General features: G+C 71.6%; 101 protein-coding genes, 5 tRNA genes and 1 pseudogene (2 of these 107 only partly in view). 32 read left to right on the forward strand and 75 right to left on the reverse strand.

What is annotated here, in order from left to right; all coding sequences use genetic code 11:
• The 3 genes in view from ACQEU8_RS23710 to ACQEU8_RS23720 are tightly spaced (at most 41 nt apart) and all read right to left on the reverse strand, a layout consistent with a single transcriptional unit that may run on beyond the window.
• Nucleotides 1-713: the 5' portion of a GNAT family N-acetyltransferase gene (locus ACQEU8_RS23710; RefSeq protein ID WP_433104307.1), read on the reverse strand. 157 nt of this gene lie to the left of the window's left edge; the window shows 713 of its 870 coding nt (coding positions 1-713); its start codon is at nt 711-713; its stop codon lies off the left edge, out of view.
• A 41-nt stretch (nt 714-754) separates the two neighbouring features.
• Nucleotides 755-1,576, reverse strand: coding sequence for an aminotransferase class IV (locus tag ACQEU8_RS23715; RefSeq protein ID WP_433104309.1), 822 nt, complete (start codon nt 1,574-1,576; stop codon nt 755-757).
• 11 nt (nt 1,577-1,587) lie between these two features.
• Nucleotides 1,588-2,727 carry a chorismate-binding protein gene (locus ACQEU8_RS23720; RefSeq protein WP_433104311.1) on the reverse strand — a complete coding sequence of 380 codons (1,140 nt, stop codon included), beginning with the start codon at nt 2,725-2,727 and terminating at the stop codon, nt 1,588-1,590.
• A 144-nt stretch (nt 2,728-2,871) separates the two neighbouring features.
• On the opposite strand from ACQEU8_RS23720, the gene ACQEU8_RS23725 reads away from it, so the two are divergent.
• The 5 genes from ACQEU8_RS23725 to ACQEU8_RS23745 all read left to right on the forward strand — a co-directional run bounded on the left by ACQEU8_RS23725 (nt 2,872) and on the right by ACQEU8_RS23745 (nt 3,299).
• Nucleotides 2,872-2,944, forward strand: a tRNA-Gly gene (locus ACQEU8_RS23725).
• Between the two features lie 32 nt (nt 2,945-2,976).
• Nucleotides 2,977-3,050: transfer RNA gene (locus ACQEU8_RS23730), tRNA-Cys, on the forward strand.
• A gap of 1 nt (nt 3,051) precedes the next feature.
• Nucleotides 3,052-3,126 (forward strand) — tRNA-Val (locus ACQEU8_RS23735).
• A gap of 25 nt (nt 3,127-3,151) precedes the next feature.
• Nucleotides 3,152-3,223 (forward strand) — tRNA-Val (locus ACQEU8_RS23740).
• A gap of 1 nt (nt 3,224) precedes the next feature.
• Nucleotides 3,225-3,299: transfer RNA gene (locus ACQEU8_RS23745), tRNA-Val, on the forward strand.
• 46 nt (nt 3,300-3,345) lie between these two features.
• Here the strand turns inward: ACQEU8_RS23745 and ACQEU8_RS23750 are convergent.
• Both ACQEU8_RS23750 and ACQEU8_RS23755 read right to left on the reverse strand, forming a co-directional pair.
• Nucleotides 3,346-4,362 carry a phosphotransferase family protein gene (locus ACQEU8_RS23750; protein WP_433104313.1) on the reverse strand — a complete coding sequence of 339 codons (1,017 nt, stop codon included), beginning with the start codon at nt 4,360-4,362 and terminating at the stop codon, nt 3,346-3,348.
• Between the two features lie 212 nt (nt 4,363-4,574).
• On the reverse strand, nt 4,575-4,784 hold the full coding sequence (locus tag ACQEU8_RS23755; RefSeq protein ID WP_433104315.1) for a hypothetical protein: 210 nt from the start codon (nt 4,782-4,784) through the stop codon (nt 4,575-4,577).
• 636 nt (nt 4,785-5,420) lie between these two features.
• Here ACQEU8_RS23755 and ACQEU8_RS23760 point away from each other — a divergent pair.
• A complete protein-coding gene (locus ACQEU8_RS23760; RefSeq protein ID WP_433104317.1) occupies nt 5,421-6,836 on the forward strand; it encodes a protein kinase domain-containing protein in 1,416 nt (471 codons plus the stop codon).
• 33 nt (nt 6,837-6,869) lie between these two features.
• Here the strand turns inward: ACQEU8_RS23760 and ACQEU8_RS23765 are convergent, their stop codons facing one another.
• The 9 genes and pseudogenes from ACQEU8_RS23765 to ACQEU8_RS23805 all read right to left on the reverse strand — a co-directional run bounded on the left by ACQEU8_RS23765 (nt 6,870) and on the right by ACQEU8_RS23805 (nt 20,002).
• Nucleotides 6,870-7,715: a TrmH family RNA methyltransferase gene (locus ACQEU8_RS23765; RefSeq protein ID WP_433104319.1), complete on the reverse strand. Its 846-nt coding sequence runs from the start codon at nt 7,713-7,715 to the stop codon at nt 6,870-6,872.
• 81 nt (nt 7,716-7,796) lie between these two features.
• A complete protein-coding gene (gene cobA, locus ACQEU8_RS23770) occupies nt 7,797-9,059 on the reverse strand; it encodes a uroporphyrinogen-III C-methyltransferase (RefSeq protein WP_433104321.1) in 1,263 nt (420 codons plus the stop codon).
• Between the two features lie 218 nt (nt 9,060-9,277).
• A complete protein-coding gene (gene cobT / locus ACQEU8_RS23775) occupies nt 9,278-13,768 on the reverse strand; it encodes a nicotinate-nucleotide--dimethylbenzimidazole phosphoribosyltransferase (RefSeq protein ID WP_433104323.1) in 4,491 nt (1,496 codons plus the stop codon).
• A gap of 277 nt (nt 13,769-14,045) precedes the next feature.
• Nucleotides 14,046-15,290, reverse strand: coding sequence for a precorrin-6y C5,15-methyltransferase (decarboxylating) subunit CbiE (cbiE, locus tag ACQEU8_RS23780; protein WP_433104325.1), 1,245 nt, complete (start codon nt 15,288-15,290; stop codon nt 14,046-14,048).
• Between the two features lie 161 nt (nt 15,291-15,451).
• A complete protein-coding gene (locus ACQEU8_RS23785; RefSeq protein WP_433104327.1) occupies nt 15,452-16,138 on the reverse strand; it encodes a GNAT family N-acetyltransferase in 687 nt (228 codons plus the stop codon).
• 141 nt (nt 16,139-16,279) lie between these two features.
• On the reverse strand, nt 16,280-17,068 hold the full coding sequence (locus ACQEU8_RS23790) for a MetQ/NlpA family ABC transporter substrate-binding protein (protein WP_433108672.1): 789 nt from the start codon (nt 17,066-17,068) through the stop codon (nt 16,280-16,282).
• Nucleotides 17,069-17,164: 96 nt separating this feature from the next.
• Nucleotides 17,165-17,812 (reverse strand): annotated as a pseudogene (locus ACQEU8_RS23795) (methionine ABC transporter permease); the annotation flags it as partial.
• Nucleotides 17,809-18,879, reverse strand: coding sequence for a methionine ABC transporter ATP-binding protein (locus ACQEU8_RS23800; protein WP_433104329.1), 1,071 nt, complete (start codon nt 18,877-18,879; stop codon nt 17,809-17,811). The pseudogene ACQEU8_RS23795 and the gene ACQEU8_RS23800, both read right to left, overlap by 4 nt.
• Nucleotides 18,880-19,348: 469 nt before the next feature.
• Nucleotides 19,349-20,002: an HAD family hydrolase gene (locus ACQEU8_RS23805; RefSeq protein WP_433104331.1), complete on the reverse strand. Its 654-nt coding sequence runs from the start codon at nt 20,000-20,002 to the stop codon at nt 19,349-19,351.
• A 70-nt stretch (nt 20,003-20,072) separates the two neighbouring features.
• On the opposite strand from ACQEU8_RS23805, the gene ACQEU8_RS23810 reads away from it, so the two are divergent.
• Together ACQEU8_RS23810 and ACQEU8_RS23815 are read left to right on the forward strand one after the other, a co-directional pair.
• A complete protein-coding gene (locus tag ACQEU8_RS23810; RefSeq protein ID WP_433104333.1) occupies nt 20,073-20,444 on the forward strand; it encodes a hypothetical protein in 372 nt (123 codons plus the stop codon).
• Nucleotides 20,437-20,868 carry a hypothetical protein gene (locus ACQEU8_RS23815; protein ID WP_433104335.1) on the forward strand — a complete coding sequence of 144 codons (432 nt, stop codon included), beginning with the start codon at nt 20,437-20,439 and terminating at the stop codon, nt 20,866-20,868. The genes ACQEU8_RS23810 and ACQEU8_RS23815 overlap by 8 nt, the downstream gene beginning before the upstream one ends.
• A gap of 145 nt (nt 20,869-21,013) precedes the next feature.
• Here ACQEU8_RS23815 and ACQEU8_RS23820 read toward each other — a convergent pair whose 3' ends face one another.
• From ACQEU8_RS23820 to ACQEU8_RS23830, 3 genes are all read right to left on the reverse strand, one after another.
• On the reverse strand, nt 21,014-21,508 hold the full coding sequence (locus ACQEU8_RS23820; RefSeq protein ID WP_433104337.1) for a GNAT family N-acetyltransferase: 495 nt from the start codon (nt 21,506-21,508) through the stop codon (nt 21,014-21,016).
• Nucleotides 21,499-22,167, reverse strand: coding sequence for an RNA polymerase sigma factor (locus tag ACQEU8_RS23825; RefSeq protein ID WP_433104339.1), 669 nt, complete (start codon nt 22,165-22,167; stop codon nt 21,499-21,501). The genes ACQEU8_RS23820 and ACQEU8_RS23825 overlap by 10 nt, the downstream gene beginning before the upstream one ends.
• A gap of 95 nt (nt 22,168-22,262) precedes the next feature.
• Nucleotides 22,263-23,423: a glycerophosphodiester phosphodiesterase gene (locus ACQEU8_RS23830; RefSeq protein ID WP_433104341.1), complete on the reverse strand. Its 1,161-nt coding sequence runs from the start codon at nt 23,421-23,423 to the stop codon at nt 22,263-22,265.
• A 289-nt stretch (nt 23,424-23,712) separates the two neighbouring features.
• On the opposite strand from ACQEU8_RS23830, the gene ACQEU8_RS23835 reads away from it, so the two are divergent.
• Nucleotides 23,713-24,393, forward strand: coding sequence for a lysophospholipid acyltransferase family protein (locus tag ACQEU8_RS23835; RefSeq protein ID WP_433104343.1), 681 nt, complete (start codon nt 23,713-23,715; stop codon nt 24,391-24,393).
• 22 nt (nt 24,394-24,415) lie between these two features.
• Here ACQEU8_RS23835 and ACQEU8_RS23840 read toward each other — a convergent pair whose 3' ends face one another.
• The 5 genes from ACQEU8_RS23840 to ACQEU8_RS23860 all read right to left on the reverse strand — a co-directional run bounded on the left by ACQEU8_RS23840 (nt 24,416) and on the right by ACQEU8_RS23860 (nt 29,903).
• Nucleotides 24,416-25,951 carry an MFS transporter gene (locus ACQEU8_RS23840; protein ID WP_433104345.1) on the reverse strand — a complete coding sequence of 512 codons (1,536 nt, stop codon included), beginning with the start codon at nt 25,949-25,951 and terminating at the stop codon, nt 24,416-24,418.
• Nucleotides 25,948-26,499: a TetR/AcrR family transcriptional regulator gene (locus tag ACQEU8_RS23845; protein WP_433104347.1), complete on the reverse strand. Its 552-nt coding sequence runs from the start codon at nt 26,497-26,499 to the stop codon at nt 25,948-25,950. The genes ACQEU8_RS23840 and ACQEU8_RS23845 overlap by 4 nt, the downstream gene beginning before the upstream one ends.
• Before the next feature lie 129 nt (nt 26,500-26,628).
• Nucleotides 26,629-27,600, reverse strand: a complete 972-nt coding sequence (locus ACQEU8_RS23850; RefSeq protein ID WP_433104349.1) for an aldo/keto reductase — start codon at nt 27,598-27,600, stop codon at nt 26,629-26,631.
• A gap of 237 nt (nt 27,601-27,837) precedes the next feature.
• On the reverse strand, nt 27,838-29,268 hold the full coding sequence (argH, locus tag ACQEU8_RS23855; RefSeq protein ID WP_433104351.1) for an argininosuccinate lyase: 1,431 nt from the start codon (nt 29,266-29,268) through the stop codon (nt 27,838-27,840).
• A 251-nt stretch (nt 29,269-29,519) separates the two neighbouring features.
• On the reverse strand, nt 29,520-29,903 hold the full coding sequence (locus ACQEU8_RS23860; RefSeq protein ID WP_433104353.1) for a DUF488 domain-containing protein: 384 nt from the start codon (nt 29,901-29,903) through the stop codon (nt 29,520-29,522).
• Nucleotides 29,904-29,975: 72 nt separating this feature from the next.
• Here ACQEU8_RS23860 and ACQEU8_RS23865 point away from each other — a divergent pair, with 72 nt between their 5' ends.
• Together ACQEU8_RS23865 and ACQEU8_RS23870 are read left to right on the forward strand one after the other, a co-directional pair.
• Nucleotides 29,976-30,860: an SCO6745 family protein gene (locus ACQEU8_RS23865; RefSeq protein WP_433104355.1), complete on the forward strand. Its 885-nt coding sequence runs from the start codon at nt 29,976-29,978 to the stop codon at nt 30,858-30,860.
• 158 nt (nt 30,861-31,018) lie between these two features.
• Nucleotides 31,019-32,059, forward strand: coding sequence for a bile acid:sodium symporter family protein (locus tag ACQEU8_RS23870; RefSeq protein ID WP_433104357.1), 1,041 nt, complete (start codon nt 31,019-31,021; stop codon nt 32,057-32,059).
• On the opposite strand, the gene ACQEU8_RS23875 is transcribed toward ACQEU8_RS23870, so the two are convergent.
• From ACQEU8_RS23875 to ACQEU8_RS23905, 7 genes are all read right to left on the reverse strand, one after another.
• The gene (locus tag ACQEU8_RS23875) at nt 32,035-33,165 is read right to left on the reverse strand and encodes a PQQ-dependent sugar dehydrogenase (protein ID WP_433104359.1); all 1,131 of its coding nucleotides are present in this window, start codon (nt 33,163-33,165) and stop codon (nt 32,035-32,037) included. The two genes, ACQEU8_RS23870 and ACQEU8_RS23875, sit on opposite strands and share 25 nt — an antisense overlap.
• 158 nt (nt 33,166-33,323) lie before the next feature.
• A complete protein-coding gene (locus tag ACQEU8_RS23880; protein ID WP_433104361.1) occupies nt 33,324-33,851 on the reverse strand; it encodes an arginine repressor in 528 nt (175 codons plus the stop codon).
• Between the two features lie 33 nt (nt 33,852-33,884).
• Entirely contained in the window at nt 33,885-35,105 is a 1,221-nt protein-coding gene (locus tag ACQEU8_RS23885) for an acetylornithine transaminase (protein WP_433104363.1), read from the reverse strand.
• A complete protein-coding gene (gene argB, locus ACQEU8_RS23890) occupies nt 35,102-36,067 on the reverse strand; it encodes an acetylglutamate kinase (RefSeq protein ID WP_433104365.1) in 966 nt (321 codons plus the stop codon). Before argB ends, ACQEU8_RS23885 begins: the two co-directional genes overlap by 4 nt.
• The gene (gene argJ / locus ACQEU8_RS23895; protein WP_433104367.1) at nt 36,064-37,236 is read right to left on the reverse strand and encodes a bifunctional glutamate N-acetyltransferase/amino-acid acetyltransferase ArgJ; all 1,173 of its coding nucleotides are present in this window, start codon (nt 37,234-37,236) and stop codon (nt 36,064-36,066) included. Before argJ ends, argB begins: the two co-directional genes overlap by 4 nt.
• Nucleotides 37,233-38,270, reverse strand: a complete 1,038-nt coding sequence (gene argC, locus ACQEU8_RS23900) for an N-acetyl-gamma-glutamyl-phosphate reductase (RefSeq protein ID WP_433104369.1) — start codon at nt 38,268-38,270, stop codon at nt 37,233-37,235. The genes argJ and argC overlap by 4 nt, the downstream gene beginning before the upstream one ends.
• Before the next feature lie 97 nt (nt 38,271-38,367).
• Entirely contained in the window at nt 38,368-39,378 is a 1,011-nt protein-coding gene (locus ACQEU8_RS23905) for an Lrp/AsnC family transcriptional regulator (protein ID WP_433104371.1), read from the reverse strand.
• 95 nt (nt 39,379-39,473) lie between these two features.
• Between ACQEU8_RS23905 and ACQEU8_RS23910 the strand changes: the two genes are divergently transcribed.
• Nucleotides 39,474-40,901, forward strand: a complete 1,428-nt coding sequence (locus tag ACQEU8_RS23910; RefSeq protein WP_433104373.1) for an MFS transporter — start codon at nt 39,474-39,476, stop codon at nt 40,899-40,901.
• Nucleotides 40,902-40,972: 71 nt separating this feature from the next.
• Here the strand turns inward: ACQEU8_RS23910 and ACQEU8_RS23915 are convergent, their stop codons facing one another.
• The gene (locus tag ACQEU8_RS23915; RefSeq protein WP_433104375.1) at nt 40,973-41,410 is read right to left on the reverse strand and encodes an SRPBCC family protein; all 438 of its coding nucleotides are present in this window, start codon (nt 41,408-41,410) and stop codon (nt 40,973-40,975) included.
• 226 nt (nt 41,411-41,636) lie between these two features.
• Between ACQEU8_RS23915 and ACQEU8_RS23920 the strand changes: the two genes are divergently transcribed.
• The 4 genes from ACQEU8_RS23920 (at nt 41,637) to ACQEU8_RS23935 (ending at nt 45,207) form a co-directional block, all read left to right on the forward strand.
• Complete coding sequence (locus ACQEU8_RS23920; protein WP_433104377.1) at nt 41,637-42,023, forward strand: hypothetical protein; 387 nt, start codon at nt 41,637-41,639, stop codon at nt 42,021-42,023.
• Between the two features lie 132 nt (nt 42,024-42,155).
• Nucleotides 42,156-42,863 (forward strand): class I SAM-dependent DNA methyltransferase, encoded by a 708-nt coding sequence (locus ACQEU8_RS23925; RefSeq protein ID WP_433104379.1) that lies wholly within the window; start codon nt 42,156-42,158, stop codon nt 42,861-42,863.
• Nucleotides 42,864-43,014: 151 nt separating this feature from the next.
• Entirely contained in the window at nt 43,015-44,001 is a 987-nt protein-coding gene (locus ACQEU8_RS23930; protein WP_433104381.1) for an aldo/keto reductase, read from the forward strand.
• 75 nt (nt 44,002-44,076) lie between these two features.
• On the forward strand, nt 44,077-45,207 hold the full coding sequence (locus ACQEU8_RS23935) for a DUF6461 domain-containing protein (RefSeq protein ID WP_433104383.1): 1,131 nt from the start codon (nt 44,077-44,079) through the stop codon (nt 45,205-45,207).
• A 9-nt stretch (nt 45,208-45,216) separates the two neighbouring features.
• Here ACQEU8_RS23935 and ACQEU8_RS23940 read toward each other — a convergent pair whose 3' ends face one another.
• The gene (locus tag ACQEU8_RS23940) at nt 45,217-45,783 is read right to left on the reverse strand and encodes a histidine phosphatase family protein (protein WP_433104385.1); all 567 of its coding nucleotides are present in this window, start codon (nt 45,781-45,783) and stop codon (nt 45,217-45,219) included.
• Between the two features lie 95 nt (nt 45,784-45,878).
• Nucleotides 45,879-47,375 carry a PLP-dependent aminotransferase family protein gene (locus tag ACQEU8_RS23945; protein ID WP_433104387.1) on the reverse strand — a complete coding sequence of 499 codons (1,497 nt, stop codon included), beginning with the start codon at nt 47,373-47,375 and terminating at the stop codon, nt 45,879-45,881.
• Here ACQEU8_RS23945 and ACQEU8_RS23950 point away from each other — a divergent pair.
• The 3 genes from ACQEU8_RS23950 to ACQEU8_RS23960 all read left to right on the forward strand — a co-directional run bounded on the left by ACQEU8_RS23950 (nt 47,374) and on the right by ACQEU8_RS23960 (nt 49,784).
• Nucleotides 47,374-48,405 (forward strand): DMT family transporter, encoded by a 1,032-nt coding sequence (locus ACQEU8_RS23950; RefSeq protein ID WP_433104389.1) that lies wholly within the window; start codon nt 47,374-47,376, stop codon nt 48,403-48,405. The genes ACQEU8_RS23945 and ACQEU8_RS23950 overlap by 2 nt on opposite strands.
• Nucleotides 48,406-48,431: 26 nt before the next feature.
• Nucleotides 48,432-48,638 carry a DUF1918 domain-containing protein gene (locus ACQEU8_RS23955; RefSeq protein WP_433104391.1) on the forward strand — a complete coding sequence of 69 codons (207 nt, stop codon included), beginning with the start codon at nt 48,432-48,434 and terminating at the stop codon, nt 48,636-48,638.
• Nucleotides 48,639-48,911: 273 nt separating this feature from the next.
• On the forward strand, nt 48,912-49,784 hold the full coding sequence (locus ACQEU8_RS23960; RefSeq protein ID WP_433104393.1) for a 3-hydroxybutyryl-CoA dehydrogenase: 873 nt from the start codon (nt 48,912-48,914) through the stop codon (nt 49,782-49,784).
• 97 nt (nt 49,785-49,881) lie between these two features.
• On the opposite strand, the gene ACQEU8_RS23965 is transcribed toward ACQEU8_RS23960, so the two are convergent.
• From ACQEU8_RS23965 to infC, 8 genes are all read right to left on the reverse strand, one after another.
• Nucleotides 49,882-51,468 carry an MFS transporter gene (locus ACQEU8_RS23965; protein WP_433104395.1) on the reverse strand — a complete coding sequence of 529 codons (1,587 nt, stop codon included), beginning with the start codon at nt 51,466-51,468 and terminating at the stop codon, nt 49,882-49,884.
• A 120-nt stretch (nt 51,469-51,588) separates the two neighbouring features.
• Nucleotides 51,589-54,105, reverse strand: a complete 2,517-nt coding sequence (gene pheT / locus ACQEU8_RS23970) for a phenylalanine--tRNA ligase subunit beta (RefSeq protein ID WP_433104397.1) — start codon at nt 54,103-54,105, stop codon at nt 51,589-51,591.
• Nucleotides 54,105-55,226 (reverse strand): phenylalanine--tRNA ligase subunit alpha, encoded by a 1,122-nt coding sequence (gene pheS, locus ACQEU8_RS23975; protein WP_433104399.1) that lies wholly within the window; start codon nt 55,224-55,226, stop codon nt 54,105-54,107. The genes pheT and pheS overlap by 1 nt, the downstream gene beginning before the upstream one ends.
• Nucleotides 55,227-55,413: 187 nt before the next feature.
• Entirely contained in the window at nt 55,414-56,469 is a 1,056-nt protein-coding gene (locus ACQEU8_RS23980; RefSeq protein WP_433104401.1) for an ATP-binding protein, read from the reverse strand.
• Between the two features lie 81 nt (nt 56,470-56,550).
• Entirely contained in the window at nt 56,551-57,354 is an 804-nt protein-coding gene (locus tag ACQEU8_RS23985; RefSeq protein ID WP_433104403.1) for a TrmH family RNA methyltransferase, read from the reverse strand.
• A 129-nt stretch (nt 57,355-57,483) separates the two neighbouring features.
• The gene (rplT, locus tag ACQEU8_RS23990) at nt 57,484-57,867 is read right to left on the reverse strand and encodes a 50S ribosomal protein L20 (protein WP_209237807.1); all 384 of its coding nucleotides are present in this window, start codon (nt 57,865-57,867) and stop codon (nt 57,484-57,486) included.
• Between the two features lie 81 nt (nt 57,868-57,948).
• Complete coding sequence (rpmI, locus tag ACQEU8_RS23995) at nt 57,949-58,143, reverse strand: 50S ribosomal protein L35 (protein WP_433104406.1); 195 nt, start codon at nt 58,141-58,143, stop codon at nt 57,949-57,951.
• 101 nt (nt 58,144-58,244) lie between these two features.
• Entirely contained in the window at nt 58,245-58,865 is a 621-nt protein-coding gene (gene infC, locus ACQEU8_RS24000; protein WP_209211742.1) for a translation initiation factor IF-3, read from the reverse strand.
• A 375-nt stretch (nt 58,866-59,240) separates the two neighbouring features.
• Between infC and ACQEU8_RS24005 the strand changes: the two genes are divergently transcribed.
• On the forward strand, nt 59,241-59,615 hold the full coding sequence (locus ACQEU8_RS24005) for a DUF1844 domain-containing protein (RefSeq protein ID WP_433104408.1): 375 nt from the start codon (nt 59,241-59,243) through the stop codon (nt 59,613-59,615).
• 78 nt (nt 59,616-59,693) lie between these two features.
• On the opposite strand, the gene ACQEU8_RS24010 is transcribed toward ACQEU8_RS24005, so the two are convergent.
• From ACQEU8_RS24010 to ACQEU8_RS24025, 4 genes are all read right to left on the reverse strand, one after another.
• Nucleotides 59,694-60,461, reverse strand: a complete 768-nt coding sequence (locus tag ACQEU8_RS24010) for an MIP family channel protein (RefSeq protein WP_433104410.1) — start codon at nt 60,459-60,461, stop codon at nt 59,694-59,696.
• 147 nt (nt 60,462-60,608) lie between these two features.
• Complete coding sequence (locus ACQEU8_RS24015; protein ID WP_433104412.1) at nt 60,609-61,361, reverse strand: SseB family protein; 753 nt, start codon at nt 61,359-61,361, stop codon at nt 60,609-60,611.
• A gap of 101 nt (nt 61,362-61,462) precedes the next feature.
• Complete coding sequence (gene mycP, locus ACQEU8_RS24020) at nt 61,463-62,704, reverse strand: type VII secretion-associated serine protease mycosin (protein ID WP_433104414.1); 1,242 nt, start codon at nt 62,702-62,704, stop codon at nt 61,463-61,465.
• The gene (locus ACQEU8_RS24025; protein ID WP_433104416.1) at nt 62,701-64,434 is read right to left on the reverse strand and encodes a hypothetical protein; all 1,734 of its coding nucleotides are present in this window, start codon (nt 64,432-64,434) and stop codon (nt 62,701-62,703) included. The genes mycP and ACQEU8_RS24025 overlap by 4 nt, the downstream gene beginning before the upstream one ends.
• A gap of 287 nt (nt 64,435-64,721) precedes the next feature.
• Between ACQEU8_RS24025 and ACQEU8_RS24030 the strand changes: the two genes are divergently transcribed.
• A complete protein-coding gene (locus ACQEU8_RS24030; protein ID WP_433104418.1) occupies nt 64,722-65,936 on the forward strand; it encodes an amino acid deaminase/aldolase in 1,215 nt (404 codons plus the stop codon).
• 28 nt (nt 65,937-65,964) lie between these two features.
• Here the strand turns inward: ACQEU8_RS24030 and ACQEU8_RS24035 are convergent, their stop codons facing one another.
• The 5 genes from ACQEU8_RS24035 to ACQEU8_RS24055 all read right to left on the reverse strand — a co-directional run bounded on the left by ACQEU8_RS24035 (nt 65,965) and on the right by ACQEU8_RS24055 (nt 72,476).
• Nucleotides 65,965-66,879 carry a DUF2510 domain-containing protein gene (locus tag ACQEU8_RS24035; protein WP_433108675.1) on the reverse strand — a complete coding sequence of 305 codons (915 nt, stop codon included), beginning with the start codon at nt 66,877-66,879 and terminating at the stop codon, nt 65,965-65,967.
• A gap of 91 nt (nt 66,880-66,970) precedes the next feature.
• On the reverse strand, nt 66,971-68,278 hold the full coding sequence (locus tag ACQEU8_RS24040) for an HAD family hydrolase (protein ID WP_433104420.1): 1,308 nt from the start codon (nt 68,276-68,278) through the stop codon (nt 66,971-66,973).
• Nucleotides 68,279-68,848: 570 nt separating this feature from the next.
• Nucleotides 68,849-69,643, reverse strand: a complete 795-nt coding sequence (locus ACQEU8_RS24045) for a 3-oxoacyl-ACP reductase (RefSeq protein WP_433104422.1) — start codon at nt 69,641-69,643, stop codon at nt 68,849-68,851.
• A complete protein-coding gene (locus ACQEU8_RS24050; RefSeq protein WP_433104424.1) occupies nt 69,640-71,079 on the reverse strand; it encodes an aldehyde dehydrogenase family protein in 1,440 nt (479 codons plus the stop codon). Before ACQEU8_RS24050 ends, ACQEU8_RS24045 begins: the two co-directional genes overlap by 4 nt.
• A gap of 29 nt (nt 71,080-71,108) precedes the next feature.
• Nucleotides 71,109-72,476 carry a glutamine synthetase family protein gene (locus tag ACQEU8_RS24055; protein WP_433104426.1) on the reverse strand — a complete coding sequence of 456 codons (1,368 nt, stop codon included), beginning with the start codon at nt 72,474-72,476 and terminating at the stop codon, nt 71,109-71,111.
• A gap of 95 nt (nt 72,477-72,571) precedes the next feature.
• On the opposite strand from ACQEU8_RS24055, the gene ACQEU8_RS24060 reads away from it, so the two are divergent.
• The 3 genes from ACQEU8_RS24060 to ACQEU8_RS24070 all read left to right on the forward strand — a co-directional run bounded on the left by ACQEU8_RS24060 (nt 72,572) and on the right by ACQEU8_RS24070 (nt 75,885).
• Nucleotides 72,572-73,300: a FadR/GntR family transcriptional regulator gene (locus ACQEU8_RS24060; protein ID WP_433104428.1), complete on the forward strand. Its 729-nt coding sequence runs from the start codon at nt 72,572-72,574 to the stop codon at nt 73,298-73,300.
• Nucleotides 73,301-73,459: 159 nt separating this feature from the next.
• Nucleotides 73,460-74,959 carry an ethanolamine permease gene (eat, locus tag ACQEU8_RS24065; RefSeq protein WP_433104430.1) on the forward strand — a complete coding sequence of 500 codons (1,500 nt, stop codon included), beginning with the start codon at nt 73,460-73,462 and terminating at the stop codon, nt 74,957-74,959.
• Between the two features lie 206 nt (nt 74,960-75,165).
• Nucleotides 75,166-75,885, forward strand: a complete 720-nt coding sequence (locus tag ACQEU8_RS24070) for a gamma-glutamyl-gamma-aminobutyrate hydrolase family protein (RefSeq protein ID WP_433104432.1) — start codon at nt 75,166-75,168, stop codon at nt 75,883-75,885.
• On the opposite strand, the gene ACQEU8_RS24075 is transcribed toward ACQEU8_RS24070, so the two are convergent.
• Complete coding sequence (locus tag ACQEU8_RS24075; protein ID WP_433104434.1) at nt 75,875-76,795, reverse strand: LysR family transcriptional regulator; 921 nt, start codon at nt 76,793-76,795, stop codon at nt 75,875-75,877. The genes ACQEU8_RS24070 and ACQEU8_RS24075 overlap by 11 nt on opposite strands.
• A gap of 71 nt (nt 76,796-76,866) precedes the next feature.
• Here ACQEU8_RS24075 and ACQEU8_RS24080 point away from each other — a divergent pair, with 71 nt between their 5' ends.
• Nucleotides 76,867-78,000 (forward strand): TDT family transporter, encoded by a 1,134-nt coding sequence (locus ACQEU8_RS24080; protein ID WP_433104436.1) that lies wholly within the window; start codon nt 76,867-76,869, stop codon nt 77,998-78,000.
• On the opposite strand, the gene ACQEU8_RS24085 is transcribed toward ACQEU8_RS24080, so the two are convergent.
• The 4 genes from ACQEU8_RS24085 to ACQEU8_RS24100 form a co-directional block, all read right to left on the reverse strand.
• Nucleotides 77,927-78,655, reverse strand: coding sequence for a helical backbone metal receptor (locus ACQEU8_RS24085; RefSeq protein ID WP_433104438.1), 729 nt, complete (start codon nt 78,653-78,655; stop codon nt 77,927-77,929). The two genes, ACQEU8_RS24080 and ACQEU8_RS24085, sit on opposite strands and share 74 nt — an antisense overlap.
• Nucleotides 78,656-78,683: 28 nt before the next feature.
• The gene (locus ACQEU8_RS24090; RefSeq protein ID WP_433104440.1) at nt 78,684-80,270 is read right to left on the reverse strand and encodes a TROVE domain-containing protein; all 1,587 of its coding nucleotides are present in this window, start codon (nt 80,268-80,270) and stop codon (nt 78,684-78,686) included.
• A gap of 404 nt (nt 80,271-80,674) precedes the next feature.
• Entirely contained in the window at nt 80,675-83,290 is a 2,616-nt protein-coding gene (locus ACQEU8_RS24095; protein ID WP_433104442.1) for an ABC transporter permease/substrate binding protein, read from the reverse strand.
• Nucleotides 83,283-84,374 carry a quaternary amine ABC transporter ATP-binding protein gene (locus tag ACQEU8_RS24100; RefSeq protein WP_433104444.1) on the reverse strand — a complete coding sequence of 364 codons (1,092 nt, stop codon included), beginning with the start codon at nt 84,372-84,374 and terminating at the stop codon, nt 83,283-83,285. The genes ACQEU8_RS24095 and ACQEU8_RS24100 overlap by 8 nt, the downstream gene beginning before the upstream one ends.
• 337 nt (nt 84,375-84,711) lie before the next feature.
• Here ACQEU8_RS24100 and ACQEU8_RS24105 point away from each other — a divergent pair, with 337 nt between their 5' ends.
• Together ACQEU8_RS24105 and ACQEU8_RS24110 are read left to right on the forward strand one after the other, a co-directional pair.
• Complete coding sequence (locus tag ACQEU8_RS24105; RefSeq protein WP_433108677.1) at nt 84,712-85,617, forward strand: 5'-3' exonuclease; 906 nt, start codon at nt 84,712-84,714, stop codon at nt 85,615-85,617.
• 133 nt (nt 85,618-85,750) lie between these two features.
• Nucleotides 85,751-86,608 carry a siderophore-interacting protein gene (locus tag ACQEU8_RS24110; protein WP_433104446.1) on the forward strand — a complete coding sequence of 286 codons (858 nt, stop codon included), beginning with the start codon at nt 85,751-85,753 and terminating at the stop codon, nt 86,606-86,608.
• Nucleotides 86,609-86,684: 76 nt separating this feature from the next.
• On the opposite strand, the gene ACQEU8_RS24115 is transcribed toward ACQEU8_RS24110, so the two are convergent.
• Nucleotides 86,685-87,890, reverse strand: coding sequence for a phosphatidylinositol-specific phospholipase C1-like protein (locus tag ACQEU8_RS24115; protein ID WP_433104448.1), 1,206 nt, complete (start codon nt 87,888-87,890; stop codon nt 86,685-86,687).
• A gap of 234 nt (nt 87,891-88,124) precedes the next feature.
• On the opposite strand from ACQEU8_RS24115, the gene ACQEU8_RS24120 reads away from it, so the two are divergent.
• Together ACQEU8_RS24120 and ACQEU8_RS24125 are read left to right on the forward strand one after the other, a co-directional pair.
• A complete protein-coding gene (locus ACQEU8_RS24120) occupies nt 88,125-88,634 on the forward strand; it encodes a hypothetical protein (protein WP_433104450.1) in 510 nt (169 codons plus the stop codon).
• Between the two features lie 105 nt (nt 88,635-88,739).
• On the forward strand, nt 88,740-89,390 hold the full coding sequence (locus ACQEU8_RS24125; protein WP_433104452.1) for a hypothetical protein: 651 nt from the start codon (nt 88,740-88,742) through the stop codon (nt 89,388-89,390).
• Nucleotides 89,391-89,456: 66 nt separating this feature from the next.
• Here ACQEU8_RS24125 and ACQEU8_RS24130 read toward each other — a convergent pair whose 3' ends face one another.
• From ACQEU8_RS24130 to ACQEU8_RS24180, 11 genes are all read right to left on the reverse strand, one after another.
• Nucleotides 89,457-89,753: a hypothetical protein gene (locus ACQEU8_RS24130; protein ID WP_433104454.1), complete on the reverse strand. Its 297-nt coding sequence runs from the start codon at nt 89,751-89,753 to the stop codon at nt 89,457-89,459.
• Nucleotides 89,754-89,779: 26 nt separating this feature from the next.
• Nucleotides 89,780-92,596: a DEAD/DEAH box helicase gene (locus tag ACQEU8_RS24135; protein ID WP_433104456.1), complete on the reverse strand. Its 2,817-nt coding sequence runs from the start codon at nt 92,594-92,596 to the stop codon at nt 89,780-89,782.
• Nucleotides 92,597-92,726: 130 nt separating this feature from the next.
• Nucleotides 92,727-93,704: a twin-arginine translocase subunit TatC gene (gene tatC, locus ACQEU8_RS24140; RefSeq protein WP_433104458.1), complete on the reverse strand. Its 978-nt coding sequence runs from the start codon at nt 93,702-93,704 to the stop codon at nt 92,727-92,729.
• A gap of 107 nt (nt 93,705-93,811) precedes the next feature.
• Complete coding sequence (tatA, locus tag ACQEU8_RS24145; protein WP_433104460.1) at nt 93,812-94,096, reverse strand: Sec-independent protein translocase subunit TatA; 285 nt, start codon at nt 94,094-94,096, stop codon at nt 93,812-93,814.
• A 219-nt stretch (nt 94,097-94,315) separates the two neighbouring features.
• Nucleotides 94,316-94,546, reverse strand: coding sequence for a hypothetical protein (locus tag ACQEU8_RS24150; RefSeq protein WP_433104462.1), 231 nt, complete (start codon nt 94,544-94,546; stop codon nt 94,316-94,318).
• Between the two features lie 48 nt (nt 94,547-94,594).
• Nucleotides 94,595-95,566 (reverse strand): helix-turn-helix transcriptional regulator, encoded by a 972-nt coding sequence (locus tag ACQEU8_RS24155; protein WP_433104464.1) that lies wholly within the window; start codon nt 95,564-95,566, stop codon nt 94,595-94,597.
• Nucleotides 95,567-95,580: 14 nt separating this feature from the next.
• Nucleotides 95,581-96,624: a helix-turn-helix transcriptional regulator gene (locus ACQEU8_RS24160; RefSeq protein ID WP_433104466.1), complete on the reverse strand. Its 1,044-nt coding sequence runs from the start codon at nt 96,622-96,624 to the stop codon at nt 95,581-95,583.
• Nucleotides 96,625-96,745: 121 nt separating this feature from the next.
• On the reverse strand, nt 96,746-97,120 hold the full coding sequence (locus ACQEU8_RS24165) for an FKBP-type peptidyl-prolyl cis-trans isomerase (protein ID WP_433104468.1): 375 nt from the start codon (nt 97,118-97,120) through the stop codon (nt 96,746-96,748).
• Between the two features lie 58 nt (nt 97,121-97,178).
• Nucleotides 97,179-98,066, reverse strand: coding sequence for an FKBP-type peptidyl-prolyl cis-trans isomerase (locus ACQEU8_RS24170; RefSeq protein WP_433104470.1), 888 nt, complete (start codon nt 98,064-98,066; stop codon nt 97,179-97,181).
• 307 nt (nt 98,067-98,373) lie between these two features.
• A complete protein-coding gene (gene pafA / locus ACQEU8_RS24175) occupies nt 98,374-99,735 on the reverse strand; it encodes a Pup--protein ligase (protein WP_433104472.1) in 1,362 nt (453 codons plus the stop codon).
• A gap of 15 nt (nt 99,736-99,750) precedes the next feature.
• Nucleotides 99,751-101,139 carry an MFS transporter gene (locus ACQEU8_RS24180; protein ID WP_433104474.1) on the reverse strand — a complete coding sequence of 463 codons (1,389 nt, stop codon included), beginning with the start codon at nt 101,137-101,139 and terminating at the stop codon, nt 99,751-99,753.
• 83 nt (nt 101,140-101,222) lie between these two features.
• Here ACQEU8_RS24180 and ACQEU8_RS24185 point away from each other — a divergent pair, with 83 nt between their 5' ends.
• Complete coding sequence (locus tag ACQEU8_RS24185; protein WP_433104476.1) at nt 101,223-102,296, forward strand: LacI family DNA-binding transcriptional regulator; 1,074 nt, start codon at nt 101,223-101,225, stop codon at nt 102,294-102,296.
• 45 nt (nt 102,297-102,341) lie between these two features.
• Here the strand turns inward: ACQEU8_RS24185 and prcA are convergent, their stop codons facing one another.
• From prcA to ACQEU8_RS24230, 9 genes are all read right to left on the reverse strand, one after another.
• A complete protein-coding gene (gene prcA, locus ACQEU8_RS24190; RefSeq protein ID WP_433104478.1) occupies nt 102,342-103,091 on the reverse strand; it encodes a proteasome subunit alpha in 750 nt (249 codons plus the stop codon).
• A 34-nt stretch (nt 103,092-103,125) separates the two neighbouring features.
• Nucleotides 103,126-103,971, reverse strand: coding sequence for a proteasome subunit beta (gene prcB, locus ACQEU8_RS24195; protein WP_433104480.1), 846 nt, complete (start codon nt 103,969-103,971; stop codon nt 103,126-103,128).
• Complete coding sequence (locus tag ACQEU8_RS24200) at nt 103,923-104,519, reverse strand: endonuclease VII domain-containing protein (protein ID WP_433104482.1); 597 nt, start codon at nt 104,517-104,519, stop codon at nt 103,923-103,925. Before ACQEU8_RS24200 ends, prcB begins: the two co-directional genes overlap by 49 nt.
• 30 nt (nt 104,520-104,549) lie before the next feature.
• Nucleotides 104,550-104,768, reverse strand: a complete 219-nt coding sequence (locus tag ACQEU8_RS24205) for a ubiquitin-like protein Pup (RefSeq protein WP_433104484.1) — start codon at nt 104,766-104,768, stop codon at nt 104,550-104,552.
• A 145-nt stretch (nt 104,769-104,913) separates the two neighbouring features.
• Nucleotides 104,914-106,425 (reverse strand): depupylase/deamidase Dop, encoded by a 1,512-nt coding sequence (dop, locus tag ACQEU8_RS24210; RefSeq protein ID WP_433104486.1) that lies wholly within the window; start codon nt 106,423-106,425, stop codon nt 104,914-104,916.
• Nucleotides 106,426-106,656: 231 nt separating this feature from the next.
• A complete protein-coding gene (gene arc / locus ACQEU8_RS24215) occupies nt 106,657-108,423 on the reverse strand; it encodes a proteasome ATPase (protein WP_433104488.1) in 1,767 nt (588 codons plus the stop codon).
• A 263-nt stretch (nt 108,424-108,686) separates the two neighbouring features.
• On the reverse strand, nt 108,687-109,244 hold the full coding sequence (locus tag ACQEU8_RS24220; RefSeq protein WP_433104490.1) for a hypothetical protein: 558 nt from the start codon (nt 109,242-109,244) through the stop codon (nt 108,687-108,689).
• Nucleotides 109,245-109,440: 196 nt separating this feature from the next.
• The gene (locus ACQEU8_RS24225) at nt 109,441-110,346 is read right to left on the reverse strand and encodes a tRNA (adenine-N1)-methyltransferase (RefSeq protein WP_433104492.1); all 906 of its coding nucleotides are present in this window, start codon (nt 110,344-110,346) and stop codon (nt 109,441-109,443) included.
• Between the two features lie 31 nt (nt 110,347-110,377).
• Entirely contained in the window at nt 110,378-111,829 is a 1,452-nt protein-coding gene (locus ACQEU8_RS24230; protein WP_433104494.1) for a site-2 protease family protein, read from the reverse strand.
• On the opposite strand from ACQEU8_RS24230, the gene ACQEU8_RS24235 reads away from it, so the two are divergent.
• Entirely contained in the window at nt 111,808-112,716 is a 909-nt protein-coding gene (locus ACQEU8_RS24235) for a RecB family exonuclease (RefSeq protein WP_433104496.1), read from the forward strand. The genes ACQEU8_RS24230 and ACQEU8_RS24235 overlap by 22 nt on opposite strands.
• 38 nt (nt 112,717-112,754) lie before the next feature.
• Nucleotides 112,755-112,812, forward strand: partial view of a response regulator gene (locus ACQEU8_RS24240; RefSeq protein ID WP_114020508.1) — the 5' portion only. It continues 614 nt past the right edge of the window; 58 of the gene's 672 nt are visible here — the first part of the coding sequence; its start codon is at nt 112,755-112,757; its stop codon lies off the right edge, out of view.

A 112,812-nucleotide genomic window follows, 5' to 3' on the forward strand; every position in this document is an offset into this window, starting at 1 on the left:
CCGTGGCCCTCTCCGCGCCGCTCGGGCGCCACGTTGATGTCGTAGACCCAGGCGTCCACATCGGTGCGGGGCAGCCCGGCGAAGGCCAGCCAGATCGAGCCGACGTCGGTGCCCTCATGAACGAGGACCCGCAGCGCGACTCCCGGCGAGGCGGCGCCGTCCGGCAGTTGGGTGCGGCGGACGGCCGCGGACCTGGCGGCGGCCTGTTCAGGGCTGAAGCCGCGGGTGACCAGGCCGTCGATGAAGGTCGTGGCGCCCGCTTCCCACCAGGCGTCGAACTCGGCGTCCGACAGTGCCCGGACCGCGCTGCCGGGCGGTAGTTCGGGGCGCGCGTCCAGTTGCTTGCTCATGTGGCAGCTGCGTTCCGTGTAGCCGAGGACACCCAGCAGGCGCACGCTGGGAGGTGGCGTGTCCCCGCCGCCGTCGCCGTCCGCGTCGGGCGGCAGCGGAACGCTGGCCTCCATGTGTGTGCAGCCCCAGCCCCGCAGGACCTCCTCGGCGGCCAGCGCCGCGACGGTCCCCCGCCCCCGGCGCCGCTCGCCCTCCTCGACGTACAGCCGCTCCAGCCGGCCGAGCGCCGGCCCGTCGGCGGCCGGGCCGAGGAGGGAGACGGCGCCCACCGGGCGGGAGTTGACACAGATCTCGTACGCGCGCGAGCGTCTGCCCTCGGCGGTGCGGCGCTCGGGACCGGTGGGGCGCAGGGTGGTCGTCACGGTCCGGTTCTACCCGTCGGCCGCCGTTCCCACCACCGGTTTCACGGGTCGATGTCGGCTGCCGAGCGCTCTTCGAAGACCCGCATCGCCTTGGCGGTCACCGGTCCTGGCGCGCCGGGCAGGGTGCGTCCGTCCAGCCGCGACACGGCCTGGACGTCGCGGAGGCTGGAGGTCACGAAGATCTCCTCGGCCTGCTCCAGCACGTCCATCGGCAGCTCCGTCTCACTGGCGCCCACCCATTCGAGGACCAGCGCCCTGGTGATGCCCGCGAGACAGCCGGAGGAGAGCGGCGGCGTGTGCAGTTCGCCGTCGAGGACGACGAAGACGTTGGAGCCGGTGCCCTCGCACAGCTGTCCGTGGGTGTTGGGGAACAGGGCCTCGGTGGCGGCGTGTTGGCGGGCGCGGGCGAGAGCGACGACGTTCTCGGCGTACGAGGTGGTCTTCAGCCCGGTGATCGCGCCGCGCTCGTTGCGGGTCCACGGGACGGTGACGACCGAGGTGGTGTCCGGGCGGCGGGTCGCCTGGCCGAGGGCGACGACGAGGGTGGGCGTCGCCTCCCCGCGGTCCGAGCCGAGCGGGGAGAGGCCGCCGGTGTAGGTGATCCGCAGCCTGCCGTACGGCATCGGGTTCGCGGCGATGACGGCGCCGCAGGCCCGCCGTACCTCGTCCGGGTCGGGCTCGGGCAGGCCGAGGCCGCGTGCGGAGGAGGCGAGCCGGTGCAGGTGCCGGGTGAGGGCGAACGGCGTGCCGTCAGTGGTCTTGACGGTCTCGAAGACGCCGTCGCCGACCGTCAGCCCGTGGTCGAGCACGGAGACGTTCGCGCTGTGTGCGTCCCGCAGTCCGCCGTCGAGCCAGATCTTCACTGCTGTTCACCTCAGGGAGCCTCTAGGGGCCGCTGTGTCACCGGGCGTGCGCCGCTCGTGTCCGGTGCGCGCCTCGGCGTCTCGTGGTCGTCGTACTCCCCCGACGCTACCGCGAGCAGCCGGGAAGCCTTCAGTTCGGTCTCCCGCCATTCCTGCTCCGGGTCGGAGTCCCAGATGATGCCCGCGCCGGCGCCGAAGCGCAGCAGGGGGCGTGGGTGGTCGCGCTCGATCCAGAAGGTGCGGATGCCGACGGCCAGCTCGCCGACGCCCCGGTCGGCGTCGACCCAGCCGATGCCACCGGTGTACGGGCCGCGCGGCACCGTCTCCAGCTCGTCGATCAGGCGCAGGGCGCTGGATTTGGGCGCCCCGGTGATGGAGCCGGGCGGGAAGGTGCCTTCCAGCAGCCGCGCCCACGCCCCGGGCCCGGCGCCGGGGGCCTCCGCGTCGTCGGGGAGCTCGCCGCGGACGGTGGAGACCAGGTGGACCAGGCCCCGGTAGGGCTCCGCCGCGCACAGCTGGGGAACGGTGATGGAGCCGGGCACGCAGACCCGGCCGAGGTCGTTGCGGACCAGGTCCGTGATCATCACGTTCTCCGCCCGCTCCTTCTCGCCCAGGTCGGCCTCGGAGCGGCCGGTGCCTTTTATGGGACCGGACTCGACGGAGCGTCCCGTACGGCGCAGATACAGCTCGGGGGAGGCCGTGGCGATCTCCACGCCGTGTGCGGGGAGGCGCACGGTTCCCGCGTACGCCGCCGGGGTGCCGAGGGCGAGCCGGGCGGTGAGCTGGTCGATGTCGCTGGTCGCCGGGGAGGGGTCGGGCAGCGGCGCGGACAGCACCCGGCAGAGGTTGACCTGGTAGACGTCGCCCGTTCCGATGGCCGCGCGGATCCGCCGCACGCCCTCGGTGTAGGCGGCGCGGTCCAGGGAGCTGACCCAGCCGTCGGCCACGGGGCCCCGCCAGCGGCCCGGCACCGGCGCGGGGAGGGGGGCGGGGCGTACGTCGCCGAAGCGGGCGCAGCACAGCCCGCCCTCGTAGTCGGCGACGACGGCCCACCAGCCCGAGGAGTCGAGAGCCTCGGGGTCGCTGGTCACGTCGCGGAGGTCGGTGGCAAGGCAGCCGCCCAAGCGGGCGAGCGGGGTCGGATCGGACACGGTTTCGAGTCTATGAGGGCCGCTGGGCGGCCACGCTGCGGAAACGGAATTTGAGCTGGCCCGGGAATCCGCTAAAGTTCAACACGTCGCCGAGGCGCAAGCGCCCCGGGGACAGCCTCCCGGGCGCGGCCCGGGGCAGGTACTGCGGACGTGGCTCAGCTGGTAGAGCATCACCTTGCCAAGGTGAGGGTCGCGAGTTCGAATCTCGTCGTCCGCTCGACGTGGGGGACCTTCGGGCCCTCCGCACCTGGTGGAGTGGCCGAGAGGCGAGGCAACGGCCTGCAAAGCCGTCTACACGGGTTCAAATCCCGTCTCCACCTCCAAGGACGATTAGCTCAGCGGGAGAGCGCTTCCCTGACACGGAAGAGGTCACTGGTTCAATCCCAGTATCGTCCACCAGGGTCCGGTCATCGCCGGGCCTTCCGCGCGGTTAGCTCAGCGGGAGAGCGCTTCCCTGACACGGAAGAGGTCACTGGTTCAATCCCAGTACCGCGCACGGACGATTAGCTCAGCGGGAGAGCGCTTCCCTGACACGGAAGAGGTCACTGGTTCAATCCCAGTATCGTCCACCAGCACACAGAGGGCCCCGGCGGTTTCGCCGGGGCCCTCTTCCGTGCGCTACGGCCGCTGCGGCGTGGGGAGTTCGGTCCGTTCGAAGAGCGCCGCGATCCGGGCGCACGCGGCCAGGCACGCCTCCTCCGCCTCGTCCAGCGACCGGCCCTCGGTGCGGGCCTTGGCGACGCCGAGTGCCGCGCTCTGCACCGTCAACGCGCGGGCGGGCGCGTCGAGATAGGCCCACGGGTCGGGACCCGCCAGGCCGTCCAGGGCGCTGCCCGCGCGGGGTCCGGCAGCGCGGACTCGCCGGGTGTACGCGCCGAAGAAGCGCCCCCATGCGGCGGGCTGGAGGAGGCCGGCCGCGTACCAGCAGGCGGGGCGCGCCAGGTCCCAGGCCGGGTCGCCGAGGCCCAGGTCGTCGACGTCGATGAGCTGCCAGGGGCCGTCGGGTGGCGGGTGCCGGACGAGTTGCCCGAGGTGGAAGTCGCCGTGGCACAGGGTGTGCGCGTCGGGCGGCGGCTCCTCGTCCCTGCACCACGGCGGCAGCACGGCCCAGGCGCGCTCGACGACATCGGCCGCCGCGGCATGGGCGCCCCGCGGGGCGCCGCGCATCCGCTTCAGGGCGCGGCGGGCCTTGGCGGGCCCGCGCATCGGCGGCACGGGGCCGGGGAGTTGGGCCGGGGGCGGGAGCGGCGCCGTGTGCAGCCGGGCCAGGAGCTCGCCCGCCGCCTCCCAGGGGGCGGCTGCCGCGTCGCTCGGGTCGACCGGGGCTCCGTACGGCCAGATGCTGCCGACCCGTCCGTCCGGCAGCGGCACCGTCCCGCCGTCCGAGGCGGGTGGCAGCAGCACGCCCTGGTACGTCGCGGCTGCCGCCACTCTCACCCGTACGTCCAGCCGCGCCGCCTCGGTGTCGGGCGCGTGTGCCTTGGCGATCAGGTCACCGGCCCGTACGACGGTGGTGTCGGGGCGCTCGGCGATCAGTTCGCCGTTGCCCGCGGGGGCCCCGGCGAGTACGCCGAGCGCTCGGTGCAGCGCGGTGCTATCCGTGGTGCCACCGGCAGGTCTGTCGGGGAGGGCCATGGGTACTCCAGGGGTTCGACGACCACGACGTGCGGCGCGTGCCTGTGCCGCAATGCGGCGCCGGATGCGGGGGCGCGGGCGACCGTGGATACGCGAGGGCCCGGGTAGCTCCCCAGCTACCCGGGCCTCGTGCCGTCCGCCGCACCCCCGTCCCCACGGGGCTGTAAGCCGGAAGTCCCCGACCCGGTCCGCTCCACCGGGCCCGGGATCGCTCAGGATCCCAGCATTCCGGCCACGGACGACGCCTGTGTCAGCACCATCCGACCCCAGCCCGAGACAAGGCCGAGGAGGAGGGCGAGTGGCAGCACCATGGCGGCTGCCACCAGCGGATGGCGGCGACCGCCGGGACGGGTGCCGAGGTCGGCGAGTGCCGCGAGCTTTCCCTTCCCTGTGGGCGTCGGGCGCCCGGCGATGTGTGCCATGTCCGCTCCTGATCGTTGTTTGGGGCGGCGGACGTCTGACCTCGGGGGACGAGTGCTGCGTCCGCCGCTTGACCACAACATTAGGCATCGGCGCGCACAGTGGCGTCATGCGCGCGTACCGACTCGGGGGCCTCCCGCAGGATGACGCGGTGCGGGGCCGCATACTCCCCAGGGTGGAGGCGTCGTCAGCTTTTCCAGGGTCTTCCCCCAGGGGGTACGCCGCTCGGTCGGACGAGGGCCCCGAGGGGGTGAGTTCTCTCACTCCCCATGCTGTGTCCGCACCGCGGCCAGTGGCCGGTCAACCGCCCGGCCGGACGGGGCGGGGACGCCGTTCGCCGTACGCAGCCGACCTCCGTCTCCGTATCCGTCGGTCCGTCAAACCCCGTCCGCCGCCGTCGGTTTGACGGCGCAGGGCCGGGGGCGCACTGGAGCGTGGGACCGGCGCGTCCGGTGGACTTCCCGTCGTCCGGCGGGCTCTGACATTCCGTCCGGCGCCGCGTGCGCGGCCTATCGTCGCCTTGCCACGGCAGTCCGTAAGCTGTGGTCGTCAGACGGACCGGTCGGCGGTGGGCTGCTCCCCCACCGGGCGCCGGAGGTGGGGCATTCGCCCACCGGACACCGGAGGTAGGAACGGACATGGCGATGATGCGGCTCCGGCGCGAGGACCCGCGAGTCGTCGGCTCGTTCAGGCTCCACCGGCGCCTGGGGGCCGGCGGCATGGGCGTGGTCTACCTCGGTTCGGACCGGCGCGGCCAGCGGGTCGCGCTGAAGGTGATCCGGCCGGACCTGGCCGAGGACCAGGAGTTCCGCTCCCGCTTCGCCCGTGAGGTCTCGGCCGCGCGGCGGATCAGGGGCGGGTGCACGGCCCGGCTGGTGGCGGCCGACCTGGAGGCCGACCGGCCCTGGTTCGCCACCCAGTACGTGCCGGGCCCCTCGCTGCACGACAAGGTGAACGACGGCGGCCCGCTGCCCGCCGCGCAGGTCGCCTCGATCGGCGCCGCGCTCGCCGAGGGCCTGGTGGCGGTGCACGAGGCGGGCGTCGTGCACCGCGACCTGAAACCGTCGAACATCCTGCTGTCCCCCAAGGGCCCGCGCATCATCGACTTCGGTATCGCCTGGGCGACGGGCGCGAGCACACTCACACACGTCGGCACCGCCGTCGGCTCCCCCGGCTTCCTGGCGCCCGAGCAGGTACGGGGCGCAGCCGTCACCCCAGCGACGGATGTGTTCGCGCTGGGCGCCACGCTGGCCTACGCGGCCACGGCGGACTCCCCGTTCGGGCAGGGCAGTTCGGAAGTGATGCTCTACCGCGTGGTGCACGAGGAGCCACAGCTGGACGCGGTGCACGCCGCGCTGGCGCCGCTGATCCACGCCTGCCTGGTCAAGTCGCCGGAGGACCGCCCGAGCACGCTTCAGCTGTCGCTGCGGCTCAAGGAGATCGCGGCACGCGAGGCTCGCGGGCTGACCGACGGCGGAGACGCCGCGCTGGGCGACTTGCCGGGCGCGGGCGCACGGCCGGCAACCGGTGGGCCGGCCTCCGGCAGGTCCGTACCCGGCAGACGGCACGAAGCGCCCTCCGCCGAGCGGTACCCGCGGGACCACGTACAGCAGCGCACCCAGCGGGACGGAGCCGGCCGGGAACGCGAACGGGCGGCGAGCGCGCCCCGCGCCTCGACACCGCGCGCCCCCCGGTCGACCGCGCCGGGCTCCTCGCGCGCTTCGCGTCCCTCGCGGGACGCCGGACATGTGACCGGCAACGGCGGCCGCAGGAGCGGGGAGCGCCCGGCACGCCGTCCCACGAGCCCGCCGCCACCGCGGGGCGGCGGCGAACGGACGGGCAGCGGCAGGTCCGCCACCGGCAGAGAGGGCCGGCCTGCCCGGGGCACCCGCCCCGGCGGGCTCAGCCCCGCCGCGCGCAGGCGGCGGCTGCTGCGGCAACGCCTCATCGTCTTCGTGACGGTCACCCTGCTGGTCGCCCTGGGCATCGCCGCGGCACAGGGCTGCGAGGGCCCCACCCGGGGGCTCGGCAGCGTCTCGGAACAGGTGCCGTAGCCCCGAAGGCGCGTGGCCGGGCCCGGTGGTACGTCAGCGGGTCACCGCGTAGAAGGCGACGGCCGCTGCCGCGCCCACGTTGAGGGAGTCGACGCCGTGGGCCATCGGGATGCGGACCCATTCGTCGGCGGCGCGCAGGGCTCGGGTGGTCAGGCCCTCGCCCTCGGCGCCGAGCATCAGCGCCGTGCGTTCCGCGCCGCCCGCGGTGACGGTGTCGATGGGGACGGCCTTCTCGTCAGGGGTGAGGGCGAGCAGTGGGAAGCCCGCGTCACGTACCGTCTCCAGACCGCGCGGCCAGCTCTCCAGCCGGGCGTAGGGCACGGCGAAGACAGCGCCCATCGAGACCTTGACCGAGCGTCGGTAGAGCGGGTCGGCGCAGTCCGGCGACAGCAGTACGGCGTCCATGCCCAGCGCGGCGGCGCTGCGGAAGATGGCACCGATGTTGGTGTGGTCGTTCACCGACTCCATGATCACGATACGGCGGGCCGTGGCCAGCAGTTCCTCCGGTGCCGGGAGGGGCTTGCGCTGCATGGAGGCGAGGGCTCCGCGGTGCACGTGGTAGCCGGTGACGCGCTCGGCCAGTTCCGGGCTGACGGCGTAGACGGGGGCGGGCACCTCGTCGATGACGTCGCGCATCACATCGATCCACTTCGCGGACAGCAGCATCGAGCGCATCTCGTACCCGGCGTGCCGGGCGCGGCGGATCACCTTCTCGCCCTCGGCGATGAACAGCCCCTCGGCGGGCTCGCGCTTGCGGCGCAGCTCGACGTCGGTCAGGCCCGTGTAGTCGCTCAGCCGGGGGTCGTCGGGGTCGTCGACGGTGACGAGCCTGCCGGCAGGCGGATCGCCGGCAGTGCCGTTGGAGGATGCTGTAGCCACAGGCCGATACTGCCTTGTCCCGCTCGAAGTGCCAATGCGTCGTTACTGCCGCGTACGCGGTGTGCCGTATCCGGTGCCGGGCTACTGAGCGTCCTCCGCAGCGCGGCGGGTGCCCAGCGAGACCACGTCGCCGATCACGATGACGGCCGGAGGGCGTACCTCCTCGGCGGCGGCGCGCTCCGCGGCTGTCGCCAGCGTGGCGTCGACGCGGCGTTCGGTCGCCATGGTGCCTTCCTGGACGATGGCGACGGGGGTGTCGGCGGGGCGGCCATGCGCACGGAGCGCGGCGGCGATGGCGCCGAGGTTCTCCACTGCCATCAGCAGCACGAGGGTGCCGCGCAGCCTGGCGAGCGCGGGCCAGTCCACCAGCGAGCGCGGGTCGTCGGGGGCCACATGGCCGCTGACGACGGTGAACTCGTGGGCCACTCCCCGGTGCGTGACGGGGATGCCGACGGCTCCCGGCACGCTGATCGAGCTGGAGATGCCCGGTACGACGGTCACCTGGATGCCCTCGGCCGCGAGCTGCTCGGCCTCCTCCATGCCCCGGCCGAAGACGAACGGATCGCCGCCCTTGAGCCGTACGACGGACCGCCCGGCTTTGGCGTGCTCGACCAGTACGGCGTTGATGGCCTCCTGCGCCATCGCGCGCCCGTAGGGGATCTTGGCCGCGTCGATGACCTCGACGTGCGGCGGGAGTTCGTCCAGCAGGTCGCGGGGGCCGAGCCGGTCGGCGACCACGACATCGGCCTGGGCCAGCAGCCGGCGGCCCCGCACCGTGATCAGGTCCGGGTCGCCGGGTCCGCCGCCGACGAGGGCGACGCCTGCGGTGCGCGGCCCGCGCTGTTCCGCGACGAGGGTGCCGTCGCCGAGGCGGGCGACGATGGCGTCCCGGATGGCGGCCGAGCGGCGCGGGTCGCGGCCCGCGGCGCCGTGCACCCCGCTGGTGAGGACGGCGACGGTGATGCCGTCGCTGCGCCCGGTCGCCGGGGTCCACGCGGTGCCCTGGTCCGCGTCGTCCGTACGTACGCACCACACGCGGCGGGACTCGGCCTCGGCGACGATGGCGGCGTTGACGCCGGGGTCGTCGGTGGCAGCCAGCGCGTACCAGGCGTCCGCGAGATCGCCGTCCCGCCAGGTGCGGCGCTCCCAGGTGATCTCGCCGCTGGTCACCATCGCCTCGACGGAGGGGGTGACCTCGGGGGCGATGACCGTGACGTCCGCGCCCGCCGCCAGCAGCGCCGGGAGGCGGCGCTGCGCCACGGTGCCGCCACCGACCAGCACGACGCGGCGCCCGGCCAGGCGGAGTCCTACGGGGTAGGCGGGAGTGGCGGAGGTTTCCGACATCTGGGACGGCATCCTTCTCGGGAGGGCGAGCCGGCTCGGATACCGAGCCGACGACGATGCCGCTGCGGCGGTGGAGCGGCCGGGGGACGGTGAGGGACAGCCTATGCGGGACCGGCGACCGGTGCTGTCTCGCAGGTCACGGCGGGGGCGGACGGCGCAGCCGTGGACGTCCCCGGTCCCTGGGTACGGGACCGGGGACGCCGCGTCGAGGCGCCGCGTCAGCTCTTCTCGGTGACGCCCGCCGCGTCGAACGTCGCCACCTCGTGCATCGCACGGGCCGCGCTCTGCACCATCGGGAGCGCCAGCAGCGCGCCCGTGCCCTCGCCCAGCCGCAGATCGAGGTCGACCAGCGGCCGCAGCCCCAGCTTGGTGAGGGCCGCGACATGGCCGGGCTCCGCGCTGCGGTGACCGGCGATGCACGCGGCGAGCGCCTCGGGCGCCACGGCCCGGGCCACCAGCGCGGCGGCTCCGGCGCTGACCCCGTCGAGGATGACGGGCGTACGCAGCGAGGCACCGCCGAGGATCAGCCCGACCATCGCGGCGTGCTCCAGCCCGCCGAACGCGGAGAGCATGCCGAGCGGGTCGGCTGGATCGGGCTGGTGGAGCTCCAGCGCCCGGCGTACGACCTCGACCTTGCGGGCGTGTGTCTCGTCGTTGATGCCGGTACCACGGCCGGTGACCTCGGCGGGGTCGGCGCCCGTGCAGGCGGCGATCAGCGCCGCGGACGCGGTGGTGTTGGCGATGCCCATCTCGCCGGTGAGCAGCGCCTTGTTGCCGGCCGCGACGAGATCGCGGGCGGTCTCGATGCCCACCTCCAGGGCCCGCTCGACCTCTTCGCGGGTCAGCGCGGGCCCGGCGGTCATGTCGGCCGTACCGGCCCTGACCTTGCGGGGCAGCAGACCGGGCGTGGTGGGCAGTTCGGCCACCACTCCGACGTCCACGACGCACACCTCGGCGCCCACCTGGTTGGCGAACGCGTTGCAGACGGCGCCGCCGCCCAGGAAGTTGGCCACCATCTGCGCGGTGACCTCCTGGGGCCAGGGCGTGACGCCCTGCGCGTGCACCCCGTGGTCCCCCGCGAACACGGCGACGGCGGCGGGCTCGGGCACCGGCGGCGGGCACTTGCGGGACAGCCCGCACAGCTGCGCGGAGATGATCTCCAGCATGCCGAGTGCCCCGGACGGCTTGGTCATCCGCTTCTGCCGCTCCCACGCCTCGCCGAGCGCCTTCGCGTCCAGCGGGCGGATGGTGCCCAGGGTCTCGGCGAGCATGCCGGTCGGCTCGGCGCCGGGCAGCGCGCGGCGCCCGTACGCCTCCTCGTGGACGACCCACGACAGCGGGCGCCGCTTGGACCAGCCCGCCTGCATCAGCTCGGGTTCGTCCGGGAACTCGTCGACGTAGCCGACGCACAGATAGGCGACGACCTCCAGATGCTCGGGCAGCTCCAGCGTGCGGACCAGTTCCCGCTCGTCGAAGAAGCTGACCCAGCCCACCCCGAGTCCCTCGGCCCGCGCGGCGAGCCACAGGTTCTCCACGGCGAGCGCGGAGGAGTACGGCGCCATCTGCGGCTGCGTATGGCGGCCGAGGGTGTGCCGGCCGCCGCGCGTCGGGTCGGCGGTGACGACGATGTTGACCGGGGTGTCGAGGATCGCCTCGATCTTCATTTCCTTGAACTGCTTCGCCCGGCCCTTGGGCAGCGACTTGGCGTACGCCTGCCGCTGCCGCTCGGCCAGCTCGTGCATGGTCCGGCGGGTCTCCTCGGAGCGGATCACCACGAAGTCCCACGGCTGCGAGTGCCCGACGCTGGGTGCCGTGTGCGCCGCCTCGAGAACGCGCAGCAGCACCTCGTGCGGGATCGGGTCGGGCCGGAAACCGTTACGGATGTCCCGCCGCTCCCGCATCAGCCGGTGTACGGCCTCCCGCTCCGCCGCGGCGTATCCGGGGGCGGGGTCGCCTGCGGGGGCGGATTCCGCTTCCGGGGCGGATGCCGCTTCGGGGGCGGTTCCGTTGGCGGCGGGGTGCCCGTTGGGGGACTGTTCGTCGGTGGGCTCGGGGTCGGCCGCTTCGGTGTCGGCCTCGGCGGACTCGGTCTGCTCGGCGTCGGGCGCCTCGCCATCGGCGGGCTCGCCGTCAGGTGCTTCGCCCTCGGTGGGCTCGCCGGCTGTGGACCCGTCGGCGGTCGGCTCGCCCTCGGGGGTCTCGGCCGCGTCGGTGGCCTCGGCCGCGTCGGTGGCTGGGGCGTCGGTGGCCTCCGCTTCGGCCGTCCCGTTGCCGGTGGTCTCACCGTCGGCCGGGTCAACTGCGGCACCGTCGGCGGCTTCTGCGCCTTCGGGCGCCGCGGGCTCGGTGTTCGCGGGCTCGGCGTTCGGGGCGGCGTCGGCTGCTGCTCCTTCGGCCGGGGCAGCTGTCCCTTCGGCGTTCTCCGCGCCGGGTGCGCCCGCCTCGGCGGCGGGGGACTCCTGCTCTACGGGGGCGGCGGCGTCGGGGGCGTCCGGGCTCTCGGACGGAGCAGCGTCCTGCGGGGCCGCTTCGGAGGCTTCCGCAACGCCGGTCAGCTCCATGGTCACCGAGTCCTGCGGGGCGCTCGCAGCAGCGGCTGCCTCCGGTCCCGCGCCGTCCTGTTCGGCGGCGTCGGCGGTGGCGGCGGCGTCCGGTGCGGTGCCTTCGGCCGGTGCCCCTTCGGCAGGGGCGGCGGCCTCGGGCGCGGCGGCCTCGGCCGCCGGGGCCTCGGGCTCGGCGGTGCCGGGCTGTGCGTCCGTTGTGGTCTGGGTTGCAGCGGATTCGGGCACCGGCATGGCCTCGGGCTCCTCGCCGGGCTGGGCCTCGGACGGGGTGCCCGGGGAGTCGGAGGCTGTTGCCTGTTCGGGGATCACGGGCCCGTCCGGCTGGGTGCCGTTCTGCTGCTCCGCGTCCTGGTTTATCGGCGGCGCGCCGGCGCCCTGTTCGGGCTGGGGTCCCCCACCCTGCGCCGGGACCGTGGGCAGCCCACCCGGCTGCGCCTCCTGACGGGGGCCGGGCACACCCTCGTTGGCGGGGTTCTCCGCTGCGGGCACCTCCTGAGGGGCGGCCTCGGCGGTCGTCTCCGGCTCGCCGGGAGCCTGGCCGCCGTCGGCCGGGACGGCCTCGGGAGCAGCGCCGGGGGCCTCGGCGGAGGGCTGCGATTCGCCGTCGGCCGGGACGGCCTCGGGAGCAGCGCCGGGGGCCTCGGCGGAGGGCTGCGATTCGCCGTCTGCCTGGACGTCTTCGGACCGTACGGCTTCGGGCTGTCCGGCTTCGGACTGTCCGGCTTCCGGTTGTACGGCTTCGGGCGCGGAGCCGGGAGCTGCCGCCTCCGACCCGGCGTCCTGGGGCGTCGGCGCCGTGGGGACGGCGGGCTCGGCGGCGGGCTCGGGCTGCGCGGCCCAGGCGTCCTGTTGGGGCGGGAGTTGACCGAGTTGCGGGCCGGGCAGCGGCTCCTCGACAGCCGGTGCGGCTGCCTGCGGCGCGGGGTCGGGGTGGGAGGGAGCAGGGGCCTGCACACCGGCCGCCGCCTGCGCGGACTGCTCGGCACCCGGCTGGTGCGCCTCCGGCTGCGGCGTCGGCGTCTCGGCCTGCGCGGGCTGCTCGACGGGCGCCACCCCGGCCGTCTGCGGGTCCATGACAGCAGGAGCTGTCGACTGGGGCCCGGCGGGCTGCTGTTCGGCCGGTACGGCGCCGTGCGGGACCTCCGCGGGCTGTGCGGCTGCCGGGTGCTGTGCTGCGGCGGCGGAGTCCTGCGGTGCGGACGGCTGCTGGGGCTGTTCCGCCGGAAGCCGACCGTCCGCCGGGACGGCAGGCCGCGGCGCACCCTGTACTGGCGTGGCCTGCGGAGCCGCGGGGGCCGGCTGCGCGGTGGCCCGCTCCGAGAGCGGGCGTACGGTGCCGGACTGTTCGGGCACCGGCGGCCCGAGGTGCAGCGGACGGCGCGGCCCGTTGCCGGGGGCGCTCTGCGTGGTCGCGGGCGTGGACGCCGATGCGCCGTGCGGCTGTTGGGGCGTGCGTACGGCGCTCACATCGATGGCGCCGGAGTCACGGCCGTCGGTCTCGTGCGGACCCGGGGCGCTCGCGTCCACCGCGTCCGGCTGTGCGGCGGCAGCTGGTCCGGCGTCGGGCTGCGGCTGCTCCGGCCCGCCGTCCTGCGCGGCCGGCTGCGGGACGCCCTGCGCGTTGTGAACGTACGCGGCGTCCTGCGGCCCGTATCCCTGCTGCGCATGGCCGTTGACCCCGTATACCTCGCCCGGTGCGTGGGCGCCCTCGGGCGCGTACGTCCCCTCGGGCGTCAACCGGCCGTCCTGCGGCGGCTGCTGACCGGCGGCGGACTGGGGCGGCTGCCCGTGCGGGTCGTACTCGTACCCGTAGGAGGCTTCCGGCTGCGGCTGGGCTTGGGGCTGCGGCTGGGGCATCGGCTGCGCCGGGCCGGGCGCCGACTGCTCGTTCCAGGCGCCCTGCGCCGAAGGCATCAGCAGCAGGTCCTCTTCCTCGTGCGGTTCGTGGTGACTTGGTGCCTCGTGGAGGCCCTGCGGGGCGTGGGCGGAGGGTGCCTGGGCCGCGTCCTGGACGTCGCCGACGCCGCCGGCCGGGTCGGCGAAGGTGTAGGTGCCGGAGGCCGGAACGCCCGGCTGCCCCTCCGGCTGCTGCCCGCCTGCGTTCTCCGGCAGCCCCTCGCCCGGGATCTGACCGGTGTCAGTCATGCGTTCCCCTCGCCCATCGCTAGTGCTCCTTCCAACCCGGCGGACGGACCGCCGCGCCCCGTAGATGAAGAACGAGCACGCACTCTGTGCGGCACGTGCCTCCGCCTACACCATCCGGACAATGACGGACGAAGCGTCAACCCCGAACGGTGGCACAACAGTCCATCAGCCTACCCGTCACAACAGCCCCCACCGGCCACGGGTGGGAGAGAAAGCGCACTTCGTCGGGGTTCGTCACGCAGCACGTCACAGAGGTTCACTGTCACGTCACAGAGGTTCAGGTCCGGACAGCGGACAGCAGGAAGACGACGGAGCGTTCGGTCTCCGTCCACTCGGCCGTCTCCAGTTCCACCGACTGAAGCAGAGCGCACTCGACGGCGTAACCCCGCTCCCCGAGCGCCCTTCCGACCGCCTCTGCCTCATCTCTGGTGCCGGCGTGCGTGACGATACGCGTGGGGCGGCGGTCGGCGACGGCGGTGACGGTGGCCGCTCCCCCGCCGCCGACCCGCACCACGTCGGGCTCGGGCAGGTCCTCCAGGATGGGCGGTGCCACGCCGTGCACGGTCTCCAACTGGACGCCGAAGCGCCGGGCGGCGGCGTGGATACGGGCGCAGGCGTCGGCGTCGCGGTCGACGGCGATGACGGCTGCGCCCAACCGCGCGGACTCCACCGCGAGGGCTCCGCTGCCGGCGCCGATGTCCCAGACGAGGTCGCCGATGCGGGGCCCCAGCCAGGCGAGTTGGGCGGCGCGCAGCTGCACCGACTCACCGGCCCGGGGCGCGCCGGCCCGCCCGTACGCCGGTACCCCGGTGTACTCGACCGCCGGCAGCGCCCAGCCGCGGACGGCGGGCGGGTAGCCGACCTCGTGGCCCGCGAGCCATGCGTTGCCCTGGGTGGCGCCGCTGTCGGCGCCGGCTCCCGTACCGCCGACGACGATGACGACATTGGGGTCACGCCAGGTGTGGTCGGCGACCTTGTCGGAGGTGAGGACGGTGACCTGCTCGCGTTCGGTGCCCAGCGCCTCGCAGATGACGAAGGTGCGGTGGACCCCGGTCAGCAGCAGGGCGAGTTCCGCGGGCCCGGCACCTGGCGAGGTGAGCACGGCGACCTTGTTGTGGGCGCGGCAGACGTTGACGGCGCGGCGCAGGGTGCGGCTGTTGGCGACGACGAGTTGGGCGTCGTCCCAGGGCATCCCGGCGCGGGCGAAGGCGGCGGCGACCGAGGAGACGGCGGGCACGACCTCGACCTCCAGGCCGTGCTCGGGGGCGCGCAGGGTCCGTACGACACCGAAGAAGCCGGGGTCCCCGTCGGCGAGGACGACGGCGGAGCCGCGGTGGCGTGCGATACGGCGGGCCGCGAGAGAGGTGCTGCCGAGCCGGATGCGCTCGGCGCGCGGCGGAACCTCGGGCAGGGCGAGATGGTGTGCGGCTCCGGCGACGAGGGTGGCCGCTGCGAGGGCGGAGCGGGCGGCGTCGGTCAGCGGCGAACCGTCCCACCCGATCACGGTGACGCGGTCGGCCATGTGGGGTGTCTCCTGTGCTCATCGCAGGTCGGGCCCACTGAGCGTACCCCCTGTGGGGGTGGGGGCGGCCTCCGCGTCCTGCTGTGCGCGGCCGTCGGTGCACCCTGCGCCCCGTATGCGCCGCGGCCGATGCTCTGGGGGGCAGCCGGGGCCGCGCGCGGTCAGTGGCGCTGGGGCCAGCCGGGGTAGGGCGCGTAGCCGCCGGCCTCGGCCGACTGGTCGAAGGCGCCTTCGAAGGCACCGTCGAGATCTTCGGGCAGCAGGCTCCAGACGATGAGGTCGGTACGGATCTCCGCCCAGCCTCCCTGGGCCTCCTGTCGGGAGGAGCCCCAGTTCTCGGTGCGGGTGCGCGCTATCCAGGCGTTGCGCAGCACTCCCTCGCTGATGCAGCCGAGCTTCTGTGCGACCTGCTGGGCCGCGGTGTTGTCGGCCGCGGTGCGGATCTCCAGGCGTTCGAACTTCTGCTCCTGGAAGAGCCATTGGGCCACGGCGCCCAGTGACTCGGAGGCGTACCCCTCGCCACGGGCCCAGGAGGCGGTTGCGTAGGAGGCGTGGGTGGAGAGCACCCGCCAGTCGGTGTCGCGCAGTTCGACCAGGCCGACAAGGCGCTGGGTGAGCAGTTCGGTGACGGCGAAGACGATGCCGTCGCCCGAGGTGCGCCGGGCGGGGGCGTGGCGGGTGATGAAGTTCCTGGCCTCGGCCTCGGTGTAGGGCACGGGCGCCGCCAGCCAGGCGGTGATCTGGTCGTCCGCCATCATCTCGGTGAGCGCGGGGACGTCCGCTTCCTCGAACGGGCGCAGCACGAGCCGGTCCGTGCTGATCGAGATGTCCGGGAAGGTCGAGGTCATGCGCCGCTCCTACACGTCGGGGTGCACAGCATGCAGCATCGGCACCGTGATGTGCAGCGCCGGGCCCCCCTTGGCGGGTGGGGCCCGGCGCTGATCAGAGACTTGTCGACAGGGGGACTTTCCCCGGTCGGGCCGTGGCGTTCACGATCCCACAGGCCCGAAGACCGGTTCGATGGCCCCCTGGTACTTGTCCTGGATGAACTTCTTGACCTGCTTGGAGTTGAGCAGCTCGGCCAGCTTCTCGATCCGCGGGTCGTGCTGCTTGCCGTCCTTGACCGCGAGGAAGTTGGCGTACGGGTTGCCCTTCGCCTGCTCCGCGACCAGGGCGTCCTTGGCCGGGTTCAGCTCGGCGTCGACGGCGTAGTTGCCGTTGATGACGGCGGCGTCCACGTCGTCGAGCGCGCGCGGGACCGCCGCGGCCTCCAACTCCTTGAACTTCAGACCCTTGGTGTCGGCGATGTCGCCGAGGGTGGCCTCCTGCCCTGCGCCGGGCTTCAGCTTGATGAGACCGTGCTCGGCCAGCAGGTGGAGGGAGCGGCCCTCGTTGGTGCTGTCGTTGGGGACGGCGACGGTGTCGCCGGACCCGATGCCCTTGAGGCTCTTCTCCTTCTTGGAGTAGAGGCCCAGCGGCTCCAGCTCGACGTTGACGACCGGCCTGATGTGGGTGTTCTGCTTCTTGTTGAAGTCGTCGAGATAGGGCTTGTGCTGGAAGAAGTTGGCGTCGACCTCGCCGCTCTCGGTGGCGGTGTTGGGCACCACGTAGTCGTTGAACTTACGGATGTCGAGCTTGAGCCCCTCCTTCTCGGCGAGGTGCTTCTGGACGTACTCCAGGATCTCGGCGTGCGGGGTGGGCGAGGCCGCGACCTTGAGGGTCTGCTTGTCCTCGCCGCCCTGGCCGATGCCGTAGCCGATCAGTGCCAGCGGGACCACGACGGCGGCGGCCACCGCGACGGTGCGGCCGCGGCCGAGCCGGGCGAGCCGCTTGCCGACCCCGCCGTCGCCGCTGCCCGCGCCGCCACGGGCGGCGGCCAGCAGCCGTACGACGGCGTCGCCGATGATCTGTACGGCGGTGACGATGACGATCAGCGCGACCACCGTGGCGATCATGACGTTGGTCTCGAAGCGCTGGTAGCCGTACTGCACCGCCACCGAGCCGAGGCCGCCGCCACCGACGGTGCCGGCCATCGCCGAGTAGCCGATCAGCACGATCACGGTCGTGGTCAGCCCCGCCACCAGGGACGGGAGGGCCTGCGGGAGCAGCGCCTTGAAGACGACGGTGGGGGTGCCGCCGCCCATCGCCTGCACGGCCTCGACCAGCCCCCGGTCGACCTCGCGGACGGCGGTCTCCACCAGCCGCGCGAAGAACGGGATCGCGCCGATGGCGAGCGGCACGATGGCCGCGGTGGAGCCGACGGACTGGCCGACGACGAAGCGGGTGAAGGGGATCAGCGCGATCAGCAGGATGATGAACGGCAGCGATCTGCCGATGTTCACGATCGCGCCGACGACCTTGTTGACGGGCGCGTTGTGCAGCATCCCGCCCTTGTCCGTGAGGGCGAGCAGCACGCCGAGGGGCAGCCCGCCGATCAGCGCGATGAGCGCGGACCAGCCGACCATGTAGAGGGTGTCCCAGAACCCCTGGAACAGCAGCGGCTGTATCTGAGACCAAGTCACTTGGCACCCTCCTTGACGAGGCCGTCAGCGCTGTCGGCGGCGTCGGTCTTCTCGTTGTCCTCGGCCACGGCCGCGACATCCACGGTCAGGCCCTGCTCGCGCAGGAACCCGATCGGCACGACGTTGTCCTCGAAGCTGCCGGGCAGCTCGATCCGCATCCGGCCGACCTGCTTGCCCGCGACGGTGTCCATGGCAGCGCCCAGGATGGAGATGTCGACTTCGTAGGTCCGCGACAGCTTGGAGATCACCGGCTCGGTGGTCGTCGCCCCGTGGAAGGTGATGTCGACGACCGTACGGCCGGGCGCCGAGGGCACCCCGCCGACCGGGAAGAGCTCGCGGGCCAGCTCGGAGCCGGGCGTGGCCAGCAGCTCGGGGACGGTGCCGGACTCGGTGATACGGCCGTCCTTCATCAGCGCCGCGGAGTCGCAGACGGCCTTGACGACGTCCATCTCGTGCGTGATCAGCAGCACGGTCAGGCCCAGTTGCTCCTTGAGGTCGCGCAGCAGCTGCAGGACGGAGCGGGTGGTCTCCGGGTCCAGCGCCGAGGTCGCCTCGTCGGAGAGCAGCACCTTGGGGTCGCCGGCCAGCGCCCGCGCGATACCGACCCGCTGCTTCTGGCCGCCGGAGAGCTGCGCTGGGTACGCCTTGGCCTTGTCGGCGAGGCCCACCAGGTCGAGCAGCTCGCGCGCCTTGCGGGTGCGCTCCTGCCCGCTGTACCCGAGGATCTCCAGCGGCAGCTCGACGTTGCCGAGGACCGAACGCGAGGACAGCAGGTTGAAGTGCTGGAAGACCATGCCGATCCGGCCGCGTGCCGCGCGCAGTTCCTTGCTCGCGCGCTTGCCGTTGCCGGCGAGGGCGGTGAGCTCCTGGCCGTCGACCGTGACGGTGCCGGAGGTGGGGCGTTCGAGGAGGTTGACGCAGCGGATGAGCGAGGACTTCCCGGCGCCGCTCTGGCCGACGACGCCGAAGACCTCGCCTTCGCTGACGTGGAGGTCGACGCCGTCCAGAGCGGTGACCTCGCGGTCCCGCGTGCGGTAGACCTTTGTGAGGTCCGTTGTCGTGATCACAGAAACATCCGTGGTGTCGGTGGGATGAGCGCTTACGGTGCCGTCGAGGGGGCGCGGCGCATCCGCGGCGGTGCGGGCAGAGCGCGCCCACGGCTGCGCTGTTCGCGGCGTGCGTGGGTGGGTTCTCCCGGCCTTGCCCCGAACGCCCGGAGGGCGCAGCGGTGTCGGCGGGGGTTGCTCTGTCTGCGGTGCTCGGTGCGCGGGCTCGTGACTCGCTTCGGGGCGCGAGTCGCCTCGGTCAGCTCAGGCGGGGGCCCTCAGCGGGCACACATTCGCCGCGCGGTCTGCGACGGCCAGGCGCGCACAGGCATACAACGAGCACCGGGCGTCAAGGTCGCCTCGGTCGCAAGCGTGCGGCAGCTCGTCGTGTTCATGGGGCTCAGTAAACCAGACGGGACAGCCGGTACGGAGGCCGCTGTCCGCATTGTGGACGCGGAAATGGACAGCCGCCCGGTGGGCTCCGGCCCGCTCAGTCCTCCGCGACGACCGTCACACCCGAGGCTGTGACCTGCGCCGTCACCGAACCGAGGTGCTCCACGACCACATCGGCGCGCAGCTGTTCCCGGGTGTGTGTTGTGGCCAAGCCCACGGTCCGCATGCCCGCCCTGCGGCCCGCCTCAAGCCCGGCGGGGGCGTCCTCGAAGACAACGCACCGCGCCGGGTCAGCGCCCAGTTTCTCGGCCGCCAGCAGATAGGGCTCCGGGTCGGGCTTGCCGCGGGTGATGTCGTCGGCGGCGATGACCAGCGGCGCCTCGATGCCAACGGCACGCAGCCGGGCCTCGGCCAGCTCCCGGGTCGCCGAGGTGACCACGGCCCAGCTCCCCTCCGGCAGCGAGGCCAGCAGCTCGGCGGTGCCGGGCAGCGCGACGACCCCGCCACCGGGTACGTCCTCGACCTCCAGCCGCTCGATCCGGGCGAGCGCCTCGGGGACCTGCTCGGCGGGCAGCAGATCACCGACGATGTCCACAGCCGGCCGACCGTGCAGCTCGACCGCTGCGAAGTCCTCCGCGCTGATCCCGTACTCCCGCGCCCACCTCGTCCAGCAGCGGAGCACGGACTCCATGGACGAGAGCAGGGTGCCGTCGTTGTCGAACAGCAAGGTCACGGGGGCTTCGAACTTCATGCCGGGCAGCGTACGCGGGCGTCCGGGGGCGCGCGTCGGCGGGCCCGGACGCCCTTTTAGACTCCTTCACATGCTCACCCCGCTCACCGTCACGCTCGCCGTGGCCGCGCTCCTGCTGGCCGCGTGGTGCGGCTGGGCGGCCTACCGCGACCAGCCCACCAAGGACTGGCACTTCGCCGGCATGGCCGTGGTGACCGTGCTCGCACTGGCACAGCTGGTGGTCGGCATCGTGCAGGTGGCCCGCGGTCATACGGCGGCGGACGGTTCGCTGATCTTCTTCTCCTACCTGGTCGGCATCGTCGCCTGCGTGCCCGTGGTGGGTCTGGTCTCACTCACGGAGCGCACCAAGTGGGGCTCGCTGACGGTGGTGGCGGGCGCCGTCGTGCTGGCGGTCCTCCAGGTGCGGCTCCACGACATCTGGGGAGGCGGCACGGGTGGCTGAACAGACGCCCTCGCAGACCGTTCCCGCGCCCAGGCGCGCGGGCATCAACACCGGCCCGGGCAAGCTGCTGGTCACGCTGTACGGGATCTTCACGGTGGGCGCCGCCTCGCGCTCCATCGTCCAGCTGTCCACCCGCTACCACGAGGCGCCGCTGGCCTACATCCTCTCGGCGGTCGCCGCCGTGGTGTACGCGTTCATCACGCTCTCCCTCGTCCGCGGCGGTGAGGGCGCCCGCAAAGCCGCCCTCACCTGCTGCGCGTTGGAGCTGGCCGGTGTCCTCACCGTGGGCACCTGGACCCTGGTGGAACCCTCCGCCTTCCCGGACGCCACCGTCTGGTCGGACTACGGAATGGGCTACCTCTTCATCCCGGTCGCCCTCCCGCTGACGGGGCTTTGGTGGCTGCGACGTCGCCAGGGCGATTAGATGTCCCCACGCGCAAGTTGCGCTGGGGGCGTGGGGGCGTAGCCCCCACAGCAATGCCCGCCGCGACGGCGACCAGCCACCGCGGCGAGGGTCCGGCGGCTCCGCGACAACACCAGCCCCGACGTCCGGCGGCGCCCGCGAAGCGCTACGCGCTGGCGGCGTACTCCGTGGCGTCCTTGGCCAGTGCGACCAGGGTCACCCGGCGGTCGCGCTCGGTTCCCACGGGGGTGTACCCCATCCGCCGGTACAGCCGCAGATTGCCCTCGCTGCGGCTGCCGGTCACCAGGTGATAGCGCTTGGGCGCGAACTTGTCGGCGAGCTTGGACTCGACGGCGGCGAGCAGCCGCCCGCCCAGCCCGTGTCCCTGGAGACGAGGATGCACACACAGCCGGCCGATCCGCGCCGTGCCCTCGGCATCGACCTTGCCGCGCGCGGTGCCGACGACCTCCTCGCCCAGCCGGGCCACCACCATGCAGCCCTCGGCCAGTTCGGTCCGGAGCTCGTCCAGCGTCTGGACGAGCGGCTCGATGCGGTAATCGCCGTACAGCTCCGCCTCGCTCTGGAAGCAGAGGTACTGCAGCTTCAGTATCTGTTCGGCGTCTCGCTCGTCCGCCGCAGAGATGGTCACGCTCATGCCCATGTGCGCATGCCTCCCCAAGTTGTGTGCGCACGGGCACGGGAGAGTGAGGGTGCCGTGTCCGTGCAGTCTGCCCTGGTGACGCCGGTTGCCTCTCGCACCCTTCCCCTGAGTCCGGGTGGTGGAACCTTTGCCGCGAGCATTCTGCGCAGGCATTCCAGACAGCGGGAACGTAGCGGGCCCACCGCACCCTGTGAGATTCCCAACTCTTGGGCGATTTGCGGGTATGTGGGCTCTTCCCGGGACAGCAGCGCCCGCAGTACTGGCGGGCAGCGCCCCGGCAGCCGGGCAACGGCCGCGCCGAGCTCGCGACGCCGCTCGGCGGCCAGCAGCGGCGCCTCGGTTTCGCTGGCCGGATCGCCGGTGCCGTCGACAGCGGTGACCCGCCGCTGCCGGGGTACGCGGAGCGCGGGCTCGGCACCACGCGGCACCTCGCGTCCCCGGGCGCCGGCCACCGCACGGGCCTCGGCGCGTACCGCCTCGGCCAGCCATGCGGCGGGCTCGGCAGGCGGCCCGGCCGCGCGCAGGCGCTCCAGCCAGCGCACCCAGACGCCCTGTCGCAGATCCTCGGCGTCCGCGCCGGAGCAGGCCGCGGCCTCGGCGGCGCACTCGGCTTCCAGCAACTCCGGCAGGCCCGGCGCCATCAGGGAGGGTTCGGTCATACGCCGCTGCACGCGCGCCGCCCGCCCCCGGTTGCGGGGCGGGCGGCGCGTCACTCCTACGGGTGGGAGCGGTCAGTTCTCGCCGCGGAAGGCGGTCAGTCGTCGCCGCGGAAGTCGGCCGCGGCCAGCAGGGCGGTGTCGCATTGGTCGGAGAAGAGGCCGTCGATGCCCGTCGCGAAGTAGCGCTTGAAGGCGCCGAACGCGTCGCCGTACGCGTTCGGGTCATCCCCCTTGCGGAAGTCGGCGGGGAGGAAGCCGTTCTCGTTGCGCATGGTGTACGGGTGCAGCACCAGCTTCTGCGCGTGCGCGTCCCGCACCAGGGTCGTCTCCTCACCGAGGGAGCCGTCCTGCTTGCGGGGGATGATCAGATCGAGGGTGGGCCCGATGCCCTGCGCGAAGCCGGCGATCCACTTCAGCCCCTCGGGCTTGACCAGATCGGCGACGGTACGCGGGTCCCCGGCCTCCACGAAGTCCCAGGGGCGCGAGGTGGGGCCCGACAGCAGGACGACGCGGGGGCAGTCCACCAGCTTGCCCAGCTGCTGGATGCTGCTCGGCTCGAAGGACTGCACGAAGTTGGGCGCGTGCGCCTTGTGCCGTCCGTACCGGCGCAGCAGCTTGGCCAGCGGCTTCTCCAGACCGAGGCCCAGCTTGCGGAAGTAGGTGGGGTGCTTCGTCTCGATGTGCAGCCACACCGGGCGGCCACGCCGCCTGCTCTGCTTCTCGGCCCACTCCAGGACCTCTTCGAAGCTGGGCACCTCCCAGCGGCCGTCGTAGAGGGTGTTGTGCTGGCGCTGCTTGGGGATGCGCTCCTTGGCGCGCAGCGTCTTGAGCTCCGCGAGGGTGAAGTCCTCGGTGAACCAGCCGGTGAGCTTCGTGCCGTCGACCGTCTTGGTGGTCTTGCGGGAGGCGAACTCGGGGTGGCCGGCCACATCGGTGGTGGCGGTGATGTCGTTCTCGTGCCGGCACACCAGGTGGCCGTCCTTGGTGGGGACGAGGTCCTGCTCGATGACGTCGGCGCCCATGTCGAGGGCGAGCTGGTAGGAGCCGAGGGTGTGCTCGGGGCGGTAGCCGCTGGCGCCGCGGTGCGCGACGACGAGGGGGGTGGGCAGACGGCGGGATCCGGTTCCGTCGCTCCCCGCCGCCGGGCGGTCCGCTGCCTGCGCGCCACCGCCGAGCGCCACCGCGCCCGTCGCCGCGCCCAGCACCGCCGCCGCCCCGAGCACGGTTCTGCGGCCCGGCTGCTGCTCCTGTCCCATGCGCTCTCCTCTGTCCCGGTGGCACCGATGTCCGGCCCCTGCCACACAGTCGGGCTGATCGTAGGACCGGCCGGGCGGCACCGGGGAGACGTACGTGCGAACACAGCGGAAACACAGGCGAGTCGGTGACCGCGCATCGGAGCAATACGGAAGTAACCCGCGTCAATTCCCCGTAACGGTGCAAGCAACCCGGTGTGCCGGGTACCCGAAGCGGCGAGTATCGTCCTCATCTGCGCGTCCGTGCGCATCGACCAAGCGCACGGCCATATCGACTTGGGCGGAGGGTCCGTTGTCCCGTTTCCGGCTGATCAAGGCAGTGCTCGGCCCGCTTCTTCGCGTGCTGTTCCGGCCGAAGGTCGAAGGGGCCGACCGCATCCCCGGCTCGGGTCCCGTGATCCTGGCCGGCAACCACCTCACCTTCATCGACTCGATGGTGCTGCCCCTGGTCACCACCCGCCAGGTCTTCTTCATCGGCAAGGACGAGTACGTCACCGGCAAGAGCCTCAAGGGCCGGCTGATGGCCTGGTTCTTCACCGGGGTCGGGATGATCCCCGTCGACCGGGACGGCGGACGCGGGGGCGTCGCCGCGCTGATGACCGGCCGCCGGGTGCTGGAGGAGGGCAACCTCTTCGCCATCTACCCCGAGGGCACCCGCTCCCCCGACGGCCGGCTGTACCGCGGCCGTACGGGCATCGCGCGGCTGGCACTGATGACGGGCGCGCCCGTCGTGCCGTTCGCGATGATCGGTACGGACGAGGTGCAGCCGGGCGGCAAGGGCCTGCCGAGGATCGGCGGCGGCCGCCGGATCACGGTGCGCTTCGGCGAGCCCCTCGACTTCTCCCGCTACGAGGGCATGGACCGCGACCGCTATGTGCTCCGCGCGGTCACCGACGAGGTCATGAGCGACGTGATGCGCCTGTCGGGCCAGGAGTACGTGGACGTCTACGCGACGAAGGCGAAGGCCGCCTGACGCCGGGCGCGCTGGGGCGCCCTCACAGGCGCTGCCCCCGCAGGAGGCGCCAGGCCAGTACCGCGGCGGCCAGTAGAACGACGGCGCCGGCGGTGGCGCCGTACCGGAGGCCCTCGGTGAAGCTGTCGCGGGCCGCGGCCAGCAGGGCCTCACCCTGGGCGGGCGGCAGTGCGTGCGCCGTCCGCACCGCCTCGCCCAGCGACTGCCGGGCGTGCTCCGCGGCGCCCTCCGGGACACCGGCGGGGGTGACGAAGGAGCGGTAGACGCCCGTCACGACCGAGCCCAGCAGGGCGATGCCGAGCGCGGCACCCAGTTCGTAGGCGGTCTCCGAGACCGCGGAGGCCGCACCGGCCTGCTCCTTCGGCACCGTCGAGAGGATGACATCGGCGGTCACCGTGAACGCCAGCCCGGCGCCCACGCCGACGACCAGCAGCACACCGCCCAGCAGCAGATAGCCCGTCGTGGCCTGGAGCCACAGGCAGGCGCCCAACGCCAGTCCCACGGCCGTGAGTCCGCCGGAGACGGCACCGCGCACGGACGTACGGCGGGCGGCCCACCCCGCGAACAGACCGGCGACGATCGAGCCGATGGCGGCGGGCAGTTCGGCCAGCCCGGCCTGGAGCGGGGTGCGGGCCTGCACCATCTGGAGGAACTGGGAGAGGAAGAAGACCAGTCCCGACAGTCCGAAGATGGTCAGCAGGTCGGCGAGGACGGCGCCGCTGAAGCCGCGATGGGCGAACAGCCGCATGTCCAGCAGCGGCGCCGGCAGCCGCAGCTGGCGCCGTACGAACGCGTACAGCGCCGCCAGTCCGACGACGGCCGCCAGCACGGCGTCCCAGCGGAAGCCGTAGGCCGCGGCCTCCTTCACGGCGTAGACGAGGGCGACGATGCCCACCATCGACAGTCCGACGCTCGGCAGGTCCCACGGTCCCGGCGCCGGGTTCTTGGACTCGGGCAGCAGCTTGCTGCCGACCAGCACCAGTACGGCCATCACCGGGAGGTTGATCAGGAAGACCGAGCCCCACCAGTAGTGCTCCAGCAGGAATCCGCCGACGACGGGACCGACCGCGGTGCCCGCGGCGGTCATCGCGCCCCAGATGCCCACGGCCAGGCTGCGCTCCCGCGGGTCCGGGAAGATGTTGCGGATCAGCGCCAAGGTGGCGGGCATCAGGGTGGCGCCCGCCACGCCCATCAGCGCCCGCCACACGATCATCGCCTCGGCGCTGTGCGCGTAGGCGGTCAGCACCGACAGCGCCCCGAACGCCACCGAGCCGGTGAGCAGCAGCTTCTTACGGCCGATCCGGTCGCCGAGGCTGCCCATGGAGACCAGCAGTCCGGCGATGACGAACGAGTACACGTCGCCGATCCACAGCAGCTGGGTGCTGGAGGGGCGCAGATCCTCGCTGAGGAAGGGCGCGGCCAGACCGAGGACGGTGACATCGATACCGACCAGCAGCACGGCCAGTACCAGCACCGCGAGGGCGACCCAGCGCAGCCGGGAGGGGTCGGCCCCGAAGCGCTCTCCCTGGGGGCCGGGGCCGGCGGTCTTGCTGCTCATTTCTCACTGCTCCGTCGTACGCCGCCGAGCAGCAGCTCGGCGGTCATCCGTACCGAGTCGCGGGCCGCGACCCTGCCGTCCTGGACCGCCCAGGCCGACGCGGTGATCAGCGCGTAGAGCGCCTCGGTGAGCCAGGCCGGTGACAGGTCGATACGGAAGCTGCCCTCGTGCTGGCCGCGCTGGAACAGCGCACTGATGCGCTCGTCGATCCTGGTCCAGCCCTCGTGCTGTTCGCCGGGCTCGAAGAGCTGGTTCTCGGTGACGAGGAAGCCGAGGAAGCCGGCGAGCGGCTCCGCCTCGGCGATGACGCGCCGCACCGCGTCGGCGGCGTCGCCCTCGTCCATCCGGGCCGCGTCCAGCGCCGCGTTGAGGCGACGGTGGCCGAGCTGTTCGAGCGCGCGGATGAGCGCCTCGCGGCCGGCGAAGTGCCGGTGCAGCGTCGCGCGGCTGATGCGCGCGGCCTTGGCGATGTCGTCCATCGAGGACGTCGGCCGCCGCGTCAGCACATCGGCGGCGGTGCTCAGCAGCTCTTCCCGGTCCAGACTCATGAGACAACCATAGTCCATATGAGACAGCGGTGTCGCATACGAGACAGTGAAAGAGCCCCGCCGCACGGGCGGCGGGGCGCCGGCGAAATCCGCGAGTCTGTCAGTGCGCCGACTTTGTGACCTGCGGCTTCACTGCCACGGCAGCTCCGAGCGGCGTCGCCAGTACACCTCAGGCTCCTCCACCAGCTCGGTCAGCAGGGCCAGTTGGGCCTCGTCCAGCTCGACCGCCGTGGCCAGCAGATTGGCGTGCAGCGCGCCGACGGTGACCGCGCCGGAGAGGACGACTCCCGCCCATGGCTGCCGCAGCACCGCGGCGAGCGCGACGGCATCCGGCGTGGTCCCCGCCGCCTCCGCCACCAGGTGCAGATCGCGGGGCTCCTGACCACCGGCCAGCCGGCCGTTGGCCATCGCTTCCTTGACGATCACCGTCAGCCCGGCCTCGTGCGCCTCGGCCAGTGCCCCGGCCGCCGAGGTCTCCAGCAGGTTGTAGGTGCTCTGGACGGTACGGAAGAGCGGTTCGCCGTCCACGGTGACCGCCAGTGCCGCGCGGATGGCGTCGGCCTGCGCGGGGCCGCTGGTGCTGAAGCCGACCGTGACCCCCTCGGCCGCCAGCCCGGCCAGCCGCTCGTGCAGCGCGGTGTCGGTCAGCACGGGGCTGTCCGGGGTGACGGAGTGGATCTGGTACAGGTCCAGCCGGTCGCCGAGCAGTTCACGGCTCTCGGCCAGCTGCCGCTCGAACGCCGCGAGGGAGTGGTCCTTGACCTCGTGCACCTCGGCGTCGGTGCGCCACTCCCCCACGTAGGTGTAGCCCCACTTGCTGCCGACGACCACGTCGTCGACCTCGGGGTGCTCGCGCAGCCAGGCCGCCAGGAACTCCTCGGCCCGCCCGTAGGAACGCGCCACGTCGAAATAGCGCACACCCTGCGCGTAGGCCGCGTCGAGGAGTTCGTGCGTACGGGAGCGCAGCGCCTCCGGAGTGCGGTTCGCGGGCAGCTCCGCCTCCCTGCCGAGGGTGATGTACGCGGGGCGGCCGACGGCGGCGAGCCCGAGGCCGAGGTGGGCCGTCGGCGTGGTGGCAGAAGCGAGACGGGTGAAGGGCATCGGCATCTCCCGGCCATGGGTGCGTACGGTGTTGCGGCTGGTGCCGCACCACCGTACTCGGCGGGTGCCGCTGGGCCCCGCACCTTGGTGTGGGGGTCTGCGATGTCGACGCCCCCAGCAGACCTTCGGGCCCTCTCCCCTGGTCTGGTGAGGGGGTGCCCCTGTCCGACGTCCGCAGGCTGCGGGTGCCTGGTGGTTGCTCGCGCAGTTCCCCGCGCCCCTTCGGGGCGCGCTCCGTCAGCGTTTGGCGTCAGCCCATTCGCGCTGGTGGTGCAGGTCCGTGTGGAAGGCGGCGAGCTGGGTGGCGACTGCGGAGGGGGCCGTGCCGCCCTTGCCGTCGCGGGCGGCCAGGGCGCCCGGGACGTTCAGTACCTGGCGTACCTCGGGGGTGAGATGCGGGGAGATCGCGGCGAACTGCTCGTCGGTGAGCTGGTCCAGCTCGATGCCCGTACGCTCGCACTCCTTCACGCACGCGCCCGCCACCTCGTGCGCCACCCGGAACGGGACACCCCGCTTGACCAGCCACTCGGCCACATCGGTGGCCAGCGAGAACCCGGCGGGCGCCAACTCGGCCATCCGGTCGCCGTGCACGGTCAGCGTCGCCATCATGCCGGTGAACGCGGGCAGCAGCAGCTCCAGTTGGTCGATGGAGTCGAAGACCGGCTCCTTGTCCTCCTGGAGGTCACGGTTGTAGGCGAGCGGCAGCGCCTTGAGCGTTGCCATCAGCCCGGTCAGATTGCCGATCAGCCGGCCGGACTTGCCGCGCGCCAGCTCCGCGATGTCCGGGTTCTTCTTCTGCGGCATGATCGAGGAGCCGGTCGAGAAGGCGTCGTGCAGCGTCACGAAGGAGAACTCCTTCGTGTTCCAGATGATGACCTCCTCGGCGATCTTCGAGATGTCGACGCCGATCATCGCGGTGACGAAGGCGAACTCCGCGACGAAGTCGCGGGAGGCCGTCCCGTCGATCGAGTTGGCCGCGCTGCCGCCCTCGAAGCCGAGGTCGGCGGCGACGGCCTCCGGGTCGAGGCCGAGCGACGAACCGGCCAGCGCGCCGGACCCGTACGGCGACACCGCCGTACGCGCGTCCCACTGCCGCAGCCGCTCCGCGTCCCGCGCGAGGGCCTGGGCGTGTGCGAGGACGTGGTGCGCGAACAGCACGGGCTGTGCGTGCTGGAGGTGGGTGCGGCCCGGCATCGCCACATCCGGGTGCGCCTCGGCGAGACCGACGAGGGCTCCCTGGAGGTCTGCCAGCAGTCCGCCGATGATCCGGGCGTGGTCCCGCAGATACATCCGGAAGAGGGTGGCGACCTGGTCGTTGCGGGACCTGCCCGCGCGGAGCTTGCCGCCCAGGTCCTTGCCGACGCGCTCCAGGAGACCGCGCTCCAGCGCGGTGTGCACGTCCTCGTCGGCGACCGTGCCCTGGAAGTCGCCCGAGGCGACGTCCCGTTCGAGCAGGTCCAGGCCGTCGAGCATCTGACGCAGCTCGTCGTCGGTGAGCAGGCCCGCCTTGTGCAGGACGCGGGCGTGGGCCCGCGAACCGGCGATGTCGTACGGCGCCAGGCGCCAGTCGAAGTGGACCGATGCGGATAGCTTCTCCAGCGCCTCGCTCGGTCCGTCGGCGAACCGGCCGCCCCAGAGGCGGATGTCGTCGGTCTCGTTGCTGCTCACGTGCGTCGCCTGCTCCTGGCTGGATGGTGCGGTTCGGTCGGCGGCTGCGGCCGGTGACTGGGCGGAATAATTATGCATTTCTCTGTATGTTTCGTCAACGAGTACCTCTGGGCTGCGCTGCCGCCGCTGGCGCTGGCGCCGTCGCCACGGAGACCCGCCGTGAAGCTTCGCGGATCGGCCGGGTGCGGGTGCTTCCTGGTTGCTGGGGGCACCTCCCGGCCGGAGGCTGGGGGAGCAGTTCCCCGCGCCCCTTACGGGGCGCGGCTCTTCAGTTCCTCGGCCAGCACCCTCGTGTGGCCGAGTGACGGGTCCTTGACGGCGGTCAGCAGGGTGAGCGTCCCGGCGCCGGAGGCGGTCTCCAGCAGGTCGGCGATCGCTTGTTCGCCCTCCTCCGTGGCCAGCTCGGCGCGGTAGCGCTCGGCGAAGTCGTCGAAGCGGTCCGGATCGTGGCCGTACCACTTGCGCAGCTCCGTGCTGGGTGCGACGTCCTTGTGCCAGGCGTCCAGCGCGGCCGCCTCCTTGGCCAGGCCGCGCGGCCAGACGCGGTCCACCAGGACGCGCGTGCCGTCCGAGCCGGGGTCGGGTTCCTCGTAGACGCGGCGCACCTGGATCTTCGGTTTCTTCTGGGCAGCCATGACATCAGCGTGCGGCCGGCACCCGGCTCCTTGCATGTTGACGCCGTTCACATTGGGGGATAGCTTACCGCCATGGCTGACTTCCCGAGTCTCGCGCGACAGACGTGGCACCAGCTCGAACCCGGCTACGCGTCCGTTTACTTCGCCCCCGAGGTCGCGGCGCAGGCCGCCGCGCTCGGCTACGACACCACCGCGCGCTGGCCCGCGTACTTCGCCCTGCGCGCGGCCCCGCTCGGAGCAGCGACGGCGCAGCTGGTGACGGCGACGTTCTACAGCTTCAGTCCGCGCGCGGTCGCCGAACATGTGCCGGGCATCTGGCGTACTGCCTCGCCGGAGGCGGTGCTGGAGGCACGTATGCGGGGTGTGGACGCGACACTGCGCGCCATCCTCGGTGACCGGATCGGAGACCCCGGGCTGGCCGAGGCGGCCGAGCTGGCGCGTACCGCCGCCGAGGCCGCCGACCTCGCCGGGCGCCCGCTGGCCGCCGCCAACGCCGCGCTGGACTGGCCGCAGGAGCCGCACCTGGTGCTGTGGCAGGCGGCGAACGTGCTGCGGGAACACCGCGGTGACGGCCATCTGGTGGCGTTGCAGGCCGCCGGGCTGGACGGCTGCGAGGCACTGGTGTCCTTCGCCGGGATCGGCGCGGCTCCGGTGGCGAACTTCGCCTCGCGCGGCTGGAGCGAGCAGGAGTGGGCGGCGGCCCGTACCCGGCTCGTGGAGCGCGGCCTTCTGGACGCCGAGGGCACGGCCACCGAGCGCGGGCGCGAGCTGCGGGACGAGGTGGAGCGGACGACGGACGAGCTGGCTGCGGCGCCGTACCGGGTGCTCGGCGAGGACGGCTGCGCCCGGCTGGCGGAGCTGAACCGTCCGGCGTTCATGGCGGTGATCGAGTCCGGTCTGCTGCCGGCTCAGTCCACACTGGGCATCCTCACCGTCCAGGCGCCCGGGCCCCGTTAGCGGGCCCGGAGCTCAAGGGCTGGAGGGGAGCGAGGCCGCCGCCGACCGCACGGGTCGGCGGCGGCCTGGTGTGTGCGGTAGCAGGCTCGGCCGGTGAGGCCTGGTCACATCGCGAGACAGCCTTGCCAACCTCCCCTACCAGGGCGTTTTCTCTGCGGGTGCGAACCGAACAGCAGAACACCTCGCCGGGCAACACAGCCGAGCAGCGCGGAGCCCGCCGCGCGGTGACCCTCTTCCCCTTGCTGGTCCTGCTCGCCGGCGGCCTCGGCCTGGTGACTCCGGGCAGCTTCACGGGCGGGGCCGAGGCGGTGCCCTACCTGCTCGGCGTCGTGATGTTCTGCATGGGACTGACCATGACGCTGCCCGACTTCCGCGGGGTCGTACGCCGCCCCTGGGCCGTCGCGGTCGGACTCGCGGCGCAGTACATCGTGATGCCCGGACTCGGCTGGCTGATCGCCCACGCCCTGAGCCTCTCCCCGCAGCTCGCAGCCGGGCTGATCCTGGTCGGCTGCGCCCCCGGCGGCACGGCGTCGAACGTCGTCACCTACCTGGCGCGCGGTGACGTGGCCCTTTCGGTCTCCGTGACCTCGGTCTCCACGCTCATCGCGCCGCTGCTGACCCCGTCGCTCACCCTGTTCCTCGCGGGCGAGTTCCTGCCGGTGGACAGCGGATCGATGGTCGGCGACATCCTCAAGACGGTGCTGCTGCCGGTGCTCGCAGGATTGCTGGTGCGGCTGCTCGCGGGTCGCTATGTGACGCGGGCACTGCCCGTACTGCCCTGGCTGTCGGCGCTCACCATCGCGGGAATCGTCACCATCGTGGTGGCGGGCAGCGCGGACGCGATCAAGTCGGCTGCGGCACTGGTCTTCCTGGCCGTCGTCCTGCACAACGGCCTGGGCCTGGCGCTCGGTTACGCCGTGGGGCGGCTGTCCCGGCTCGGCGAACCGGCAGGCCGCGCCATGGCCTTCGAGGTCGGTATGCAGAACTCGGGCCTGGCTGCCTCGCTGGCCACCGCGCACTTCAGCCCGCTCGCCGCGCTGCCCGCCGCCGTCTTCTCGGTGTGGCACAACGTCTCGGGGGCGATGGTCGCCGCCTGGTTCTCCTACCGCGACCGCGGTCTCACCGCCGCCCCTGAGGACGCCGGTGAGACCGCGGACCCTAAGGACTCCGGGGACTATGCCGCCGGGTCGAGCCGGTAGACGTCGCCGCCCAGCGCCAGAGCGTACAGCTCCTTGTCGCCGCCCTCGGCGAACGAGACGATCTCGCCTCCGTTGACGCCGAGGTTGGTCTCGCCGGTGACCTTGCCGTCCTTCATCTCCAGCGCCCGGACGTCGCCTTCGCAGTAGTCGCTGAAGAGGTATCTGCCTTGCAGTTGCGGGACGGCCTTCCCGCGGTAGACGTGGCCGCCGGTGACCGAGCAGCGCGAGGAGCTGCGGTCGTACTCGAAGACCGGCGGCACATGGTTCGCCGGTTCCTCACCGGCGACGGGCAGGGTGCCTTCCATCCGGGCCCAGCCGTAGTTCTCGCCGCCCTTGCTGCCGGCGGGCGCCCAGTCGATCTCCTCGCGGCGGTTCTGGCCGACGTCGCCGATCAGCATGTCGCCGGTCGCGGAGTCGAAGGAGAACCGCCACGGGTTGCGCAGCCCGTACGCCCAGATCTCCGGGCGCGCACCCGGCTTGCCGACGAACGGGTTGTCCTCGGGGACCGCGTACGGGTCGCCCTTGCCCGGGTCGATCCGCAGGATCTTGCCGAGCAGCGTGTCGAGGTTCTGGCCGTTGTCCTGCGGGTCGTTGGCGCTGCCGCCGTCACCGAAGGCTACGTAGAGCATGCCGTCGGGGCCGAAGGCGATGTCGCCGCCGTTGTGGTTCGCGTACGGCTGCTTCTGGGTGAGGATCGTACGGCGGCTGTCCTGCTGGACCTTGCCGTTCTCGACGGCGAACTCGTCGATCCTGCTGTGGCCCTGAAGGTCGGTGAACGAGATGTACAGATGCTCCCGGCCGGGGTCGAAGGCGATGCCGAGCAGGCCCCGCTCACCGTCGACGGTGGTCTCGTCCGTGATGTCGACAACCGGGTCGCCGAGTCCCTTCTCGTCCAGGACCCGTACGGTGCCAGGGCGTTCGGCGATCCACATCGTGCCGTCGGGCCCAGCCGTTCCGTCGGTGGGGTTCTTGGCCTCGGCGACCTTCGTCAGGGCGACGTCGGCCTTCCGTGGTGCGGACTTCTCCTCGGCGGACGCCGTGGATAACGCGAGTGAGGCGGCGAGCACGAGCGTGCCGACAACCGCCGAGCGCTTGCGAACTTTCACCGTGATCCTCCTGGAGGCAGCGGTCAAGTCGTCACCCGGCTGCGAGGGGGGCGCTTGTGCCAGCGTGCAACCTGGGTGGGGGGTGGTGCGCTACTGGCTGTCCGTGAGAGTAATCGCCGAAAGGCGCACGCGGAATGCCGCCCCGACAAAGGCGAAGCTCAGCGTTCCTTCTGGGCCAGCGCCAGCAGATGGTCCGCGAGGGCCTGCCCACCATCCGGCGCACGGCTGATCAGCAGCAGCGTGTCGTCCCCCGCGATGGTGCCGATGATCTCGTGCACCCCCGCCTGGTCGATGGCCGAGGCCAGAAACTGTGCCGCCCCCGGAGGGGTTCGCAGTACGACGAGGTTGGCGGACGCCTCGGCGGAGATGAGGAGTTCACCGGCGAGCCGCGCCATCCGGGCCTCGGTCGCGGACTCGCCCAGCGGCGCCCGCGGGGTGGGGTCGCCCCCCTCACCGGGGACCGCGTAGATCAGCTCGCCCCCGGTGTTGCGGATCTTGACGGCGCCCAGCTCGTCGAGGTCCCGGGAGAGGGTGGCCTGGGTGACCGTGAGCCCGTCGTCGGCCAGGAGCTTGGCGAGCTGGCTCTGCGAGCGGACCGGCTGCCTGCTCAGAATGTCGACGATACGGCGGTGACGGGCCGTCCGCGTCTGCGGGACGGCCTGTCCCCCGTGCTGCTCCTCGGTCATCGTGCGCGTACCCCTCTGGTCATCTGCTTCAGATCATCGCTGTCTGTCGGCCGCGGCACCGGCCGCGTCGGCCGCCGCCGCGTCGAGGACGGCGGGCAGCGCCGCGATGAGCGCGTCCACCTCCGCCTCGCCGACGATCAGCGGTGGAGCGAGCCGGACGACGTCCGGGGCGACCGCGTTCACCAGGAAACCCGCGTCCTGTGCCGCCTGCTGCGCGCGCGGCGCGACCGGCTCGGTGAGCACGATACCCAGCAGCAGCCCCGCACCACGGACTTGTGCGACCAGCGGGTGGCCGAGGCCCTGGATGCCCTCGCGCAACCGGGCGCCGACGCGCTTGACGTGGTCGAGCAGTCCGTCGGCCGCGATGGTCTCCAGCACCGCGAGTCCCGCGGCGCAGGCGACCGGGTTGCCGCCGAAGGTGGAGCCGTGCTGGCCGGGCTCCAGCAGCTCGGCTGCCGCACCGAACGCGAGCGTGGCGCCCAGCGGCAGCCCGCCGCCGAGCCCCTTGGCGAGCGTGATGACATCGGGTTCGACCCCCTGGGCCTGGCACTCGAACCAGTGCCCCGTACGGCCGATGCCCGTCTGGATCTCGTCCAGCACCAGCAGCGTGCCGGTGGCGGCGGTGATCTCGCGAGCCGCGGCCAGATAGCCCTCGGGCGGTACGACGACGCCGTTCTCGCCCTGGATGGGTTCGACGATCAGCAGCGCCGTCTCCTCGGTGACGGCCGCCCGCAGCGCCTCGACATCGCCGTACGGGACGTGGGTGACCTCGCCGGGCAGCGGACGGAACGGGTCCTGCTTGCCGGGCTGGCCGGTCAGGGCGAGGGCGCCCATAGTGCGGCCGTGGAAACCGCCCTCGGTGGCGACCATATGGGGACGGCCGGTGCGCCGCCCGATCTTGAAGGCAGCCTCGACGGCCTCGGCCCCGGAGTTGGCGAAGTACGCCTTCCCGGGGCGGCCCCCCACCTCCAGCAGCTTCTCGGCGAGCGCGACGGGCGGCTCGGCGATGAAGAGGTTGGAGACATGGCCGAGGGTGGCGATCTGGTCGGAGACGGCACGCACCACGGCCGGGTGCGCGGTGCCGAGCGCGTTGACGGCGATACCGCCGACGAAGTCGGTGTACAGCTTGCCCTCGGCGTCCCACAGCCGGCTGCCCTCGCCGTGGGTGAGGGGGATGCGCGGGGTGCCGTAGTTGTTCATCAGCGCGCCCTGCCACCGTCCGGTGAGGGCGGAGTTGTCGTGCGCGATGGTCATGCCGGGCCCTCCGCGTTCCGTGGTGTGGTGGTCTCGCGTGCGTCGCGTGGGTCGGGGACGGCGTCGGGCACGACCATCGTGCCGATGCCCTCGTCCGTGAAGATCTCCAGCAGGATGGAGTGCGGCACCCGCCCGTCCAGCACGCGCGCCGTGTGCACCCCGTTGCGTACGGCGTACAGGCAGCCCTCCATCTTGGGGACCATCCCGCTCGCCAGCTCCGGCAGCAACTTCTCCAGTTCCGCCGCGGTCAGTTCGCTGATCACGTCGTCGCTGTGCGGCCAGTCCGCGTACAGGCCCTCCACGTCGGTGAGGACCATCAGCGTCTCGGCGCCCAGCGCGGCGGCGAGTGCGGCGGCCGCGGTGTCGGCGTTGACGTTGTAGACGTGGTCGTCGTCGGCGCTGCGGGCGATGGAGGAGACGACCGGGATCCGGCCGTCGTCCAGCAGCGCCTCGATCGCCCCGGGCTCGACGGAGCTGATACGGCCCACCCGGCCCAGGTCGACCTCTTCCCCGTCCACCTCGGCCAAGTGCTTGGTCGCCGCCATGATGTGGGCGTCCTCGCCGGTCATGCCGACGGCGAGCGGGCCGTGCTGGTTGAGCAGGTTGACCAGCTCGCGCTGCACCTGGCCCGCCAGCACCATCCGTACGACGTCCATCGTCTCGGGCGTGGTCACCCGCAGCCCGGCACGGAACTGGGACTCCAGGCCCAGCCGGTCCAGCTGCTTGCTGATCTGCGGGCCGCCGCCGTGTACGACGACGGGGCGCAGCCCGGCGTGCCGCAGGAAGACGACGTCCTGGGCGAAGGCGGCCTTCAGCTCCTCGTCCACCATCGCGTTCCCGCCGAACTTGATGACGACCGTCTTGCCGTGGTGCCGGGTCAGCCAGGGCAGCGCCTCGATGAGGATCTGCGCCTTGGGCAGCGCGGTGTGTTTGCGGGTGCTGCTCGGCTTTCGGATACTCATGACGAGTACGCGCTGTTCTCGTGGACGTAGTCGGCCGTCAGATCGTTCGTCCAGATGACGGCGGACGCGGAGCCCGCGTGCAGATCGGCGGTGATCCGCACCTCGCGGAAGCGCATGTCGACCTTGTCGCGGTCCTCGCCGACGGAGCCGCCGCGGCAGACCTGTACGCCGTTGATGGACACGTCCAGTTGGTCGGGGTCGAACGTCGCGTCGGTGGTGCCGATGGCGGCGAGCACCCGGCCCCAGTTGGGGTCCTCGCCGTGCACGGCGCACTTGAGGAGGTTGTTGCGGGCGATGGTGCGGCCCACCGTGACGGCCTCGTCCTCGTCGGCGGCGCCCACCACCTCGATCCGGATGTCCTTGGAGGCGCCCTCCGCGTCCCGGATCAGCTGCTGCCCCAGGTCGTCGCAGAGCGCGCGGACCGCCTCGGCGAACTCGGCCTGCTCCGGGCGCACCCCGCTCGCTCCGGAGGCGAGCAGCAGCACCGTGTCGTTGGTGGACATGGCGCCGTCGGAGTCGATGCGGTCGAAGGTGGTGCGGGTGGCGGCGCGCAGTGCGGTGTCCAGCTCGGCCGCCGTCAGATCGGCGTCGGTGGTCAGGACGACGAGCATGGTGGCCAGCCCCGGCGCGAGCATGCCCGCGCCCTTGGCCATACCGCCCACGGTCCAGCCCGCGGGGCTGGTGACGACAGCCGTCTTGTGCACGGTGTCGGTCGTCTTGATGGCGATGGCGGCCTTCTCGCCGCCGTGCTCGGACAGCGCCGAGGCGGCTGACTCCACGCCCGGCAGCAGCTTGTCCATCGGCAGCCGCAGCCCGATCAGCCCGGTGGAGGCGACCGCGACCTCCGCCGCGCTGTGCTCGGTGCCGGTGGCGGCCGTCAGCGCCTCGGCCGCCTTCTCCGCCGTCGCGTGGGTGTCCTGGAAGCCGGGAGCGCCCGTACAGGCGTTGGCACCACCCGAGTTGAGCACCACCGCGGAGACCCGGCCGCCCTTGAGGACCTGCTCGGACCAGAGCACCGGCGCCGCCTTGACGCGGTTGGCGGTGAAGACGCCCGCCGCCTCCAGACGCGGACCGTTGTTGACGACGAGTGCGAGGTCGGGGGCTCCGCTCTCCTTGAGTCCGGCTGCGATGCCCGCCGCCGTGAATCCGCCGGCCGCTGTGACGCTCATGGTGCGACTCCGATCGTGGAAAGTCCCAGTCCCTCGTCCAGGCCGAGGGCGATGTTCATGCTCTGCACGGCACCGCCCGCGGTGCCCTTGGTCAGGTTGTCGACAGCGCTCACGACGATGATCCGGTCCGCCTCAGGGTCGTACGCGACTTGGAGGTGCACGGAGTTGGAGCCCTGCACGGATGCCGTGGCGGGCCACTGCCCCTCGGGGAGGAGGGTGACGAACGGCTCGTCCTGGTAGGCCTTCTCATACGCGGCGCGCAGCTGCTCGGCGCTCGTACCCGGGGTGGCCTTGGCAGTGCACGTGGCGAGGATGCCGCGGGACATGGGGGCGAGGGTCGGCGTGAAGGAGACGCTGACGCGCTGCCCCGCCGCGGCCGAGAGGTTCTGGATCATCTCGGGGGTGTGCCGGTGGGTACCGCCCACCCCGTACGGGCTCATCGAGCCCATGACCTCGCTGCCCAGCAGATGCGGCTTGAGCGCCTTGCCCGCGCCGGAGGTGCCGCTCGCTGCGACGATCACGGCGTCGGGCTCGGCGAGGCCGCCCGCGTAGGCGGGCACCAGCGCGAGGGAGACGGCCGTGGGGAAGCAGCCGGGCACCGCGATCCGCTTCGTCCCGCGCAGCGCCTCGCGGGCGCCGGGCAGCTCGGGGAGCCCGTAGGGCCAGGTACCGGCGTGCGGGGTGCCGTAGAACCGCTCCCAGTCGGCCGCGTCGGCCAGCCGGAAGTCGGCACCGCAGTCGACCACGAGGGGCCCGTCATGGGGGGAGCCGAGCTGCTCGGCTACGGCTGCGGACTGCCCGTGCGGGAGGGCGAGGAACACCACGTCGTGGCCGCGCAGGACGTCCACCGTGGTCTCCTCCAGCACGCGGTCCGCATACGGAACCAGATGCGGCTGGAGCGTCCCGAACCGCTGCCCGGCGTTGCTGTTCCCGGTCAGCGCCCCCACCTCGACCTGTGGATGCCGGGCGAGCAGGCGCAGCACCTCACCCCCCGCGTACCCGCTCGCTCCCGCCACTGCCGTGCGCACTGCCATGAGACCTCCTCCTCGGAAGCATGACTATACGCAGTGCAGCAGTTTTATGCAATGAATCATGTGACCGATCAACTGCTCGACCGCCGTGACCGAGCGCTCATGGCCGGCGGGTGCGGGTCCTGGGGCGGCGGGGCGCGCCGGTCCGGGCCGGGAGCGGTCCTGCGGTCTTGACCATGCGCAGTACGGGGGCGGTCTCCAGGCTGCGGATCGCTTCCAGGACGCCGAGCTTCTCGATGAGGTAGCGGTGCAGCGCTGCCGGGTCGGGGCACAGGGCCTGGGCGACCAGGTTGCTGGGGCCGGTGACGGCGGCCACGTAGGCGAGTTCCGGGTGCTCGGCCAAGGTCCGCGCGACGTGGTCGAGGTGGGCGGGCGCGACGGCCATCCACAGCATTGCCTGTGTGGTGACGCCCAGCAGGGTGTTGTCGAGCTCGACGTCGAAGAAGAGCTCGCCGCCGGCCCGCAGCTCGGCCAGCCGGCGCGCGACGGTGGCGGACGACCAGCCGGTGGCGGCGGCGAGGTCGGTGAGGCTGGCCCGGCCGTCCTGCTGGAGGGCGGCGAGCAGGTCGCCGTCGGCGGAGGTGAGGGTCTGCTGTACGGGACGGGCGGGGGCGGGGGCCGACTGGAGGCGGCGGCGCTGTGCCGCGTCGAGGCCCTGTTCGCGGCCGGGCCAGGCGGTGGGGCCGCCGAGATAGGTGTGCAGTACGCAGTGCGCGGAGACGGCGGTGATGCCGGCCGTACGCGGGATGTCGTGCAGCAGCAGCGCGTGCCCGGCCTGACCGTCGGCGGTGGACGTGTGCACGACCGCGACGATCTCCGTGCCGCCCGAGGCCAGCATGACCCAGGAGGTGTCGGCGCGGCGGGCGAGCGCGGCAGCGAGGTCCTGGGCGGAGTGCGGGACGGCGGTCAGTCGCAGCAGCCACTGTGTGCGCCCGGCCCGATGGGGGTCCGCCAGACCCACCACCCGCAGCGACGCCTCGGCGCACAGCCGCCGGTAGCGGCGGGAGACCGTCTGCGTCGAGACGCCGAGGACATCGGCGATCGCGGTGAACGGCGCCCGGCCATCGATGTGCAAGGCGTGGATGAGACCACGATCGATGTCGTCCAGCATGTGAGAATCATGCAGTCAAGGCGGCTATGTGGAAAATCCGCTCACTCCGGCGGCGAAAGTGGAACCGGGATCACGCCCCGGCGCACCGTCGACCCATGCGTGACGAACCCACCACCACACCGCGTGACGAATCCACCAGCAAACCCTCTCCGTACCGGTGGGCAGCGCTTGTGGTGCTGCTGCTCGCCGAGGCGATGAACCTCCTCGACGCCACCATCATGACCGTCGCAGCGCCGGTGATCCGCGCCGACCTCGGCGGCTCCGACGCGGCCATCCAGTGGTACAGCGCCGCCTACACGCTGCCCTTCGCCGTCTTCCTGATCACCGGCGGGCGGCTGGGCGACATCGCCGGCCGACGGCGGGTCTTCCGCGCCGGTATGGCCGCCTTCACCCTCGCCTCGCTGGGGTGCGCCCTGGCCCCGTCCACCGCGGCGTTGATCGCGGTACGGGCCGTGCAAGGGGCCGCAGCGGCGGCCGTCATCCCGCAGACCATCGGTATGATCCGCGCGCTGTTCGACGGCCGCGAACTGGCCCGAGCCATGGGCTGGGTCGGACCCGTCATGGGGCTGGCCGCTGTCACCGGTCCCGCGCTCGGTGGCGTGCTGACCCACGCCGATCTCTTCGGCTCGACGTGGCGCGCGGTCTTCCTCGTCAACGTCCCCCTCGGCGCCGCGGTCCTGCTGGCCGGCCGGCTGCTGCGCGAGGACCGTGCCGCCCGGCGGCCACGGCTGGACCTCACCGGTACGGCGCTGGCGGTGCTGGGCACCGGTCTGGTCGTCTACCCCCTCATCCAGGCCAGCGCGTTGGGATGGCCGGGCTGGTGCCGTGCGCTGCCGGCCGTCGGCGGCGGGCTGCTGGCCGGCTTCGCCGTGCACCAGCGGTGGCGCGGCCGACGCGGTCGCAGCCCGCTGGTGGAGCCCAGCCTGTTCCGCGAACGCGGTTTCCCAGCTGCCCTGTTGGCGTCGGTGCTGTTCTTCGCCACGGTCAACGGGCTGATGCTGGTGGTTGTGGTGCAGCTGCAAGTGGGGCTGCACAGCGATGTGCTGGCGGCGGGCTTCACCCTGCTGCCGTGGTCGGTGGCCATGGCGCTGTCGTCCTGGGCCGCCGGCGCCTGGCTCGTACCGCGGTACGGGGCTCGTGTCATGTCCGCCGGCCTGCTGGCCCTGCTCGCCGGGACCGTGGCCGCGGCGTTGGTGTACGCCACCGGCCGGCCCGGCTGCTACCCGTGGCCGCTGCTCCCGGCGCTGGCGGTGGCCGGACTCGGTCAGGGCCTGTACGCGGTGCCGTTCTTCACCACCGCACTGCGACGTGTGCGTTCGCACGAGACCGGATCGGCGGCGGGGCTGCTCAATGCCGTCCAGCAACTCGGTGGCACTCTCGGTGTCGCCCTGCTCGGTAGCGTCTTCTTCCAGGGGGGTTCGTCGCTGGTGGGTGCTCGCGATGCCTTTGGGGTTGCGGCGGGGCTGATTGTTGCCACGGGGGGTGCTAGCGCGTTCATAGGTCCGCGGAGGGGGTGCCACTGACCGATGTTTGCGGGCTGCGGGTTGCGGCGTGGCTGGTCGCGCAGTTCCCCGCGCCCCTTCGGGGCGCGCAATCACAACGCCTTCGCCGCGGTGTTGAGGATGTTGCCGAATGTGCGGGTCAGCACAGGGCGTACGACGATTCGCGTGAGGGGGGCACCGAGCAGCGGGAAACGGAGCTCCGCGCGGGTGGTCCAGCGCACCAGGGTGCCGCCGTCGACCTCGGTGAACGTCATCCGGCCGAGCTCGTGCCTGGACGGCGGCAGGCTGCGCTCGACGACGTACTCGGTGGCGTACGGCGGCTCGTACCGGGTGATGCGCTCCCGAAACCAGCCCATCAGCCAGAGGTGGCTGCGCACCGCGCCGACCCCGTAGGGCGCGGCTTCGCCGGGCCGGGTCAGGGCGCAGCGCACCACCAGGGGTGAACGGGTGTAGTTGGTGGTCGTGGTGAGCCAGGCGAACACCTCGCCGATCGGCGCCTCGATGACGCGCTCAACTGTCATGGTTTCCAAGGCTGTTCTTCCCTTCTGTCGAGTCTTCTGTTGATTCCTCCGCCGAGTGGGCCACCGTGTCGGCACGGTGGACCTGCCGTGCCCCGGCACCTCGCCACTCGAGACCGCGCGGCCCCGGCAGTCCGTGACAGCCCACAGTTGTGAAGTGGTTCACAGCACGGTCCGACCCCGTACGCGGGCGCTGATCCGCCGCCCAAGCGTTCGGTCGCAGGGGTAGGTTTCGGTCATGACGTCAGCGCCGCGCCGGTTCCCCCCGTATCCGGTCCGCGGCGTGCATGTGCTGCATCAGAAGCAGAACTGCGCGCCGCAGTTCGCGGAGATCACCGTGGATTTCGAACCCGCGGACGCCGAGGGCTGCGCCTTCGAGGTGGCCGAGGGGCTGACGGTGGAGTACGAACCGGCCGCGGATCTGCCCCACTTCTTCGCGGCGGCTGCCGCGGGGATCGAGGAGCGGTTGAGCCTGCCCGAGCACGGCGTCGTTCCCGCGACCCGCGTGGTGCTGCGGCAGGCCCGCGCCCATCCGTTCGGCTCCCACGAGCGGGCGTTCAAGGTCGCGGGCTATCTCGCCGCCAGGGAGGCCCTGACGCGGGCGCGGGCGGGGGCGCCGCGCTGACCCGGCCTGCGACGGGCCAGCCGCCGACCACAGGGCCAGCGGCCGGCAACAGGGCCAGCGGCCCGCACGGGGAAAAACCGCACGGGGAAAACCTGTCGCCCAGCCCTCGCACCAGCCGTGATACTCACCCGCATGCTTGATTTCTCCGACTTCGACACGCGCGGTTACCGCACCGTCGACGTGGCCACCGGGTACGGCCAGTGGGTCAGCACATACGAGGACACTGTCGAGGACGTGATGGACCTCGCGCTGCTGGACGAGCTGACCGTCCCCGACTGGCGCGGGGTGCGGCGCGTGGCCGACCTGGGGTGCGGCACCGGGCGGACCGGCGCCTGGCTGCGGCAGCAGGGCGTCACCGGCACGCTCGACGGGGTGGACCTCACGCCGGAGATGCTGCGGCTGGCCCGCGCCAAGGGCGTCCACGACCGGCTGCTGGAGGGCGACGTACGCGCCACCGAGCTGGAGTCGGGCGCCTACGACCTGGTGATCTCCTCGCTCATCGACGAGCATCTGCCCGACCTGCGGCCGTTCTACGAGGAGGCGTGGCGGCTGGCGGCGCCGGGTGCGCACTGCGTCGTCATCGCCTTCCATCCGCACTTCATCATGGCCTCCGGCATGCCCACCCACTTCACCGACGCCTCCGGTGAGCACGTCGCCATCAGCACCCACGTCCATCTGCTCAGCGAGCATGTGACCGCGGGGCTGGGCGCCGGATGGCGGCTCGCGGAAATGCGCGAGGGGGTCGTCGACGAGCGCTGGCTGGAGCGCAAGCCGAAGTGGGAGAAGTACCGCCACCACCCGATCTCGGCCGCCCTGGTGTGGCACCGGGAGGCCGACTGAGCCCACGAGGGGGAGCCGGACGGCCCGCGTACGGGGCCGAAGCGGGCGGGTTTGCGCTGGAGCGCACTCCAACACCTAGCGTCGAAGACAGATCGCACCGACCGGCGTCCGGTCCTCGAAGACCCGGCGCCCCGGCACTGGAGGTACCACCATGACCGCCCTTCCCACCCGCCACCTGGGAGACCTCGCCGTCTCCGCGCAGGGCCTCGGCTGCATGGGGATGAGCCACGCCTACGGCTCCTCCGACGACGAGACCTCCGTCGCCACCATTCACCGGGCCCTCGATCTGGGCGTGAATCTGCTGGACACCTCCGACTTCTACGGTGTGGGCCACAACGAGGAGTTGATCGGCCGGGCCATCGCCGACCGCCGCGACGAGGTGGTGCTGGCCACGAAGTTCGGCTTCGCCAACAAGCTCGGCGAGCCCACCGTCATCCGGGGCGACGCGGCGTACGTACGCCAGGCGTGCGAGGCGTCGCTGCGGCGGCTGGGCACCGACCACATCGACCTCTACTACCAGCACCGCGTCGACCCCGAGGTACCGATCGAGGAGACCGTGGGGGCGATGGCCGAGCTGGTGGCCGAGGGCAAGGTGCGCTACCTGGGGCTGTCCGAGGCGGGTGCGGAGACCATCCGGCGCGCCCACGCGGTGCACCCGATCAGCGCGCTGCAGAGCGAGTGGTCGCTGTGGACGCGCGAGCTGGAGGACGAGATAGCGCCGCTCTGCCGCGAACTGGGCATCGGCGTGGTGCCCTTCTCGCCCCTGGGCCGCGGCTTCCTGACGGGCCGTTACACCTCCGTCGACGCCATGGAGGAGGGCGACTTCCGGCGCAGCATGCCGCGCTTCGCCGGGGACAACTTCGACCGGAACCTGGCGATCGTCGAGCGGTTGAACGAGCTCGCCGAACAGCGCGGGGTCACGGCGGGGCAGCTCGCCCTGGCGTGGGTGCAGCACCGCGGCGACAACGTGGTGCCGATCCCCGGCACCCGGCGGCAGAAGTACCTGGAGGAGAACGTGGCGGCGCTTTCGATCTCCCTCACCGCCGAGGAGCTGGCCGACATCGAGGCGGCGGCACCCCGCGACCGGATCGCCGGTGCCCGCTACGACGACGGTGCCCTGGCCTTCGTCGACCGCTGAGCGACAACTGCCGTCGACCGCTGATTCGCAACCGCCGGGCAGCCGCTGTCGGTTCCGCCGCCCATACTCGTCTCCATGGCTGAGAGTACGGAAACGAGCGAGGACGCCCAGCAGGAGTTCGATGGGCTGCTGAGCGATCTTGCGCTGGACGAGGCGGCGTGTATCACCGCCGTACGCGGTGCTGATGTCACCGAGGTGATCCGGCTGTTCGGCGGCGACCCGGACCAGGCTGTGCGGCGGACACTGGGAGAGGACCTCCTCGAGGAACTGTTCGACGGCAGTGACCGCGAGACGTCCCCGATCGCGGTCGCCCAGGCGGGGCCCGCCGTGGTGGTCGTCGAGTACAACGGCTTCCAGGGCTCCCGCGAGGAGGTGCTGCGCCCCCTCTCCCGACTCGGCGGCCGGGCTGCGAGCGCCTACTGGAACGACGACGCGCTCTCGCAGCTAGCCCTCGCCGAGGACGGACTGGTGCTGTCCGCCTTCGAGATGCTGTTCCCGGACGCCCGCCATGGCGCGGCTCCCGAAGCGTGGGACCGGTATCTGGCGGGGCTCACGTTCGGCACAGAGGGCAACTGGCATGCCGCTGGGGCGACCGCCGTCGCGCGGGCCACGGGCGCCCGGCTGGACGCTGCGTGGGCGGCGACCCCGCAGCTGTACGTGGAGATCGAGGAGGTACCGTCCGCCGTCCTGCCGCAGGCGCTGGAGGACTCACCGCTGCTGGCCGAGGAACCCTTCCGCTCCTTCCTCGCCGATCTCGGGCCGGGCGTCGCATCCGAAATGGAGCGCTACGGAGTGGAGTTGGCCGCACGGCACCACGGTGTGGCCGACGACGCGCTGTGCACGCTTGCGCTGGCCGTCCTGGACGGCTGCGGCCCGCCCGAGGCCCGCAGTGCGCTGCGGGCGGATCTCGCGACCCGCGCCGCAGAAGGCACTCCAGAGCCGGGCGGCGCCGAGAGCCACGGGGAGGGCGGCGGTGCGAGCTGCCGCGGCCCGGCGGCGCGCCGGGCCGCGGTGTGGCAGACGCTCGGTGACCTGCTCGCCCGCGAGGAGGGCGCGCCTGGCGACGGGCCGCCGCCCATGTTCCACCTCACGCGGGCCATGGCCGACGGCAGCCGGAGCCCCGAATCCGAGCGCTTCTGGCTCCTCCACGCCCTCCACGATGCCGCCCGCCGCGATGCCTCCCGCCGCGGGCCGGGGCACGTCTGAGGGCCCCGGTCACGGCAGCGCCAGCCGCCAGTCACCCGCCCGTCCGGTGAGGGTGACGGTGGCGAGGGGGTGGGCCTCGATGTTCCAGTAGGCGTGCGGCGGGGCTTTGAGGGCGTAGCAGAGGGCCGCTCGTAATACAGAGGGTTCGGTGACGGCCACCGCCCACTCGCCCGCGTCCACCGGCCGGCTGTCCAGCCAGCCGCCGATCCGGCGGATGAACGCCAGCAAGGACTCGCCCCCGTGCGGGGCCGAGCACGGGTCGGTGAGCCACTGCTGGACGGCCCCCGGTTCGCGCGCCGTCACCGCGGCGAGGGTGGCGCCGCGCCAGCGGCCCATGTCCCAGTCGAGCAGGGCGGGTTGGGCGAGCGGGGTGAGGCCGAGCACGGCGCCGGTCTCCCGGCAGCGGGCCGACGGCGAGCAGTAGCGCAGCTCGGCAGCGGCGAGGTGGGAGAAGGCGGGGGCCTGCCGCACGACCTCCTCCCATCCGGTGGCGTCCAGCGATCTGTCCTCGTCGAAGCGCACGTCCGCAACGGAGGAGCTGCGGCCCGCAGCGAGCAACGTCATACGCACGTGCATGCGGTGAGAGTAGAGCCGTACGGCCGAGTGTTCGAGAGTCCCGACAGACCGCAGTTTTCCGGGAGTTGGGCACTGCGACCCTCCCCGGCGCCGCGTCAGCCGCCGCGCGGCCCCGGAAGCACCTCCGCGCAGGCCGTACGGAGGCGGCGTACGCCCTCCACGATGTCGGCCTCGGCCGCCGCTGGGGCGAAGGTGAGCCGCAGGTGCGGGGCCGGGGACTCGGCGGCGAAGAAGGGGCGGCCGGGGGCGACGGCGACACCGGCACGCAGCGCCGCGGCGGTCAGCGCGCCCTCGTCGGTCCCGTCGGGAAGCCGCACCCACAGTTGGTAGCCGCCGCGCGGAACATGGTCGAGGCGCAGCGCGGGCAGCTCGGTGGCGAGCGCGGTGAGCATCAGCTCGCGCCGGGTGCGCAACTCGGCGGCGACGGTGCGCAGATGGCGGGACCACGCGGGGGCGCCCACCAGTTCCAGCGCCGCCTCCTGGAGCGGCCGCGGCACGAAGAAGCTGTCGACGATCTGAATGGCGCGCAGCCGCTCCAGCACGGGCCCCCGCGCGGCCAGCGCGCCCACCCGCAGACTCGGCGACGTGATCTTGGTGAGCGAGCGGACATGTACGACAACCCCGTCGGGGTCCTCGGCACACAGCGTGGGCGGCAGCGTCCCGGCGTCCTCGTGTGCGAGGTGCCGGGCGAAGTCGTCCTCGATGACGAAGGCGCCGGCTTCGCGCGCCACCCGCAGCACCTCGCGCCGCCGCTCGGGGGCGAGCACGGCACCGGTCGGGTTCTGGAACAGTGGCTGGCAGACGAAGACCCGCGCGCCGCTGGCCCGGAACGCGTCCGCCAGTAGATCGGGCCGTACGCCCCGGGGCTCGACGGGCACCGGTACCGGACGCAGGCCGGAGGCGCGGGCCGCGGCGAGCATGCCGGGATAGGTGGGGGATTCCACGAGTACGGCGGCGCCCGGGGCCGCGAGGGCGCGCAGCGCGGTGGTGAGTGCCGATTGCCCGCCGGCGGTGACCAGCACATCCCCTGCGGCGACCGCTGCCCCGGGCCCGGCGGCCCAGTTGCCCCCGGACGGTCCGCCGATCTCCCGCGCGAACCAGCCGCGCAACTCCTCCACCCCTTCGAGGGGCGGCCTGCGCCACGCTCCGGGCCGCCGGCCCGCCCGGGCGAGCGCGGCGGCGAGGGCCTTCTCCGGCTGGAGTCCGGGCGGCAGATAGCCGCCGTTGAGTTCCAGCACGCCGGGCGGCGGCGCGTCGAGCGTCGCCGTCACCCCGCTCGCGTCGACGCTGCGCGGCGCCTGGTCGGCGGAGGGGTTGGCGCTCAGCGCCACTTCCTGCCACGAGGTGTCGCCCCGCGTCCGGAGCGCGTCGTGCGTGCGCGGCGGTTCGGCGCGGAACGCGCCGACTCCTGGCCGGGTGACCACCAGGCCCTCGGCCACCAGCGTCGCCAGCGCCCGCGACACGGTCACCGGGCCGGCCCGGAACCGCTCGACCAGCGCCCGGCTGGACGGGAGCTTCTCACCTGGAGAGTAGCGGTCCACTTCCTTCCGCAGGGAAGCGGCCAGTTCAGCAACACTGCTACGCTCTGCCATGAGAGAGCACGATAGCGCTACTTGCACCAGTCGGATAGCGGTCCCCTCCCCCGAGCGGCCCGGCAGCACCGCACCCGGGGAACCGGCCGACGCCCCGGCGCCCCTCTTCCCCGCCGACCCGCCGCAATCCGCGGCGCGACCGGCGACCTCCGCCTCCGCGCCGGGGGACCGAGCCGCCCGGACCGGCGTCGTGTTCGCCGTTCTCGGGGTCGTCCTCTTCTCACTCACCTTTCCCGCGACCAGCTGGACACTGGGGGGCTTCGGGCCCTGGTCGGCGACGACGCTACGGGTGCTCCTGGCGGGGCTGGTCGCCGGCGGAGTGCTCCTGGCACGCCGGGTGCCGCTTCCGGCGCGCCGGCACTGGACGGGACTCGCGCTCGCCGCGTCCGGTGTCGTGATCGGGTTCCCGCTGCTGACCACGCTCGCGCTGGAGACCTCCACGACCTCGCACGCCGCGGTCGTCGTGGGGCTGCTCCCTTTGACGACGGCCCTCTACTCGTCGGTTCGCACCGGTTCCCGGCCCGCCCCGCTGTTCTGGGTGGCGGCGCTGGCGGGCGCCGCAGTGGTGGTCGCGTTCGCGCTGTACCAGAGCGGCGGCGCCCCCAGCGTCGGCGATCTGTTCCTCTGCGGGGCACTGCTGATCTGTGCCGCCGGGTACGCCGAGGGCGGCAGGCTGGCACGGGAGCTGCCCGCGCTGGAGGTGATCGGATGGGCGCTGGTGGGCTGTCTGCCACTCGCCGCCGTCGGCGCCGCCCTCGCCCTGGCGCACGAACCCGTCACACTGACCGCGCACTCCGTGACCGGTGTGGCGTGGGGTGCGCTCAGCTCCCAGTTCATCGGGCTGCTCTTCTGGTACCGCGCGATGGGACTGGCCGGAGTGGCTCGTACGAGCCAGGTGCAACTTGCGCAGCCGCTGCTTACGCTGGTGTGGGCGGTGCTCCTACTCGGTGAGCGTCTTTCTCCCGCCGCGCCGGCGGCGGCGCTCGCCGTGCTGGTGTGCATCGTGGTCGTACAGCGCAGCCGCGCCTGACCACCGGGAACAGGAGGGCATGTGTCATGCGAGCGAACACAGGCGACCAACTGCTGGTGCACGGAAGGACCGTGGGGCAGCACGACCGTACGGCGGAGATCGTCGAGGTGATGGGCACCAAGGGCGAGCCCCCATACCGGGTGCGTTTTGAGGACGGCCACGAGGCCGTGGTCTCCCCGGGCCCCGACTCCGTGGTGCGGGGCCGCCAGGAGAAGCACGAAGAGAAGAGCTGAACCACGCGGCAGCAGCTGATCGCGGGCGCCCGCACCCGACGGTGCGGGCGCCGTTCTCCGTCTGCCTCCCGTACGCCGTACGAAGCCCTGACCGGGGCCGGCGGAACCCGTCGGCAGGGCTGACCGCACACTCCACACATAGGTGACCTTTCGCCCCCGCCCGTCCTCCCCGGTTCCCGCACAGGTAACGTCGGGCGGCGAAGCGGCGCGTCCCGGCGCCCTCATCCCGGGGCGGATCCGCTACGGACCGTGAAATTCAGCGAAAGGCACGAGGTGACGGAGTCTGTAGCCGGCGTGGAACGCGTCGGAGTGGTGGGCTGTGGCCAGATGGGTGCGGGTATCGCGGAGGTGTGTGCGCGGTCCGGCCTCGAGGTGATGGTCGCGGAGACCACCGGCGAGGCCCTGGAGCTCGGCCGCACCCGGCTGGTCAACTCGCTCGGCAAGGCCGCGGACCGCGGCAAGATCAGCCGGCGGGAGTGCGACGAGGCGCTGGAGCGACTGTCCTTCACCACCGACCTGGGCGACTTCGCCGACCGCGACCTGGTCATCGAGGCCGTGATCGAGAACGAGCAGGTCAAGACGGAGATCTTCCAGGTGCTGGACCAGGTGGTGACCCGCACCGACGCCATCCTGGCCTCGAACACCTCCTCGATCCCGCTGGTGAAGCTCGCCGTCGCGACCTCGCGCCCCGACCAGGTCATCGGCATCCACTTCTTCAACCCGGCGCCGGTGCAGCAGCTCGTCGAGCTCATCCCGGCGCTGACCACCGGCGAGGAGACCGTCAAGCGTGCCGAGGCCGTGGTGGGCCAGGTGCTGGGCAAGCACACCATTCGCGCGCAGGACCGCTCCGGCTTCGTCGTCAACGCTCTGCTGATTCCGTATCTGCTCTCCGCCATCCGGATGTTCGAGTCGGGCATCGCCAGCCGCGAGGACATCGACAACGGCATGGAGCTCGGCTGCGCCCACCCCATGGGCCCCCTCAAGCTCACCGACCTCATCGGGCTCGACACCGTCGCCTCGGTCGCCGACTCGATGTACGCGGAGTTCAAGGAGCCGCTGTACGCCGCTCCCCCGCTCCTCCAGCGCATGGTCGACGCGGGCCGGCTGGGCCGGAAGGCGGGCGCCGGCTTCTACGCCTACTCCTGACCGGACGGCCACGCGGAGACTCCTGAGCGCACAGCGACGCGGAGACTGCTGACCGGACAACCACGCGGAGACTTCCGCACCTCGCACACCCCCGCCGTCATACCGCGGGGGTGTCCGCATGTGGCTCGTCACCTGGCTGGTCCGGCTTGTCGCCCGGCCTGTCGCCCGGCTTCTTGAGCTTCTTGACCGTCCGGCGGCGCGCCGCGTCCACCGAGGTCCGCACCACCGACAGCGGTTTGGCGACCGACTCCAGCGATTTGCGCTCGGCGTCCACCCCGAGGAACGTCTCCGCCAGCCCGCCGACGACCATGATGACGGCGCCCATCAGAAAGCCGACGTAGAGCCTGCCGCGCTCGGTGCCGTCGCCGATGAGCCAGCCGTAGAAGTACGGTCCGGTGGCTCCGGCGGCCTGGCCGATGGCGAAGAACAGCGCGATCGCCTTGCCCCGTACCTCCAGCGGGAAGATCTCGCCCGCGGTCAGATAGCCGGAGGAGGCACCGGCCGAGGCGAAGAAGAAGATGACGCACCAGGCGAAGGTCTGAGTGGTCGCCGTCAGCACATCGGCGACGAACAGCGTCGCGGTGACCGCCAGCGCGCAGCCGGAGAACAGATACGTCCCCGCGATCAGCCAGCGGCGGCCCACGATGTCGAACAGCGGCCCCAGGACGATCGGACCGAGCAGATTCCCCGCGGCGAACGCCAGCAGATACATCGGCGCGTCCTTGTCGGAGACGCCGTAGAACTTCGTCAGCACCAGGGTGTAGGTGAAGAAGATGGCGTTGTACAGGAACGACTGCGTGATCATCAGCGTCGAGGCGAGCACGGCCCGCTTGGGGTACTCCTTGAAGAGCACCCGCAGCAGCGTGACGTAGGTGCTGTGTGCCGACTCGCTGATCTCGATGGCGTCCTTCTCGTCGACCGGCGGCAGCTGCTTGCCGTGGCTGCGTACGGCTGACTCGATCCGGGCGATGGCCGCCTCCGCCTCGGCCTCCTTCCCGTTCATGATCAGCCAGCGGGGGCTCTCCGGCAGATGGCGGCGGACGAACAGCACCGAGAAGCCGAGCACCGGGCCGAGGAGAAAGCCGATCCGCCAGGCGACCGCGTCGTCGAAGGTGCTGAGGATCATCAGCTCGGCGACGGTGCCGACCATGGCACCCGCCCAGTAGGTGCCGTTGACCAGCAGGTCGACCCGGCCCCGGAAGCGGGCGGGCATCATCTCCTGGATCGCCGAGTTGATCGCCGCGTACTCACCCCCGATGCCGGTTCCGGCGATGAATCGGGTCAGATAGAGATATACGTCCCAGCCGAACCCCTGTCCGTAGGTGAGCGCGGTCAGCCCGCTGCCGAACAGATAGACGCCGAAGGTGAGCAGGAAGAGCTTGCGGCGCCCGAAGCGGTCGGCCATCCGCCCGAAGAAGAGCGCACCCGTCACCTGGCCGACCAGGTAGACGGTCGCGATCAGTCCTGCCTCGCTGGAGGACAGCCCCAACGTCTCCGAGCGGGTGAGGACCGAGGTGACCGAGCTGGCGACCGTGATCTCCAGGCCGTCCAGGATCCACGCACAGCCCAGCGCCGCGATCATCTTCGTGTGGAAGCCGGACCAGGGCATCCGGTCGATACGTGCAGGGATCAGGCTGCGGAGCGGTGCGTCCGCCGGACGGGATGATGAGTTCGCTGCTGCCACGCCGTCACCCGTAACCGCCGCCGCCCGTCTGTCAGAAGATCGTCAGGGCTTCTCACCCGAAAAGATGAGGGGACATCCGCCAGTGACGGATGTCCCCTCGAACGCCGGGGCGAGGCTCGCTCAGGCGCCCCGCAGCACCGCGCCCGTCCGCTCGACCGCCTCGGCGACCGCCGCGTCGCGTGCCGCGGACGCCTCCTCGGCCTTCAGCGTGCGGTCCGGAGCGCGGAAACGCAGCGCGTAGGCCAGCGACTTACGGCCGGCGCCCAGCTGTTCGCCGGTGAAGACGTCGAACAGCCGCAGCGACTCCAGCAGCTCGCCTGCGCCCGCGCGCAGCGCGCTCTCCACCTCGGCGGCCGGCACCGAAGCGTCCACCACCAGAGCCACGTCCTGGGTGGCCACCGGGAACGTGGACACATGCGGGCCGCGCACCGGTCCGGCGGCGGCGCGCTCGACCAGATCGAGATCGAGCTCCATCGCGCAGGTGCGGTCCGGCAGCCCCAGCGCCTTCACGGCCCGCGGGTGCAGCTCACCGGCGTGCCCGACCAGCACGCTCTCGCCGTCCAGCTGAACGTGCAGCGCCGCGCACCGCCCCGGGTGCCAGGGCGCGAAACTCGCACTCCGGACGGTCAGTTCGGTGCCGGCCTCGGCGGCCACGGTGCGGGCCGCCTCGACGGCGTCGGCCCAGTCGGCGGGGCGGCCCTTGCCCCACCAGCCGGCCGGCTCCCTGGCGCCGGCCAGCACCACTCCCAGATGCCGGGGCTGCTCGGGCAGCGCCGCGTCCAGCGAGGCCAGCTCCTCGTCGCCGGGCCGCCGGCTGACGGGCAGCCGCTCGGCCGCGGTCTCGGTCCCGGTGGGCAGGAAGACCAGGCCGGTCTCGAACAGCGCCAGGTCGTGGCTGCCGCGCCCGTCGTTGCGGCGCAGCGTGGCCAGCAGCCCGGGCAGCAGCGTGGTGCGCAGCCCCGGCTCCTCGTCCGAGAGCGGGTTGACCAACTGGACGGTACGGCGGCGCGGGTCGCCCGCGTCCAGGCCCATCGCGTCGAACACGGCATCGCCCACGAACGGGTACGACAGCGCCTCGACGTAGCCGGCACCTGCCAGCGCGCGGCCGACGCGCCTGTGCAGCCGCTGCCGCTCGGTCAGCCCACGCCCCGGCAGCGGCCGCGGCAGGGTGGAGGGCAGGTTCTCGTAGCCCTCCAGCCGGATGACCTCCTCGGCCAGGTCGTTCGGGTCGGTCAGATCCGGCCGCCAGGACGGCACGGTGACGGTCAGCTGCTCGTCCTGCCCGGTGCCTCCGTAGACGTCGCAGCCGACCTGCTGGAGGCGGCGGACGACCGTCTCACGGCCGTAGGAGACACCCGCGACCTTGTCCGGGTGGTCGGCGGCGATCCGGACCGTACGCGGGCCCGACGGCGTGGCGATCTGGGTGACGCCCGGCTCGGCCGTGCCGCCCGCGAGCAGCACCAGCAGGTCGACGGTGCGCTGCGCTGCCGCTGCCGCCGCCTCCGGGTCGACACCCCGTTCGAAGCGGCGGGACGCCTCGGAGGAGAGCTTGTGCCGGCGAGCGGTACGGGCGACGGAGACCGAGTCGAAGTGCGCGGCCTCGATCACCACGTCCGTGGTCTGCTGCGCTTCGCCGTCGGCGTCGGCGATCTCGGTGTTGGCGCCGCCCATCACACCCGCCAGGCCGATCGGCCCGCGGTCGTCGGTGATGACCAGGTCACCGGGGTCCAGGACGCGCTTGGTGCCGTCCAGGGTGATCAGCTTCTCGCCGCTCTCGGCGCGGCGCACCCCGATGGTGCCCTCGATACGGGCCCTGTCGTAGGCGTGCAGCGGCTGGCCCAGCTCCAGCATCACGTAGTTGGTGATGTCGACGGGCAGCGAGACCGGGCGCATACCGGCCTTCTGCAGCCGGCGCTCGAGCCAGATCGGGGACTGCGCCTCGGGCCGCAGCCCGGTGACGGTACGCGCGGTGAACCGGTCGCAGCCCAGCGGGTCGGCGACCTTCACCGGGTAGCCGTGCGCGTTGGGTGCGGGCACGTCCAGCAGCGCCGGGTCGCGCAGCGGCACCCCATAGGCGGTGGCCGCCTCCCGGGCGAGGCCCCGCATCGAGAGGCAGTAGCCGCGGTCGGGCGTCACCGCGATGTCGAGGACCTCGTCGACCAGCTCCAGCAGCTCGATCGCGTCGGTGCCCACCTCGCACTCGGGCGGCAGCACCATGATCCCGCCGTGGTCGTCGCCCATCGCCAGCTCGCGCTCGGAGCAGATCATGCCCTCCGAGACGCGGCCGTAGGTCTTACGGGCGCTGATCTCGAACCCGCCGGGCAGCACGGCGCCCGGCAGCACGACGACGACCTTGTCGCCGACGGCGAAGTTGGTGGCACCGCAGATGAGGTTCTGCGGGTCGTCGGCGCCCCGGCCGACGTCCACCTGGCAGTAGCGGATCGGCTTCTTGAATTCCGTCAGCTCCTCGATGGCGAGGACCCGCCCCACGACCAGCGGGCCCTTGAGCCCGGCACCGGTCTGCTCGACCGTCTCGACCTCGAGGCCGGCGGCGATCAGCCTGGCCGCGACGTCCCGGCCGGTCTCGGAGGCCGGCAGGTCGACGTACTCCCGGAGCCACGACAGCGGCGCCCGCATCAGATCTCCATCCCGAACGGCAGGGTGAAGCGCACATCACCCTCGACCATGTCTCGCATGTCCTCGACGTTGTGGCGGAACATCAGCATCCGCTCGATGCCGAACCCGAAGGCGAATCCGCTGTACTTCTCCGGGTCGACGCCGCAGGCGGTCAGCACCCGCGGGTTGACCATGCCGCAGCCGCCCAGCTCGATCCAGCCCTCGCTGCTGCACGTACGGCAGGGGTTGTCCGGGTCGCCGACCGACGCGCCCCGGCACACGAAGCAGACCATGTCCATCTCGGCGGACGGCTCGGTGAAGGGGAAGTAGGACGGGCGCAGCCGGGTGCCCAGGCCCTCGCCGAAGAGCGCCGAGACCATGTGGTCGAGGGTGCCCTTGAGGTCGGCCATGGTCAGCCCCTCGTCGACGGCCAGCAGCTCGACCTGGCCGAAGACGGGGGTGTGGGTGGCGTCCAGCTCGTCCGTGCGGTAGACGCGGCCAGGACAGATGACGTAGACCGGCAGCTCGCGATTGAGCAGCGAGCGGATCTGCACCGGCGAGGTGTGCGTACGCAGCACGACCCCGGAGTCCTCGCCGCCGTCCCGGCCCCGTACGAAGAAGGTGTCCTGCATGGTGCGGGCCGGGTGGTCCGGGCCCAGGTTGAGCGCGTCGAAGTTGAACCACTCGGCCTCGACCTCGGGGCCCTCGGCGACCTCGTAGCCCATTGCCACGAAGACGTCCTCGATGCGCTCGGAGAGCGTGGTCAGCGGGTGCCGGGCGCCTGCCGGGCGGCGGTCGTAGGGCAGCGTGACGTCCACGGCCTCTTCGACCAGCACGCGCTCGTCGCGCTCCCGCTCCAGCTCCTCCTGACGGGCCTTGAGGGCCTTGTTGACGGCCCCCCTGGCCTGTCCGACGCGCTTGCCCGCCTCCGCCTTGGCGTGCGGGGGCAGCGCGCCGATCTCCCGGTTGGCCAGCGCCAGCGGGGAGCGGTCACCCGCGTGTGCTGCCTTGACCTCGCGCAGCGCCTCCAGATCCCCGGCGGCGGCGACGGCGGCGAGCGCCTCGTCCCGGGCCCGGTCGATCGATTCCGGTTTCAGTGCCTCGACCTCGACAGGGTCGTACGACTTGTTGGGTGCCGACATCTCTTCCCGTACTTCCGTTTGTCCCCCAGCTGTCGCTGGGAGGTGCCCCCAGGCTGCGCCCCGTCCATGACTGCCGGCTGCGTGCCGAAGCCCGAGTCTAAAGGGGGCTGCCCGATGGCGGATACGCGGAGGCCAGGGGCCCGGCCTCCGGTGCTGTCTGCGGGGATCGGCCCGTGTGCGCCGCCGGTCAGCTCAGAAAGGCCGGGGCGCCCACGGGCAGGATAAATCGGAACCGGGCACCGCCCGCCGGCGCCCGGTCGACGGTGATGACGCCGCCGTGCGCCTCCACGATGCCCTTGACGATGTAGAGCCCCAGGCCCGTACCGCCGCGCCTGCTGCCACGCCAGAAGCGGGTGAACACGCGGCTCATGGACTCCTCCGGGATACCTGGCCCCTCGTCGCTGACCGTGACGGCCGTCCCCGCGCCGCCGGGCTCCCGGGGGGACGAGGTGGGCCGGACCTCGATGGTGACAGTTCCCTCGCCGTGCCGCACCGCGTTTTCCAGCAGGTTGGCGAGCACCTGATCGATCTTGTCCGGGTCGGCCCACAGGTCGGGCAGCCCGTCCGCGATCTCGGTCTTGAACCGGGAGCCGGGCTGACCCGCCGCGATATGCGCCTCCACATGCCGCTGCACCGCCACCGCCATGTCCAGCCGCTGACGGCGCACCTCGAGCCGTCCGGAGTCGATACGGGAGATGTCCAGCAGCTCGGCGATGAGCCGGGTGACGCGGTTGGCGTCGGCGTTGACGGTCTCCAGCATCAGCCGCTTCTGGTCGTCGGTGAACCGCTCCCACTTTGCCAGCAGGGTGGCCGTGAACCCCTTGACGGAGGTGAGCGGCGAGCGCAGTTCGTGCGCGACGGTGGCGATCAGTTCGGCGTGGCTGCGCTCGGTGCGACGCCTGGCCTCGGTGCCGCGCAGAGTGACGACGACCCGCTCGACGGGTCCCCGCGGATGTGCCCGTACGTAGCGCGCCGCGACCAGCACCTCGTGGCCGCCGGGCAGCAGCAGGTTCCGCTCGGGCTGTCCGTTGCGGATGGCCGGCCCGTGGTACGGATCGGTCAGCTGCCACCAGCGGCGTCCGTCCAGGTCCTCCAGCGGGAGCGCGGTGTGCAGCGGGCTGCCCAGCGCCTCCTCCCTGGCCCGTCCGGTGATCCGGACCGCCGCGGCGTTGAAGCAGACGACCTGCCCCGCACCGTCGGCGATCACGAGCCCGTCGGGCAGGTCGTCGGGCCGCACGTCCATCCCGTTCCGCCCTCCTCCGACGTCTCGGTCCCCGCACCCGGGGCCGACACCCTACTAGCTGAGGGTGACCGGACGGCACCCTCAGCGTGTGCGCTGGGCGCGGGCCGAAGCGTAGAGGCAGACCGCGGCGGCGGTCGCGAGGTTGAGGCTCTCGGCACGGCCGTGGATGGGCACCCGCACGACGGCGTCCGCGAGGGCCCGGGTCTCCTCGGGCAGCCCCCACGCCTCGTTGCCGAACACCCACGCGGTGGGCCCGGCCATCGCGCCCGCGTCCAGCTCCTCGTCCAGGTCCCGCTCCCCCGCCCCGTCGGCGGCCAGCACCCGCACTCCGGCCCCGGCCAGCCCATGGGCAGCCTCCTCGACGGGCACGTCCACGACGACCGGCAGATGGAAGAGCGAACCGGCCGAGGCGCGCACCGCCTTGGGGTTGTAGACGTCGACGGAGGCGTCGGTCAGCACCACCGCGTCGGCCCCGGCGGCGTCGGCGCACCGCAGCACGGTGCCCGCGTTGCCGGGGTCGCGTACGTGCGCCAGCACGGCGACCAGCCGGGGCCGCGCCGCCAGGATCTCCGCGAACGGCCGGTCCAGGAACCGGCACAGCCCCACGATGCCCTGCGGCGTGACGGTGTCGGACATCTCCGCCACCACCTCATCTGAAGCGGTCAGCACCGGGACCCGCGCCGCCCGGACCGTATCGAGCAGCTCCGCGTGCCGTACGGCGGCCTCCGGCGTCACATACACCTCGACGAGATGCTCCACCGCCTCCCGCACCGCCTGCGGCCCCTCCGCGAGAAACCGCCGCTCCTTACCACGGAAACTCCGCTTACCGAGCTTGCGCGCGGCGATGACACGGGGAGAGCGCAGGGAGGTCAACTCGGGCTGCATGGGCGGAAGTTTCTCGCTTTCGGGTAAACAAATTCTCGCCGCCGCGGCGAGAACCACGACGGCGAGAGTCCGGCGAAAGGGCCGACGGCGTCAGCCACAACGCTCGACCAACGGCGAAGCCGCAGGCGCTCAGGCAGCCTTCGGCGCGTTCACATCGCTCGGCAGCGCCTTCTGCGCAACCTCGACGAGCGAGGCGAAAGCCGCAGCATCATTGACCGCCAGGTCAGCCAGCATCTTGCGGTCGACCTCGATGGAGGCGGCCTTCAGACCCTGGATGAAGCGGTTGTAGGTGATCCCGTTGGCGCGGGCCGCGGCGTTGATCCGCTGGATCCACAGCTGCCGGAAGTCGCCCTTGCGCTTCTTGCGGTCGTTGTAGTTGTAGACGTAGGAGTGGGTGACCTGCTCCTTCGCCTTGCGGTACAGGCGGGAACGCTGGCCGCGGTAGCCGCTGGCCTGCTCCAGGATCGCCCGGCGCTTCTTCTGAGCGTTGACTGCCCGCTTGACGCGTGCCACGTGATTACTCCTTGTTGGCGGGGCCGGGAGGGGGCTTCACTGCTCCGGCCCGAGTCGATGGGGTCCCGGTCGTACGGGGACTTACTTGCCGAGAAGCTTCTTGATCTTCTTGGCGTCGGCCGGGGCCGCTTCGGTCTTACCGGCAAGGCGGCGCGTCAGCGTGGACGGCTTGTGCTCGAGAAGGTGGCGGCGACCGGCGCGCTGGCGCATCACCTTGCCAGTGCCGGTGACCTTGAAGCGCTTACGGGCACCACTGTGCGTCTTGTTCTTCGGCATGTCGCCGTTTCACTCCTCGTCAGTGACGCTCCCGCTGTCATCAGGGCAGGCGGAAGCGCCAGTTGTTCGTATGGGTTCCAGGGCGGGTGCCCCGGGAGGGCTCACGCCTCGGCAGGCTCCTCGGCGGACTCCTCAGCGGGAGCGGACCCCTGCTGGCGCTCCGCCTTGCGGGCGGCCTGCGCCTCGCGGGCCTCGGCCATCGCCTCGGTCTTCTTCTTGTGCGGACCGAGAACCATGATCATGTTGCGGCCGTCCTGCTTCGGGTTGGACTCCACGAAGCCCAGGTCCGACACGTCGTCCGCGAGCCGCTGCAGCAGTCGGAAGCCCAGCTCGGGGCGGGACTGCTCACGACCGCGGAACATGATCGTGATCTTGACCTTGTCACCCTGCTTGAGGAACCGGACGACGTGACCCTTCTTGGTGTCGTAGTCGTGCGGATCGATCTTCGGCCGGAGCTTCATCTCCTTGATGACCGTGTGCGCCTGGTTCTTGCGCGCTTCACGGGCCTTCATGGCCGACTCGTACTTGAACTTGCCGTAGTCCATGAGCTTGCACACCGGCGGACGGGCGTTGGCCGCGACCTCGACCAGGTCGAGGTCGTACTCCTGGGCGAGCTCCAGGGCCTTGGCAAGCGGCACGATGCCGACCTGCTCGCCGCTGGGACCGACGAGTCGCACCTCGGGGACGCGAATGCGGTCGTTGATGCGGGGCTCGGCGCTGATGGGGCCTCCTCGGGTACACCGCGCGAGCGTCTGGCGGACGGCCGCGCATGAGTTACGTGATCAGTGGGTGACCACCGCCCGCGGGCGCGAAAAACGCCCCGAACGGGTCACAGGCGGGGCTCCTCACAGACCGGGAGCACCGCCGCGGACTCCCGCGGGGCGCAGCCTGACCGTTGACCCGCGGCCCGAAGGGCCACCAGGTGGGAGATCGGAGCCTCCACTTGCGGGCTGGAGCCCGTCCCCGTGGGGACAGTCTTCAGCCGGTCGATATCCCAGCATAGCAGCAGGGCGCCAGGTGCGCCGCGCGGTGTTCCACTGCTGCGGCAGCTCGGCCCGTACGACAGTACGGAAGCGGCGGGGCTTAGGGTGATCCGCATGAGCGACGCCGCAGCCGCCGGGCAGCCCTCCGGTCAGAACCCCGACTTCGACAGCCTGACCCGCGACATCGCGGATGTGCCGGCGGTCGAGGTCATCACCACCGTGGCGGTGCATCTGATGAGCTCCGCCGCCGTCAACCTCGGGCTGGCCGAGGACGGCGAGCAGCACAAGGACCTGGACGAGGCGCGGAAGCTGATCCAGGCGCTGGCCGGCCTGGTCACCGCGAGCGCCACCGAGATCGGCTCCTACCACGCGGCGCCGCTGCGGGACGGTCTCAAGTCGCTCCAGCTCGCGTTCCGCGAGGCGTCCACCGTCCCCGACGAGCCCGGTCAGGGGCCCGGCGAGAAGTTCACCGGGCCGGTGCACGGCTGAGCCTCCGCCAAGTTCTCGGCTCCCCTCCCGGGCTTCGGCGGGGAGGTGCTCCCGGAGTACGGGCCGCATGCGGGCGCCTCAGCTGACCCGCATCTCGCGCCGCGGCCGCCGGTTGGGCTGCGGGTGCGTGATGATGTGCACGTACGCCGCGACGGCCGCGCCCACCAGTGGGGCCACGATGAACAGCCACAGCTGGGTGAGGGCCGCGCCGCCGGCGAAGACGGCGGGGCCGAGGCTCCGGGCCGGGTTCACCGAGGTGCCGGTCAGCGGGATGCCGACCAGGTGCACGACGGCCAGCGCGATACCGATGGGCAGCCCGTCGAAGCCGACGACCGCCACCTTGTGGGTCACCGCGAGCACCACGTAGACCAGCAGGAACGTCAGAATCACCTCGGCGACGAAGGCACCGCCGGTGTTGATGTGCACAGCGGAGCGGGCGCCGAAGCCGTTGCTGCCGAAGCTGCCGCTCGTCTCCAGGCCCGGGACCTGGGTGGCGACGAGGAACAGCAGCGCGGCGCCCGCGATACCGCCGACGAACTGCGCGACCCAGTACTTGATCGCCAGCTCCAGATCGAGCCGCCCGGCGAGGAACATCCCGAGTGTCACCGCCGGGTTCACATGGGAGCCGGAGATCGGGCCGATGGCGTAGGCGAGGGCGAGCAGTACGAAGCCGAACGTGAGCGCGATGCCCAGTGAGCCGACGTACTCGGCCGCCAGCACGGCGGCGCCGACACCGAAGAACACCAGCAACAGGGTGCCCAGGAACTCCGCGGCGATCGGCTGTGGCTTGTCCTCCAGGTCTCTGAGCTGTTCCGGGCTCGCCTGGAGCGGCGACTTGACCTGCATGTCGACCTCCCGTGGGGGTCGTAGGAGGCAGCCGGGCATCGGACCTTCCCGGCACTCTCCCCGAGTGTCCGACGCCGCCGGGCGACTCGCACTTCGAGCGGGGCCCGCCCAGGCCGGGCTCGGGTCACGTCACGGTCCGGCCGCTGGTCAGGCCCGGTAGAAGGCCGTCTCCGGCAGTGGGGTGCCCGGGGGGAGGAGCGCCAGGTCGAGGCCGCGGACCAGCCGTGCGCGCAGCGTCTCGTCGGCGGCCAGCGCCCCGGCCACCCGCTGGGCGACGGCCGGTACGTCGGCGTCGGGTGCGAGCGCGAGGGCGAGGGTGCCGTCCCCCGCGCCGTTGCCGCTGCCGGGCGTGAGGTGGGCGCCGGCGACCGCGGGTTCGGCGGCGAGTACGGCCCGCAGTGCCTCGGCGACGGCGGGGTCGGCGAGCGCGGAGGTGTGGACGCGGCCCTCGGCGAGCGCGTGGAGCGCCGGCCCGGTCAGCTCGTAGGGGACCGGTCCGGCCACGTCGAGGAGCAGCGTGTCGGCCTGCTCGTGGGCCACTGCCTGGAGTGCCTGGTGCAGCGGTACGGCGACGGGCCGGGCGTCGGGGCGCCAGCGGGCCAGCGCCTCGGTGGAGGTGAAGGCGGGCAGCGCACGGCGGCCGCCGGGGGCGTTGAGGGTGGGAACGGCCATCTCGCTGGTCTTGTCGCGGCGCAGTCCGTCCTCGCCGGTCTCGGCCTCGGTGAGGACGGCGACGACGGGGACGAGCAGCCGGGCCGCGCGCAGCGCCTCCAGGACGCGGGCCTCGGCCCCCGGCGCCCGGCGGTCGGCCTGCCAGGCGGCGAGCGCCTCGGTGAGGTCGGCGTCGGCGGTGCCGTCGTCGCTGGAGAAGGCCGACTGGGGGATGTTCTTGAGCGCCACGCACCGAGCGTATCGGGTGACCGGCGCCGCTCCGCCGCCCGGGAGGGCCGGCACCGATCACCTCGGCGCGGGGGGCGCGGCCCGTGCGGCGGTGCGTGCCGTCATGGCCCGGGCGGCGGTCCTGGACCCCTGCCAGGGCCGGGGCCCGGCAGGCCGACGCGGGTCCGCAGCCGGGGCGGGATGCGCGGGGTGAACCCGCGGTGCAGGGCGAGCGCCGCGCCGATCAGCAGCGCCCCCAGCAGGGCCGCCAGCATCGCGAACCAGCCCGGCCCGCCCTCGGCGTCGGACTGCGCGGAGCCGAAGTACTCCTTGTCGTACTCGCCGACCGGCAGTTGCTGTTTGCGGGGCTCGATGTGGGAGCCCATCTCGATGGCCGCCGCAGGGTCCACGACGCCGGTGCCGACCGCGTCGCTGCGCCCGCCCTGCGGGGTGTGGCCGGCGGTGTCGGAGATCAGTTCCTTGATCTGCGCGGGGCTCAGATCGGGGTGCGCTGCACGGACGAGAGCCACCGCACCCGAGGTGAAGGCAGCGGCGGCGCTGGTGCCCCAGCCCTGGTAGTAGGAGCGGTCGGGGTCGGCGATGAGGATGTCCTTGCCGGGCGCCGCCACGGTCGCGTACCAGCGGCGGGTGGAGAACGCGGCCCGCGCTCCGTTGCGGTCGACGGCGGCCACCGCGATCACGCCCGGGTAGGCGGCGGGATAGGAGACGTGGTCGCCGTCCTCGCCGCCGTTGCCCGCCGAGGCGACGACGACGGCGCCCTTGCGCAGCGCGTACCGTACGGCGGCGTCCTCGCGGGCGTCGGGGTGCGCGGCGTTGCTGTCGTCGCCGAGCGAGAGGTTGATGACGTCGGCGCCGTTGTCGGCGGCCCAGCGGATGCCGTCGGCGAGCGCGGTGTTCCGCTCGCCGCGGGCCTTGGCGCGCTTCGGGTCGGAGTCCTCCAGCAGGACGCGGACCGGGAGGATCCGGGCCTGGGGCGCGATGCCGAGGACCCCCTCCTTGCCGTCCTTGCCGTGGCCGTGCCCGGCGATGATCCCGGCCATGGCGGTACCGTGCCTGGCCCAGGCGCGGTCGCCCTTCTTGGCGCCCATGCCGACCATGTCCTTGCCGGGCCTGACGTTCTTGTGCAGGTCGGGGTGGCTGCCGTCGACTCCGGTGTCCAGGACGGCGACGGTGACGCCACGGCCCTTGGTGGTCTTCCACGCTTCCTTGGCGTGCAGGGCCTTCAGCGCCCACTCCTTGCGCTGGAGGCCCGCGCCATCCGCGTGTGCCGTACCGGCGGTGACGGGTCCGAGGGCGAGCAGCGCGCACAGGAGCGTGACCAGGGTGCGCAGTACACGGTTCATCGGGCCTCGCCCTCCGCCTCGGCGTCCTTGCTGTCGTCGCGGTCCTCGCTGTCCTGCTGGTCGTCGCCGTCGTCCGGGCCGGTGCTCTCCTTGCCGCGGCCGGTCCTGCCCTGGTCGTTCTTGTCCTGGTTTTTCTTGTCCCGGCCTTTCGCCTCGCCGCTGGAGCCGGACTCCCGCTCCGTCGTGGCCTCGCGCAGCCGGCGCTCGATGCGGTCGGCGATGCCCTGGGCGTCGTGACCGAGTCCGGCCTGTGCGGCGGCCGAGGTCTCGCCCTTGCGGGTGGCGTCGTTGGCCGACTGGGGGTCGGTGACGACGCGTCCATCGGCGAACCCGGAGACGGAGTAGACGACGACGGGCGCGTCCCGCAGCACGCGGACCGTCCAGCTGGCGCGCTGTGCGTCGCCGAAGTTGGCGGCGACCGTGCCGCGCGCGGCGTACGGACGGGGCATCAGATCGGTGCGCTGGGGGAGGTTCTGGGCCGCGAACCGCTCCCGCAGGTCGCGCATGGCGGCGGGGTCGGCCTTGGTGAACATCAGCCCGACCGTGGTGACGCTGCTGGACGTCTCGTCGGCGTAGGTGGCCCGCACCAGCCGGGCACAGCCCACCGGGGCCAGCGCTTTGGTCAGCAGTGGGTCGAAGGCGTGCTTGCAGCCGCTGTCCGGCGCCACCGCGACCCGCGTCCAGCGCCGGTCGGCGCCACCGGGCCCGGCGCCCTTGCTCTGAAGACCGCGGGGGAACAGCTCGTCGACGGGGATCTCGTGCCAGGCCGCGCGGGCACCGTCGAACCCGGCGGCCACCGTGGGCCGTTCACCGGCGTCCCCGGACAGCAGCACCCCAGCCCCCACGCCGCCGAGCAGGCCGACGCCGAGGACGAGGCAGACGGCGACGACGACCGTACGGACGGTCAGCGGGGCGTGGCCGCGGGAGTCGGCAACCGGAGCCAGGCCGAAGCGGGCGGGGACACCCGGTGGAGGCGGCGGCTCGGCCTCGGAGGGCGGAGCCGCGGACGGCCGAGGCGACGGCGGCTCAGCCGCGGACGGCCGAAGCGACGGCTCAGTGGCGGGCGGCGGGGGTGTGGCCGGGCCGGTACGGGGCGAGGTGGCGGTTCTGGGGGCCGTGAGGGGTTCGCCGTCGGGGGGCGCGGGCTGCGGCGGCAGGGTCGGCACCGGGGGGCGGAGGGTGTGCGCGGAGTCGCGGGGGGCGGGGACGGAGGCACGCTCGGAGCGCTCCGCCACGTCCTCTTCCCTCTCCCTGGAATGTGGCATCTGTGGGCTGGACTCGTCTTCCGGGGTCGGCTCCGCTTCCGGCTCGCGCCCCGTCTCCTCACCCCTGCCGGCCGTGCCGTCGGCGGCGCCGGTTTCGGCGCCCGGCGCGGCAGCGGCGTCGCCCTGCTCGGCGGCGGTGCTGCCGACAGGCTCGACGGGGAACAGGGAGGTGGCGGGACGTGGGGGGACGCTCGGACGCGGAGGGACAGCGGGGCGGGGCGGTGCTGCCGGTGGTGCGGGTGCGGACGGTGTGAGCGGTGGGGACAGTGGGGACGCCGTGCCGGATGTGGCTGCCTCGTCGGCCCCGGACCCGGACTCGGACCCGTGCCCGGACCCGGCAGCGGCCGTCTCCGGAGCGTCGGCGGGTGCCGTGCCCGGAGGGCTGGGAGGACGCGGCGGTACACCGGGGCGGGGTGGGGTGGCAGGGCGCTCGGGAACAGCGGCACGGTCGGCGTCAGTGCCCATGTGCGCCCCCCTTCGCGCGATACCGCCCCGCACGAACGCCAGGCTGAGCAGGCATGTTCGTCGTGGCCACAGTGAACTGTTCGCCGCGTGCCGTCCCGTCACGGCGTGCGGCGTCACTCTACGGTGCGGACCGGGAGGGACGGCAACCCGGCCGAGGCTGCGATGGCCGGTCGGCGAGGCGGCACGCGCCGGCCCTTCGAGGTGGGCGAACGGGCCCGGACGGGCCCCTCGGTGAGAGCGGTGCTCCGGGGCTGTGCGGCGGCGGGCGCCCATGGCAAGCTGCGAGGGTGTTCGATACGACTGCCGATCTCGCCGCCGACCGCGCCCGGTACGACAGGGCGACCGCCCAGCTGGACGCGCCGCTCGCGCTGGTCGACCTGGCAGCGTTCGACGCCAACGCGGACGACCTCGTACGGCGTGCCGGAGGCAAACCGGTGCGGGTCGCCACCAAATCGGTGCGCTGCCGAGCGCTGTTGGAGCGGGTACTGGCCAAGGACGGCTTCAGCGGGGTGATGAGCTACACCCTCGCCGAGTCACTGTGGCTGGCCAGGTCGGGCCTCACCGACGTACTGCTGGCGTACCCGTCGGCCGACCGGGCCGGATACGCCGAGCTGGCGTCCGACCCCAAGCTGGCCGCGGCGGTGACCGTGATGGTGGACGACCCGGCGCAGCTCGCCCTGATCGACGCGGCGCGGGACGGCGGTGGCGAGCGGATCCGGGTCTGCCTCGAACTGGACACCTCGCTGCGGCTGTTGGGCGGCCGGATCCGCGTCGGCGCCCGCCGTTCCCCGCTGCACTCCCCCGCCGAATTGGCCGATCTCGCCCGTACCGTGCAGCGGCGTCCCGGCTTCCAGCTGGTGAGTGTGATGGCGTACGAGGGCCATGTGGCGGGCGTCGGAGACGCCGTCCCCGGCGCGGCCCTGCGCTCACGCGCCGTACGGCTGATGCAGGCGGCGGCCAGACGCGAGCTGGCGGCGCGACGCGCCGCCGCCGTACGGGCCGTCCGTGCGGTGGCCCCCGACCTGGAGTTCGTCAATGGTGGCGGTACGGGCAGCGTCCAGCACACCGCGGCCGAGGAGGCGGTGACGGAGATCGCGGCCGGTTCAGGGCTCTATGTGCCGCGGCTGTTCGACAATTTCACCTCGTTCACCGGCCGTCCCGCCGCGCTGTTCGCCATGCCTGTGGTGCGCCGCCCCGGGGTGGGCGTGGTCACGGTGCTGGGCGGCGGCTACCCCGCCTCCGGCGCCGCCGGCCCCGACCGGCTGCCCCAGCCGTATCTGCCCGCCGGGCTGCGCTACGACCCGCAGGAGGGGCCCGGCGAGGTGCAGACCCCGCTGCTGGGCGGGCCCGCCGACGACCTGCTGATCGGGGACAAGGTGTGGTTCCGGCACGCCAAGGCGGGCGAACTCTGCGAGCGGTTCGACACGCTGCACCTGGTGGAGGGCGACCGGGTGACGGAGTCGGTGCCCACCTACCGCGGCGAGGGCATGACGTTCCTGTGACCCCGGCCCGCTCCGGTGGTGCCGCTGATCAGACGGACTCCTGGTTTCCGTCGTCCCCTTCGTTCCCTTCGCCCCCTTCGCCGAGGCCGGTCTTGACGACGCTCTTGCGCAGCTCGTCCAGGTCGGAGGGCGGGGGCGACTTCGGCGCGATGTCGGCGCTGCTCCAGAGGGTGAGGATCTCGTCCTCGAGGTGGGGCGAGCGGAAGACGGCAGCCTCGACGTAGGCGTCCGGCTCCAGCTTGTTCTCCACCCGCCAGCGAATGCGGTACCCGGGCTGACCGGCGACCGTGACCGCACCGGACTTGACGACCTTGTGCGAGGTGATGCCGCCGTACGCCTTCTTGGAGTACGACTCCTTGGCGTTCTTGGCCACCTGGAGCTCGGTGGCCTCCTTCAGCGCTTTCTTGCCTTCCCAGCCGCTGGAGACGGGCAGCAGCTGGGCGCCGCCGCGCACGCAGTTGGTGTTCTGCCCGGGGCACACATACGCGGTCTTGTGGCTGAGGAAGCCGGAGTCGGGGTTGGCCTGCTCCCATCCCTCGGGGACCTTCAGCCCGACGCCGAGCTCCGGTTCGGGTACCACGTCACCGGGAGATGTGTCCGGCGACGGGGTCTTCTCGTCCTCGGGCGGAGCGCTTTCGTCCGGCGTCGCGGAGGAGGAGGGGGCCGCCTTCGGCTTCTTGTCGTCCGAGTTCTTGTCGTCCGAGCCGCCGCCCAGCAGCAGTACCCCGCCCACCGCGAGGGCTGCGGCCAGTACGACCGAGCCCACGATGCCGGCGATGAGCTGGCCGCGCCCCGTCCCCGCGCCGCCCCGGCCCGGCTGCGGGACGGCGCCCGCGCCCGGCCGGGTGTGGCCGGTCCAGCTGTTGCCGTCCCACCAGCGCTCCTGCGGCGGGAGTTGGGGCATCTGCCCTGGATCGGGGTACCAGCCGGGCGGCGTCGTCATGCTCACGGACGCACCCTATGGCACATGCGTACGATCCCGAGGGGCGCCCCTGCTACCGAGGAGCGCCCGTGCTACCGAGGGGCCGCCCCTGCTACGCCTCCCCGCCGTAGGCGGTGTCCTGCTGGTCCGGGATGATCGAACCGTCGCTCCTGCGTACCGGCCCGAGCGAGCCGTCAGGGTTGGTGAAGCCCTCGGTGGCGCAGGGGTACGGCTCCTTCTTGCGCGGCAGCGGCTCGATGAACATGGGGTTCACCGCCCAGCGCCCGTCGGCGTCGTCGTAGCCCCGGCACATGAGCTCCGGCTTGTTGCGGTTGAGCGCGAGACGGGTGCCCGTCGCGTCCCCGACGAAGGTGACGTCGGTGTCGGCGTCGCCGCCGCCGATCGCGATGCGGTGCCGCCAGTCCTGCTGCTGCCAGGCCCGGGCGCCCTTGATGCCGAAGATCTCCTGGTTGATGGCACAGCGCTTGCCCTCGTTGTAGGGGATCGCCTCGCCCTGGCTGCGGGGGATGTCACCGCAGCCCTCGTTCCAGGTGGTGATCCTGCCGTGTTCGGTGACGCTGCGGATCGCGATCGTGTGCTTGCGGTCGATACCGACGCCGCTCGCCCACTCCTCCGCTACCGGCTCGGAGCCCGCGGAGACGATGTAGACGTCGAACCCGGCCTCGCGGAGCGTACGGAGGAGGTCCTTCTGCTGCTCGTAGTAGCGGCTGTAGGCGGGCAGGGTGTGGGTGCCGACCTTCTTTTCGCTGCCGACGGGTGCCGCCAGCGCCTCGTCGCGCGCGGTCCGCGCGTAGCTGCGGAGCTCCGGGACCGTGTGCCCCGCGAACAGCTGGGGGACCCAGGCGTACTCGGGAACGGTACGCCGGTGGTTCCACTTCCCCGCGAACGCCTTCTCGCCGCTCATCGTCTCGGCTTCGCCGCGCACCTGGAGGATCTCGTCGGCGCACGCGGTGTCCTTGGACGTCGGGAGAGGGTGCCCGACCGGCACATCGGTACCGCACGCCTTCGTGAGGGCCCGGTCCGCGGCGGGAGTGAGCCACTTGCTGGTGTCCGCCCAGTCCTTGGGGCGCAGGATCTTGTCGTGTTCGAGGGCCCAGGCGATGGTGGCGTCCGTCGAGTCGTTCTTGACGATGGTGTTGTCCCAGTCGAACGCGGCCACCGGGCGGTCCCCGCGCTTGCCGCCCCGCCAATGCGCGGAGCACTTTCCGCGGTCGTCGATGGTGCGTTGGAGTTTGGCGCGGTTGTCGCCATGCCATTTCAGCTTCGCTGAAAGTCGCGGGCAATCCCGTGCGGCCACTTTCGCCTGGTGGGCGCTGTGAGCTTGGGCGGGGGCGGATGTGAGGGATGCGGCGAGGGCCGCGGCCATGGTGACAGCGGTCACGACGGATCTGCTGCGCATTTTGGCGCCCTTCCTAATGATCGACAGTGACTTTGTGTACGCTACATTCAATTACGCGGGGCACGTCGCTTGTGGGGGCACGCCATGTGAGGGCCGTCGCTTGTGGGGGCACGCCCCCTTTGTTTTTCGGCTGCCGCCGACAGGTCGTGTCGGGGGGCTCCGCCCCCCAACGGCCCCCCGCTAGGTGGGCTTCGCCCCCCTAGGACCCCCCTTCCGCAACACCGCCACCTACTGACGTAAGAGCCGTCCGCTTCAGGGCTACTGCCCTTTGTCTGCGGGTGGCGCCCATATCTGGGGTGGGTGACAGCGCCCATGCTCCAACCCCAGATATGGGCGCCACCCGCACCGAATAGTCCTGGACCGGGGGCGGGGGACAAATTGTCCAGACGGAGGCATGGGGTCGGGGGGGCTCCTAGGGGGGCGGAGCCCCCGTAGCGGGGGGCAGTTGGGGGGCGGAGCCGCCCCAACGCCCGTCCGGCGAGGACCGGGGGTTTGGGGGCAGCGCCCCCAACACGAGAGGGCCCCCGGGGTGGGGCCCTCAACCCACCACCCCCCACCCACCCGCAGCCCTCACAAAGGAGTGACGTACGCCCCCGCAATGCCGCCGTCCACCAAGAACTCCGCGGCGTTGACAAAGGACGCATCGTCGCTGGCCAAAAACGCAACCGCCGCCGCAATCTCCTCGGCCTCCGCGAACCGCCCCACGGGCACATGCACCAACCGCCGCTGCGCCCTCTCGGGATCCTTGGCGAAGAGCTCCTTCAGGAGAGGGGTGTTCACCGGCCCGGGGCACAGCGCGTTGACCCGGATCCCCTCGCGTGCGAACTGGACGCCGAGTTCGCGGGACATGGCCAGCACCCCGCCCTTGGAGGCGGTGTAACTGATCTGCGAGGTGGCGGCACCCATCACGGCCACAAACGAAGCCGTGTTGATGATGGAGCCCCGCCCCTGCGCCCGCATATAGGGCAGTACGGCCTTGCAGCACAGATACACCGACGTCAGATTGACGTGCTGGACGCGCTGCCAAGCGTCCAGCCCGGTCTCCAGGATGGAGTCGTCGTCGGGCGGCGAGATACCCGCGTTGTTGAAGGCGATGTCCACGGAGCCGTACGTCTCGTTCGCGGTGCGGAACAGCGCCTCGACCTGTTCCGGGTCGGTGACGTCGGCCTGAACGTACAGGCCCCCGGTCTCCGCGGCGGCGGCCTCCCCGCGCTCGTCATCGACATCGGCGCAGACGACGTTCGCTCCCTCGGAGGCGAGGCGGCGGGCGGTCGCGAGACCGATGCCGCTGCCCGCGCCGGTGACTACGGCCGTACGCCCGACCAGGCGACGGCACACAACGGTCTCGGAATCGGTGGCGCTCACTGGCTCTCCTCGGTGCTGGCTTCCGTACCGGCTGGGGTGCCGGCTTCCGTGCTGATGAAGACGTTCTTGGTCTCGGTGAAGGCGGCGAGCGCGCCGGGCCCGAGTTCGCGGCCGAGGCCGGACTGCTTGTAGCCGCCGAAGGGGGTGGAGTAGCGGACGCTGCTGTGCGAGTTGACGGAGAGGTTCCCCGCGGCGACGCCGCCGGAGACCCGCAGGGCGCGGGCGACATCGCGGGTCCAGATGGAACCGGAGAGCCCGTAGTCGGTGTCGTTGGCGAGCCGTACCGCCTCGTCCTCGTCGTCGAAGGGGATGACGACGGCGACGGGGCCGAAGACCTCCTCCACCGCGGCCCGCTCTCCCGCGGCGCCTTCCAGCACCGTGGCGGGGTACCAGAAGCCGGGTCCTTCGGGGACGCTGCCGCGGATGAGCGCGGGCGTGTCCTCGGGTACGTATCCGCGTACGCGCTCGCGGTGGTGGGCCGAGATGAGGGGCCCCATGGAGGTGGCGCTGTCGGCGGGGTCGCCGGCCCGGAAGGCGTGCACCGCTGGCTCCAGGAGTTCCAGGAACCGGTCGTACACGGTGCGCTGGACGAGGATACGGCTGCGGGCGCAGCAGTCCTGGCCGGTGTTGTCGAGGAAGGAGCCGGGTGCGGCGGCCGCGGCGCGCTCCAGATCGGCGTCGGCGAAGACGATGTTGGGGCTCTTGCCGCCGAGTTCCAGCGTCACGCGTTTCACGGACGCCGCGCACTGGGCCATGATGCGCTTGCCGACGGCGGTGGAGCCGGTGAAGACGACCTTGGCGACCCGCGGGTGTTCGACCAGTGCGGTGCCGGTGACGGGCCCCTCGCCCGGGAGCACCTGGAAGAGTCCCTCGGGCAGCCCGGCCTCCAGCGCCAGTTCGGCCAGCCGCAGGGCTGTCAGCGGGGTGGTCTCGGCGGGCTTGAGGAGCACCGCGTTGCCGGCCGCCAGTGCGGGCGCGGTGCCCCAGGCGGCGATGGGCATGGGGAAGTTCCACGGCGCGATGACGGCGACCACGCCCAGTGGTTCGGCGAAGGTGACGTTGAGCCCGTCGGCCACCGGGATCTGCTGCCCCGTCAGCCGCTCGACGCCGCCCGCTGAGTAGTCGAGCAGGTCACGGACGTTGCTCGCCTCCCAGCAGGCGTTGCCCAGCGGATGTCCGGCCTCCCGCATCTCCAGGACGCCGAGTTCCTCGATGTGCCCGTCGACGACGGACGCGAACCGGCGCAGCAGCCGGGCCCGGTCGGCGGGCGGCAGCGCGGCCCATGCCGCCTGCGCCGCTACGGCCCGGTCGACCGCGCGGTCGACCTCCTCGGGAGTGGTGACGGGGACGGTGGTGATCAGCTCCTCCGTCGCCGGGTTGACGATCTGGAGCTTTTCGGCCGGTGGGGCGGTGGGTTCCTCTTGCTCTTGCTGCACTGCGTGAAGTCCTTACGCGCTCGGGAGACCTACATGCGTTCGAAGGAGCGGTAGCGCTCCCAGTCGGTCACGGCGGTGTCGAAGGCCCGCTGTTCCACCCGGGCCATGTTGAGGTAGTGGTCCACCACTTCGCTGCCGAACGCGTCCCGGGCCGGCGTACTTTCCTGCCACAGCGCGGCGGCCTCGCGCAGGGTGGTGGGCACATGTGCGGCGCCCCCGGTGTAGGCGTTGCCGGTGCAGGGCGCGGGGAGTTCCAGCTTGTTGTCGATGCCGTGCAGCCCGGCCGCGATCATTCCGGCGACGGCCAGATAGGGGTTGACGTCGCCGCCCGGTACCCGGTTCTCCAGCCGGTGCCCGTGACCGTGGCCGATGACGCGCAGCGCGCAGGTGCGGTTGTCGGGTCCCCAGGCGACGGCGGTGGGGGCGAAGGAGCCGGGCTGGAACCGCTTGTAGGAGTTGATGTTCGGCGCGTACAGCAGGGTGAACTCCCGCAGTGCGGCGAGCTGTCCGGCGAGGAAGTGCCGCATCAGGGGTGACATGCCGTGCTCGCCCTGCTCGTCGGCGAGGACGGGGCGGCCCTCCTCGTCGCGCAGCGAGAGGTGGATGTGGCAGGAGTTGCCCTCGCGCTCGTCGTACTTGGCCATGAAGGTGAGCGCCTGGCCTTCCTGCGCGGCGATCTCCTTGGCTCCGGTCTTGTAGATGACGTGCTGGTCGCAGGTGGTGAGCGCGTCGGCGTACCGGAAGGCGATCTCGTGCTGGCCGAGGTTGCACTCGCCCTTGGCCGACTCGACGACCATGCCGGCCGCGGCCATCTCGTTGCGGATCCGGCGCAGCAGGGGCTCGACGCGGCCGGTGCCGAGGATGGAGTAGTCGACGTTGTACTGGTTGGCGGGGGTCAGCCCCCGGTAGGCGCTGTCCCAGGCCTGTTCGTAGGTGTCCTGGAAGACCATGAACTCCAGCTCGGTGCCCACGTACGCGTGCCAGCCGCGCTCGGCGAGCCGGTCGAGCTGGCGTTGCAGCATCTGCCGCGGCGAGGCGACGACGGGTGAGCCGTCGTGCCAGGCCAGATCGGCGGTGAGCAGCGCCGTGCCGGGGTTCCAGGGGACGCGGCGCAGGGTGGCGGTGTCGCCGTGCATGGCGAAGTCGCCGTAGCCCCGCTCCCAGGAGGACATCTCGTAGCCGTCGACGGTGTTGAGTTCCACGTCGACGGCGAGCAGGTAGTTGCACCCTTCGGTGCCGCCGTCGAGTACGTCGTTGAGGAAGTAGGGCGCGGCGAACCGCTTTCCCTGGAGCCGTCCTTGCATATCGGTGAACGCAAGGACGACGGTGTCGATCTCGCCCGCGTCGACGAGTCTCCTCAGCTCGGACACGGCGAGCGATGGTGTGCGGTCTGCCACGAGTGGGCCTCCTGTCGGTCCGCGGAAGCCATAAGGTAGCCCTGCAGACCTTTGAAACGGAAGAGGGTCAGGGTCATCGAAACGGGAGGGGTTCCATGCCGGAGGACGACAGGCTGGCCACGGTGCTGCGTACCGTACATGCGGGCAACGGGTTCGAAGAGGCGCTGGAACAGATCCTTCAGATCGTCCGGCTCGGCCTGGTCGCCGAGGGCGAGCGGCTGCCTGCCGAGCGGGAGCTGGCCGAACGGCTGGGCATCAGCCGCGTCACCCTGCGCGAAGTGCTGAGAGTGCTGGCCGAGCAGGGCGTGGTGGAGAGCAGGCGCGGCCGGTACGGCGGCACTTTCGTGCTCCCCCAGCCGGTCACCGGCGAGGCCGACCCCGGCACGGCGCAGCTGCGGCTGCCGGCCCGGGCGCCTGACCTGGCGGACACCCTCACTTTCCGCGAGGTGCTGGAAGCGGGCGCCGCCGAACTGTGCGCCGGCCGCGGGCTGTCCGCGAGTGAGGCCGCACGGCTGCGGGAGGCGCTGGACGCCACCCGTGAAGCGACGCTCGGCGACTACCGCAGACACGACACGCTGCTGCATCTGACCCTGGTGGAGCTGGCCGGCTCCCCCTCGCTGACCGCCCAGTACGCCGCCGTACGGGCCAAGCTCAACGAACTGCTGAACCGCATCCCGCTGCTGGTACGGAACCTGGAGCACGCGCAGCAGCAGCACGCCGCGCTGGTGGCCGCCGTGCTGGACGGCGACGGCGAGGGCGCCCGTGCCATAGCCCGCGAGCACTGCGCGGGTACGGCTTCGCTGCTGCGGGGGTTCCTGACGTAGGACGGCGGCGGCAGCGCGGGACCGCTCGCCCGAAATGCTCCTGTACGCCCAGGGATGCCGGTTGCGGTTACAGCTCCTTCACGCACAAGGGTTGCGCCCGGCCACCTCCGGCCACAAAGGTATGCCAGCACACCAATGGCTGACGGCGGGAGTGTGGCAATGAGCGAACAGTCCGAGTCCCCAACCCGGGACGGCACACCGAGCACCCAGGGCACCCCGAACCCGCCCGGCACCCGGGCGGCGCGGCCCGATCCGGACGCGGCGTATCTGGAGCGCCGTACGCTGCGGCGCGGCAGCGCGGGCCCACTGCTGCTGACCGGGCTCGGCGTCGCCTATGTCGTCTCCGGCGACTACTCCGGCTGGAACGCGGGCCTGGCCGAGGGCGGCTTCGGCGGGCTGGCCGTCGCCGCCGTGCTGATGGGCCTGATGTACACCTGCATGGTCTTCGCGCTGGCCGAGCTGTCCGCGATCCTGCCCACGGCAGGCGGCGGATACGGCTTCGCGCGGCGAGCCCTCGGCCCGTGGGGCGGCTTCCTGACCGGCACCGCCATTCTCATCGAGTACGTCCTCGCACCGGCCGCCATCGTCTGCTTCATCGGCGACTACATCGAATCCCTCGGCCTGTTCGGACTGGAGTCCGGCTGGCCCGTCTACCTCGTCTGCTTCGCCCTGTTCATCGGCGTCCATCTGTGGGGCGTCGGTGAGGCGCTGCGCTTCTCGCTCATCGTGACCGCCATCGCGGTCGCCGCACTGCTGGTGTTCGTCCTCGGCGCCCTGACCGAGTTCCACACCAGCGCGCTCAACGACATCCCCGTGGACCACGACGCCTTCGGCGCCGCCTCCTGGCTGCCGTTCGGCGTACTGGGGATCTGGGCGGCCTTCCCGTTCGGCATGTGGTTCTTCCTCGGCGTCGAGGGCGTGCCGCTGGCCGCCGAGGAGACCCGCGACCCCGCCCGTACGCTGCCGAAGGCCATGGCCTGGTCGATGGGGATCCTGCTGCTGTTGGCGCTGCTCACCTTCGTGACCGCCACCGGGGCGCGGGGCTCGGCAGCCATCCAGGACGTCGGCAACCCTCTGGTCGAGGCCCTGCAACCGGACGGCAAGGCCACCACGCTCTCCCGCGTCGTCAACTACGCCGGGCTGGCCGGTCTGGTCGCCTCGTTCTTCTCGCTCATCTTCGCGGGCTCCCGCCAGCTCTTCGCCCTCTCCCGGGCCGGCTATCTGCCCCGCTTCCTGTCCCTCACCAGCCGCCGCAAGGCCCCCTATCTCGGCCTGCTGCTGCCCGGCGCGCTGGGCTTCGCCCTCGCCGCGAGCAGTGGAGACGGTGCGACGATGCTGAACATCGCCGTCTTCGGCGCCACCATCTCCTACGCCCTGATGTCGCTCTCCCACATTGTGCTGCGCAAGCGTGAGCCGCACCTGGAGCGGCCCTACCGCACTCCGGGCGGCATACTGACGTCCTCCGTCGCCCTGGTACTGGCCCTCGCCGCGCTGGTGGCCACCTTCCTGGTCGACAAGCAGGCGGCACTGATCGCCCTCGCGGTATACGCGGTCGCGATTGCCTACTTCGCCCTCTACAGCCGCCACCGGCTGGTGGCCGCGGCCCCTGAGGAAGAATTCGCGGCACTGGCCAAGGCGGAAGAGGAGCTGAAGGGCTAGCGCTTGCGTGCCCCGCACGGGTGCTGCGCTTGCCCACCCTGCGCCCTGGGGGCACCCCCGGCCGGAGGCTGGGGGAGCAGACTGCCCAAGCTTCGCGGGCAAGCCATAAAGGGGCGCGGGGAACTGCGCGACAAGCCACAACGCACCCGCAGAAGCCAACGCACCGCACCAACACGCACCCAATGCTGCCTCCGCGAAGGAGAACCATGGCACCACCCCTCATCGGCATCACCACCTACCTGGAGCCCTCGGCCCGCTGGGGCGACTGGGATCTGCCCGCGGCTCTTCTCCCGGCGGGCTACCACCGCATGGCGCAACGGGCCGGCGCCCGTGCGGTGCTCCTCCCGCCCGACGACGACCCCGCGGCGGCGGCGGAAACCCTCTCCCGCCTCGACGGCCTCGTCACGGCGGGCGGACCCGACATCGACCCGTCCCGCTACGGCGCGGACCGCCACCCCCGTACCGGCCCCGCGTACCCCGAACGCGACGCCTGGGAGCTCGCCCTCACCCGGGAGGCGCTGGCGCGACGCGTGCCCCTCCTGGCGGTGTGCCGCGGCATGCAGATCCTCAACGTCGCCCTGGGCGGCACCCTGGTGCAGCACCTGCCCACCACGGAAGCGCACCGCGGCCCGACGGGTGTCTTCACCCCGCACGAGGTCACCGTGACGCCCGGCACCCTGCTCGCCAAGGTGCTGGGGAACGACGAGTCGGTGGCCGTACCGACGTACCACCATCAGGCGGTCGACCGGCTCGGCGACGGGCTCACGGCCACCGCCCACGCCGCCCACGACAGCACCGTCGAAGCCGTCGAGATCCCGGACGCCGGTCACTTCGTGCTCGGCGTCCAGTGGCACCCGGAGGCAGGCGAGGACCTCCGGCTGATGCAGGCCCTGGTCAGCGCGGCGGCAACCGGCGTCAGCGGGTGAGAGCCAGCAGTTGACGCGCGGGCCCCGCCGGCCTGGACCCGCGGGGCCAGACCGCCCGCAGTGCGCGGCTCAGCTCCGGCCCGGCCACCGCGACCTCGATCAGCCGCCGTGCGGACAGCTCATCGCCCACGGCGAGTTCGCTGAGCACGGCCGGGCCCGCGCCGCTGACGGCCGCCGCCTTGACGGCCGTGGTGGAGGCCAGTTCCAGCAGCGGGGGCGCCAGTCCGCCGTGCTCGGCGAGCGCGGCGTCCAGGACCTGCCGGGTACCGGAGCCCGGTTCCCGCAGTACGAGCCCGGTGGCGGCCAGTTCGTCGAGTCCGACCGGCTCGCGGCGTCGCGTCCACGGGTGGCCGGGTGCCGCGACGACGACCAGCCGGTCGGCGGCGATGACGGTGCCGTCCAGCCCTGGCGGCATTCCCAGCCCTTCCACGAAGCCCAGATCGGCCTCCCCGTCGAGCACCATCCGGGCAACGGCCGCGCTGTTGCCCGCGCGCAGCGAGGCGGCGAGCTCCGGCCGCTCGGTACGCAGCGCGATCAGCCAGCCGGGCAGCAGATACTCGGCGATCGTCATGGAGGCGGCGACGGTCAGCCGGGAGTCCCGCCGGTCGCGCAGCGCGCCGACGCCCGCGTCGAAGGCCTCGGCGGACTCCACGATGCGCCGGGCCCAGTCGGTGACCAGCACACCGGCCGACGTCAGCCGCGAGCCGCGCGGTGAGCGCTCCAGCAGGGTGACGCCCAGCATCCGTTCCATGGAGCGGATACGGCCGCTGGCGGCCGGCTGGCTGACGCCCGTCTCACGGGCCGCCCGCCCCAGGCTGCCGAGCCGGGCGACGGCCAGCAGCAGCTCCAGCGCCCCCAGATCCGGCACCCGGTGTGCCAGGCCGCCGGGCACACCCTCCGTCACACTCATAGGGCCAGCTTATGCCCTCATAGGGGCGTGCTCTCTGGCGGTGGCACCCGGACCGGGTGGAGCGTGAGCGCATGACCACATCCGCGCGCGCCGGCACCGGCGCCCCGACCGCTGTACTGAGCCGCCCGGCCGCTCCCCGGCTGCGCGCGCTGGGCCCGAACTGGTACGCGGCGGTGATGGGCACCGCCATCGTCGCCGCCGCCGGCACCGCGCTCCCGGTCCAGCCGCCGCGCGCCGTGCTGGAGGGCATATGGACACTGGCGGCGGCAGCGCTGCTGGTGCTGCTGGTGGCCCGCGCCGGGCACTGGCTGCTCCACGCCGACCGGGCCCGCGACCAGCTGCTCGACCCCGCGGAGGCACCGGCTGTCGCACCGTTCTACGGCTGTCTGGCGATGGCGCTGCTGGCCGTCGGTGGCGGGGCACTGGCGCTCGATGTGCCGGGAGCCGTCGGAATCGACGCGGTGCTGTGGGCGGCCGGTACGGCAGTGGGGCTGGTCGCTTCGGTGGCCGTGCCGTATCTGATGATCACCCGGCACGAACTGCGGCCGGGCAGCGCAGGGCCTGTGTGGCTGCTGCCGGTGGTGGCGCCGATGGTCTCCGCGGCGCTCGGCCCGCCGCTGGCAGCACATCTGCCCGCGGGGCAGCCCAGACAGACGATGCTGCTGGGCTCCTTCGCCCTCTTCGGGATGAGCATGCTGGCCACGCTGGTGATCCTGCCGCTGGTCTTCGCTCGGCTCGTCCACCACGGCCCGCTGCCGGTGCCGATGACGCCGGTGCTCTTCCTCGTGCTCGGCCCGCTGGGGCAGTCGACGACGGCGCTGGGCAACCTCGCCGACGCCGAGCCCGGCTCGTTCGGTGCGCTCGCGGTGCTCTACGGGGTGCCGGTGCTGGGTTTCGCACTGCTGTGGCTCGCGCTGTCCACCGCTCTGGTGGTGCGGGCCACGCGGCACGGGATGGGTTTCTCCCTGACCTGGTGGGCGTTCACCTTCCCCGTCGGCACCTGTGTGACGGGAGCCGCGGCAGTGTGGCGGCACACCGGGGCCGAGGTCTTCGGCTGGCTGGCGGTGGCCCTGTACGCGCTGCTGGTGGCCGCCTGGGCCACGGCTGCCGTACGGACCGTGGCCGGGCTGCTCAGTGGAGCGCTGCTCCCAGCGCCGCAGCGAGCACCCGCGGGGCCTGTGCCAACGAGGGCCCGTACCAGGTGAGATGGCGCCCGCTGCACAGCGCGGCCGGCATCCCCGGGAATGCCTCGGGGCCGTCTTCCGCGGTGAAGCGGTAGGGCTCGTCCGGCAGCACGACCACCTCGGCGCGGCCCGGCTCCGACAGCTGGGCGAGCGGCACCCGTGGATAGCGCTCGTCGTGTGCGGCGTAGACGTTGTGCACGCCGAGGTGGGCCAGCAGCGCCCCGGCGAAGGTGTCCCGGCCCAGCACCATCCACGGTTTGCGCCAGATCGGTACGACAGCGCGTACGTCGAACTCGGCACGGGCCTCGGCCCACGCGGTCTCGGCCTCGTCGAGCCACGCCGGACACGGGAGGCCGCAGCCCTCGGTCAGCACCCGGTGCAGTTCGCCGAAGCCCTGCTCCAGCGTCCTTACCTCGGTCACCAGGACCCGCAGCCCCGCGGCGCGCAGAGCCCGCAGATCCTCGGGGCGGTTCTCCTCCTCGTTCGCGAGCACCAGATCCGGAGCCAGCCCGACGACGGCCGCCACATCCGGGTTCTTGGTGCCGCGCACCCTGGTGACCTCCAGGTCACCAGGGTGCGTGCACCAGTCCGTGGCCCCCACGAGGAGCTCGGGAGCGGTGGCAGCCACCGCCTCGGTGAGGGACGGCACGAGCGAGACGACGGACCTGCATGTCATGCCCGGACTCCATTCCGCCCCTCAGGGCCTATGCACCGCTCTCCCACGGCCACCCGACGGCGCCCTCGCCCTCGGCGAGCATCGCCATCATGGTGAACAGCTTGTCGGAGAAGCCGCCGATCTCGAAGCGGTTGGGCCGCGAGGTGTCCAGCGCGGACGGCGCATAACCGGAGGTGTTGACGCCGAACACCGGCACGGAGGCGGGCACCGCCTCGGAGACCGAGACGCCGCGCGACTCGTTCCCCGGGTAGTGGAACGCCTGCATGTCCGAGACGATCACGACCCGGTCGTGGCCGTCGTAGGTCGCGCGCAGCGCCGCCACCGTCTCCGTGCCGTACCCGACCTCCCCCAGCCGGGAGCGGAACGCCTCGATCGCCGGGAGTACCGAGCCGCCGCGCGGCAGTTCGTGCCGGAAGTGCCCGTTGGCGAACCCGTACATCTCCACCTGCTCACCGCGGTGCGCGAGGGTGGCCCCGAACAGCGCGCCGATGTCCGCGTGCGTGACGCTGGAGCGTGCCGAGACCGAGCCCTGCATGGAGCCCGAGGAGTCGACGAGCAGCAGCGTACGGCCGGGCAGCGACGGGACGTTCGCGGTGGAGGCGGCGAGTGCCTGCTCCAGCGCGTGTGCCCAGCGCAGCGACGGCGCCGCACGGTAAGCGGACAGGAAGCGGTACGGGAACTGCCGGGAGCGGGCGATCTGCTCCGGGTCCCGCAGCCGGTCGATGACCAGCTGCGCCGCCTCGTCCGAGACACCGACGCGGTCGAAGTTGCGCAGGTTGCGCAGCTGGGCCATCAGCCCCATGGAGGGCAGTACGGCCTCCCATGCCGCCGCGTCCATCGGGCCCTGCAGCCAGCCCGCCAGCGCCTCCCAGGTCATCCCGGCGCGGGCGAGGACGGCGGGGCCGTCCGGCTGGGTGGGCACGAACTGCCGGTCGACGACGGGGACCGCCATCAGCTCGGCGCGGGCCGCCACCGTCGGCAGTGCCTCGGGGATCTGTGCGTCGCGGCCGTGCCTGCGGTCGATCGCGTGCCGGAAGAGTTCGCCCTGCCACGGCTTGTCCGGGTCGGGCGCGGCATGGATCAGCTCCAGTACGTCGCCGAACCGGAAGGCGTGGCTGTCGGTGTCGTACTTCAGCAGCGCCTTCTCGGTGTAGAGCCGGCGGACCGCGTCGCCGAGGCCCCGCTTGACGGGCTTGGGGATCGCGCGGCCGAAGGTGGCGGTCCAGTAGGCCAGGAACTCGCCCGGCTCGTCGGCGCGTCGGCAGGCGGCGGCCACGATCTCCCGGTTGTCGCCGTGCTGGCCCTCGGCCAGCCGTGCCCAGACGGCGTGCGCCGCGGCGACCAGCGAAGCGGAGCGCATCTGCGCCTCGTCCCGCAGCCAGGCCACGAAGCGGGCCGTCCAGGGCCCGTCCTCGACGGCGACGGTGTGCACGAGGTTCGCGTACCGGTCGTCGCGGTCGGCGGCCTTCTCGTAGAAGGTGTCCTCGCCGACCATGTTGACGACGGCGAGCAGTACCAGCTCGGACTTGGCGTCCCGCACATAGGCCTTACCGCCCTCGTGGGTGACGGTGAGCGCGTTGCGCGCATGGGTGTGCTGCTTGTTGAACTTGCTCATGATTCCCCCGAATTGCCTGCACTGTGAGTGGAACGGCATACGCAATCCCGGGGAAAGAGCGGCGTGCGGCATTTCCGGAGGCGCCCGAGGACTGAGGACGGACGACGGGCCGGTTCAAGGAGGTGAAGTAACCGTCGTCCACGCACCGGGCGCTCCGGTGTGCGCCGAGCACGCCTCCCGAGATCGGATGCGACGACGGTTTTCAGGATTCGAACCTGTTCAACCAAAGAAGTAACCGTCGTCTGCGCACCGGGAGGTGCGTTCGTTCACGTCTACGACGGTAGGGCGTGACCGGCGGCGCGTCATATGAATTTCCGCCCCCGGCATGGCGGAGCGGCCCCGGCCCGCGCAGCGAAGTGCGCGGGCCGGGGCCGCTCAGCGGGGCTTTCAGCCCTGAGGTGCCGTCACTTGACCGGTGCCAGCTTGTCCTCCAGGCCCGGACGGGAATCCAGCCACTTGCGTGCGGACTCCTTCTCCTGGCCCTTGCCGCCCTCTTGAATGGCGGCTTCGAGGGAGCCGAGGTCCTGCTCGGACATCTTGAAGTTCTTCAGCCAGCCATACAGCTCGGGGAAGTCCTTCTTGAAGCCCTTCTTGGCGGTGACGTGGATATGGTCGCCCTTGCCCCAGGAGCCCTTGGGGTCCTTGAGCTTCTTCATCGGGTACTTGCTGTGGACCCAGTGCGGCGACCAGGTGGTGGCCAGTACCGGCTTCTTCTGCTTCACCGACTTGTCCACGGCCGAGAGCATGGACGAGGTGCTGGAGGAGACGACCTTGTACTCCTTGTCCAGCCCGTAGTCCTTGAGCACCTGCTCCAGGATTTTCATCTCACCCGCGCTGGACTCGATTCCGGTGATCTTCCCGCCGAACAGCTTGCTTTTGCCCTTGAGGTCCGCGAGGGAATCGACGCCCTTGACGTAGGACGGCACGGACAGCTCCAGCGAGGTGGGCCCGTACCAGGAGCCCACGTCGGTGAGCTTGTCCCGGTGCTTGCGCCAGTACTGCTCATGGGTGGTGGGCAGCCAGGCGTCCGTCTGGAAGTCGATCTGTCCCTGCGACATCGCCGTGAACAGCGGTCCGGGGTCGAGCTGTTTGACGCTGGGCTTGTAGCCGCGGTCCTCCAGGATGTTGTCCCACAGATAGGTGGTCGCGATGGCCTCGTCCCACGGGAAGTAGGCCATGTCGACCGACTTGCCCGCGTCCTTGCCCTGCTTCTTCGCGCCGCCGGGGACCGGCACCATCTTGTCGAGGAAGCCGGGGCGGGCGTCCAGCCACTGTTTGACGGCCTTCTGCTCCTGGCCCTTGGGCGCACCCTGGATCCTGGCCTCCAGTGAGGTGAGCTGGTTCTCCGTCAGATGGAAGTTCTTCAGCCAGCGGGCCACGGTCGGGTTGTCCTCGGCGAATCCCTTCCGGCCGACGTTGTGGAGCTTCTCGCCCTTGCCGAAGGCGCCCTTGGGGTCGTCGAGCTTGGTCAGGTCGTACTTGTTGTACGCCCAGTGCGGGGACCAGAGCGTGACGACGACGGGCTCCTTCTGCTGGATGGAGCGCTTCAGCTCCGACAGCATCGAGGAGGTGCTGGAGGAGACGACCTTGTACTCGCCCTCCAGTCCGTACTCCTTGAGTACCTTCTCCTTGAGGATCTTCATCTCACCGGCGCTGGACTCGATGCCGATGATCTTGCCCTTGAACTTCTTGCCCTGGCCCTTGAGGTCCGCCAGGGACTTGACGCCCTTGACGTAGGACGGCACGGACAGCTCCAGCGAGGTGGGTCCGTACCAGGAGCCGAGCTTCTCCATTCTGGAGCCGTACTTGTCCCAGTACTGCTGGTGCGTGGTGGGCAGCCAGCCGTCCGTCTGGAAGTCGGTCTGTCCCTGGGCGAGTGAGGTGTAGAGCGGGCCGGCGTCGAGCTGCTTGAGGTCGGGCTGGTAGCCGCGCTGCTCCAGGGCCTCCTTCCACAGGTAGGAGGTGGCGATGCCCTCGTCCCAGGGGATGTAGCCCATCTTGAGCTGCTTGCCCTTGCCGACGTTCGTTCCGCCCCCGGCCTGCGCGCCGGACCCTGAGCTCGCCATGTTCAGTCCGCCGGCGGCCAGGGCCAGCACCAGCACTCCGGAGAGGGCGACGGCCGTGCCGGGCTTGTAGCGGACGAACCGCATCCGGCCGAGCATGGCGGTGGTCTTCGCGGCGGCGCGGCGGCCGAGCGGCGAGACCCGTACGTTGAGGGCGCCGGTCATCCGGTCCAGATACATGGCGAGGATGACGACGGCGATGCCGGACTCGACACCGAGGCCGATCTGGACCTGGGTGACAGCGGCGTAGACGCGCTCGCCGAGGCCCGGGGCACCGGCCATACCGGCGATGACGACCATCGACAGCGCGAGCATGATGACCTGGTTGACACCGGCCATGATCGTCGGCAGCGCCAGCGGGAACTGCACCCGCCTCAGCGTCTGCCCGGGGCTGGTGCCGAACGCGTCGGCGGCCTCCACCAGTTCGCTGTCGACCTGCCGGATGCCCAGTTCGGTCATCCGGACGCCGGGCGGCATCGAGAAGATGATCGTCGCCAGCAGGCCGGGGGTGGTGCCGACGGAGAAGAACATCACGCCGGGGATGAGGTAGACGAACGCCGGCATCGTCTGCATCACATCGAGCACCGGGCGCACCGCGGCGCTGACGGTCTTCGTACGGGCCGCCCAGATACCGGTCGGCACGGCGAAGAGGATGGTGATGACAGCGGCGGCCAGGACGAGCGAGAGCGTGGACATCGCCTCGCCCCACAGCCCGAAGGAGTCGATCAGCACGAAGCCGCCGAAGGCGACGACGCCCGCCAGGATGCCGCGCAGCCAGAACGCGATGACGGCGAAGATACCGGCCAGCAGCAGCGGCTCGGCACCGCCCAGGACCAGGTTGATCCCGTCGTAGAGCCCGGTCAGCACCGTGTTGATGACGTCGAACAGCCAGCCCAGGTGCGTCTGGAGCCAGTTGACAGCTCTCTCGACCCAGTTGCCGGGGTGGAACTCAGGCACGGGTGCTCACCCCGCTCCTGTCGCCGCCCCGCACGGACGGCTGCACCCGGGGCTCCTCGGCCAGCGCGGCGAGCAGCCGCTCCCGGTCGACGACGCCCACCGGGGTGCCCGACCCGTCCGTGACGGCCAGTGGGCGCTCGCTGGTGGAGAACGGGGTGAACAGCTCGGCGAGCGGGGTCTCGGTGGTGACGGTGACGGCGTGCTCCGGGGCGCCGTCGGCGGCGGCAGCCGCGCCGGTCTTCGTTTCCCTCATGATGGCGCCCGCTGTCAGCACCCGGGAGCGGTCCACGTCCTGGATGAAGGAGGCGACGTAGTCGGTGGCGGGCCGCACCAGGATGTCCTCTGCGGTGCCGATCTGCACGATCCGGCCGTCCCGCATCACGGCGATACGGTCGCCGAGGCGCATGGCCTCGTTCAGATCGTGGGTGATGAAGACGATGGTCTTGCGCAGGGACCGCTGCAACTGCAGCAGCTGGTCCTGCATGTCACGGCGGATCAGCGGGTCCAGGGCGCTGAAGGACTCGTCCATCAGCAGCAGATCGGCGTCGGTGGCCAGCGCGCGGGCCAGCCCCACGCGTTGCTGCATGCCGCCGGACAGTTCATCGGGCCAGGACCTCTCCCAGCCCTGGAGACCGGCCAGTTCCAGTGCCTCGGTGGCGCGCCGCTCGCGCTCCTCGCGGGGGACGCCCTGCACCTCCAGGCCGTAGGCGGCGTTCTCCAGCACGCTGCGGTGCGGGAAGAGCGCGAAGTGCTGGAAGACCATGCTGATCTTGTTGGCGCGCACCTGTCGCAGCTCGCGGGGGCGGAGCGCGGTCAGGTCCTCACCGTCGAACAGGACCCGTCCCGAGGTGGGTTCGAGGAGGCCGTTGAGCATCCGCAGCAGCGTGGACTTGCCGGAACCCGAGAGGCCCATGACGACGAATATCTGCCCTTCCTCCACCTCGAAGGAGGCGTCGATCACGGCCGCCGTCGTGCCCTGGGCCCGCAGTTCATCGCGGTTCGTACCGGCTTCCAGCTGGGCTATCGCCTGGTCCGCTCGTCTCCCGAACACCTTGTACAGGTGCTCGGCTCTCAGCCTGGACACATTCACCTCTCGACATCGACAACAGGAACCCGGCATCCCCTCCCTCGCTGTTGAGCGACGAAAGCGTCGCAATCAGCGCATACCAGAAAGATGGATCTTACATGAATGCTTTTTCGTACCGGCCCCGCCCCCAGCTCGCGACGCCAAACCGGGAGCGACGCGCTCCATGCCCGTCAAAAACACCCAACCGTCATCCAACCGGACACCGAACCGGCACCGACCGGGACCGGGCGACCACAAGACGTGCCGTGTCAGTCCGGTACGGCATCATCGGTTCGTGACCATCACCACAGCCAACGCAGCGAACACAGCGCACGCCCGGGGCGGCCACCGGCTGATGCTCCTGGACACCGCCTCGCTCTACTTCCGCGCCTACTTCGGCGTCCCGGACACCGTCCGCGCCCCGGACGGAACCCCCGTCAACGCGGTGCGCGGGCTGCTCGACTTCATCGCCCGGCTGGTCCAGGACCACCGCCCCGCAGCGCTTGCCGCCTGCATGGACGCCGACTGGCGCCCGCAGTGGCGGGTGGAGCTGATCCCCTCCTACAAGGCGCACCGCGTCGCCGAGGAGATCCCGGCCGGCCCGGACGAGGAGGAGATCCCCGACACCCTGGGCCCGCAGGTCCCGGTGATCGAGCAGGTGCTGGACGCGATCGGGCTGGCCCGGCTGGGCGCCGAGGGGTACGAGGCGGACGACGTGATCGGCACCCTCGCCACCCGCGCCGCCGGACCGGTCGACGTCGTCACGGGCGACCGCGATCTGTTCCAGCTGATCGACGACGAGCGCGGGGTGCGGGTGCTCTACCCCGTCAAGGGCGTCGGCAGCCTGGACATGTACGACGGTGCTGCGCTGCGTGCCAAGTACGGCGTCGACGGCGCCGGGTACGCGGATCTGGCCGTCCTGCGCGGCGACCCCAGTGACGGGCTGCCCGGGGTGCGCGGCATCGGCGAGAAGACGGCCGCCAAGCTGCTGGCGCAGTACGGCGATCTGGCCGGAATCCGCGCCGCGGCGGCCGACCCGGTCTCCCGGCTCACGCCGGCGCAGCGTACGAAGTTCAAGGAGGCCGCCGCCTATCTGGACGTCGCGCCGACGGTGGTGCGGGTGGCCCGGGACGTCTCCCTCCCGGACGTCGACCTCACGCTGCCGCGCACCCCGCGCGACCCCGAGCTGCTGGAAGAGCTGGCCGAACGCTGGGGGCTGGGCGGATCGCTGCGGCGGCTGCTGGAGGCCCTTGCCGGCTGACGCGGGGAGCGTGGGGACCGGCGGGCGACGGGCGCATCGGCGGGCCGACGGGGGCACCGGCGGGCTGATCTTCCCTGGCCGCCGGTCTGCTAGCTTAGGTATACCTAAGTTGCCCCGTGTCCAGGGAGGCCTCGTGCCAGAACGCCCGGCCCGTCCAGCCCGCAACAAGCCGCAGCTCCACCAGGCGCGCGTGGTCCGCACCGAGCAGCTGACGCCCCACATGGTGCGCGTCGTCCTCGGCGGCGAGTCCCTGGCGGGTTTCCCGGCCGGTGAGTACACCGACCACTACGTCAAGCTGCTGTTCCCGGCCTCCGGCGTCAGCTACCCGGAGCCGTTCGACATCGCACAGATCCGCGCCGAGCTGCCGCGCTCGCAGTGGCCCTCGATGCGTACCTACACCGTGCGCGCCTGGGACCCGGCCGCACTGGAGCTGACCATCGACTTCGTCGTCCACGGCGACGAGGGGCTGGCCGGACCGTGGGCCCGCTCCGCCGCCGTCGGCGAAGAGGTCCGGTTCCTCGGCCCGGGCGGCGCCTATGCGCCCAGCCCGGAGGCCGACTGGCATCTGCTGGCCGGCGACGAGAGCGCGCTTCCCGCCATCGCGGCCTCGCTGGCCCGGATGCCCGCCGGTGCCCCCGTACGGGCGCTCATCGAGGTCGCGGGACCGGAGGAGGAGCAGCCGCTGGACGCGCCGCTCGGTGCCCAGGTGCGCTGGCTGCACCGAGGTGCGGCGCCCGTGGGCGAACGCCTCGTCGCGGCCGTCCGCGAACTGGAGTTCCCGCCGGGGCGGGTGCACGCCTTCGTCCACGGCGAGGCCGGCTTCGTCAAGGAGCTCCGCGGCCACCTGCGGCTGGAGCGGGGCATCGAACGCGACCAGCTGTCCATCTCCGGCTACTGGCGGCTCGGCTCGGACGAGGACGGCTGGCAGGCGTCGAAGAAGGAGTGGAACGAGCGCGTCGAGGCGGAGCAGGAGCGCCAGCCCGCCGCGTAAGAAGGCCTCCTGCCCCTCCCCCGGGTCCGTGCCGGTGCACGTCCGGCTCCGTCCGGGGGAGCAGCAGGAGCGGGAGTCAGCGCGGCTCCAACGGCCCCGGCGGGCAGTGCCGGGGCCCCGTCACGGGGTTGCACCGTACGGCGCGGTCCCTGTCCCCCGGCAGCTCGGCGACGTAGTCGGAGCCGTACCGGGCCGCCATTCCCGGCACCGGGAAGTCGGTGCTCACCATCTGCGCCCCGGACGAGAGCGCGTCCCGCAGCATCCCGGTGTCCCCGCTCCGCGCCTGGTCCAGCGGTACGTCGGACCGGGTACGGACGAAGAACCCACGTCGCACCAGGTCCTGGATGACGGCCTTGTTGGCCCCCGTCGGGTCGTTCACCTTCATGAACGCCGCGTCAGGGCGGCCCCGTTCGGAGTCGGTGAACAGCACGCGGCCCTGCAGGCTCTCGCGCCCTCCGGCGCGGTAGGCGTCCTGGATCTCCTTGCCGTCGTTGTCCATGAGGAACATGACCTGCCCGCGGGTGTCCCGCACCTTGGGCCACCCGTGCCGCAGTACGGACTGCTCCAGCGTCCGGCCGGGGCGCCGGATGTCGTCAGGCGTGACCGTCTCGTCGTCGGGGAAGACGGACCGGATCTCCTTGTCCAGGGCGTCGAGCATCGCCGTGTCCCACGGTGGGCTCTTGGCGCCGCCCTGCTCCTCCAGCCGCGGATCGGTCTTCTTCAGCTCCAGCAGGATCGGTACGGCCACATGTCCCGGCCGGCTGTCGGACCACTTCTTGACCTGGCGCAGACAGCCGCGCAGGGTCACACAGCTCGACCGGTAGTCGAAGTCCGCCCAGTGCAGCACCTTGAAGCCGGGCTTCTTCAGCTCCGGGTCGTCGAGCGGGGGCAGCCCGGCGCGTTTGCGGAGCAGCGGGTCGGCGTAGAGGCCGCCTTCCGGGTCGGGGAAGACGTCGAGCTCGATACCCCGCGCCCGCTGGCGTTCGAACTGTACGGGGAGCGTGGAGTGACTGTAGAGCAGCGTCTGCCAGTTGGGGTCGTACTGGGACATCAGATTCTGCTCGGCGAGCGAGGTGGTCTCGCGGTGGTAGCTGTTGTGCGTGGCCATCGACTGGAGCTGGGTCAGCCGCAGGTTCCCGGCCGGATCGCCGCTCCGGTGCCGTCCCGCGGCGGTGTCCGGCTGGGCGGCGGCCGTGGACGACAGCGCCGCGACCGCGGCAACAGCGGTCACGGCGCAGGCCCAACGGCGGATCAGGGATCTGGCTCTGCTGGTGCTGCTCATTCGCACATGGCCCCCTGTCGAGTACGGGATGCGCGCGGGTCGCGCACGTCACACGGGACACTGCCGGACCCGTACGGCCTCCCGGTTCCCGGCAGTTGACACCCGCTCGAACATCCCGCCCCGAACGACGCCCGTCAACACCGCCCCCGCGCCCGGCCGCCTGCGCGAACCGACCGGAAGCCAGGGCCTATTGGAGTGGGGGAATGGCCAGTGCGGCCAGCTACCGTGACGACCATGGTGAAGAAGAGCTTCTACGACCTGGCCTTCGGCGTCGCCCCGGGCGGTGCTCGCAAGGACGCGCACCACATCCTGGGCAGCCTCGACGAGGTGAAGGCCGGGCTGGCCGACGAGCTCGCCGAGGAGATCAATCTCTATTTGCTGTGCTCGTACGGGGCCGACTTGTCGCTGCATGTGTATCAGCAGGAGGAGTTGACACAGTCGCTGGACCTGCACCCCTTCGTGACGATTTCCATAGACGGCTATCCGGACATCACCTTCAAGGGCCCCCGGGAGCCGGTGGGCTACGACTTCCGTGCGGAGGACGGGGCGGACGATGAGGAGGGTCTCTCCTTCAAGATGTTCTGCGGCAGCCTCGGGGACGCGGTCCGTGCCGAGGTGGACTGGAGCCGTATAGAAGTGCCGCCGCTGACCGGCGAGATCCTGGCCGAGGACGACGAAGACGACACTGTCGAGCTGGCTGACGGAAACCTCGCGTCATACGGCTACCAGGACTTCGAGGAGTGACCGAGCCGGCCCTTGGTGATCCGGGCGGGAGTGATCCCGGTGGGGGTGATCCGGTGGGGCCGCACAACGCGGTCACTGTCACCCCGGCCTGCCAGACTGCGCGGCATGGCTGACGTATACGAGCTGCTCATCAACGCGGATCTTCCCGACGACCTCTCGGATGCCGAGCTGACTGAGCTGCGCTGGCACCTGGGGCTGGGACCGGAGCCGCCGGAGTGCACCATCGTGACGGATTTCCCCATGGATTTCGTCGACGACGACGGCGACCTCGCCGACTACGCACCGGGAGCGGAAGGCACTTGGGAGGAGACCAGGCGCCCGGCACTGGCAGGGCGAGGGGCAGCCGGCCGGATCGGCGGGGTGCTCTTCTCGGATCTGCGGCGCCGCGAGCGCGACAGGCCCCGCCCCGGCTGGGCGCTGACGAGCCGTCAGGAAGTGCACCCGGATGACTTCCAAGGGCCGGAACAGTGCATCAGCTGGCTGACCCGGCGGGTGCTCGACCCGCAGTTCGATCTTGATGTCCATCTGCGCTTCTACGAGGACACCTTCCTCGAACCAGCCTTTCTCGACGGCGGACAGCTCGCGCGCCGGAAGACCTGCATCCACCCGCCCTCGCCCCAGTTGCTGCGCCTCATGGCAGACGACAAGCACCGCGAGGCAGTCGTCCAGGCCCGTAAGGACACCGGCCTGAGCCTGCCCGAGGCCCGGCGCTACGTCGACGCACTGCAAGGCGGCCGCGTCATCATGCGCGCGTGAGAAGCCGGTTCTCGTACCGGGACCCACCTGGCTCCGGCCATGGTCGGGCGGACGATCCGGCCATGGTCAGCGCACTGCCCCGCGGCCAGCCGAACCCGCTGCTCTCGCAGTACGGCCACGATGCGCGTCCGCCACCTCGGGGACCACGTAGGCGCCGAAGTCACCGCCCTGGACGCCGTAGCGGTCGTATCCGAGCCGCCGCATCAGCTCGGCGGACATCCGGCCCACCCGTGCCGCGTCCCAGCCCGTGCCGCGCGGCGGCGCGGAGAAGGCGAAACGGGCAGCGAAGGCACCACGACGTGCAACGCCTGCCCGGGGCGGACGACTTCCGTCCGCAAGGGCCCGCAGGTGCGCCACACCCACAGGCACGCCACCACAGCGCCCGGCTCTCACCCCACGCTTGAGTACGCGACCACTCCGCGCAGCATGCCGTCGATCGCCCGGCGGGCATTCCTGGGCACCGTGCCGCCGTCCGGCGCGGCCGCGGCCAACTGGCCGAGGACGTCGATGACCTGCTTGCACCAGCGCACGAAATCACCGGCGGGCATATCGGCCTCGCGCAGCACATCGTCGAGCCCGTGGCCGTCCGCCCAGCGGTAGGCGGCCCAGGCGAAGCCCAGATCGGGCTCGCGCTGGCCGACACCCTCGGTCGCGGTGATGCGGTGCTCCTCCTCCAGCGCGTCCAGCCGCCCCCAGATCCGCACCATCTCGCCGAGCGCGGCCCGCGCCCGGCCGCCGGGCAGCTTGGGGGGCAGCGCGTCGTCGTTGCTGCGGGCCTCGAACACCAGCGCGGAGACGCAGGCGGCCAGCTCGGCAGGCGGCAGGCCCTCCCATACGCCCTCGCGCAGACACTCCGAGGCGAGCAGATCCAGCTCTCCGTAGAGCCTGGCCAGCACCCGGCCATCGTCGGTGACATGGTCGCCCGACAGGTAGCCGAGCTCCGAGAGCAGCGCGTACACCCGGTCGAAGGTGCGCGCGATGGTGTTCGTACGACCCTCGATACGCCGCTCCAGCTGGCGGGTGTCGCGCTTGAGCCGGTGGTAGCGCTCGGCCCAGCGGGCGTGGTCCTCGCGCTCGTCGCAGCCGTGACAAGGGTGCTGCCGGATGGCCCGGCGCAGCCGCTCGATCTCGGGATCGTCGGCGGCAGCGGAGCGCTGTCTGCGGTGCCGCTCGGGTACGAAGTGGCCCGCCTTGCTGCGCAGCGCCGAGGCCAGATCGCGGCGGGACTGCGGGCTGCGTGCGTTGAACGACTTGGGGATCCGCATCCGCTCCAGCGGCTCGACCGGCACCGGGAAGTCGATCGGGCCCAGCCGCTTGACCTGCCGCTGCGCCGTGAGCACCAGTGGGCGCGGACCCTCGTGACCGGTCGTGCCGTCGTATCCCCTGCGCGGCCCGGATCCGCGTCCGCCGCTCACGCCGGGGTCCAGCACCAGGGCGAGACCGGCGTACTTGCCGGTGGGCACGTGGATGACATCGCCGGGCTTGAGCCTCTCCAGCGCTTCCGCCGCCTGCGCCCGGCGCTGGTTGGCGCCCTGCTTGGCCAGCTCGGTCTCGCGCTCCTTGAGCTCCCTGCGCAGCCGCGCGTACTCCTCGAAGTCGCCCAGGTGGCAGGTCATGGAGGCCTGGTAGCCCGCCATGCCCTCTTCGTTCCGCTGCACCTGCCGGGAGATGCCGACCACCGAGCGGTCGGCCTGGAACTGCGCGAACGACGTCTCCAGCAGCTCCCGCGAGCGGTGCCGCCCGAACTGCGAGACGAGATTGACCGCCATGTTGTACGACGGCTTGAACGACGAGCGCAGCGGATACGTACGCGCACCGGCCAGCCCCGCGAGCGCGCCCGGGTCCATACCGCGCTGCCACAGCACCACGGCGTGTCCCTCGATGTCGATGCCGCGCCGCCCCGCGCGCCCGGTGAGCTGCGTGAACTCACCCGGAGTGATGTCGGCGTGCTGCTCGCCGTTCCACTTGACCAGCTTCTCCAGCACCACCGAGCGGGCCGGCATGTTGATGCCCAGGGCCAGCGTCTCGGTGGCGAAGACGGCCTTGACCAGGCCCCGGACGAACAGCTCCTCGACCACCTCCTTGAAGGTGGGCAGCATGCCGGCGTGGTGCGCTGCGATGCCCCGCTCCAGGCCCTCCAGCCACTCGAAGTAGCCGAGGACGTGCAGGTCCTTGTCGGGGATGTCGGCGGTGCGCTCCTCGACGAGCTCGCGAACCCGGGCCCGGGCCGCGTTGTCGTTGAGCCGCAGCCCCGAGTAGAGGCACTGCTGGACGGCGGCCTCGCAGCCCGCGCGGCTGAAGATGAACGTGATGGCCGGAAGCAGCCCTTCCGAGTCCAGCCGGTCGATCACCTCGGGGCGGCTGGGCGTCCAGATCCGGGCGCGCTGCCGTCGCTCCCGCTCGCGGTCGGCCTCCCGCTGGGGGCGGCCTCTGCGCCGGTCGCGCCCGTTGCCCACCCGGCTGTTCTCCATCCGGGCCATCCGCACCAGATCGGGGTTGACCTCGCGCTTCTCGCCGGACTCCTCGAACAGGTCGTACATCCGGCGGCCCGCCAGCACGTGCTGCCACAGCGGCACCGGGCGATCCTCGGAGACGATCACCTGGGTGTCGCCACGCACGGTGTCCAGCCAGTCGCCGAACTCCTCCGCGTTGGAGACCGTGGCCGACAGCGAGACGATGGTGACCGACTCGGGAAGGTGGATGATCACCTCTTCCCAGACGGCTCCGCGGAACCGGTCCGAGAGGTAGTGCACCTCGTCCATGACGACGTAGCCCAGGCCCAGCAGGGACTTCGAGCCCGCGTAGAGCATGTTCCGCAGCACCTCGGTCGTCATCACGACGATGGGCGCCTCGGAGTTGACGCTGTTGTCACCGGTCAGCAGCCCGACCTTGGCCGGTCCGTACCGCTTGACCAGATCGCTGAACTTCTGGTTCGACAGCGCCTTGATGGGGGTCGTGTAGAAGCACTTGCGGCCCTGTGTGAGGGCCAGGTGGACGGCGAACTCGCCCACGATGGTCTTGCCTGAGCCGGTCGGCGCCGCGACCAGCACACCCTTTCCTGCTTCGAGGGCTTCGCACGCCTCGATCTGGAAGGGATCCAGCTCGAAGTCGTACAGGTCACGGAAGGGCGCGAGAGCGGTGGCCTGCTCGGCGGCACGCTTGCGCGCCGCCGAGTACCGCTCCGCGGGGGACAGATCCTCGGTCATCGTGTCTACGAGCCTACCGGCCACCTCTGACAGAACTCACGATCTTTACCGGCGCCTGAAGCGAATCCCGTGGTCAGCGAGGTGCTGACTGCTCGGATGCGGACGGTGACCGCCCGGCGGGAAGCGCGGCTCAGGTGGCGTCGTCGTATCCGTCGGGCCGCTGCGGGCCGCTCGCACCGCCGCCGCCCTGCGCGTCGGCCTCGCCATCGGGGCGCTGGGCGGGCAGGGACTCGGTGGCGCCCACGGCCTCGGGCGTGTGCTCCAGCGGGGACGCCTCGTCGTCGTCCAGCCCGGCGTACGGGTCCTCGCGGCTGCGGCGGCGGTCGTTGAACAGGCAGATGCCGACGGCGGCGAAGTACAGCAGCACGATCGGCGCCGCCAGCGCGATCATCGTCAGCGGGTCACCCGTGGGGGTCGCGACGGCTGCGAAGACGGTGATGCCGATGACCATCCCCCGCCACCAGCCCAGCAGCCGCTTGCCGGTCAGCACCCCGCCGAAGTTGAGCAGGATGAGCAGCAGCGGCAGCTCGAAGGCGAGGCCGAAGACGATGACCAGCCGGGTGACGATGTCGAGGAAGTCGTCCAGCGGAATCAGGTTGCCCGCGCCGTCGGGGCTGAAGTCCAGCAGCGTCTTGGCTGCCTTCGGCAGGATCAGATAGGCCAGGAAGGCACCCGCCAGGAACAGCGGCACGCCGGCGCCGACGAAGGAACGCGCGTACCGCTTCTCGTGCTTGTGCAGGCCGGGGGCGAGGAAGCCCCACAGTTGGTACAGCCAGACCGGGGAGGCGATCACGACACCGGTGGTCAGCGCCACCTTCAGCATGATCGTGAACGGGGCGATCAGCCCGTTGATGGTGATCTCGGCGCAGGTCTCGCCATCTTTCGCGGCCTCGCCGAAGCCCTTGGAGCAGCCGACCGACTCCCGCACCGGGTGCATCAGGAAGTCGGCGATCTCCTTGTAGTAGACCATCGCCACGATGGTGACGACGAGGATCGCCAGCACCGACTTCATCAAGCGGTTGCGCAACTCCCGCAGGTGGTCCGCAAGAGGCATCCGCCCCTCGGGGTCCTTCTCCTGTTTACCCTGCTTCCGGGCGGACTTGAGCAACCCTCGTCCTCAGTCTCGAAGTGTCGGATACGGCTTGCTCCGCCACCCCGCGGCCGATGCCACGGAGCGGACGGCGGGCACGGCCGGCACTGTGGCCGGACCGTCGCTCAGCTCTGCTTCGGCTGGTCCGCCGGCTCGGTGACGGGACGCGACGTCGAGACGTCACCGGGAGCGGCCTGGATGGTCTTCGGCGCCGACTGCTGCGCCTCACCCGACTTGTCCGCTTCGGCGTCGGAGGCGCCTTCCTTCTTCATCTGCTTGGCTTCGCTCTTGAGGATGCGGGCCGACTTGCCCAGCGAACGCGCCATGTCCGGAAGCTTCTTGGCGCCGAACAGCAGCAGGATGACGAGGAGAATCAGAACGATCTCCATGGGCCTCAAACCTAGGGGCATGTTGCCACTACCTTCTCGCCGGGGCGGCGTGTTCCGTGCCTGCCGGATGAATCGGACTGGCTTCATCGTGCTGACGTGCCGGCATCGATCGTAACCCTGTGGAGTGAACACCAGGCAATCCCTGTGCATCCCCCCGGTGGCACACTCCAGCGCCCGTCGACGCGGCACCTTGCAGCCTACCGCTCCCCGATCCAGGGCTGGAGACCGGCCATGGGTCGGTTATGTCTCGTTCGAGCCTTGCGTTCCGCCGGGCCCCGCCCCTCGGCCGGTCCGCGTGGCCAGCGGCGTCGCCGCCCGTTCCAGGTTCTCGGCGGCCCGGGTGATCCGCTCGGAGCTGTCGCCGACCGCCCGCGAGAAGCGCCGGACCTCCAGCCCCACCCGTACGGCGAGCACTCCGAGCACGGCGATCCCGCAGAACGCGAGCGCCAGAAAGAACATCGGCCAGAGCATGAGGTGCAGCCTAGTGCCTGGCGGTGACGGCTCCCTGCCGTCCTCCCCCTATACGACCTGCTCGCCGTACGCCGCCAGTGCCTTCCGCGCCGCGTCCCGTGCGCTCTGGGCGAGCTCCTCCGGCGCCGTGATACGGCCATCAGGGCCCAGCCGGAGCGCCAGCCGCCGCAGCGAAGCGGGATCGGGCGTACGCAGCGTGATGCGCAGCCCACCGTCGGGCAGCTCCTCGGCGCTGTCGTGCGGGTAGTACTCGGCGACCCAGCGCCCACCCGGAGCGACCTCGACGACGACCTCCGGATCGGTGGCCGCGGGCTGCACCAGCCCGGCGCTCAGATCGCGCGGCTCTATCGGCGGCGGGTCGGAGCGCTCGTCCAGCAGCTTGATCTCGGCCACCCGGTCCAGCCGGAAGGTGCGCCGCGCCTCCGAGAGCCGGCACCACGCCTCGACGTAGGTGTGTCCGACGGCGAACAGCCGGATCGGGTCCACCTCGCGCTCGGTGAGCTCGTCCCGTGCGGGCGAGTAGTAGCGGATCCACAGCCGACGGCGCTCGGCGATGGCGCGGTCGACGTCGGCGAAGACGCCGCCCTCGGATTCGAAGGTGACCGACAGCCGCGAGCTGGCGCCCGCGCTCTCGCCGGCGGCCGTCTCCAGCTTGGCCGTGGCCCGCTGCAGCGCGTCCCGGTCGCTCTCCCGCAGCCCCGGCAGGGTGGCCACGGCGCGGGCCGCGACCAGCAGCGCCGTCGCCTCGTCAGCGGCCAGCCGCAGCGGCTGCGCCGTATCGCTGCCCAGTGCCTCGGCGTTCCGCCACCAGATGCGCTCCCCGTCGGTGTCGATCTCCAGCAGATCGCCCCCGCGGAAGCTGGTGCCGCACATCGGCAGCACATTCAGATCGGAGATCAGCTCGTCGTCGGAGATCCCGAAGGCGCGCGCGACCTCCTCGACCCGGGCTCCCGGCCGGTCCTTGAGATAGGTGACCAGCGAGAGCATCCTGCGGGTCTGGTCGATGGCGTTCACCGCCATGTGCCGCTCCTCCCTCAGCCCTTTGCCACGGCGCGCAGCCGGTCGATCACGTCGGCGCGCAGCTCGGCGGGCTCCAGTACGACGACGTCCGGACCGAACTCCACCAGCCAGGCGTCCAGGCCGTGTCCGTACGGGATCTCCAACTCGTCCCACCCGTCGTCGAGTTCCCGGGTGTGCAGGGCCCGCGCCCGCAGCGGGTAGCCCGCGCCGGCGCGCAGCCTGATCCGCGCCGTGCTGGTGGCGCCCTCCCCCGCCCAGCGCTCCACGGTCTCGCGCACCGTCACCTGATCGGGTACCGGCGCGGTGAAGGCGGCGGCGCGGGAGCGGACCGGACCGGTGATCCGCGAAAGCCGGAAGACCCGCTCGGCCTGCCGCTCCCGGTCCCAGCCCGCCAGGTACCAGTGCCCGCGCCAGCACTCCAGCGTCCACGGCTCGACATGGCGCCGCTCGGGCCGGGCCGCGTTGGACTTGCGGTAGTCGAAGACGACGGGGCGGCGGTCGCGGCAGGCCAGCATCAGCGGCTCGAACGCGGCCTCGCGCGCCGGAATATGCGGCTCCAGCGTGCTGAGCTGCCGCTCTCCGCCCTGTTCCGGAATGGTGCCGGGCGGCATACCGCCGGCGGCGTGCAGCTTCTGCAAGGCGCCGCTGGCCGCCGCGGCGAGCCGGGCCTGCTGCCAGACACGGGCCGCGAGCCCGAGCGCGGTGGCCTCCGCCGCGTCCAGAGTGATGGGCGGCAGCCGGTTGCTGTCCCGGCGGGCGACGTAGCCGGTCTCCCCGTCGAGGTTGTCGACAGTGTCGATGACGAGCCCCAGCTCGCGCAGGTCGTCCTTGTCGCGCTCGAACATCCGGCTGAAGGACTCCTCGGACCCCGTGGCCCCGTCCCCGGTGCCGGAGGCCGCACCTGCCTCCCCCGAGCCGAACGCCACAGCCTCTCCCGGCCCGTAGGCCTCGACGTACGCCTCGATCGACGCGCGCAGCTCACGCTTGGTGAGCGGGCGGCGGGCCCCCAGCAGGCACAGCGCCAGATTCATCAGCCGCTCGGCCTTGGCAATCGCCATGGGTTCCCTCGTGCCCTCTCTCATGCTGTTCTGGGCCCTCGACCGTACCGCCAGCGCGGCGGGAGGCAAAAGCCGGGAGCCCCGCGGTCGGCGGGGCTCCCGTCGGGTGTGATATCGGCCGTCAGACCGAGACGAGGTCGCAGACGAAGATCAGCGTCTCGTTGGGCTTGATCCGCCCGCCGCCCGCGCCGCGCTCGCCGTAGGCGAGGTGCGGCGGGATGGTCAGCCGGCGGCGGCCGCCGACCTTCATGCCCTGAACGCCCTTGTCCCAGCCCTCGATGACCTGGCCGGCGCCCAGCTGGAACTGGAGCGGCTTGCCGCGGTTCCAGCTGGCGTCGAACTCCTCACCCGTGGAGAAGGAGACGCCCACGTAGTGCACGGAGACGTTGTCCCCGGCCTTGGCCTCGGGTCCGTCGCCCTCCCACAGGTCCTGGGTCTCCAGGTCGGACGGCGGCTCGCCCTCGGGGAAGTCGACCTCGGGCTTGTCGATGCTCACGAAATTGCTCCTACGAACGTATCTGCGGGACAACCGCGCCAGTCTGCCACGGAAGTGGTCACTTCACGTCGAGCACGTCCACCGAGAAGACGACTCCGTTCTTGAACTGCTTCTGCTGCTCCTTGGGGAACGTGCTCTGCGGCACCGAGATCACCACACGGCTGCCGGTCCTGACCCCCTTCAGCCCCTCCTTCCAGCCGGGGATCTGGGCGACGGGGATCTCCTGCGGCGCACCGTTCTGGGCCCAGGTGTCGTCCAACTGCTTGCCGCCCTTCCAGGCCTTGGCGGTGAAGTGGGTCAGGATCGTGCTGTTCGCGCCGACCTTCTTCTTGCCGTCGCCCTGGACGATGGTCTCGCTGATCAGCCGGCCGGGCGCCGTCTCCTTGCCCTTGGGCAGCTGGATCGTCGGCGCCTTGTTCTTCTCAACCTTGGTGCTCACCTTGGGAAGCTGCGCGTTCTGCGGCTTGTTCACCGGCTTGCCGTCGATCTGGCTCGGGGCGATCTTCTCCAGGTCGACGACGAAGACCAGCGTGGAGTCGCCGGGGATCGTCGGCGGCTGGCCCTTCTTGCCGTATCCCTTGTCCGGCGGTGCGACGATCTCGACGCGGCTGCCGGTCTTCTTGCCGACGAGCGCCTCGTCCCAGCCCTTGATGACCTTTCCGGTACCGATCTGGAAGGTGGCGGGCATCTGGCGCTTCCAGCTGCTGTCGAACTCCTTGCCGTTCCACAACTGGCCCACGTACTGCGCGCTGACCGCGTCGCCCTTGCGCACCTTCTGTCCGTCGCCGCTCCTGAGCACCTTCGTCTTGAGCTCGTCGGGCGGGTCGCCCTCGCCCTTGTCGATCTGGGGCTTCTTGCCCCAGGGGCCGCTCACCGCCGGGGTGCCGCCCTTCGCATCGGACGAGCCGTCGTCACTGCCGCAGGCCGCCGCCGCGACGGCCAGCAACGGAACAGCGAGAAGGGCGGCGAAGCGCGTACGCGTCCTGGGCGGGGTCCGGAAGGCTCGGGTGTTACGGGGGGTCGAGCCCCCGGAGAAATACAACATGTGTCCCACTCGCGGGTTAAGTGACGTTCGTGCGGTCCTGACAGCCTACGACCCAGCAACGAGGCGGCTGCCGCCCACGACACGGCGCCACCGGACACCGGTCAACCCACGCTGACGCACACGCGAAGGGCGGTCCCGGAAGCCCGGAACCGCCCTCGCTTCAGCCTTCGGACGCCGCGTCAGCTCATCGGCCGGACGCCGTCGTCGGTCACATCCCCGCGATGAGTTTCTCCACCCGCTCGTCCACCGACCGGAACGGGTCCTTGCACAGCACGGTGCGCTGCGCCTGGTCGTTCAGCTTCAGATGCACCCAGTCGACGGTGAAGTCCCGGCGCTGCTCCTGGGCCCTGCGGATGAAGTCGCCGCGCAGCCGGGCCCGGGTCGTCTGCGGCGGCACCGACTTGCCCTCGAAGATCTTGACGTCGTTGCAGATACGGGCCGCCTTGCCGCTGCGCTCCAGCAGGTAGTAGAGGCCCCGGCGGCGGTGGATGTCGTGATACGCGAGGTCTATCTGCGCGATCCTCGGGTGCGACATCGTGATGTTGTTCTTCGCCCGGTACCGCTCGATGAGCTGGTACTTCATCACCCAGTCGATCTCGGTGTTGATCTTGTCCAGCTCCTGGGTGCGCACCGCCTCCAGGGCCCGTCCCCACAGCTCCAGCACCTGTTCGACCCGGCCGGTGCGGATGCCGCGCCGGTCGCAGAAGTCCAGCGCCTTGTCGAAGTACTCCTGCTGGACCTCCAGCGCGGACGCCTCCCGGCCGCTGGCCAGCCGCACCTTGCGCTGCCCTGTGATGTCGTGGCTGACCTCACGGATCGCCCGGATCGGGTTCTCCAGCGTCAGATCCCGCATCACCGTGCCGGCCTCGATCATGCGCAGCACCAGGTCGGTGGCGCCGACCTTGAGCAGCATCGTCGTCTCCGACATGTTCGAGTCGCCCACGATGACGTGCAGCCTGCGGTACCGCTCCGCGTCCGCGTGCGGTTCGTCGCGGGTGTTGATGATCGGGCGGGAGCGCGTCGTCGCGGAGCTGACGCCTTCCCAGATGTGCTCGGCACGCTGGCTGACGCAGTAGACGGCGCCGCGCGGGGTCTGCAGCACCTTGCCGGCGCCGCACACCAGCTGCCGCGTCACCAGGAACGGGATGAGTACGTCCGCCAGTCGGGAGAACTCCCCGTGCCGGGCCACCAGATAGTTCTCGTGACACCCGTAGGAGTTGCCTGCCGAGTCGGTGTTGTTCTTGAAGAGATAGACGTCGCCTGCGATGCCCTCCTCGTGCAGACGGCGTTCGGCGTCGACCAGGAGGCCCTCGAGAATGCGCTCACCCGACTTGTCGTGGGTGACCAGCTCGGTCACGCTGTCGCACTCCGGAGTGGCGTACTCCGGGTGCGAGCCCACGTCCAGATAGAGGCGCGCGCCGTTCCGCAGAAACACATTGCTGCTGCGGCCCCATGACACAACACGGCGGAAGAGGTACCGCGCCACCTCGTCGGGGGACAGCCGGCGCTGGCCCCGGAACGTACACGTGACGCCGTACTCGTTCTCCAGCCCGAAGATTCGGCGGTCCATGCCTGAACATTACGCCTACGTGGAGGATCTGAAACCGGGTTCGGGAGAGCCATTCCGATCAGTTTCCGCACCTGGCAGGCGCCCCTGACGTCCGGTTCCGGTGTGCGGAGGGCCCGGCTGCGGCTCGCTGTCGGCGCCCGTGGAGGGCGTCGCGGCGGCCACCGGTCCGGCGACGGGCGCCGCCGAGGGCACCGGTGAGCCCGCCACCACGGCGCCCGGCGCGGAGCCGTCCGGGAGCGCCAGGAAGCGCCGCGCCGCCACGATGACGACCAGCGCCGCCAGCCCGCCGGCCCCGGCCAGGCCGAAGCCCGCGCCCGTGCCACCCCACTCGATGACCGAGCCCACCGCGGCCGTACCCACCGCGGCGCCCACCCCGAACGTCGTCACCAGCCAGGAGAACGCCTCCGTCACCGTTCCCGACGGCGCATGCCGGTCGACCACCACGAAGGCGCAGGCCAGCGCCGGGGCCAGGAACAGCCCGGAGAGGCCGCCCAGCACCACCATCACCGGCACCCCGGGCACCAGGGCCAGCGGCAGATTGCCCAGCGCGAACAGCCCCACCAGCACCCGCAGCCGCCCCTCGTGGCTGCCCGGCCAGCTCCGTGCCCCGTAGCCGACCCCGCCCACCAGGGCGCCCGCGCCCTGGGCTGCAAGCAGATAGGTGGAGATCAGCTTGTCGTCGTGGTCACCGGCGTAGGAGACCGCGGCCAGCGCGAAGGTGCCCAGCGCCAGCCCCACGAAGAAGAACGAGCCCAGCAGCACCTTCAGCCCCGGTGAGCGCAGCGCGCCCAGCCAGTGCGGCTTACGGGGCGAGGAGCGCCAGCGGCGGGACGGCGGCGAGACGACGACCGAGAGGGCGCCCAGCACCCCCAGCACGTTGACCACCAGCAGCGCCGCCGCCTCGCTCCACCCGGCGACCAGCACCGTCACCAGCAAGGGTCCCGCCGCGAACATCACCTCCTGGGCGACGGCGTCGAGCGCGTACGCGCTGTGCACCTGCTCCTCGCGCCGCAACACGGTCGGCCACAGCGCCCGCAGCCCGCCCTCCAGCGGCGGGGTGAACAGGCCGAAGACCAGCACACTCAGACAGGCCAGCGGCAGCGAGCCGATCCCCGCCAGCGCCAGGGTGCCCGCGCCCGCTGCCGAGACGACGGCGGCGGGCAGCATCACCCGCGGCTGCCCGAACAGATCCACCAGCCGCCCCAGCATCGGCTGGCCGAACGCGGTGGCGAGGCCGTAGACCGCCGAGAGGGCGCCCGCCAGCGCCATGCTGCCGCCGTCGGCGCGGATGAACAGCGCGATGGCAATTGGCCCCGTGGCATTCGGCAGCCTGCCCACCAGCGTTCCCGCCAGCAGGCGCATCGCGTGTCTGGCCCGCAGCAGCTCGGCGTAGCCCGTCGCCATCCGCCCCACCCCTCTCCCAGTTTTACGTATAACGGCCTCGTCATACGTACCATGCCAGGGCAGCCGCGGTGAAGGAGTTTCCCGTGCCAGGACAGCACGCAGCAGCCGGCGGGGACCGTGGCACCGGAAGCCGGGGCCGCGCCCGGCCCACCGGGCATGACGTGGCCGGAGCGGCGGGCGTCTCCCAGGCCACCGTCTCGCTCGTGCTCGGCGGCAAATGGCAGGGCCGGGTCTCCGCCCGCACCGCCGAGGCCGTCCGCGCCGCGGCCCGCGAGCTCGGCTACCGCCCCAACCTCGCGGCCCGCACCCTGCGCCTCGGCCGCACCCGCACAGCGCTGCTGGTGGTCCCCGTGCTCACCAACGACTTCTTCGCCACCGTCCACCGGGGAGCCGCCGAGGTCGCCGGCGCACACGACTTCGGGATCGTCCTCTACCCCTCACCCGAAGGCATCAACGCGGCTCCCGACCCCTTCGCCTCGGCCCGTACCGCACTCGACGGCGTCATCGCCTCCTCCATGGCCCCCGAGGCGCTCGCGGCGCTGCGCGGCGAAGGACTGCCGCTGGTGATGCTGGACAGCGACGAGGGGGCCTGTGACGCCACCGTCAACGTCGATCTCGCCGACGGCATGCGGCAGGTGGTGGCCCATCTGCGGGAGCTGGGCCACCGCAGGATCGCCCACATCGCGGCCGACGTGGACTCCTGGACCTTCGAGGTACGGGCGCGAGCCCTGCACCAGGAGCTGCGCGCTAGCGGAGCCGCCCTGGTACGCACCGAACGCGCGGCGCTGAGTGTGGCGAGCGGGCTGGAGGCGGCAACCCGGGCCCTCACAGCCGCCGCCGACGATGCGGAAGCCGGGCCGACCGCGCTCGTATGCGACGACGACCTGCTCGCCGTCGGCGCGCTGAAGGCGGCCCGGCGGCTCGGCCTGCGGGTACCGGAGGAGCTGTCCGTGACCGGAGTCGACGATGTCGCTCTCGCCACCGCCGTGGAGCCCGAGTTGACGACCGTACGGTTGCCCGCCGAGCGGGTGGGTGCCGCCGGCATGCGGGCCCTGCTGGCCGTGCTGGACGGCCGGCAGGTGGAGCCTGTGCGGCTGCCGGTGCAGCTGGTCGTACGCGGATCGACCGGCCCCTGCGGAGCGGATTCCGCCGGCTGACGCCGGGACCCCCGCCCCTCGAACTCGGGGACGGGGTCCGTGGTGCTACTTCTCTTCGCCGCCCTCGGTCTCGCCCTCCGTGCTCTCCGGAGCCGGGGTCTCCTCCAGCAGACGGGCCACCTGGCCGCCGGGGACGCGCTTGAACTTGCGCCGCTGGGGGCGCGTCCGGTCGAGCACCGCCACCTCCAACTGCTCGGCGGTCAGTGTGCGTTCACTGCCGTTGCTGTCCCGCTTGAGGGCCTCGACGGCAAGCTTCAGCGCCTCGCCCAGCGACATTCCCTCCCGGTGCCGCTGGTCCATATAGCTGCCGATCTGGTCGGAGTTGCCACCGACGGCGACCGAGCCGTGCTCGTCCACGATCGAGCCGTCGTGCGGCAGCCGGTAGATCTGGTCGTCCTCGGGGGCCGGGCCCACCTCGGCGACGATCAGCTCCACCTCGTAGGGCTTCTCCGCGTTCGCCGAGAAGATCGTGCCCAGCGTCTGGGCGTAGACATTGGCGAGGCCGCGCGCCGTGACGTCCTCGCGGTCGTAGGTGTAGCCGCGCAGGTCGGCGTAGCGGACACCGCCGATGCGCAGATTCTCGAACTCGTTGTACTTGCCGACTGCGGCGAAGGCGATCCGGTCATAGATCTCGCTGACCTTGTGCAGTGCCCGAGAGGGGTTCTCGGCGACGAAAACGATGCCGTCCGCGTACTGCAACACGACCACGCTGCGTCCGCGCGCGATGCCCTTGCGGGCATACTCGGCGCGGTCGGCCATTGCCTGCTGGGGTGACACATAGAACGGCGTCGACACCGGCTATCCGTCCCTTCCTGTCCGAATGAGTGCTCTAGGAGACGGGGGCCTGCGGCCCGTTGGGCAGCTGGAGGCGGCCGTCGTGCACCGTCTGCGCCAGCCCGGAGACCTCCTCCTCTCTCAGCCTGCGGTAACCGTCCTCGGTGATCGCCACGACGACCGGATAGATACGGCGCGTCATATCGGGGCCGCCGGTGGCGGAGTCGTCGTCCGCGGCGTCGTACAGCGCCTGGAGGACCACCGTGGCGGCCTGCTCCTCGGTCATCTCATCGCGGTAGAGCTTCTTGAGCGAGCCGCGGGCGAAGACCGAGCCGGAGCCGACTCCGGCGAAGCCGGGCTCCTCGGAGCGGCCGCCTGTCACGTCGTAGGAGAAGATCCGGCCCTTGCCGCGGTCGAGGTCGAACCCGGCGAACAGCGGGACCACGGCGAGGCCCTGCATCGCCATGCCCAGGTTGCTGCGGATCATCGTGGAGAGGCGGTTGGCCTTGCCCTCCAGGGAGAGCGTGGAACCCTCCACCTTCTCGAAGTGCTCCAGCTCCAGCTGGAACAGCTTCACCATCTCCACGGCCAGGCCCGCAGTGCCCGCGATCCCCACGGCGGAGTGCTCGTCGGCGGGGAACACCTTCTCGATGTCCCGCTGCGCGATGACGTTGCCCATCGTCGCCCGCCGGTCCCCGGCCAGCACCACACCGCCGGCGAACGTCGCGGCCACGATCGTGGTCCCGTGCGGCGCCTGCACGGCACCCTCCACGGGCGGCAGCGGCCGATTGCCGGGCAGCTGCTCCGGAGCGTGGGCTGACAGAAAGTCCATGAAGGAGGACGACCCCGGCGTCAGGAAGGCAGCCGGTAGACGCCCGGTGCTACCAATTTCGGCTTCCACACGTTTCCTTCCACGTAGGCGGCCGCACGCCGCATGACGTCCGGCCGATCCCTGAACTGCCCCAGCGCGGCATTGCAGCTGAAGCACAGTACGCCCCGGACCCTACCCGTCTCATGATCGTGGTCCACATGCTCAGGATCGGGTCTGAGGCAGATCGGGCAGATACCGAACTGCTCGTCGACGAGTGCCTGCCGCCCCTCCACTGTCATGCCGTACTTGCGCTTGAGGTGTCCGGCACGTCCCTCGGTCGCTTTGCACTGCTTGCAACGGGTGGACAGACCGTCTGACGCTGTCGCGTTCCGATGCCATTCGCTGTGCGGTTTCACCTGCCCACACGAGCGACATAGTTTGTAACCGGCAGGCGTCGGGGGGTACTTCAACAGCCGCCGTTCGTGCCGCTTCCGCTTGTCCCACTGCTTCGCGTATTCACGGGCACACTGCCTGCAGTAATCCTGTAGGCCATCGGCCCGCCCCCGGTGACGCCCAAACGCCTCCAGGGACAGGCCACGCCGACAGCGCGAGCAGCGCTTCGATTCACCGTCTCCCATCGGCTGGCCCCCTTCTTTTCGAAGGGAAAATCACTGACCACCCTTTTGAACGAAGGACCTCACGAAATCCTCTGCGTTCTCTTCGAGTACGTCGTCGATTTCGTCCAGCACCGAGTCCACGTCGTCCGAGATCGCCTCCTGGCGTTCCTTGAGGTCCTCGGAGACCTGCGCGTCCTGGGTCTGCTCCTCGGTCTCCTCGGTGTGACGCGTGGACCTCTGCTGTCCGCCGCCGGTGTCCTTGGTCGCCATATCCCTCACCCCGCTCGGTTCGGTGGTGTACGCGGAACGTACAAGATCAGACCCTACAAGCCAGGACTGACATCGGCTCCTTCGTTGTTACAACGTCCGACAACCACCTCGATGATTCCCGGACCGCGGACCGAATAGCCGCGATTCAGCCGCCCGAAAGCACCTTCACCAGCTCTTCCGCTGTGCGGCAGCGGTCCAGCAGCTCCTTCACGTGGTTACGGGTACCCCGCAGCGGCTCCAGGGTGGGGACCCGTTGCAGAGAGTCACGGCCGGGGAGGTCGAAGATGACCGAGTCCCAGGAGGCGGCGGCCACGTCGTCGGCGTACTGCTCCAGGCAGCGCCCGCGGAAGTAGGCGCGGGTGTCCTCCGGGGGCTTGAAGGTGGCCTCCTTGACCTCCTCCTCGGACAGCAGCCGCTGCATGCTGCCGCGGGAGACCAGCCGGTTGTAGAGGCCCTTGTCGGGACGTACGTCCGCGTACTGGAGATCCACCAGGTGCAGCCTGGGGGCGTCCCAGTCGAGTCCGTCGCGCCGGCGGTAGCCCTCCATCAGCTCGCGTTTGGCGACCCAGTCCAGCTCCCCCGCCAGGCTCATCGGGTCGCGCTCCAGCCGGCCCAGCACGTCCTCCCAGCGGGCCAGCACATCCTGGGTCTGCTCGTCCGCGTCTGCGCCCCAGCGCTCCTCCACGTACTTGCTGGCCAGCTCGTAGTACTCCATCTGGAGCTGTACGGCGGTGAGGGTGCGGCCGTTGCGGAGGGTGATCAGCCGTTCGAGTGTCGGATCGTGGGAGACCTGGTGCAGGGTGCGGACGGGCTGGTCGACGGCGAGGTCGACGGCGATGAAGCCGTCCTCGATCATGGACAGCACCAGTGAGGTCGTGCCCAGCTTGAGGTAGGTGGAGACCTCCGAGAGGTTGGCGTCGCCGATGATGACGTGCAGCCGCCGGTACTTCTCGGCGTCGGCGTGCGGCTCGTCGCGGGTATTGATGATGGGCCGCTTGAGCGTGGTCTCCAGCCCGACCTCGACCTCGAAGTAGTCGGCGCGCTGGGTGAGCTGGAACCCGTGCTCACTGCCGTCCTGCCCGAGTCCCACCCGCCCGGCTCCGCACACGACCTGCCGGGAGATGAAGAAGGGGGTCAGGTGCCGCACGATCTCCGAGAACGGGGTCTCCCGCTTCATCAGATAGTTCTCGTGTGTGCCGTAGGAGGCGCCTTTGTTGTCGGTGTTGTTCTTGTAGAGGTGGATCGGGCTGGTGCCGGGGACCTCGGCCGCGCGCTCCGCGGCCTCGGCCATGATCCGCTCGCCCGCCTTGTCCCACAGCACGGCGTCCCGTGGGTTGGTGACCTCGGGGGCGCTGTACTCGGGGTGTGCGTGGTCGACGTAGAGCCGGGCTCCGTTGGTGAGGATGACGTTGGCCAGGCCGATGTCCTCGTCCGTCAGCTGGCTGGCGTCGGCCGACTCACGAGCCAGATCGAAGCCGCGGGCGTCCCGCAGCGGGTTCTCCTCCTCGAAGTCCCAGCGGGCGCGGCGCGCCCGGTGCATCGCGGCCGCGTAGGCGTTGACGACCTGGGACGAGGTGAGCATGGCATTGGCGTTGGGGTGGCCGGGCACGGAAATCCCGTACTCGGTCTCGATGCCCATTACGCGCCGTACGGTCATGCTGCCCTCCTTGCCTGACGGCGGCCCGCCGGTGGACCACCGTTCAAGTCCCGCTGCGCATCCGTCCCGTGTGCGGCCCCCTCATGCGCACTGCGCGTCGCGGCGGTAGGGAAGAGCCTATGACGCACACAGCGGAGTGGGGAGATCACTCTGCGGACTTCCTTGATGCTCCGGGAAACAATCCGGCTGCGGGTACCCCGGGCGGGGACCCGCAGCCGGAATCGGTCCTCGTTACAGGTACTGACCGGTGTTGGCGACGGTGTCGATGGAACGGCCGGTGTCCGCTCCCTGCTTGCCGGTGACGAGGGTGCGGATGTACACGATCCGCTCGCCCTTCTTGCCGGAGATGCGGGCCCAGTCGTCCGGGTTGGTGGTGTTGGGCAGGTCCTCGTTCTCCTTGAACTCGTCCACACAGGCCGACAGGAGATGGGAGACGCGCAGACCCTTCTGGTTCTGGTCCAGATACGCCTTGATGGCCATCTTCTTGGCCCGGCCGACGATGTTCTCGATCATGGCGCCGGAGTTGAAGTCCTTGAAGTAGAGGACTTCCTTGTCACCGTTGGCGTAGGTGACCTCGAGGAAGCGGTTCTCCTCCGACTCCGCGTACATCTGCTCGACGACCGACTGGATCATGGCGTCGCAGGCGGCCTCCACATTGCCGCCGTGCTCCGCGACGTCGTCCGCGTGGAGCGGCAGGTTCGGGGTGAGGTACTTGGAGAAGATGTCCTTGGCCGCCTCGGCGTCCGGGCGCTCGATCTTGATCTTCACGTCCAGCCGGCCGGGACGCAGGATCGCCGGGTCGATCATGTCCTCGCGGTTCGAGGCGCCGATGACGATGACGTTCTCCAGGCCCTCCACACCGTCGATCTCGGAGAGCAGCTGCGGAACGATGGTGTTCTCCACGTCCGAGCTTACGCCCGAGCCACGGGTGCGGAAGAGGGAGTCCATCTCGTCGAAGAAGACGATGACGGGTGTGCCCTCGCTGGCCTTCTCCCGGGCCCGCTGGAAGACGAGCCGGATGTGCCGCTCGGTCTCACCCACGTACTTGTTGAGCAGCTCGGGGCCCTTGATGTTGAGGAAGTAGCTCTTCCCCTGGGGCTTGCCGGTGACCTCGGCGACCTTCTTGGCCAGCGAGTTGGCCACCGCCTTGGCGATGAGCGTCTTGCCGCAGCCGGGCGGGCCGTAGAGCAGCACGCCCTTGGGCGGGCGCAGTTCGTGTTCCCGGAAGAGGTCCGGGTACAGGTACGGGAGCTCGACGGCGTCCCGGATCTGCTCGATCTGTCCGCTGAGGCCACCGATCTTGGTGTAGTCGATGTCGGGGACCTCTTCGAGGACCAGTTCCTCGACCTCGCTCTTGGGCACGACCTCGAAGACGTAGCCGGAGCGGCTCTCCAGCAGCAGTGCGTCCCCGGCCCGCAGCGTGGTGTTCAGCAGCGGCTCGGCGAGGCGCACGACGCGCTCCTCGTCGGTGTGGCCGACGACCAGCGCTCGCTCTCCGTCGTCGAGTACTTCCTTGAGGGTGACGATGTCACCCGCGCGCTCGAACTCCATGGCCTCGACCACGTTGAGCGCCTCGTTCAGCATGAGCTCCTGGCCGCGCTGGAGCGACTGGAGGTCGACGTTGGGGCTGACGTTCACCCGGAGTTTTCTGCCTCCGGTGAAGATGTCGGCCGTGTCGTCCTCGTTCGCCTGTAGAAAGACTCCGAAGCCCGCCGGCGGCTGGGCGAGCCTGTCGACCTCTTCCTTGAGGGCCACGATCTGGTCACGCGCCTCACGGAGCGTGTTGGAGAGCCGCTCGTTCTGGGCGGACACACCGGCCAGGTTGGTCTGCAGCTCGACGATCCGCTCCTCGAGAATACGAGTGTGCCGCGGAGAGTCGGCGAGCTTGCGGCGCAGGACGGCGATTTCCTGCTCAAGGTAGGCGATCTGGCCGGACGGGTCTTCGGAACCCCGACCGGGCCGGATGCCGCGGTTGGTGTCGTCGTCGTGGGCTGCCACGGTCCTCACCTCCTCCAGGGGGAGCTGGACGCTTCGACCCTACCTGGGCCGGTGCGGGTTGAAACCCCTAGATCACAAAGACGGTCGGGGTGTGTCCGATCTTCACCCTTGCGCACTCCCTCAGGACAGGGAATACCCACCCACAACCATCTGAAAGCGACCGGTTGTGGTGTCGAGACGTTCAACACCCTTCAAGGGCCGCACTATTTCGTCCCGAGTCGGAGTCGAGTCGGCAGGCATTCACGGTGTGGCAGGAGGGGCCGTCAGACGCTGACGCCACCGCCCGCCACCGGTCCTGGACGCAGGGCGAACTTCCCCTCGCGCCACTCCCACTTGACCGTGCGTCGCTTGTCCGGACAGCAGCGCGGCACATCGGCCGAGGAGTAGCCGAGGAGGGTCGCGGAGAGGGTGGTGCCCCGCACGGCGAGGTCCCGGACCGACATTCCCTCCCGCTGCTCGACGAGCGTGGCGGCGATCCGCGGGCGGCCGGTGTCGGCGGTGCGGGAGAGCACGAAGACCGCGCTGGGCGGGGTGCCCCCGCGGGCCCGGCAGCGGACGACCGCGACGGTCTCCGCTGTGCCGTCGCCGTCGAAGTCGGCGGCGGCCCTGTCGAGTACGTCGGTACGGGTGCCGGCCGGGCCGCAGTGCAGCGGATAGCGGGCGCGGTCCGGATCGGGAGCCCGGCCGACGGCGCCGGTGCCGGGCGCGGGGGTGGCGGTGGCGGGGTGCAGGAGGGCCGTGCCGCCGAGCACGGCGGCGAGGGCTGCGGCGGTGGCGAGCCAGTGGACGGCGCGGGTGCGGGTGTGCGGCAGTTCCGTCACTCGGGGTGACTCCTGGGCGGGACGAGGCGGACGCGAGGAGTAAGTGCCTCGCATCGTGCCACAGGTCACATCGCCGTGGAACGGCCGGGTCCCCTCGTTCGCCGAGGGCCCAACGCCGCTGCCCCGTACCCGGGTTCGGTGCGGGTACGGGGCAGCGCATGTTGGGCGGGGGCCGGCCGGAGGCGGCGGCGGGCGGCTAGGAGGCGCGGCCGCCGGACTGGCTGCCGGGGCCCGTGTAGTCCTCGCCGTAGGCGCCCTTGGCGGGCCGGCGGCGGCGCAGCGGCGGCTCGACACCGTCGGCCAGCCGGCGGGCCGTGAGCAGGAAGCCGGTGTGACCGATCATGCGATGGTCGGGGCGGACGGCGAGGCCCTCGATGTGCCAGTTGCGCACCATCGTCTCCCACGCCTGCGGCTCGTTGAACGTCCCGAACTCGCGGATCGACTCGACCATGCGCGCCATCTGCGTGGTGGTGGCGACGTAGGCGCACAGGATGCCGCCGGGCACCAGGGCCTTGGAGACGGCCTCCAGGCATTCCCAGGGGGCGAGCATGTCGAGGATGACGCGGTCCACGTCGGTGTCGGCGAGGTTGTCCTGGAGGTCACCGACGGTGAGCGTCCAGGCCGGGTGGGGGCTGCCGAAGTAGCGCTCCACGTTCTGCTGGGCGATCTCGGCGAAATCGGCACGGCGCTCGTAGGAGTGGAGCATGCCCTGGTCGCCGATGGCGCGGAGCAGGAAGGTGCTCAGCGAGCCGGAGCCGACCCCTGCCTCGACGACACGTGCGCCGGGGAAGATGTCGGCCATGGCGAGCACCTGTCCGGCGTCCTTGGGATAGACGACGGCGGCTCCCCGCGGCATGGACAGGACATAGTCGGGGAGCAGTGGACGCAGCGCGAGATAGGCGACGTTTCCGGTGGTACGGACGACACTCCCCTCGGGCGCACCGATCAGCTCGTCGTGGGGGAAGGCTCCCTTGTGGGTGTGGAAGCTCTTTCCCTCTTCGAGGGTGATCGTGTAGTGGCGTCCCTTGGGGTCGGTGAGCTGGACCTGGTCCCCGACCTTGAAGGGCCCGCGACGGCGGGCGGCACCGGTCGGTTCGGACATACGCACAGCCTAGCCGGTCCGCGGGGGGCGGTTAGCCGGTGGGCTTGCCGCCGTCCTGGTCCGGGCGCTTGGACATGGCCTCCATGAACGCGCGCTCGACGTCCGCGGTGGACAGCACCCCGTAGATCTCACCGGTCTCCTCCACCACCAGGTACTCGGTGGCGGGGGTGGCGCGCAGCCATTCCAGCAGGTCCTCGCCGGCCAGCTCGGCGGGGACCCGCATGCCCTCCTTCAGGTCCTGCGCGAGGGTGCTGACCGCGACCCAGGGGCGGCGGTGCTCGGGGACGGAGGCGATGGCGGCCTCCCTGACCAGGGAGAGCGGGTCGCCCTTGCCGTCGACGACGACCAGGCCGCGGGCGCCGGCGGCGTTGGCGCGGCGCAGCGCCTCGGAGAGGGGGGTGTCGGTCTCGACCGGGACGGCGCGCCGGGTCAGCATCCGGGCGCGCAGTTCGGGCAGGCGTTCGCGCAGCCGGGCCATCCGCAGGCTGTTGCCGGCCCCGGTCCAGATGATGGCGGCGAGGATCGCGGCGAGCAGCGCGTCGGTGAGGGAGTCCGTGCCGCTGACGCCGTCCCTGGCCAGGCCGCCCGCGTGGGTGGCCAGCGGGAGGCCGATCAGCACGGCGACGGCCAGTGCCCGGCCGATCCAGGCGGCGGCGACGGTGCCGGTCATCGGCTTGCCGCTGATCTTCCAGATGACGGCGCGCAGCATCCGGCCGCCGTCCAGCGGAAGGCCGGGCAGCAGGTTGAAGGCGGCGACCAGGAGGTTGGAGACCATCAGCCCCGCCAGCAGCACGCCGGGGACGCTGCGGGGTTCGACCGCGCGCATCGCACCGTAGAAGACGCCGGCCAGGGCGAGGGAGAGCAGCGGGCCCACGAAGGCGAGGATGAATTCCCGGCCCGGGGTCTCGGACTCCTTCTCGATCTCGGAGACGCCGCCGAAGAACTGCAGCTGGATGCGGCGCACCGGCAGCTTGAAGCGGAGCGCGGCGACCGTGTGGGCGAGCTCGTGGACGAGGACGGAGGCGTAGAACGCGACGGCGAAGAAGAGCGCGATCAGATAGCGGACGGCGCCCAGATCGGGCAGTACGCGGTCGAGCTGGCCGCCGAAGACCCAGGTGATCAGGAGCGCGACGAGGAACCAGGAGGGGGCGACGTAGACGGGGACGCCGAACGGACGGCCCATCAGGATGCCGCCGCCCGGGGGGCTGGGGCGTACGGGTTTACGGGGGGCCGGCTGACGGCGCTTCGGCTCTTCGGGGCCGGTCCCCTCGCCGGAGCCGCCGGACCGCGGCTTCCCGTCGTTGTCCTCGTCCGCCACGGGTTCCCCTCTGCTGCTTCCCTCGCGCCCCGCTGCGCCGCGCGGCTGCCGAATCATTCTCTGGCTGGCGATCAACCGGCGCGAGGGGTCTGCCGTCGATGGTAAGTGTCCGCTGTCAGTGGTGGGCCGTAGGGTCTTACCCCATGAGAACCAGCGCGGCCACACCGCCGACCTCGCTGTCGCCCTCCCGGGCGGGGGACTTCATGCAGTGCCCGCTGCTCTACCGCTTCCGGGTGATCGACAAACTGCCCGAGAAGCCCTCCGCCGCCGCCACTCGGGGGACGGTGGTGCATGCGGTGCTGGAGAGACTCTTCGACGCTCCGGCCCAGGAGCGCAGCGCGCGGCGGGCACGGGCCATGGTGGCCGGGGAGTGGGAGCGGCTGCTGGCCAAGCGCCCGGAGCTGGCCGAGCTGTTCGCTGAGGACGCCTCGGACGGTGCCCAGTTGGCGCAGTGGCTCGCGGAGGCCGAGGCGCTGGTGGAGCGGTGGTTCACCCTGGAGGACCCCACCCGGTTGGAGCCCGCGGAGCGCGAGCTGTTCGTGGAGGCCCGGCTGGAGTCGGGACTGCGGCTGCGCGGGATCATCGACCGAGTGGATGTGGCGCCCACCGGCGAGGTGCGGATCGTCGACTACAAGACGGGCAAGGCACCGCGCCCGGAGTACGCCGAGGGCCCGCTGTTCCAGATGAAGTTCTACGCCCTGGTGCTGTGGCGGCTGCGCGGGGTGGTGCCCCGGCGGTTGCAGCTGGTCTTCCTGGGCAGCGGCGATGTCCTCACCTACGATCCGGACGAGCGCGATCTGCAGGCCACCGAGCGCAAGCTGCTGGCCCTGTGGGACGCGATCGAGCGGGCGACGGAGACGGGCGACTGGCGCCCCAAGCCGAGCCGGCTGTGCGACTGGTGCGACCACCAGGCGCACTGCCCGGAGTTCGGGGGCACTCCCCCGCCGTATCCGCTGATGATCCAGCCCCGGCTGCCCGAGCCGCGGGAGCCGGGATCGGAGTCGGAGCCGGATTCGGAAGGGCAACGAGCCACCGCCCCGGGGGCTGAGTGAGAATGGGGCGACCGCTGCCGTCCCCCTGAGGAGTTCCCGTGGCAATCCGCGTACTGCTGGTCGACGACCAGCCGCTCCTGCGCACCGGCTTCCGGA

Origin of the sequence: Streptomyces sp. CA-250714, assembly GCF_050936705.1 — a bacterium.
GTDB lineage: Bacteria > Actinomycetota > Actinomycetes > Streptomycetales > Streptomycetaceae > Streptomyces.

Bases quoted from the DNA above. Each gene is read 5' to 3' on its own strand.
- ACQEU8_RS24155 (WP_433104464.1), bottom strand. From the start codon at position 95,566: ATGGCGGTGAACGCCATCGACCAGACCCGCAGGATGCTCTCGCTGGTC.
- dop (WP_433104486.1), bottom strand. From the start codon at position 106,425: ATGACCGTACGGCGCGTAATGGGCATCGAGACCGAGTACGGGATTTCC.
- ACQEU8_RS24125 (WP_433104452.1), top strand. From the start codon at position 88,740: ATGGCTGACGTATACGAGCTGCTCATCAACGCGGATCTTCCCGACGAC.
- ACQEU8_RS24090 (WP_433104440.1), bottom strand. From the start codon at position 80,270: ATGAGCAAGTTCAACAAGCAGCACACCCATGCGCGCAACGCGCTCACC.
- ACQEU8_RS24180 (WP_433104474.1), bottom strand. From the start codon at position 101,139: ATGGCGACGGGCTACGCCGAGCTGCTGCGGGCCAGACACGCGATGCGC.
- ACQEU8_RS23865 (WP_433104355.1), top strand. From the start codon at position 29,976: ATGGCTGACTTCCCGAGTCTCGCGCGACAGACGTGGCACCAGCTCGAA.
- ACQEU8_RS23955 (WP_433104391.1), top strand. From the start codon at position 48,432: ATGCGAGCGAACACAGGCGACCAACTGCTGGTGCACGGAAGGACCGTG.
- ACQEU8_RS24225 (WP_433104492.1), bottom strand. From the start codon at position 110,346: ATGTCCGAACCGACCGGTGCCGCCCGCCGTCGCGGGCCCTTCAAGGTC.
- ACQEU8_RS24010 (WP_433104410.1), bottom strand. From the start codon at position 60,461: ATGCAGGTCAAGTCGCCGCTCCAGGCGAGCCCGGAACAGCTCAGAGAC.
- ACQEU8_RS23880 (WP_433104361.1), bottom strand. From the start codon at position 33,851: ATGACCGAGGAGCAGCACGGGGGACAGGCCGTCCCGCAGACGCGGACG.
- ACQEU8_RS23810 (WP_433104333.1), top strand. From the start codon at position 20,073: ATGCTCACCCCGCTCACCGTCACGCTCGCCGTGGCCGCGCTCCTGCTG.
- ACQEU8_RS24200 (WP_433104482.1), bottom strand. From the start codon at position 104,519: ATGGGAGACGGTGAATCGAAGCGCTGCTCGCGCTGTCGGCGTGGCCTG.
- rpmI (WP_433104406.1), bottom strand. From the start codon at position 58,143: ATGCCGAAGAACAAGACGCACAGTGGTGCCCGTAAGCGCTTCAAGGTC.
- ACQEU8_RS23905 (WP_433104371.1), bottom strand. From the start codon at position 39,378: ATGCTGGACGACATCGATCGTGGTCTCATCCACGCCTTGCACATCGAT.
- ACQEU8_RS23750 (WP_433104313.1), bottom strand. From the start codon at position 4,362: ATGGCCCTCCCCGACAGACCTGCCGGTGGCACCACGGATAGCACCGCG.
- ACQEU8_RS23785 (WP_433104327.1), bottom strand. From the start codon at position 16,138: ATGACCTCGACCTTCCCGGACATCTCGATCAGCACGGACCGGCTCGTG.
- pheS (WP_433104399.1), bottom strand. From the start codon at position 55,226: ATGTCGGCACCCAACAAGTCGTACGACCCTGTCGAGGTCGAGGCACTG.
- ACQEU8_RS24075 (WP_433104434.1), bottom strand. From the start codon at position 76,795: ATGAGTGTGACGGAGGGTGTGCCCGGCGGCCTGGCACACCGGGTGCCG.
- ACQEU8_RS23825 (WP_433104339.1), bottom strand. From the start codon at position 22,167: ATGACCGAACCCTCCCTGATGGCGCCGGGCCTGCCGGAGTTGCTGGAA.
- ACQEU8_RS24150 (WP_433104462.1), bottom strand. From the start codon at position 94,546: ATGCTCTGGCCGATGTTCTTTCTGGCGCTCGCGTTCTGCGGGATCGCC.
- tatA (WP_433104460.1), bottom strand. From the start codon at position 94,096: ATGCCCCTAGGTTTGAGGCCCATGGAGATCGTTCTGATTCTCCTCGTC.
- ACQEU8_RS24040 (WP_433104420.1), bottom strand. From the start codon at position 68,278: ATGCGCAGCAGATCCGTCGTGACCGCTGTCACCATGGCCGCGGCCCTC.
- cobA (WP_433104321.1), bottom strand. From the start codon at position 9,059: ATGTCGGAAACCTCCGCCACTCCCGCCTACCCCGTAGGACTCCGCCTG.
- cbiE (WP_433104325.1), bottom strand. From the start codon at position 15,290: ATGGCCGACCGCGTCACCGTGATCGGGTGGGACGGTTCGCCGCTGACC.
- argC (WP_433104369.1), bottom strand. From the start codon at position 38,270: ATGGCAGTGCGCACGGCAGTGGCGGGAGCGAGCGGGTACGCGGGGGGT.
- ACQEU8_RS24205 (WP_433104484.1), bottom strand. From the start codon at position 104,768: ATGGCGACCAAGGACACCGGCGGCGGACAGCAGAGGTCCACGCGTCAC.
- ACQEU8_RS24160 (WP_433104466.1), bottom strand. From the start codon at position 96,624: ATGGCGATTGCCAAGGCCGAGCGGCTGATGAATCTGGCGCTGTGCCTG.
- ACQEU8_RS23910 (WP_433104373.1), top strand. From the start codon at position 39,474: ATGCGTGACGAACCCACCACCACACCGCGTGACGAATCCACCAGCAAA.
- ACQEU8_RS23850 (WP_433104349.1), bottom strand. From the start codon at position 27,600: ATGCCCTTCACCCGTCTCGCTTCTGCCACCACGCCGACGGCCCACCTC.
- ACQEU8_RS24005 (WP_433104408.1), top strand. From the start codon at position 59,241: ATGAGCGACGCCGCAGCCGCCGGGCAGCCCTCCGGTCAGAACCCCGAC.
- ACQEU8_RS24135 (WP_433104456.1), bottom strand. From the start codon at position 92,596: ATGACCGAGGATCTGTCCCCCGCGGAGCGGTACTCGGCGGCGCGCAAG.
- ACQEU8_RS23830 (WP_433104341.1), bottom strand. From the start codon at position 23,423: ATGGGACAGGAGCAGCAGCCGGGCCGCAGAACCGTGCTCGGGGCGGCG.
- ACQEU8_RS23945 (WP_433104387.1), bottom strand. From the start codon at position 47,375: ATGGCAGAGCGTAGCAGTGTTGCTGAACTGGCCGCTTCCCTGCGGAAG.
- ACQEU8_RS23845 (WP_433104347.1), bottom strand. From the start codon at position 26,499: ATGAGTCTGGACCGGGAAGAGCTGCTGAGCACCGCCGCCGATGTGCTG.
- ACQEU8_RS24080 (WP_433104436.1), top strand. From the start codon at position 76,867: ATGACCACATCCGCGCGCGCCGGCACCGGCGCCCCGACCGCTGTACTG.
- ACQEU8_RS23950 (WP_433104389.1), top strand. From the start codon at position 47,374: ATGAGAGAGCACGATAGCGCTACTTGCACCAGTCGGATAGCGGTCCCC.
- ACQEU8_RS23985 (WP_433104403.1), bottom strand. From the start codon at position 57,354: ATGCAGCCCGAGTTGACCTCCCTGCGCTCTCCCCGTGTCATCGCCGCG.
- ACQEU8_RS24115 (WP_433104448.1), bottom strand. From the start codon at position 87,890: ATGAGCAGCACCAGCAGAGCCAGATCCCTGATCCGCCGTTGGGCCTGC.
- ACQEU8_RS24035 (WP_433108675.1), bottom strand. From the start codon at position 66,879: ATGACGACGCCGCCCGGCTGGTACCCCGATCCAGGGCAGATGCCCCAA.
- ACQEU8_RS23980 (WP_433104401.1), bottom strand. From the start codon at position 56,469: ATGGACGTGCGGCCCGACGACCTGCCCGACGGGCTCGTGATCGCCGAC.
- ACQEU8_RS24120 (WP_433104450.1), top strand. From the start codon at position 88,125: ATGGTGAAGAAGAGCTTCTACGACCTGGCCTTCGGCGTCGCCCCGGGC.
- ACQEU8_RS23935 (WP_433104383.1), top strand. From the start codon at position 44,077: ATGGCTGAGAGTACGGAAACGAGCGAGGACGCCCAGCAGGAGTTCGAT.
- ACQEU8_RS24025 (WP_433104416.1), bottom strand. From the start codon at position 64,434: ATGGGCACTGACGCCGACCGTGCCGCTGTTCCCGAGCGCCCTGCCACC.
- ACQEU8_RS24235 (WP_433104496.1), top strand. From the start codon at position 111,808: ATGAGAACCAGCGCGGCCACACCGCCGACCTCGCTGTCGCCCTCCCGG.
- ACQEU8_RS23930 (WP_433104381.1), top strand. From the start codon at position 43,015: ATGACCGCCCTTCCCACCCGCCACCTGGGAGACCTCGCCGTCTCCGCG.
- ACQEU8_RS23805 (WP_433104331.1), bottom strand. From the start codon at position 20,002: ATGAAGTTCGAAGCCCCCGTGACCTTGCTGTTCGACAACGACGGCACC.
- ACQEU8_RS24060 (WP_433104428.1), top strand. From the start codon at position 72,572: ATGCCGGAGGACGACAGGCTGGCCACGGTGCTGCGTACCGTACATGCG.
- ACQEU8_RS23925 (WP_433104379.1), top strand. From the start codon at position 42,156: ATGCTTGATTTCTCCGACTTCGACACGCGCGGTTACCGCACCGTCGAC.
- mycP (WP_433104414.1), bottom strand. From the start codon at position 62,704: ATGAACCGTGTACTGCGCACCCTGGTCACGCTCCTGTGCGCGCTGCTC.
- ACQEU8_RS23885 (WP_433104363.1), bottom strand. From the start codon at position 35,105: ATGACCATCGCGCACGACAACTCCGCCCTCACCGGACGGTGGCAGGGC.
- ACQEU8_RS24105 (WP_433108677.1), top strand. From the start codon at position 84,712: ATGCTCCTGGACACCGCCTCGCTCTACTTCCGCGCCTACTTCGGCGTC.
- ACQEU8_RS24070 (WP_433104432.1), top strand. From the start codon at position 75,166: ATGGCACCACCCCTCATCGGCATCACCACCTACCTGGAGCCCTCGGCC.
- ACQEU8_RS23755 (WP_433104315.1), bottom strand. From the start codon at position 4,784: ATGGCACACATCGCCGGGCGCCCGACGCCCACAGGGAAGGGAAAGCTC.
- pafA (WP_433104472.1), bottom strand. From the start codon at position 99,735: ATGGACCGCCGAATCTTCGGGCTGGAGAACGAGTACGGCGTCACGTGT.
- ACQEU8_RS23840 (WP_433104345.1), bottom strand. From the start codon at position 25,951: ATGAGCAGCAAGACCGCCGGCCCCGGCCCCCAGGGAGAGCGCTTCGGG.
- ACQEU8_RS23940 (WP_433104385.1), bottom strand. From the start codon at position 45,783: ATGCACGTGCGTATGACGTTGCTCGCTGCGGGCCGCAGCTCCTCCGTT.
- argJ (WP_433104367.1), bottom strand. From the start codon at position 37,236: ATGAGCGTCACAGCGGCCGGCGGATTCACGGCGGCGGGCATCGCAGCC.
- pheT (WP_433104397.1), bottom strand. From the start codon at position 54,105: ATGCGGGCGCCGCTGTCGTGGCTCCGGGAGTACGTCGACCTGCCGGCC.
- ACQEU8_RS23920 (WP_433104377.1), top strand. From the start codon at position 41,637: ATGACGTCAGCGCCGCGCCGGTTCCCCCCGTATCCGGTCCGCGGCGTG.
- ACQEU8_RS23820 (WP_433104337.1), bottom strand. From the start codon at position 21,508: ATGGGCATGAGCGTGACCATCTCTGCGGCGGACGAGCGAGACGCCGAA.
- argB (WP_433104365.1), bottom strand. From the start codon at position 36,067: ATGAGTATCCGAAAGCCGAGCAGCACCCGCAAACACACCGCGCTGCCC.
- cobT (WP_433104323.1), bottom strand. From the start codon at position 13,768: ATGACTGACACCGGTCAGATCCCGGGCGAGGGGCTGCCGGAGAACGCA.
- ACQEU8_RS23760 (WP_433104317.1), top strand. From the start codon at position 5,421: ATGGCGATGATGCGGCTCCGGCGCGAGGACCCGCGAGTCGTCGGCTCG.
- ACQEU8_RS23860 (WP_433104353.1), bottom strand. From the start codon at position 29,903: ATGGCTGCCCAGAAGAAACCGAAGATCCAGGTGCGCCGCGTCTACGAG.
- ACQEU8_RS24085 (WP_433104438.1), bottom strand. From the start codon at position 78,655: ATGACATGCAGGTCCGTCGTCTCGCTCGTGCCGTCCCTCACCGAGGCG.
- eat (WP_433104430.1), top strand. From the start codon at position 73,460: ATGAGCGAACAGTCCGAGTCCCCAACCCGGGACGGCACACCGAGCACC.